89 protein-coding genes, 1 pseudogene and 3 riboswitches (1 of these 93 cut by a window edge) are annotated in these 98466 nt (G+C 65.4%); of the genes and pseudogenes, 44 read left to right on the top strand and 46 right to left on the bottom strand.

All coding sequences use genetic code 11. The features are described 5' to 3' along the window. The coding region (locus tag BLV07_RS17500; RefSeq protein WP_143035440.1) for a transposase at nucleotides 1-181 on the top strand (181 nt) is incomplete at its 5' end. Nucleotides 182-432: 251 nt separating this feature from the next. Here BLV07_RS17500 and BLV07_RS17495 read toward each other — a convergent pair. Further along, nucleotides 433-624, bottom strand: a complete 192-nt coding sequence (locus BLV07_RS17495; protein ID WP_091887770.1) for a hypothetical protein — start codon at nucleotides 622-624, stop codon at nucleotides 433-435. A 370-nt stretch (nucleotides 625-994) separates the two neighbouring features. Between BLV07_RS17495 and BLV07_RS17490 the strand changes: the two genes are divergently transcribed. After that, nucleotides 995-1969: a magnesium transporter CorA family protein gene (locus BLV07_RS17490; RefSeq protein ID WP_091887768.1), complete on the top strand. Its 975-nt coding sequence runs from the start codon at nucleotides 995-997 to the stop codon at nucleotides 1967-1969. Between the two features lie 41 nt (nucleotides 1970-2010). Here the strand turns inward: BLV07_RS17490 and BLV07_RS17485 are convergent, their stop codons facing one another. Both BLV07_RS17485 and BLV07_RS17480 read right to left on the bottom strand, forming a co-directional pair. Continuing rightward, complete coding sequence (locus BLV07_RS17485; protein ID WP_091887766.1) at nucleotides 2011-2652, bottom strand: alpha/beta hydrolase; 642 nt, start codon at nucleotides 2650-2652, stop codon at nucleotides 2011-2013. Next, nucleotides 2649-3587 carry a ring-cleaving dioxygenase gene (locus BLV07_RS17480; protein WP_091887764.1) on the bottom strand — a complete coding sequence of 313 codons (939 nt, stop codon included), beginning with the start codon at nucleotides 3585-3587 and terminating at the stop codon, nucleotides 2649-2651. The genes BLV07_RS17485 and BLV07_RS17480 overlap by 4 nt, the downstream gene beginning before the upstream one ends. A 129-nt stretch (nucleotides 3588-3716) precedes the next feature. Between BLV07_RS17480 and BLV07_RS17475 the strand changes: the two genes are divergently transcribed. Further along, the gene (locus BLV07_RS17475; protein ID WP_091887762.1) at nucleotides 3717-4643 is read left to right on the top strand and encodes a LysR family transcriptional regulator; all 927 of its coding nucleotides are present in this window, start codon (nucleotides 3717-3719) and stop codon (nucleotides 4641-4643) included. A gap of 213 nt (nucleotides 4644-4856) precedes the next feature. Further along, entirely contained in the window at nucleotides 4857-5333 is a 477-nt protein-coding gene (locus BLV07_RS17470) for a hypothetical protein (protein ID WP_091887760.1), read from the top strand. A 145-nt stretch (nucleotides 5334-5478) separates the two neighbouring features. Here the strand turns inward: BLV07_RS17470 and BLV07_RS17465 are convergent, their stop codons facing one another. The 5 genes from BLV07_RS17465 to cobU form a co-directional block, all read right to left on the bottom strand. Further along, complete coding sequence (locus tag BLV07_RS17465; protein WP_091887758.1) at nucleotides 5479-6438, bottom strand: c-type cytochrome; 960 nt, start codon at nucleotides 6436-6438, stop codon at nucleotides 5479-5481. Between the two features lie 176 nt (nucleotides 6439-6614). Continuing rightward, nucleotides 6615-6782 (bottom strand): hypothetical protein, encoded by a 168-nt coding sequence (locus BLV07_RS47590; protein WP_176945594.1) that lies wholly within the window; start codon nucleotides 6780-6782, stop codon nucleotides 6615-6617. 353 nt (nucleotides 6783-7135) lie between these two features. Continuing rightward, the gene (gene bluB, locus BLV07_RS17455; protein ID WP_091887754.1) at nucleotides 7136-7768 is read right to left on the bottom strand and encodes a 5,6-dimethylbenzimidazole synthase; all 633 of its coding nucleotides are present in this window, start codon (nucleotides 7766-7768) and stop codon (nucleotides 7136-7138) included. A 4-nt stretch (nucleotides 7769-7772) separates the two neighbouring features. Further along, nucleotides 7773-8555: an adenosylcobinamide-GDP ribazoletransferase gene (gene cobS / locus BLV07_RS17450; protein WP_091887752.1), complete on the bottom strand. Its 783-nt coding sequence runs from the start codon at nucleotides 8553-8555 to the stop codon at nucleotides 7773-7775. Continuing rightward, nucleotides 8552-9055 (bottom strand): bifunctional adenosylcobinamide kinase/adenosylcobinamide-phosphate guanylyltransferase, encoded by a 504-nt coding sequence (gene cobU, locus BLV07_RS17445; protein ID WP_091887750.1) that lies wholly within the window; start codon nucleotides 9053-9055, stop codon nucleotides 8552-8554. The genes cobS and cobU overlap by 4 nt, the downstream gene beginning before the upstream one ends. Nucleotides 9056-9176: 121 nt before the next feature. Here cobU and cbiB point away from each other — a divergent pair, with 121 nt between their 5' ends. Together cbiB and cobD are read left to right on the top strand one after the other, a co-directional pair. Beyond that, nucleotides 9177-10118 (top strand): adenosylcobinamide-phosphate synthase CbiB, encoded by a 942-nt coding sequence (gene cbiB / locus BLV07_RS17440; protein WP_176945593.1) that lies wholly within the window; start codon nucleotides 9177-9179, stop codon nucleotides 10116-10118. An 11-nt stretch (nucleotides 10119-10129) separates the two neighbouring features. Beyond that, the gene (cobD, locus tag BLV07_RS17435; RefSeq protein ID WP_176945592.1) at nucleotides 10130-11095 is read left to right on the top strand and encodes a threonine-phosphate decarboxylase CobD; all 966 of its coding nucleotides are present in this window, start codon (nucleotides 10130-10132) and stop codon (nucleotides 11093-11095) included. Here cobD and BLV07_RS17430 read toward each other — a convergent pair. Together BLV07_RS17430 and cobO are read right to left on the bottom strand one after the other, a co-directional pair. Next, nucleotides 11084-12532, bottom strand: a complete 1449-nt coding sequence (locus BLV07_RS17430; protein ID WP_091887744.1) for a cobyric acid synthase — start codon at nucleotides 12530-12532, stop codon at nucleotides 11084-11086. The two genes, cobD and BLV07_RS17430, sit on opposite strands and share 12 nt — an antisense overlap. 12 nt (nucleotides 12533-12544) lie before the next feature. Next, on the bottom strand, nucleotides 12545-13180 hold the full coding sequence (gene cobO, locus BLV07_RS17425; RefSeq protein WP_091887742.1) for a cob(I)yrinic acid a,c-diamide adenosyltransferase: 636 nt from the start codon (nucleotides 13178-13180) through the stop codon (nucleotides 12545-12547). Between the two features lie 39 nt (nucleotides 13181-13219). Beyond that, a riboswitch (cobalamin riboswitch) is annotated at nucleotides 13220-13439 on the top strand. A gap of 94 nt (nucleotides 13440-13533) precedes the next feature. Here cobO and BLV07_RS17420 point away from each other — a divergent pair. From BLV07_RS17420 to cobJ, 7 genes are read left to right on the top strand one after another with little or no spacing between them, the layout of a single operon-like run. Further along, nucleotides 13534-13908, top strand: a complete 375-nt coding sequence (locus tag BLV07_RS17420; protein ID WP_091887809.1) for a DUF1636 family protein — start codon at nucleotides 13534-13536, stop codon at nucleotides 13906-13908. Continuing rightward, the gene (gene cobW, locus BLV07_RS17415; protein WP_091887740.1) at nucleotides 13905-14954 is read left to right on the top strand and encodes a cobalamin biosynthesis protein CobW; all 1050 of its coding nucleotides are present in this window, start codon (nucleotides 13905-13907) and stop codon (nucleotides 14952-14954) included. The genes BLV07_RS17420 and cobW overlap by 4 nt, the downstream gene beginning before the upstream one ends. Further along, the gene (gene cobN / locus BLV07_RS17410) at nucleotides 14954-18202 is read left to right on the top strand and encodes a cobaltochelatase subunit CobN (RefSeq protein ID WP_091887738.1); all 3249 of its coding nucleotides are present in this window, start codon (nucleotides 14954-14956) and stop codon (nucleotides 18200-18202) included. Before cobW ends, cobN begins: the two co-directional genes overlap by 1 nt. After that, nucleotides 18199-19362 carry a precorrin-3B synthase gene (cobG, locus tag BLV07_RS17405; protein ID WP_091887736.1) on the top strand — a complete coding sequence of 388 codons (1164 nt, stop codon included), beginning with the start codon at nucleotides 18199-18201 and terminating at the stop codon, nucleotides 19360-19362. Before cobN ends, cobG begins: the two co-directional genes overlap by 4 nt. After that, complete coding sequence (locus tag BLV07_RS17400; protein WP_091887734.1) at nucleotides 19362-19991, top strand: precorrin-8X methylmutase; 630 nt, start codon at nucleotides 19362-19364, stop codon at nucleotides 19989-19991. The genes cobG and BLV07_RS17400 overlap by 1 nt, the downstream gene beginning before the upstream one ends. Before the next feature lie 2 nt (nucleotides 19992-19993). Then, nucleotides 19994-20725 carry a precorrin-2 C(20)-methyltransferase gene (locus tag BLV07_RS17395; protein WP_091887732.1) on the top strand — a complete coding sequence of 244 codons (732 nt, stop codon included), beginning with the start codon at nucleotides 19994-19996 and terminating at the stop codon, nucleotides 20723-20725. Further along, nucleotides 20722-21456, top strand: coding sequence for a precorrin-3B C(17)-methyltransferase (cobJ, locus tag BLV07_RS17390; RefSeq protein WP_091887730.1), 735 nt, complete (start codon nucleotides 20722-20724; stop codon nucleotides 21454-21456). The genes BLV07_RS17395 and cobJ overlap by 4 nt, the downstream gene beginning before the upstream one ends. Here cobJ and BLV07_RS17385 read toward each other — a convergent pair. After that, nucleotides 21432-22178, bottom strand: coding sequence for a cobalt-precorrin-6A reductase (locus BLV07_RS17385; protein ID WP_091887729.1), 747 nt, complete (start codon nucleotides 22176-22178; stop codon nucleotides 21432-21434). The two genes, cobJ and BLV07_RS17385, sit on opposite strands and share 25 nt — an antisense overlap. Between BLV07_RS17385 and cbiE the strand changes: the two genes are divergently transcribed. The 8 genes from cbiE to cobT all read left to right on the top strand — a co-directional run bounded on the left by cbiE (nucleotide 22177) and on the right by cobT (nucleotide 29378). After that, entirely contained in the window at nucleotides 22177-23358 is a 1182-nt protein-coding gene (gene cbiE / locus BLV07_RS17380; RefSeq protein WP_091887727.1) for a precorrin-6y C5,15-methyltransferase (decarboxylating) subunit CbiE, read from the top strand. The genes BLV07_RS17385 and cbiE overlap by 2 nt on opposite strands. Continuing rightward, entirely contained in the window at nucleotides 23355-23723 is a 369-nt protein-coding gene (locus BLV07_RS17375; protein ID WP_176945591.1) for a cobalamin biosynthesis protein, read from the top strand. Before cbiE ends, BLV07_RS17375 begins: the two co-directional genes overlap by 4 nt. Continuing rightward, nucleotides 23720-24502: a precorrin-4 C(11)-methyltransferase gene (cobM, locus tag BLV07_RS17370; RefSeq protein ID WP_091887723.1), complete on the top strand. Its 783-nt coding sequence runs from the start codon at nucleotides 23720-23722 to the stop codon at nucleotides 24500-24502. The genes BLV07_RS17375 and cobM overlap by 4 nt, the downstream gene beginning before the upstream one ends. Beyond that, complete coding sequence (locus tag BLV07_RS17365; RefSeq protein ID WP_091887721.1) at nucleotides 24502-25812, top strand: cobyrinic acid a,c-diamide synthase CobB; 1311 nt, start codon at nucleotides 24502-24504, stop codon at nucleotides 25810-25812. Before cobM ends, BLV07_RS17365 begins: the two co-directional genes overlap by 1 nt. Continuing rightward, a complete protein-coding gene (gene cobA, locus BLV07_RS17360; RefSeq protein WP_091887719.1) occupies nucleotides 25809-26540 on the top strand; it encodes a uroporphyrinogen-III C-methyltransferase in 732 nt (243 codons plus the stop codon). Before BLV07_RS17365 ends, cobA begins: the two co-directional genes overlap by 4 nt. Nucleotides 26541-26585: 45 nt before the next feature. Beyond that, nucleotides 26586-26805: riboswitch (cobalamin riboswitch) on the top strand. 37 nt (nucleotides 26806-26842) lie between these two features. After that, on the top strand, nucleotides 26843-27520 hold the full coding sequence (locus BLV07_RS17355; RefSeq protein WP_091887717.1) for an energy-coupling factor ABC transporter permease: 678 nt from the start codon (nucleotides 26843-26845) through the stop codon (nucleotides 27518-27520). 45 nt (nucleotides 27521-27565) lie between these two features. After that, entirely contained in the window at nucleotides 27566-28315 is a 750-nt protein-coding gene (cobF, locus tag BLV07_RS17350; protein ID WP_091887715.1) for a precorrin-6A synthase (deacetylating), read from the top strand. A gap of 10 nt (nucleotides 28316-28325) precedes the next feature. Then, nucleotides 28326-29378, top strand: a complete 1053-nt coding sequence (cobT, locus tag BLV07_RS17345) for a nicotinate-nucleotide--dimethylbenzimidazole phosphoribosyltransferase (RefSeq protein ID WP_091887713.1) — start codon at nucleotides 28326-28328, stop codon at nucleotides 29376-29378. A gap of 6 nt (nucleotides 29379-29384) precedes the next feature. On the opposite strand, the gene BLV07_RS17340 is transcribed toward cobT, so the two are convergent. Further along, nucleotides 29385-29957, bottom strand: a complete 573-nt coding sequence (locus BLV07_RS17340; protein WP_176945590.1) for a histidine phosphatase family protein — start codon at nucleotides 29955-29957, stop codon at nucleotides 29385-29387. 72 nt (nucleotides 29958-30029) lie between these two features. Next, nucleotides 30030-30231, top strand: a riboswitch (cobalamin riboswitch). Between the two features lie 115 nt (nucleotides 30232-30346). Between BLV07_RS17340 and BLV07_RS47585 the strand changes: the two genes are divergently transcribed. The 8 genes from BLV07_RS47585 to BLV07_RS17295 all read left to right on the top strand — a co-directional run bounded on the left by BLV07_RS47585 (nucleotide 30347) and on the right by BLV07_RS17295 (nucleotide 41632). Beyond that, a complete protein-coding gene (locus BLV07_RS47585; RefSeq protein ID WP_176945589.1) occupies nucleotides 30347-32704 on the top strand; it encodes a TonB-dependent receptor in 2358 nt (785 codons plus the stop codon). Between the two features lie 15 nt (nucleotides 32705-32719). Next, on the top strand, nucleotides 32720-34153 hold the full coding sequence (locus BLV07_RS17325) for a PepSY domain-containing protein (RefSeq protein ID WP_091887707.1): 1434 nt from the start codon (nucleotides 32720-32722) through the stop codon (nucleotides 34151-34153). A 171-nt stretch (nucleotides 34154-34324) separates the two neighbouring features. Continuing rightward, a complete protein-coding gene (locus tag BLV07_RS17320; protein ID WP_091887705.1) occupies nucleotides 34325-35758 on the top strand; it encodes an NAD-dependent succinate-semialdehyde dehydrogenase in 1434 nt (477 codons plus the stop codon). A gap of 392 nt (nucleotides 35759-36150) precedes the next feature. Then, nucleotides 36151-37755, top strand: a complete 1605-nt coding sequence (locus BLV07_RS17315; RefSeq protein ID WP_091887703.1) for an ABC transporter substrate-binding protein — start codon at nucleotides 36151-36153, stop codon at nucleotides 37753-37755. 17 nt (nucleotides 37756-37772) lie between these two features. Further along, nucleotides 37773-38714, top strand: a complete 942-nt coding sequence (locus BLV07_RS17310) for an ABC transporter permease (RefSeq protein ID WP_091887701.1) — start codon at nucleotides 37773-37775, stop codon at nucleotides 38712-38714. Continuing rightward, complete coding sequence (locus tag BLV07_RS17305) at nucleotides 38711-39634, top strand: ABC transporter permease (protein WP_091887699.1); 924 nt, start codon at nucleotides 38711-38713, stop codon at nucleotides 39632-39634. Before BLV07_RS17310 ends, BLV07_RS17305 begins: the two co-directional genes overlap by 4 nt. 19 nt (nucleotides 39635-39653) lie before the next feature. Further along, nucleotides 39654-40643: an ABC transporter ATP-binding protein gene (locus BLV07_RS17300; RefSeq protein WP_176945588.1), complete on the top strand. Its 990-nt coding sequence runs from the start codon at nucleotides 39654-39656 to the stop codon at nucleotides 40641-40643. Further along, nucleotides 40640-41632 (top strand): ABC transporter ATP-binding protein, encoded by a 993-nt coding sequence (locus BLV07_RS17295; RefSeq protein ID WP_091887697.1) that lies wholly within the window; start codon nucleotides 40640-40642, stop codon nucleotides 41630-41632. Before BLV07_RS17300 ends, BLV07_RS17295 begins: the two co-directional genes overlap by 4 nt. A gap of 314 nt (nucleotides 41633-41946) precedes the next feature. On the opposite strand, the gene BLV07_RS17285 is transcribed toward BLV07_RS17295, so the two are convergent. The 11 genes from BLV07_RS17285 to BLV07_RS17235 all read right to left on the bottom strand — a co-directional run bounded on the left by BLV07_RS17285 (nucleotide 41947) and on the right by BLV07_RS17235 (nucleotide 52817). Next, nucleotides 41947-42234, bottom strand: a complete 288-nt coding sequence (locus BLV07_RS17285; RefSeq protein ID WP_091887694.1) for a YciI family protein — start codon at nucleotides 42232-42234, stop codon at nucleotides 41947-41949. A 76-nt stretch (nucleotides 42235-42310) separates the two neighbouring features. Continuing rightward, nucleotides 42311-43285, bottom strand: a complete 975-nt coding sequence (locus BLV07_RS17280) for a sugar ABC transporter substrate-binding protein (RefSeq protein WP_176945587.1) — start codon at nucleotides 43283-43285, stop codon at nucleotides 42311-42313. 42 nt (nucleotides 43286-43327) lie between these two features. Then, nucleotides 43328-44305, bottom strand: a complete 978-nt coding sequence (locus tag BLV07_RS17275) for an ABC transporter permease (RefSeq protein ID WP_091887690.1) — start codon at nucleotides 44303-44305, stop codon at nucleotides 43328-43330. Continuing rightward, nucleotides 44302-45252 carry an ABC transporter permease gene (locus tag BLV07_RS17270; RefSeq protein ID WP_091887688.1) on the bottom strand — a complete coding sequence of 317 codons (951 nt, stop codon included), beginning with the start codon at nucleotides 45250-45252 and terminating at the stop codon, nucleotides 44302-44304. The genes BLV07_RS17275 and BLV07_RS17270 overlap by 4 nt, the downstream gene beginning before the upstream one ends. Further along, nucleotides 45245-46771, bottom strand: a complete 1527-nt coding sequence (locus BLV07_RS17265) for a sugar ABC transporter ATP-binding protein (RefSeq protein WP_091887686.1) — start codon at nucleotides 46769-46771, stop codon at nucleotides 45245-45247. Before BLV07_RS17265 ends, BLV07_RS17270 begins: the two co-directional genes overlap by 8 nt. Continuing rightward, the gene (locus BLV07_RS17260; protein WP_091887684.1) at nucleotides 46768-48162 is read right to left on the bottom strand and encodes an FAD-linked oxidase C-terminal domain-containing protein; all 1395 of its coding nucleotides are present in this window, start codon (nucleotides 48160-48162) and stop codon (nucleotides 46768-46770) included. Before BLV07_RS17260 ends, BLV07_RS17265 begins: the two co-directional genes overlap by 4 nt. A gap of 59 nt (nucleotides 48163-48221) precedes the next feature. After that, nucleotides 48222-49106 carry an intradiol ring-cleavage dioxygenase gene (locus BLV07_RS17255; protein ID WP_091887682.1) on the bottom strand — a complete coding sequence of 295 codons (885 nt, stop codon included), beginning with the start codon at nucleotides 49104-49106 and terminating at the stop codon, nucleotides 48222-48224. 15 nt (nucleotides 49107-49121) lie between these two features. Further along, nucleotides 49122-50024, bottom strand: a complete 903-nt coding sequence (locus tag BLV07_RS17250; RefSeq protein WP_091887680.1) for an NAD(P)-dependent oxidoreductase — start codon at nucleotides 50022-50024, stop codon at nucleotides 49122-49124. 21 nt (nucleotides 50025-50045) lie between these two features. Continuing rightward, nucleotides 50046-51413 carry an amidohydrolase family protein gene (locus BLV07_RS17245; RefSeq protein ID WP_091887678.1) on the bottom strand — a complete coding sequence of 456 codons (1368 nt, stop codon included), beginning with the start codon at nucleotides 51411-51413 and terminating at the stop codon, nucleotides 50046-50048. Between the two features lie 4 nt (nucleotides 51414-51417). Beyond that, nucleotides 51418-52497 carry a maleylacetate reductase gene (locus BLV07_RS17240; protein ID WP_091887676.1) on the bottom strand — a complete coding sequence of 360 codons (1080 nt, stop codon included), beginning with the start codon at nucleotides 52495-52497 and terminating at the stop codon, nucleotides 51418-51420. Then, nucleotides 52494-52817, bottom strand: coding sequence for a Dabb family protein (locus BLV07_RS17235; RefSeq protein WP_091887674.1), 324 nt, complete (start codon nucleotides 52815-52817; stop codon nucleotides 52494-52496). The genes BLV07_RS17240 and BLV07_RS17235 overlap by 4 nt, the downstream gene beginning before the upstream one ends. Nucleotides 52818-52925: 108 nt before the next feature. On the opposite strand from BLV07_RS17235, the gene BLV07_RS17230 reads away from it, so the two are divergent. From BLV07_RS17230 to mdlC, 10 genes are all read left to right on the top strand, one after another. Continuing rightward, complete coding sequence (locus tag BLV07_RS17230; protein WP_091887672.1) at nucleotides 52926-53849, top strand: LysR family transcriptional regulator; 924 nt, start codon at nucleotides 52926-52928, stop codon at nucleotides 53847-53849. 12 nt (nucleotides 53850-53861) lie between these two features. Next, a complete protein-coding gene (xylB, locus tag BLV07_RS17225) occupies nucleotides 53862-55307 on the top strand; it encodes a xylulokinase (protein ID WP_091887669.1) in 1446 nt (481 codons plus the stop codon). A gap of 139 nt (nucleotides 55308-55446) precedes the next feature. After that, nucleotides 55447-56970 (top strand): sugar ABC transporter ATP-binding protein, encoded by a 1524-nt coding sequence (locus BLV07_RS17220; RefSeq protein ID WP_091887667.1) that lies wholly within the window; start codon nucleotides 55447-55449, stop codon nucleotides 56968-56970. Beyond that, nucleotides 56963-58000: an ABC transporter permease subunit gene (locus tag BLV07_RS17215; protein WP_091887665.1), complete on the top strand. Its 1038-nt coding sequence runs from the start codon at nucleotides 56963-56965 to the stop codon at nucleotides 57998-58000. Before BLV07_RS17220 ends, BLV07_RS17215 begins: the two co-directional genes overlap by 8 nt. Before the next feature lie 101 nt (nucleotides 58001-58101). After that, nucleotides 58102-59049, top strand: a complete 948-nt coding sequence (locus tag BLV07_RS17210) for an ABC transporter substrate-binding protein (protein WP_143035439.1) — start codon at nucleotides 58102-58104, stop codon at nucleotides 59047-59049. Nucleotides 59050-59218: 169 nt separating this feature from the next. Further along, nucleotides 59219-59683 carry a MarR family winged helix-turn-helix transcriptional regulator gene (locus BLV07_RS17205; RefSeq protein WP_091887663.1) on the top strand — a complete coding sequence of 155 codons (465 nt, stop codon included), beginning with the start codon at nucleotides 59219-59221 and terminating at the stop codon, nucleotides 59681-59683. Between the two features lie 67 nt (nucleotides 59684-59750). Continuing rightward, nucleotides 59751-61439: an FAD-dependent oxidoreductase gene (locus BLV07_RS17200; RefSeq protein ID WP_176945586.1), complete on the top strand. Its 1689-nt coding sequence runs from the start codon at nucleotides 59751-59753 to the stop codon at nucleotides 61437-61439. 77 nt (nucleotides 61440-61516) lie between these two features. Next, complete coding sequence (locus tag BLV07_RS17195; protein ID WP_091887804.1) at nucleotides 61517-62842, top strand: MFS transporter; 1326 nt, start codon at nucleotides 61517-61519, stop codon at nucleotides 62840-62842. Nucleotides 62843-62870: 28 nt separating this feature from the next. Beyond that, nucleotides 62871-64319 (top strand): aldehyde dehydrogenase, encoded by a 1449-nt coding sequence (locus tag BLV07_RS17190; RefSeq protein ID WP_091887659.1) that lies wholly within the window; start codon nucleotides 62871-62873, stop codon nucleotides 64317-64319. A 36-nt stretch (nucleotides 64320-64355) separates the two neighbouring features. Beyond that, nucleotides 64356-65963: a benzoylformate decarboxylase gene (gene mdlC / locus BLV07_RS17185; RefSeq protein WP_091887657.1), complete on the top strand. Its 1608-nt coding sequence runs from the start codon at nucleotides 64356-64358 to the stop codon at nucleotides 65961-65963. On the opposite strand, the gene BLV07_RS17180 is transcribed toward mdlC, so the two are convergent. Both BLV07_RS17180 and BLV07_RS17175 read right to left on the bottom strand, forming a co-directional pair. Further along, nucleotides 65960-67495 (bottom strand): glucosamine inositolphosphorylceramide transferase family protein, encoded by a 1536-nt coding sequence (locus tag BLV07_RS17180; protein WP_091887655.1) that lies wholly within the window; start codon nucleotides 67493-67495, stop codon nucleotides 65960-65962. The two genes, mdlC and BLV07_RS17180, sit on opposite strands and share 4 nt — an antisense overlap. 29 nt (nucleotides 67496-67524) lie before the next feature. Beyond that, entirely contained in the window at nucleotides 67525-68700 is a 1176-nt protein-coding gene (locus BLV07_RS17175) for a glycosyltransferase family 4 protein (protein WP_091887653.1), read from the bottom strand. Nucleotides 68701-68984: 284 nt separating this feature from the next. Here BLV07_RS17175 and BLV07_RS17170 point away from each other — a divergent pair, with 284 nt between their 5' ends. Further along, entirely contained in the window at nucleotides 68985-71078 is a 2094-nt protein-coding gene (locus BLV07_RS17170) for a GumC family protein (protein WP_091887651.1), read from the top strand. 53 nt (nucleotides 71079-71131) lie between these two features. On the opposite strand, the gene BLV07_RS17165 is transcribed toward BLV07_RS17170, so the two are convergent. Continuing rightward, the gene (locus tag BLV07_RS17165) at nucleotides 71132-72478 is read right to left on the bottom strand and encodes a lipopolysaccharide biosynthesis protein (protein WP_091887649.1); all 1347 of its coding nucleotides are present in this window, start codon (nucleotides 72476-72478) and stop codon (nucleotides 71132-71134) included. A gap of 83 nt (nucleotides 72479-72561) precedes the next feature. Between BLV07_RS17165 and BLV07_RS17160 the strand changes: the two genes are divergently transcribed. After that, nucleotides 72562-72867, top strand: a complete 306-nt coding sequence (locus BLV07_RS17160) for a hypothetical protein (protein ID WP_091887647.1) — start codon at nucleotides 72562-72564, stop codon at nucleotides 72865-72867. A 75-nt stretch (nucleotides 72868-72942) separates the two neighbouring features. Then, on the top strand, nucleotides 72943-74166 hold the full coding sequence (locus BLV07_RS17155; protein WP_091887646.1) for an FAD-dependent oxidoreductase: 1224 nt from the start codon (nucleotides 72943-72945) through the stop codon (nucleotides 74164-74166). A gap of 29 nt (nucleotides 74167-74195) precedes the next feature. Here BLV07_RS17155 and BLV07_RS17150 read toward each other — a convergent pair whose 3' ends face one another. Continuing rightward, nucleotides 74196-75332, bottom strand: a complete 1137-nt coding sequence (locus tag BLV07_RS17150; protein ID WP_091887644.1) for a GNAT family N-acetyltransferase — start codon at nucleotides 75330-75332, stop codon at nucleotides 74196-74198. Between the two features lie 228 nt (nucleotides 75333-75560). Between BLV07_RS17150 and BLV07_RS17145 the strand changes: the two genes are divergently transcribed. After that, nucleotides 75561-76871, top strand: a complete 1311-nt coding sequence (locus BLV07_RS17145) for an O-antigen ligase family protein (RefSeq protein WP_091887642.1) — start codon at nucleotides 75561-75563, stop codon at nucleotides 76869-76871. Beyond that, nucleotides 76868-77893, top strand: a complete 1026-nt coding sequence (locus BLV07_RS17140) for a glycoside hydrolase family 5 protein (protein WP_091887640.1) — start codon at nucleotides 76868-76870, stop codon at nucleotides 77891-77893. Before BLV07_RS17145 ends, BLV07_RS17140 begins: the two co-directional genes overlap by 4 nt. A gap of 37 nt (nucleotides 77894-77930) precedes the next feature. On the opposite strand, the gene BLV07_RS17135 is transcribed toward BLV07_RS17140, so the two are convergent. The 19 genes and pseudogenes from BLV07_RS17135 to BLV07_RS17045 all read right to left on the bottom strand — a co-directional run. Then, the gene (locus tag BLV07_RS17135) at nucleotides 77931-78557 is read right to left on the bottom strand and encodes an FMN-dependent NADH-azoreductase (RefSeq protein ID WP_091887638.1); all 627 of its coding nucleotides are present in this window, start codon (nucleotides 78555-78557) and stop codon (nucleotides 77931-77933) included. Between the two features lie 6 nt (nucleotides 78558-78563). Next, nucleotides 78564-80138, bottom strand: coding sequence for an isochorismatase family protein (locus tag BLV07_RS17130; protein WP_091887636.1), 1575 nt, complete (start codon nucleotides 80136-80138; stop codon nucleotides 78564-78566). A gap of 22 nt (nucleotides 80139-80160) precedes the next feature. Next, nucleotides 80161-81009 (bottom strand): MBL fold metallo-hydrolase, encoded by an 849-nt coding sequence (locus BLV07_RS17125; protein ID WP_091887634.1) that lies wholly within the window; start codon nucleotides 81007-81009, stop codon nucleotides 80161-80163. A gap of 30 nt (nucleotides 81010-81039) precedes the next feature. After that, complete coding sequence (locus BLV07_RS17120) at nucleotides 81040-81924, bottom strand: amidohydrolase family protein (RefSeq protein WP_091887632.1); 885 nt, start codon at nucleotides 81922-81924, stop codon at nucleotides 81040-81042. After that, nucleotides 81921-83042, bottom strand: coding sequence for a vWA domain-containing protein (locus BLV07_RS17115; RefSeq protein WP_091887630.1), 1122 nt, complete (start codon nucleotides 83040-83042; stop codon nucleotides 81921-81923). The genes BLV07_RS17120 and BLV07_RS17115 overlap by 4 nt, the downstream gene beginning before the upstream one ends. After that, nucleotides 83039-83920, bottom strand: a complete 882-nt coding sequence (locus tag BLV07_RS17110; RefSeq protein WP_091887628.1) for an AAA family ATPase — start codon at nucleotides 83918-83920, stop codon at nucleotides 83039-83041. Before BLV07_RS17110 ends, BLV07_RS17115 begins: the two co-directional genes overlap by 4 nt. A gap of 10 nt (nucleotides 83921-83930) precedes the next feature. Beyond that, nucleotides 83931-84953: a xanthine dehydrogenase family protein molybdopterin-binding subunit gene (locus BLV07_RS17105; RefSeq protein WP_091887626.1), complete on the bottom strand. Its 1023-nt coding sequence runs from the start codon at nucleotides 84951-84953 to the stop codon at nucleotides 83931-83933. Further along, nucleotides 84953-86545: a xanthine dehydrogenase family protein molybdopterin-binding subunit gene (locus BLV07_RS17100; protein ID WP_091887624.1), complete on the bottom strand. Its 1593-nt coding sequence runs from the start codon at nucleotides 86543-86545 to the stop codon at nucleotides 84953-84955. The genes BLV07_RS17105 and BLV07_RS17100 overlap by 1 nt, the downstream gene beginning before the upstream one ends. A 9-nt stretch (nucleotides 86546-86554) precedes the next feature. Further along, complete coding sequence (locus BLV07_RS17095; protein ID WP_091887622.1) at nucleotides 86555-87031, bottom strand: (2Fe-2S)-binding protein; 477 nt, start codon at nucleotides 87029-87031, stop codon at nucleotides 86555-86557. 12 nt (nucleotides 87032-87043) lie between these two features. Further along, nucleotides 87044-87862, bottom strand: coding sequence for an FAD binding domain-containing protein (locus BLV07_RS17090; protein WP_091887620.1), 819 nt, complete (start codon nucleotides 87860-87862; stop codon nucleotides 87044-87046). A gap of 2 nt (nucleotides 87863-87864) precedes the next feature. Further along, entirely contained in the window at nucleotides 87865-88308 is a 444-nt protein-coding gene (locus BLV07_RS17085) for an SRPBCC family protein (RefSeq protein ID WP_091887618.1), read from the bottom strand. A 2-nt stretch (nucleotides 88309-88310) separates the two neighbouring features. Next, nucleotides 88311-88748 carry an SRPBCC family protein gene (locus BLV07_RS17080; protein WP_091887616.1) on the bottom strand — a complete coding sequence of 146 codons (438 nt, stop codon included), beginning with the start codon at nucleotides 88746-88748 and terminating at the stop codon, nucleotides 88311-88313. A 10-nt stretch (nucleotides 88749-88758) separates the two neighbouring features. Next, nucleotides 88759-91662 carry a flotillin family protein gene (locus BLV07_RS17075; protein ID WP_091887614.1) on the bottom strand — a complete coding sequence of 968 codons (2904 nt, stop codon included), beginning with the start codon at nucleotides 91660-91662 and terminating at the stop codon, nucleotides 88759-88761. Between the two features lie 25 nt (nucleotides 91663-91687). Further along, nucleotides 91688-92521 carry a phosphoenolpyruvate hydrolase family protein gene (locus BLV07_RS17070; protein WP_091887612.1) on the bottom strand — a complete coding sequence of 278 codons (834 nt, stop codon included), beginning with the start codon at nucleotides 92519-92521 and terminating at the stop codon, nucleotides 91688-91690. A gap of 3 nt (nucleotides 92522-92524) precedes the next feature. Further along, nucleotides 92525-94735, bottom strand: coding sequence for an ABC transporter permease (locus BLV07_RS17065; protein ID WP_091887610.1), 2211 nt, complete (start codon nucleotides 94733-94735; stop codon nucleotides 92525-92527). Beyond that, nucleotides 94728-95510: an ABC transporter ATP-binding protein gene (locus BLV07_RS17060; RefSeq protein ID WP_091887608.1), complete on the bottom strand. Its 783-nt coding sequence runs from the start codon at nucleotides 95508-95510 to the stop codon at nucleotides 94728-94730. Before BLV07_RS17060 ends, BLV07_RS17065 begins: the two co-directional genes overlap by 8 nt. After that, a complete protein-coding gene (locus tag BLV07_RS17055; RefSeq protein WP_091887606.1) occupies nucleotides 95503-96585 on the bottom strand; it encodes a branched-chain amino acid ABC transporter permease in 1083 nt (360 codons plus the stop codon). The genes BLV07_RS17060 and BLV07_RS17055 overlap by 8 nt, the downstream gene beginning before the upstream one ends. Nucleotide 96586: 1 nt before the next feature. After that, a complete protein-coding gene (locus BLV07_RS17050; protein ID WP_091887604.1) occupies nucleotides 96587-97597 on the bottom strand; it encodes a branched-chain amino acid ABC transporter permease in 1011 nt (336 codons plus the stop codon). A 195-nt stretch (nucleotides 97598-97792) separates the two neighbouring features. Continuing rightward, nucleotides 97793-98466 (bottom strand): annotated as a pseudogene (locus BLV07_RS17045) (helix-turn-helix domain-containing protein) (it continues 153 nt past the right edge of the window).

Raw genomic sequence — 98466 nt, 5'->3', positions numbered from 1 at the left:
CGAGACGATCGAGCATCCCTTCGGCACGATCAAGGCCCGTATGGGTGCGACCCACTTCCTGATGAAGCGCCTGCGGAATGTCGCTGCTGAGATGGCGCTGCATGTTCTCGCCTATAACCTCACACGGGTGATGAACATCCTCGGCAAACCAAGCCTGATTGCAGCCATCCGCGCCGCCTGACGGCCGGAAGTGCGTCCAAAACTACAATCCCCCGGTCGCGGTACCTACTTTGGCCGGTCATTGGACGATTCGATACGCAAATACCGGCCGCGCGCAATACTTGGCGACCACGCCGCGTCAGGCCTATGCGTTTGCACACAACCAAGACCCATAGCTGTCTTGGTCGAAGCGCGCTCTCCAAGACCTCCCACGAAATTTTGCGGCGGGACTTGCAGAATGCGGGTGGACGGTCGCTGCAGGAGTGCAAGCCTTTAGCTGATAATCTCCTTGGCCTTGATGCCGCGCAAGGCCTCGATGCAGTCAGCTACCAAATGCAAGAACTCTTGCCGCTTTATGCTTTTCACCTGACGACCTTCCATATTGATGAGAATGAATCTCGCCATGTCGTAGGCGACTTCAAACTGCGATTTGCCGGTAACCTCGACATCGATTCTTTCAGCCATTTCGGTGCCCGCTAGTTGTAATTGGAAAGCAGGAGCCTATTGGAAAGCGCGTGGCCAAGTCGAGTCGGTCTTCCTTTGTGGTTAGATCATATCGGCTTAAACGTCCGCTGGCGCCGCAACCTCGAAATGCAGAGCATTAAACTAGTCCACTTTTGGCCCGCAACGGCCCTGCCGGGCCCGCCGGATGATCTCCGCCTTAAGCGTGTGTGGCAAAATGAAGAAGTAAACCGAAAGGCCGGACTGTCCAGGCCCGTAAGGAGGGCGCTGCCGCCGCAAGGACATTGAACGTTTGGAACCCTCATGCGTTAGCCGGGCGGATGAAGGCCGGATGCGCCATCCGGCGCGACGATGCGGCCACGGAGTTCGGTTCTTGCTGAAGCTGTACAGATGGCCATCCGACGATTGGCGGAGCATCGGCGCGGAAATGCCCTCGGAGGTCATCTGGGCGGATCTCTTGAACGCGACTGAAGAGGAAAAGCAGTTCGTCGAACGGCTACTGAGGATATGTATTCCGTCCAAGGAGTCCCTCAGCGCGATCGAGGCGTCGAGCCGGCTGATCCTCGACCACGGCACGCTCTATCTCAGCTCGCCGGCGGTCCGGCTCTCCGAGGACAACGAGGCCGAGATCACGCCGGTGGGATTCGTCATCGGCCCGCGCGTGCTGGTGACGGTGCGCTTTGCCGAGCTGCCGATCTTCGACGACGTCGGCAACCGCATCGGCTCCGACGACAGTCTGGAGAACGGCATGTGCGTGTTCACCAGCCTGCTCGAAGCCATGATCGAGCGTGGCGCCGATGTTCTCGAGCATCTCGGCGCCAAGGTCGACAGGCTCTCGCGGGGCGTCTTCAAGGGCGGACTGGTTCGCACCCAACGGCCGGTGCGCTCCAGCCGGAGGATGCGCGAGGCCCTGGAAAACATCGGCGAGCTGGCCGATCGGTTGGCCAAGGCGCGTGACGTCCTGCTTGGCGTCGGCCGCATCGCCTCATTTGCCGGCGATGTCGGCAGCGAATGGATCAAAGCCGCGTCGAAGAAGCGCCTCGAGGCGGTGTCGAAGGACGTCATTTCGCTCAGTGACTACGAGACGCGACTGTCCGACAAGATCCAGCTGCTGCTCGATGCGGTGCTCGGCTTCGTCAACATCCAGCAGAACGAGCTGTTCAAGATCCTGACGATCGTGTCCGTCGTCGGCGTGCCGCCGACCATCCTGGTCGGCATCTGGGGCATGAACTTCAGGCACATACCCGAGCTGGACTGGATCTTCGGCTATCCGCTGGCCTGGCTCGCGATCATTGCCAGTGGCGTGCTGCCGCTGATCTGGTTCAAGCGGCGCGGCTGGTTCGATTGAAGCGGCGGCGCACCGTTTGAAAACGATGCGCCGCCGTTTGATCACGCTGCCTTGGCGTCGACATTGCCGATCCAGTCACGGGCCAGCGTCACGTCGGCTTGCGACAATTGATGGCCCGCCGGCAGGACCTTGTGGGTCACGCTCGCACCTGCTTGCGAGAGCAGAGCCGCGAGATGGGCTGAATTGCTCGCCGGCACGATCGGGTCGGCCTGTCCTGAGAGGAGCAGAACGGGCTTGCCGCCAAGCGCGGCCTTGATCGGATCATTCTTGGGAGGATCCGACAGTGGCACCATGGCGCGCAGCAGGATCGCGCCTGCAAGTACCTCGGGCTTCAGCAGCAACAGCGCCGCGGCGATGTTGGCGCCATTGGAGAAGCCGACCGCGACGGGCGCCGCGATGCTGTAACGTTGCCGCGCCTCCGTGACGAAGTCGCCGAGTTCGAGCGCGCGGTGGCGCAAATCATCCTCGTCGAACACGCCCTCGGCGAGGCGGCGGAAGAAGCGCGGCATGCCGTGTTCGAGCACGCGGCCGCGCGGCGAGAGCAGGGCGGAGCCGGGCGAGATCATGCGGCCGAGGCCGAGCAGGTCGTTCTCGTCGCCGCCGGTGCCGTGCAACAGCAGCAGCGGAGGGGAGCCCGCGTTGGCCGCGGGCTCGAAGCGATGAATGAATGCACTTTCGGTCATGACTCGGTCTCTTCCAGGTTCGGCAGCACGCCCTCGATCTGCTTGCGGTGTTGTTCGAGGAAGCTCGGCAGCTTGAGGTCGCGTCCCAAGGTCGCGACGGGCTCGTCGACGGCAAAGCCGGGGATGTCGGTCGCGATCTCGAACAGCACGCCGCCGGGTTCGCGGAAATAGATCGAGCGGAAGTAATTGCGGTCCCTCTGCTCGGTCGGGTGCAGGCCGTGATTGTTCACGAGCCTCTCGGCCATCTTGCCCTGCTCGGCGTCATCGGCCGCGCGGAAGGCGATGTGGTGGACAGAGCCGCCGCCCTGATGCCCGCGCAAAAAGCCGTTGGCTTCGTAGATATCGACGACGCTGCCTTCGGCATGTCCCGGCGCCTTGAAGCGGATCACCGAGCCCTCGCGTCCGGTCTCCTTGAAGCCGAGCACGTCGGTGAGGACGGCCGCCGTCTTTGCCGCGCTGTCGAGCAGCAGCGTCACGCCATGGAAGCCGCGGATCGCATGCTCGGCCGGCACGTCGCCATTGCTCCAGCCGGGCTCGTTCTCGGCACCGGGAATGCCAACCAGCGCGAGCGCCATGGCATCAGGGTCGGTGAACGGCAGCACGGATTCGCCGAACCGCTTCTCCAGCGCCTCGTAACGAATGCCCTTCTCGGTAAAGCGCTGCGTCCAATAGCCGAGCGAGCGCTGCGGCACCCGGAAGGCGGTTTGATGGGTTTCGCCGACGCCACGGCGCCCGGCCGAAACGCCCGCCCATGGGAAGAAGGTCAGGATGGTGCCGGGCCGGCCGGTCTCGTCGCCATAATAAAAGTGGTAGGTGCCGGGATCGTCGAAATTGACGGTCTTCTTGACGAAGCGCAGGCCGAGATCCCGGGTGTAGAAGCCAAAATTGCGGATGGGGTCGCCGGCGATCGCGGTGACGTGGTGCAGTCCAGACATTGTCGTCCTCCAAAATTCGGGGAGCGGTCTTGCTCTGGCCGGAAATATCGTTCCGCTTTGGATTGGCGACAATCCATGCAAATATGACGGCTATGTCTATGATTTGGAAACAATCGCTGGGGCCGGCTCTTGGATAAGCTCGGCAGCCTCCGGGCCTTCGTAAAAGTGGTCGAGAGCGGCAGCTTTGCGGAAGCGGGCCGCCAGCTGCGGCTGTCGCGCTCGGCGATCAGCAAATACATCGCCGACCTCGAGGAGAGCCTCGGCGTGCAGCTTCTGAACCGGACCACGCGGCACGCGAGCCCGACCGAGAATGGCCAGCGCTATTTCGAGCGCGCGGTGGTGATCCTCTCGGAGATCGAGGCGGCCGACCAGGCCGTGACGCAGGCTCAATCGGCGCCGCGGGGGCTGCTCCGCGTCAACGCGCCGATGTCGTTCGGCACGATGCGGTTAGGTCCCGTGCTTGCCGATTTCATGGCGCGCTATCCCGAGCTTCAGCTCCAGATCGTGCTCAGCGATGATCTGCTCGATCCCGTCCAGGACGGCTTTGACGTGACGTTGCGGATCGCGGAGCTGGAATCCTCCAGCCTGATCGCGCGCAAGATCATGCCGGTGGCGCGCATGATCTGCGCTTCGCCGGATTATCTTGCGCGCCACGGCACGCCAAAGCATCCGCAGGATCTGCGCGAGCACGCCTCGCTGACCTACGGCTTCCTGCTCACCGGCAATCAGTGGAAGCTGACCGGCGCGGACGGCGATCACTGGATGCAGCCGGCCTGGTCGCTCTGCGTCAACAACGCCGAGGTGCTGCGCGACGTTGCGATCAAGGGCAGGGGGCTCGCGCTGCTGCCCGAGTTCATCGCCGCCGATGCCTTGCGGAAGGGGGAGCTGCAGACGGTGCTGGACAATTATTTCGCGCCGCCGCTCGCGCTCTATGCGGTCTATCCGCCGACGCGGCATTTGTCGGTGAAGGTGCGGCTGTTCATCGATTTTCTGGTCGAACGTTTTGGCCGCGACGAGGACGACGCCGGCGGACGCAGATGTGCGGAGGCTAGGTGACCGGATACTATTATACCGTGACGGAAAGCTGAACTTTATTCCGATCGCTGGGGACTCATACTTGCGTCCCGACTTCGCGCTTAGGACCAGAGAGCTTCAGCCGCTGCCGGGGCGTCGCCGAGGGCTCTCTTTCGTGCCGCCGCGAAAAGCGGCGGCATGATGTGTAGCTCGCCGGCCTTCTCGACTTGATTTCAACAAGCGCAGGAGGAGCCTATGCGGAAGTCTCTCACCTTTTTCCTTACTGGCGTGGCATTGACCGTCGCGGCGTCAACCGCCGTGGCCGGCGAGCGGGTGCTTGAGTTCAAGCTGGTCACAAAGCCGATCGACCTCAAGGTCATCGAGGCCGCAAACGTCGAAGGACAGACGGTTGTGTCCGGTAAATTCTTTGGGGTCGCCGTCTTTAGCGATGGCCGTATCGGAGTGAAGGAGTTCGTCAATACTTCGGATTTGCTCAGAGGATCGGGCCCCTTCTTCGGCTATAGCACTTACACGTTCGAGGAAGGCTCGATTACGGCGCGCTACACCGGTTCGGCCAAAGACGGCAAATCAACGGGCGAATACACGATCCTATCGGGCACAGGTGCTTATGCGAACGCCACGGGCACGGGCACAATCGAAAGCGCGCCGAACCCGTTCAAAGGCGTCAACCTGCTCAATATAAAGCTCGTCGTTAAAACGCCCGGCTCATGACAGCGCAATGTTCACAGGTCCCGCACGAAGGAAGTTGATCCCTTGTGTGGCGCGTTGGCCCGGCCGGCGGCACATTGCCGGCCGGGCGACCTGACATCGCGCCAAGCGCGCCGGCTGGCTCGTCCCGCATAGCAACCGAAGGCTGTTAGTGCATGAGCGACGCTGAAAAGGCGGCAAGCGCGATCATGTCGTCGACGCTGAGATTCTCGACAACCAGTTTCATGAGTTCGCTATTGGCGCCCTTCCGCGCGCCCGATTTGAAGTCATAGAGCTGCCGGAACATGTAGGTGGGCGAACGGGACGCAATCCCTGGCGCGATGGCCGTCCCGTTGAGATCAGCACCGTGACAGACCGCGCACCGGACGCGCGGATCGCTGTTCGCTGCCAGCGTTCGTCCTTTCTGAATGCTGCCTGGCGGAACGTAGGCGATGAAACGAGCGCGCGAGTCCCGGCTGACAAAGTGTTCAACGTTTTCCGGTATCTCGATGATGCGCTGACCGATGGGTTCTTTCTCGGTGCCGTCCAGCGGAGCCAAGAACAAGTCTCGCACCTGCGTTTTTGGCACCAACTCGGTCTCTACGACGGCAATGTTCGATCTCGGCTTGATGGAGGCGAAGTAGGCAGCGGCCTCGCCGAGTTCCTGATCGGTCACCGCTTTGGACAACTTGATCATCAGGTCGGTGGCGACGCGAGGCGCCGAGTTCGTGCGCAGGCCCGTCTTGAACTCCGCCGTTTGCTGAATGATGTATTCCGCGGAGAGGCCAAATAGGCTGGCATTCTCAGGACCGCCCGGTCCGTCTGCCCGATGACAGACGCCACACGCGAACACCTCTGGCTTTCTTCCCCTTGCCACGATTTCCGGCATTGGTGGATGATCGTCCGGATGCCAGTCGGGCGCGGCGAACAGATCGCGCACTTGCGTGAGTGTAAAACCGGCGGCGCTGTCAGGAACGCGCCTGATCGTGCCATCGTCAGGCGTGCGTTGAAAATTGGGCGGGTTTACCGGGTAGGCCCATGCCGGCGGGCTCTCCTGGATTTGCGCACGCGCCCCTGCCGCGGTGAGCAATGCCATCGCGAACGCCCATAGAGCGATCGGAAATCTCATGGCTCTCGACCTCCCAGCGTGTCGGTGAAGCCAGACTATACTTTCCGAAGGCGAGGATCAGGAGCGGCTAACCGACCGCTTGTCGGGCGACGGACGCCTCAGCTCCTCCGCCACATCGAAAACACCATTCAACGCCTGGGACTCGCAGACGTCAACGTGCAATTCAGTTGTCGGGGTCAACGGACGCGATCGCCCCACTGGTCCTGATCGTAGGCCTGCAGGATGCGGACAAAATCGGCCATGCTGGATCGATCTCGGTTTTCGGCCAGCGCCGCAACCTGAGTATCGGATGCGGGCTGGGTCCCTTGCCAAAACCGCACAAGGAGATCGGCGATGTTTCTCATGGCGTACTCTCTGCAGCCAACTGTGACAGTAGACATCAAGTACTGGAGCGGCATCGCGCCGTTCGATCAGGAGAAAGGCCGGCGGGCGTTACGCCGCCGGACTTGTCCTGCAACTGCCGGCTCGCGGGGCCGGTTCCGTTGCTTTTCACCTTGCGTTCATAGCTAGCACGGCGCACTTGGTTGTCGCCATTGTGCGCGCGTATGACGTGACCATACTGAGGTAGGGTCAGATTGATGAATTCCGATCAATTCGACTTCGCTGCGTTGCGAATTTCATACTCCGCAACGAGTCGCATTTTCGTGCCTGGTCTTCACCGTCAGGCATCGCGGGCGTTTCGACACGCTGGTCTCTGCTAACGCCTCAGCGTAAACTCGTCCGCACTGCGCCGGTGCTCCCATTTCGCCTGCTCCAGCTCCGGCTGGTCACATTCGACTTCCGGATAGCCGATGCAGAGATAGGCGATGAACTTCCAGGTTTCAGGCACGTCGAGAGCGGCGTGAATGCGCGCGGGGGTCAGGATCGAAACCCAGCCGATACCGATGCCCTCGGCACGCGCTGAGAGCCACATCGCGGTGATCGCGGCGACCACGGAATATTCCGTCGTCTCCGGCATGGTGGCGCGGCCGAGGCCGTGGCCGATATCGCTGGCCTTGTCCGCGAACACGGCGAGATGGCCAGGCGCCTGTTCGAGGCCCGACAGTTTCAGCGTCGCATAGCGCGCCGCGCGCTCTCCGGAGTAGCAATTGAGCGCATCGGCATTGCATGTCCTGAAATCGTCGATTACGGCACGGCGCCGTGCGGCATCGTCGACGGTGACGAAACGCCAGGGCTGGCTGAGCCCAACCGACGGCGAGAGGCAGGCGGTCTCGATCAGTCGCGTGATGGCCCCCTCCGGCAGCGGATCGCTGCGGAAGCGGCGCACGTCGCGGCGCCACACAAACAGCTCGCGTAAATGCTGACGGAAGGTATCGTCGAACTCGACCATGAGGTCAGCGTCCCATCTGGAAGGCTGCTGCGACCAGCAGGATCAGGATCTCACCGAGCTGCTCGAACGCGCCGAGGATGTCGCCGGTCTGCCCGCCGATCTGGCGAAGGGCGAGCTGCGCCAGGAACAGGCCGGCGAGCGACAGCAGGATCAGGCTGGCGAGCGCCTTGCCCGGCCCCAGCGCGAGGGCGAGTGCGAGCGTTCCAAGCGCGAACGCAATGGCGACGCTGCGGCCCGGCGGCGCTCCGGCGCTCGCGGAAAGCCCGTCCGGCCGTGCCGGCGGGACCAGCGACATGAAGGCCGGCACGCCGGCGCGGGCAGCGATGTGCGCCGCGCACAGCGCCAACGTGACGGCCCAGGGACTAGCGATCGCGGTGAGCGCGCTCCAGCGCAGACCGAACGACACGATCAGCGCGCAGACGCCGTAGGTGCCGATCCGGCTGTCGCGCATGATCTCGAGCTTGCGCTCGCGCGTCCGGCCGCCGCCGAGCCCGTCGGCAGTGTCGGCGAGGCCGTCTTCGTGCAGTGCGCCGGTGATGAGGGTGGTCGCGGCCAGCGCGAGCAGGGCGGCAAGGCTTGGTGTCAGTCCGAACCGGCCGGCGATCTTATAGACCAACGCGCCGGCAAGGCCGACCAGCAGGCCCGCGACGGGCAGGGCCCAGGTCGCACGCGCGATGGCACCGTCACCGGCGGGCTTCGACGATGCCACGGGAAGGACCGTGACGAACGATGCCGCCATCCTGAGATCGGCGACGACGTCTTTCAAAACTTCAGCGCGCGGCGTCATTTCAATTTCATCGGCAGGCCGGCGACCACGAACTCGACCTCGTCCGCGACACCAGCAATGATCTGATTCATGATTCCGGCGGCGTCCCGAAAGCTGCGCGCCAGCACGTTGTCGGGCACGATGCCGAGACCGACCTCGTTGGTGACGAGCACGACCGGACTTTTCTGCCGGGGCAGGGCGCCGGCAAGCTCCTTTACCTCGCTCTCCCAGTCGCGCTCCGCATGCATCAGGTTGGAGAGCCAGAGTGTCAGGCAGTCCACCAGCCGTGCGCCGCCGCCATCGCTTGCGACCAGTGCGGGCACGAGATCCAGCGGCACTTCGCGTTCGAGCCAGTCGGTTCCGCGGCGCGCACGATGCCTGGCGATGCGCGCCTCCATTTCAGCATCGAGCGCCTCGGCCGTCGCGACATAGACGGGCTGGCCAGGAAAGGCGCGCGCGCACATTTCCGCTCGCGTGCTCTTGCCCGATCGCGCTCCGCCCGTGATCAAGATGACGGCCATGAAGGTCTCCTTTGGGCCTGACTAATCACCAAACGCGGCCAAAGACAAAGCCGAAATCAGCCGGGTAGGGGCTTGCGCTCGCCCCTCGCTTTGCGCAACAGGGGCGGAACAGGAGGCGCGTGTGGGCTTTGCGGGGGCGATGGTGGTGGCGATGGCGGTGGATGCCCTCTTGGGCTGGCCGTCATGGCTGTTCGCGCGGATCGGCCATCCCGTGACCTGGCTGGGGCGGCTGATCGGCGCCATCGATGCCGCCTGGAATCGCGTGTCCGATCCGCCGGCTCTTCGCCGCGGCGCGGGCATTGCCGGCGCGCTCGTGGTGATCGCGCTCTCCGTTGCGGTCGGCTGGATGCTTCAGTCCTTGCTTCCCTCGGGCTGGATCCAGATCGTGCTGGTCGGCGTCCTCGCCTGGCCCCTGGTTGCCTTGCGCTCGCTGCACGATCATGTCGCGGCTGTCGCGACGCCCTTGCAGGCCGGCGACATCACCGCTGCGCGCGAAGCGGTCTCGCGTATCGTCGGCCGTGATCCCGCGGCGCTCGATGAGCCCGGCATCGCGCGCGCGGCGATCGAGAGCCTTGCCGAGAACGCCTCCGACGGCATCGTGGCGCCCGTGTTTTGGGGCGCGCTGTTCGGCTTGCCCGGCATCCTCGGCTACAAGGCCATCAACACGCTCGACTCCATGATCGGCCATCGCAGCGAGCGACACGAAACTTTCGGCTGGGCCGCAGCGCGCATCGACGATATCGCCAACTTCATTCCGGCGCGCCTGACCGGCTTCCTCTTCGTGCTGCTGGCGCCGCGGCGATCGGAGGCGCTGTCGTGCATGAGCCGCGATGCGCGCCGCCATCGCTCGCCCAACGCCGGTTGGCCGGAAGCGGCCATGGCGGGGGCGCTCGGTGTGCGGCTCAGCGGTCCCCGCATCTATCACGGCAGCATCACGAACGAGCCCTGGCTCAACGAAGGCGCGCGCGATCCGCTCGCTGCGGACATCAATCACGGATTGGCGGTCTATCGTAGGTCCATGCTGCTTCTCGCGGGGGTGCTTGCGATCCTGGCCTTCGCGTGAAACAACGGGGCATGCGCGAGCACGGTGGAAATCTCGATCAGGCCCAGCAACGTTTTGGCGGACGCGCCGAGGATTGGATCGACCTCTCGACTGGGATCAACCGGCTGCCGTATCCGGTGGGCGAGGTGAGCCCGCGCGCGTGGAGCGCGTTGCCCTCGCGCGCCGAGATCGATGGGCTGCATCAGGCGGCGCAGCACGCCTATCGCACGAGCGCACCTGTTGCTGCGATGGGCGGTGCACAGGCCGCCATTCAATTGCTGCCGCAACTGGCGCCAGCCGGTCGCGCGCGCATCCTCGCGCCGACCTACAATGAATATGCCGGGGTCCTGTCGGCTGCGGGCTGGGATATCGAGGAGGTCTCGGAGCTCGATGCGCTGGCCGGCGCAGACCTCGCGATCATGGTCAATCCCAACAATCCCGATGGCCGCCGCCATACGCCGAAGGATTTGCTGGCATTGCTGCCGCGCGTCGGCCGTCTCGTCGTCGACGAGAGCTTTGCCGATGCCGTCCCGCAGCTGTCGCTTACTTCGGAAGCGGATCGGCCGGGGCTGCTAATCCTGCGCTCGTTCGGAAAGTTTTATGGCCTTGCCGGGCTGCGGCTTGGGTTCGCGCTCGGCAATGCGGCCGATATCGGCAAGCTTGCATCGATGTCGGGGCCATGGCCGGTCTCGGGGGCCGCGATCGCGATTGGCTGCCGCGCCTTGCGCGATGATGCCTGGGCCGAGGCTACGTCAGCGCGGCTCGCACGCGACTGTGCTCGCCTCGATGCCATGGCGCAGTTGCAAGGCTGGACGCTTGTCGGCGGCACGCCCTTGTTTCGTCTTTACGGAACGCCTGACGCGCGTGCCGCGCAGGAAAAACTCGCGCGTCGCCAAATCTGGTCGCGCGTCTTCGCGAGAGAGCCGGCATGGCTGCGCCTCGGGCTTCCCGGCAGCGAAGCCGAATGGGCTCGCCTTGCCGAGGTGCTAGCGCGCTAGCGCGAGCAATCCTTCGACGTCGAGATGCTTTTCGATGTGATCGGCGAGGGCACCGAGCGCGCTCTCGACCCTGGCGCGATAGGGCTCGTCGCCTGCGGGAATATCGAGGTTTGCCAAGAACGCCTTGCGGAAATCATCCGACGTGAACAGGCCGTGCAAATAGCTACCCTGCACGCGGCCATCGCGCGAGATCGCGCCTTCCGGCTCGCCGTCCAGTTTGGCAAATGGCCGCGCGCGATCCGGCCCATCGGTGCGGCCGATGTGGATCTCGTAAGCCTCGATCGGCTGATCCGTGGCGGCGTGCACGGCCGCGACACGCGTCAGTGTCTTCTCCGGGCTCATCACCGTTGTCACGTCCAGCAGCCCGAGGCCCGGCGTGTCGCCCGCATGTCCCTCGATGCCATCGGGATCAGCAACTCTATGCCCGAGCATCTGATAGCCGCCGCAGAGGCCGAGCACATGGCCGCCCCGGCGGTGATGTGCGAGCAGATCGACGTCCCAGCCCTGCGCGCGCAGGAAGGCGAGATCGCCGCGGGTGGATTTTGAGCCGGGAATGATGACGAGACGCACGTCACCGGGGATCGCTTCGCCGGGACGCACCATCACGAGATCGACGCCGGCTTCGAGCTTGAGCGGATCGAGATCGTCGAAATTGGCGATCCGCGATAACGCGAGACAGGCGATCTTGCACTGGCCGGGCTTGCGCGCATCGCGCAGGCCCAGCGCATCCTCAGCCGGCAGCTCGCCGGCGCGCGCGAACCAGGGCAGCACGCCGAGGCCGCGCCACGCAGTCTTCGCTTCGATCAGCCTGTAGCCGTCGTCGAACAGCGTGGGATCGCCGCGAAACTTGTTGATGACAAAGCCCTGGATCATCGCGGCATCATCGGGGTCGATCACCGTCTTGATACCGACGAGTTGGGCGATGACGCCGCCGCGGTCGATGTCGCCGACCAGCACGACGGGCACGTCGGCCTTGCGCGCAAAGCCCATGTTGGCGATGTCGGCCTTGCGCAGGTTCACCTCGGCCGGGCTGCCGGCGCCTTCGACCAGCACGAGATCGGCGCGTTCCTTCAGCCGCTCGAAACTCTCCAGCACGGCACCCATCAGCGAGGGCTTCATCGCCGCATAGTCACGCGCACGGGCGGTTGCGATGCGCTTGCCGTGGACGATAACCTGCGCACCGGCATCGGTCTCCGGCTTGAGCAGCACCGGGTTCATGTCGGTGTGCGGCTCGACGCCGGCGGCGAGCGCCTGCAGCGCCTGGGCACGGCCGATCTCGCCGCCATCGACGGTGACGGCCGCATTGTTCGACATGTTCTGCGGCTTGAACGGCAGCACGCGCAGGCCACGTCGCGTGAAGGCGCGCGCCAGGCCGGCGACGATGAGCGACTTGCCCACGTCCGAGCCGGCCCCTTGGATCATCAGCGCGCGCGCCATAGCGAGATCGTCTCAGAATTCGACGCCGGCTTGCGCCTTGATGCCGGAGCGGAAGGGATGCTTGACCAGCGTCATCTCGGTGACGAGGTCGGCGATCTCGATCAGCTCGTCCTTGGCGTTTCGCCCGGTGAGCACGACGTGCGTCATCGGCGGCTTCTGCGTGGTGAGGAATTCGACGACCTCGGCGATATCGAGATAGTCGTAGCGCAACGCGATGTTGATCTCGTCGAGCACGACCATGCGCAGATTGGAATCTGATATCAGCTCCTTGGCCTTCTCCCAGCCGGCGCGCGCGGCGGCGACGTCGCGGGCGCGGTCCTGCGTCTCCCAGGTGAAACCCTCGCCCATCGCGTGGAACTGGCAGAGATCGCCGAAATGGCCGGTGAGCAGGCGCCGCTCGCCGGTATCCCAGGCGCCCTTGATGAACTGCACCACTGCGCAGGGGAAGCCGTGGGCGACGCAGCGGACGATCATGCCGAAGGCGGAGGACGACTTGCCCTTGCCGGCGCCGGTGTGGACGATAATGAGGCCTTTTTCGCCGCTCTTGGTCGCCATGATCTTGTCGCGGGCGGCCTTCTTCTTCGCCATTTTTGCAGCGTGGCGGGCGTCGGTTTGCTCGCCCGTTTGGGTCTCTGGTTCAGGCGTCATCGTACCAGTCCTTCGGCTTGACAAGTGGCGGCCAGCGGCAAATGGTGGGCCGGCGTTGGTTCCTGTCCTATGACAGGCGAAGAGGGAATGCGATAGGGTCCGAATCGGCAAGATTTGGGTCCAAAATGCAGCCGCCCCCGCGACCGTGACCGGAGAGATGCCCGAAGCCACTGACCCCTGACGGGATCGGGAAGGCGGGGATCGAAGGGCAAGGCCCTGCTCCGCAAGCCGGGAGACCTGCCAGCGCGGACGATTTTGGACCGGCGGACGGGGTGTTCCGCGACGGGGAAACGGGCCCCTGGAAAGTGGTTCGTGCGCCTCTTCGCTTCCCGCTGTTTATTCTGGAAGAGGCGATGACGGTCACACTTCACGTCTGCATTACCTGCCGTGCCGGCGAGACGCTTGGCGAGGGCGACGTCACGCCAGGCAAGCGGTTGCACGGTGCGATCCTGGACGCCGGCGTGCCCGACGGCGTGAGCGTAGTTCCCGTCGAATGCCTGTCGGCCTGCAGCCAGGGCTGCTCGGTCGCGCTCAGCGCACCCGGGCGCTGGTCCTATGTCTATGGCCGCCTGTCGGATGCGAACGCGCGCGACGTGATCGCGGGCGCTGCGGCCTATGCGGCCGCGCCTGATGGCCTCGTGCCCTGGCGCAGCCGGCCGGAAATATTCCGCAAGCAGTCGCTTGCGCGCATTCCCCCCATTGCCGTCGTGCCGGAGGCCGCCGAATGAATTCGCTCGCAAAAGTCCCGGTCACGGTGGTCACCGGTTTTCTCGGCTCCGGCAAGACGACGCTGATCCAGCATCTGCTTGCCAATGCGGGCGGCAAGAAGCTCGCCGTGCTCGTCAACGAGTTCGGCAGCGAGGGTGTCGATGGCGAGATCCTGAAGTCGTGCGCCGATGTCAACTGCCCGGAGGAAAACATCGTCGAGCTCGCCAATGGCTGCATCTGCTGCACCGTCGCCGACGATTTCATTCCGACCATGGAGCAGCTCTTGGCGCGCCCAGTGCGGCCCGATCACATCCTGATCGAGACCTCGGGCCTGGCGCTGCCAAAACCGCTGCTGAAGGCATTCGATTGGCCGGAGATCCGCTCGCGCATTACGGTCGACGGTGTGATCGCGCTGGCCGATGCCGAAGCCGTCGCTGCTGGCCGCTTCGCGCCGGATCCCGCTGCGGTCGAAGCGCAGCGCGCAGCCGACGAAAACCTCGATCATGAGACGCCGCTGTCGGAAGTGTTCGAGGACCAGATCGCCTGTGCTGACATCGTGCTGTTGACCAAGGCCGATCTTGCGGGCGCCGCGGGTATCGAAGCCGCCAAGGCCGCGATCACCGCCGAGATGCCGCGCCGCGTGCCGATGTTGCCCGTCACCGACGGCGCGATCGATGCGCGCGTCATCCTCGGTCTCGGCGCTGCCGCCGAAAACGATCTTGCCGCGCGCCCCTCGCATCATGACGGCGAGGAGGAGCATGAGCACGACGATTTTGCCTCGGTCGTGATCGATCTTCCGGAAGTGTCTAATGTCGATGCGCTGGTCGCCGCCATCCAGCGCCTGGCGCGCGAGCAGAACGTGCTGCGCGCGAAAGGCTATATCGCGGTCGCGGGCAAGCCGATGCGCCTTTTGCTGCAAGCGGTCGGCGAGCGTGTGCGCCACCAGTTCGACAAGCCCTGGGCTGCCGGCGTACGGCAATCAAAGCTCGTCGTGATTGGCGAGCACGGTGATATCGACGAGGCCGCGATCAGGTCAGGACTTGGTCTTTCAGGATCTGGCATCTGATGCACGTCGTTTTCCGCGAGAGCCGCGGTCTCGAGGAGACCGCGACGCCAAGGGACATCGGCCAGGACCCGGCCGATCTCGTGGTGCTCTCATATTCGGATTCTGACCTTGCCGCGTTCGCGGCCGGCTGGCGGCGCGGCCGCGACAGCCTGCCGTCGCTGCGGCTCGCCAATCTTGCGGAGCTGCGTCATCCGCTTTCGGTCGACACCTATATCGAGCGCACGCTCTCCCATGCGCGCGGCATCCTGGTGCGGTTGATTGGCGGTGAGTCCTATTGGCCGTATGGGTTGGCTGCTCTTCAGCAACTGGCGAAGGACCACGACATCGTGCTGGCCGTGCTGCCCGCCGACGGCCGTGACGATACGCGGCTGGACGCGTATTCGACCTTGCCGGTCTCGACGCTGCGCCGGCTCAAGGTGCTCTGCGACACCGGCGGCCCTGTCGCGGCGCAAGCTGCGATCGCGCAGCTCGCGCTGGCCTCGGGCCTCTATGCCGGGCCAGTCGTCGGCGAGATGACCGTGCCTGAGATGGGGTTCTACGATCCCGCGCGTGGCGTCATTGCTGCGCCGGTGGGCGGCGAGGGGAAGCCCCGCGCGCTGGTGACGTTCTATCGCTCCTATCTCACTGCTGCGGACACCGGTCCGGTCGATGCCTTGATCGCCGCGCTGGGTGAGAAGGGCTTTGACGCCTATGGTGTCTTCGTCACCTCGCTGAAAGCGGCGGGCGTCGCCGATTGGCTGCGCGCGCATCTCGCACAAGATCCTCCGGCCGCGATCGTCAATGCGACAGCATTCTCGGCAATGAGCGATGATGGCACGACGCCGTTCGATGCTGCATCCTGTCCGGTGTTCCAGGTCGCGCTCTCGACGGCGCGTCGCGAGGATTGGGCCACCTCGCTGCGCGGCCTGTCGCCCGGCGACCTCGCGATGCATGTGGTGCTGCCCGAGGTCGACGGCCGCCTGTTCGCGGGCGTGGTGAGCTTCAAATCGGCGGGCCAGCGCGATCCCGATCTGCAATTCTCGCATCTCGCCCATCGCGCGGATGAGGAGCGGGTGCAGGTCGTCGCCGCACGCGTTGCCGCCTGGCGGCGGCTCGCGGAGACGCCGGCCGCCAGGAAGCGTCTGGCGATCGTGCTCTCGAACTACCCGGGTCGGCCGCACCAGATCGCGCATGCGGTCGGGCTTGATGCGCTGGCTGCGGTCGAGGCCTTGGTGTCTGATCTTGCGGAGGCCGGCTTCGATGTTGCGCCGGTCGATGCGCTCGGCGAGACCCTGCTGAGGCAGCAGCTCACCTGGAGTGTTGCCGATTACCGCGCTGCGCTCTCGCGCCTGCCGCAAGCACTGCGGGATGATCTCGCGCAAGCCTGGGGCGCGCCGGAAGATGATCCGAGCTGCCGTGACGGCGCGTTTCATTTTGCCGCGATCGCTTGCGGCGCGTCGATCATCGCGGTCCAGCCCGAGCGCGGCGATGCAACGACGCGCGATGCCGACTATCACGATCTCGCCCGCACGCCGCGCCATGCCTATGTCGCGTTCTATCACTGGCTCAGGGAGCAGGGCATCAATGCCGTCGTGCACATGGGCGCACATGGCACGCTGGAATGGCTGCCCGGCAAATCCGCGGCGCTGTCGCAGGCATGCTGGCCGGCAGCCCTGATCGGCGATCTCCCCGTCATCTATCCCTTCATCGTCAATGATCCCGGCGAGGCCGCGCAGGCCAAGCGGCGCATCGCTGCCGTCACGATCGGTCATCTGCCGCCACCGCTTGCGGCATCCGCGGTGCCGGAAGGACTGCGCCGGCTCGAACGTCTGCTCGACGAATACTCGACTGCCGATGGTCTCGATCCCGCGCGCCGCCAGCGGTTGATCGCCGCGATCCGCGACGAGGCGCGCGCGGCGGGTCTCGAAGACGATCTCGGCCTCGATGCATCGGCCGCACCAGCCGAAGCCATTCCGCGGATCGATCGCTTCGTCTGCGATCTCAAGGAAAGCCAGTTCGGCGACGGCCTGCACGTGTTCGGGCGCGGCGCCTGCGGCGAAGCGGAACGGGAGGCGCTGCAGGCGGCGCTTGCAGGCAAGCGCGTTGCGCCGGGGCCGTCGGGCTCGCCCTATCGCGGGCGCCAGGACGTGCTGCCGACGGGGCGCAATCTCTTTGCCGTCGATCCGCGCGCGGTGCCGACGCCGTCGGCGCATGCACAAGGCATCAAGCTCGCCGAAGAGCTGCTGCGCCGTCACTTGCAGGATCATGGCGATTGGCCGAAGGGGCTCGTGGTCGATCTCTGGGGTTCGGCGACGATGCGCACCGCGGGCGAGGAGTTCGCCATGGCGCTGCATCTGGCCGGTCTTGCGCCGCGCTGGGATCACGCCTCCGGCCGCGTCACCGGTTACGACATCATCGCGCCGGCCGAGCTCGGCCGCCCCCGCATCGACGTGACACTGCGCGTGTCCGGCCTGTTCCGCGATGTCTTTCCGGGTCTGGCGCAATTGTTCGAGGCGGCATCCGAGGCACTCGCAAGTCGCGACGAGGAGGGCGAGGAGAATCCCTATCGCCACCGGGCGTCACGCGTATTTGCGCCGCGGCCCGGACAATACGGCGTTGGCTTGTCGGCGATCCCTGATGCCTTCACGCCCGAGACGCGTGATGCCGCCGGCGAAGCCTGGCTGTCGGCATCGTCCTGGGCGTTCTCGGCGGATGGCGCGATCAAGCCCGATCGCGCCGGCATCGAGGCGCGGCTTGTGTCGGCGGATGCCTTCGTTCACGTCCAGGATCTGCCGGAGACCGATCTTCTGCTTGCGGCCGACTATGCCGCGCATGAAGCCGGCGTCGCCGCAGCTGCGGCACATCTCGGCGCGGCAGGACCATCGCTCTATCACATCGACACAACGCGCCCCGAGGAGCCGCATGCGCGCACGCTGACGGAAGAGATCTCGCGCGTCGTCCGGGCCCGCGCGGCGAACCCGGCCTGGATCGCCGGCATGATGCGCCACGGCTTTCGCGGCGCGGCCGAGATCACCGCGACGCTCGAGCACATGGCCGCCTTCGCACATCTTGCCGGCGCCGTGCCGCCGCATCTGTTCGATCTCTACTATGATGCGACGCTCGGCAATGACGATGTCCGCGCCTTCATGGCACGCGAGAATCCGACGGCGCTCACCGCGATGGAGACGTGCTTCACGCGGTTGCATGAGGGCTCGCTCTGGCGGACGCGCCGCAATTCGATCGCCGCTGCGCTGAAGGAGGCGTCATGAGCGCTTCCGCGGTCAAGGGCTGGTGTCCCGGCGCGCTGCGGCCGATGCGATCGGGCGACGGGCTCGTGGTGCGCGTGCGCCCGTTCGGCGGACGCCTTGAAGCGGCACAGATTTCCGGCCTTGCTGGGCTGGCCGAACGCTTCGGCAATGGTCTCATCGACGTGACGAGCCGCGCCAATCTCCAGATCAGAGGTGTCAGCGACGAAAGCCACGGTCCGCTGCTTGAGGGCCTTGCGCGACTGGCGCTGCTTGACCCCGATGTTGACATCGAATCCCGGCGCAACATCCTGGTGACGCCGTTCTGGAACGAGGGCGACGACACGCAGGCGCTTGCCGCCGAGCTCGAAGAGGCGCTTGCCGACAGCGCGCTCAAATTGCCCACAAAGTTTGGCTTCGCCATCGATGACGGGACCTCGCGCGTGCTGGCCGGCGATTCCGCCGACGTGCGGATCGAGCGCGATCGCAGCGGCCGGCTCCTGGTGCGGGCCGATGGTGCGAGGCTCGGTCGCTCCGTCGGGCGCGGAGGCGCCGTGAGCACGGCGCTGGCGCTCGCAAACTGGTTCATCACCTCCGGCGGCATCACGGGTGGGCGAGGGCGCATGGCGGCCCACATCGCTTCCGGTGCGGCATTGCCGGGGACCTTGCGCGGCGAGACCGAACCGGCCCCTGTGATGGCCGCGCTGCGGCCCGGACATTATCCGCAGGGCGCCATGGTCGGGGTCGCGTTCGGGCAGATGCTGCATACGACGCTGCATCAATTCGCGGCTTGCGGACATGCCCTGCGCATGACGCCATGGCGGCTGGTTTTGAGCGAGAGCACGCGTGCGATGCCGAAGGGGGCGGGTCTCATTACGGAGCCGTACGATCCCGCGCTGCGCGTCATTGCCTGTAGCGGTGCGCCGCGCTGCCGCGAGGCGCATGCCGATACCCGCGCGCTCGCCGCTGCGCTCGCGCCACGCATTGCAGCCGATACGCGGCTTCACGTCTCCGGCTGCGCCAAGGGCTGCGCGCATTCCGGCGCCGCCGCTGTGACGCTGGTTGCGACCCGCGCCGGATTCGATCTCGTCCGCGGTGGATCGACCCGCGATGAGCCCGCTCTGCGCGGCCTGAACGGTGATGACATCGTCAGCGATCCCTCCATCCTGGTCGGAGGGCACTGATGCCCTACACTTACGAGACCGATGGCGCAGCGATCTACCGGCAGTCCTTTGCGACCATCCGCGCCGAGGCGGATCTTGCGCGCTTCACGCCCGACGAGGAGCAGGTCGTGGTGCGGATGATCCATGCCGCCGGCATGGTCGGCCTGGAGGCGCATATCCGCTTCACGCCCGGCATGGCGGCCGCAGCGCGGGCCGCGTTGCAGAAGGGAGCGCCCATCCTGTGCGACGCGCGCATGGTCTCCGAAGGCATTACGCGCGCGAGACTGCCCGCGGCCAACGCCGTGATCTGCACGCTCGGCGATGCCGCCGTTCCCGCACTCGCGCAATCCATGCGCAACACCCGCTCGGCGGCAGCGCTGGAGCTGTGGCGGCCGCATCTGGGCGGCGCGATCGTCGCGATCGGCAATGCGCCGACCGCGCTGTTTCATCTGCTCAACATGCTGGAGGACCGCGACTGCCCGCGGCCCGCGGCGATCATCGGCTGCCCGGTCGGCTTCGTCGGCGCCGCCGAATCCAAGGCCGCGCTGATGGCCGATCCGCCGGTGCCGGCGCTGACGGTTGAAGGCCGCCTCGGCGGCTCCGCGATCACGGTGGCCGCCGTCAACGCGCTGGCGAGCCGGAGCGAATAGTCATGGGGCGCATCATCTGCTGCGGTCTCGGCCCCGGTGATCCCGATTTGATGAGCGTGCGCGCCGACCGCACGGTGCGCGGGGCGCAGCATGTCGCCTATTTCCGCAAGAAGGGCAGGCCGGGCCAGGCGCGCCGCATCGTCGAGGACATGTTGGCCGCGGACGTCACCGAATATCCCATGGAATATCCGGTCACGACTGAGATCGCCTTCGACAGCCCTGAATACGTGCAGCTGCTCGCCGGCTTCTACGACGAATGGGCCGAGCGCCTGGCGCGGCTTTCGCGCGCGGTCGACGTCGTCGTGCTGTGCGAGGGCGATCCTTACTTCTATGGCTCCTTCATGCATCTGCACACGCGCCTGCAAGGCCGCGTCGAGATCGAAGTGATCGCGGGGATTCCCGGCATGGTCGGCTGCTGGAATGGCGTCGGCCAGCCGATCGCGCTCGGCGACGACGTCACGACGGTGCTGATGGGGACGCTTGCCGAAGACGAGCTCGAACGGCGCATGCGTGATTCCGATGCGCTCGTCATCATGAAGACCGGGCGCAATCTCGCAAAGGTGCGCCGCGCGCTCGCGTCGGCCGGCCGACTGGATGATGCCTGGCTGGTCGAGCGCGGCACCATGCCGGGTGAGCGCGTTGCGCGGCTCGCCGATGTCGATGCTGCTGAGTGTCCCTATTTCGCGATCGTGCTGGTGCACGGCAAGGGCCGGCATCTGGACGCCGCCGAATGACGGGCACGCTGACCATCGCAGGCCTTGGCCCTGGCAGCGACGCGCTGGTGACGCCGGAAGTCTCCGCCGCGCTTGCGTCTGCGACCGACATTTTGGGCTACGCGCCCTATGTCGCGCGTGTGTCGCCGCGAGCAGGGCTCACCCTTCATCCCTCCGACAACCGCGAAGAGCTGCAGCGCGCGAGCGAAGCCCTGCGGCTTGCCGCCGAAGGCGGCCAAGTTGTCGTCGTCTCCTCCGGTGATCCCGGCGTGTTTGCGATGGCCTCTGCCGTGTTCGAGGCGCTCGAACAGGCACCGCAATGGCGGGACCTGCCGATCCGCGTGCTGCCCGGCATCACCGCGATGCTGGCGGCGGCTGCCCGCGCCGGCGCGCCGCTCGGCCATGATTTCTGCGCGATTAATCTCTCCGACAATCTGAAGCCTTGGGCCGTGATCGAGAAGCGCCTGCGGCTCGCCGCGGAAGCCGATTTTGCCATCGCGATGTACAATCCGCGCTCAGCCAGCCGGCCGGAAGGATTTGGCCGCGCGCTTGCGGTGCTGCGAGCGGCCGGCTGCGGCGAGCGACTCGTGATCTTCGCGCGCGCGATCAGTACGTCCGATGAAAAGATCGAGACCGTCACGCTGAACGAAGCGGCGCCCGAGATGGCCGACATGCGCACGCTGGTGATCGTCGGCAATTCGCAGACGCGGCGCGTCGGCCGCTGGGTCTATGCGCCGAGGCAGGTGCGATGATCGAGCCACTGCATCACTTCGGCGACGCTTTCGACCCGCACCCGTTCGGACGGTTGCGGTCGCGAGATCATGATCACGGGCAGGCCGAGCATGCGCGCCGCGTCGATCTTGGCGCGCGCGCCGTCGCCGCCGGAATTGCGGGCGACGATGCACATGATGCCGCGGGTGCGCATCATCTCCAATTCGCCGTCGAGGGTGAACGGCCCGCGCGACACGATCACGTCGGCCGCGAAAGGCAGGGGCGCTTCGGGCGGGTCGACGAAGCGCAGCGTGTAGGCGTGCTGCGGCTTCATCGCGAATGGCGTGATGTGCTGGCGGCCGATGGCGAGGAACACTTTTGCCGCTGCCTCGGGCAGCGCGGCGACGGCGGCGTTGACGTCGACGACCTCGATCCAGTCGTCGCCAGGCGCTTTGCTCCAGGGCGCGCGCTCCAGCGCAATCAATGGTGTGCCCGTCTCCGCGCACGCCGCGACCGCATTGCGACTCATCTCGGCGGCGAAGGGATGCGTCGCGTCGATCACATGCGTGATGGCCTCGCGACGAATGTAGTCGGCAAGCCCGCTCACCCCGCCGAATCCGCCGATGCGTATCGGCAGCGGCTGATCGGCGGGCGCGCGGGTGCGGCCGCCATAGGAATAGATGGCCTGGATGCCGGCGCGCGCGACCGCCGCGGCGAGCAGGCTGGCGTCGCTCGTTCCGCCCAGAATGAGGGCGCGTGTCATGACTGATCCCTGGCTGACCATCATCGGTATCGGCGAAGATGGCCTTGCCGGCCTGTCGGAGGCAAGCCGAAAGGCGCTTGCCAAGGCAGAAACCGTCTTCGGCGGCGAGCGTCATCTTGCGCTCGCGGAAGTTGGCAGCCGCGGCCGTCCGTGGCCGGTGCCGTTCGATGCGGACATCGTGCTGAGCTGCCGCGGTCGGCCGACCGCGGTGCTCGCCTCCGGTGATCCGTTCTGGCATGGCGCCGGGGCGGGCCTGGCCGAGAAGCTCGGTAGCGACGAGTGGATCGCGCACCCCGCGCCATCGACCTTCTCGCTCGCCGCCGCACGGCTCGGCTGGCGGCTCGAGTCGGTTGTGTGTCTTGGGCTTCATGCCGCACCATTCGAGCGTCTGGTGCCGCATCTGGCACGAGATGCGCGCATCATTTGCCTCGTGCGCAACGGGAAGGCGGCAGATGATCTCGCGAAATGGCTGACGGAACGCGGATGGGGCGCTTCAATCCTGTGGACTCTTGCTGCGCTTGGCGGCCCACGGGAATACATAGACCAGCATCGCGCCGATCTCTTTGCTGATGATATTGCTGGAAATCTGGTTGCGGTGGCGGTGCTGGCGAGGGGGACGCCGGGCATGCCCCGCAGTTCGGGCTTGTCGGACGATCTCTTTGTCCATGACGGCCAGCTCACCAAGCGGCCGGTGCGCGCGCTGGCGCTGTCGGCCTTGGCGCCGCGTCCCGGTGAGCGGCTGTGGGATGTCGGCGCCGGCTCAGGTTCGATCTCCATCGAGTGGGCGCTGTGTGGCGGGACGGCGACCGCAATCGAGATGCGCGAGGATCGCGCTGCGAATATCCGCAGCAATGCAACGGCGTTCGGTCTGGCGCACAGGATCACTATCATCACGGGGAAGGCGCCCGACGCCTTTGCTGCGCTGGCTCCGCCGGATGCCGTCTTCATCGGTGGCGGCCTCGATATCGCGATGTTCGATGCCATCTGGGCGCGCCTCTCGCCCGGGACACGGCTCGTCGCACATTCAGTCACGCTGGAGACGGAAGCGCTGCTCGGCGAGCTGCATCAGCGGCACGGCGGCGAACTGATGCGGGTGGAGATTGCCCATGCCGCTCCGCTTGGCCGCTTCCGGTCCTGGGAGGCCGCACGGCCGGTGGTGCAGTGGAGTGTGGTCCGATGAAAGTTGCCGGGCTCGGATTCAAGCGCGACGTTACGCTGGATTCGCTGCGTGAAGCGCTGCTGGCGGCCGGCGGTTTAGAAGGCCTTGCGGCCGTGGCGACCGTCAGCGACAAGGCGGATGCGGAAGCACTGAGGCAGCTCGCGCGCGAATGCGGTGTGCCGATCAGGGCCGTCCCGGCCGAATTGCTGGCCGGCATCGACACGCCGACGCAGTCGAAGCTTATTGCGGAAAAGTTCGGCACCGGATCAGTTGCCGAAGCCGCGGCGCTCGCGGCGGCCGGCCCTCGCGCGCGGCTGATCGCGACGCGGGCGGCCTCGCAGGATCGCACCGCGACCGCGGCGATCGCGGAAGGAGACGGCGCATGACGGTGCATTTCATCGGCGCAGGCCCTGGCGCTGCCGACCTCCTGACGTTGCGCGGACGCGATCTGATCGCGGCCTCTCCGGTCTGTCTCTATGCCGGCTCGCTGGTGCCGGAGGGCGTGCTGGCGCATTGCCCGCCCGGCGCGCGGATCGTCAACACCGCGCCGCTGTCGCTGGACGAGATCATCGCGGAGATCGTTGCCGCGCATGCGGTCGGCAAAGATATCGCGCGGCTGCATTCCGGCGACCTCTCGATCTGGTCGGCGATGGGCGAACAGCTCCGCCGCCTGCGCGCGCTCGGCATTCCCTATTCGGTGACGCCGGGCGTTCCGTCGTTCTCGGCTGCTGCCGCTGCGTTAGAAACCGAGCTGACGCTGCCTGGTCTCGCTCAGACCGTGGTGCTGACGCGCACGCCGGGCCGTGCCAGCGCGATGCCTGAGGGCGAGAAGCTTGCGGCGTTCGCTGCCACCGGCGCGGTGCTCGCGATCCACCTGTCGATCCATCTGCTTGATAAGGTCATCGCCGAGCTCACGCCGCATTACGGCGCGGACTGTCCGGTCGCCATCGTATGGCGCGCGAGCTGGCCGGACCAGCGCATCGTGCGCGCCACGCTCGCAACGCTCGATGCGGCCGTGGGCGGCGAAATGGAGCGGACCGCGCTGATCCTGGTCGGCAGGACGCTTGGCGCCGCGGATTTTGACGAGAGCCGCCTCTATGCCGCCGATTACGACCGCCGCTATCGGCCGGTCGGCGCCGAGCCGCGCTTTCCGGAGGCGTCGTGATGGCGGCAGGCCTCGTCATCTCCGCACCTGCCTCCGGCGTCGGCAAGACCACGCTGACGCTGGCGCTCGCGCGCCACTGGCGCAATCGCGGATTGAATGTGCAGTGCTTCAAGAGCGGGCCCGACTATATCGATCCCGCCTTCCACGCCGTGGCCACGGGACGCGCCTCCGTCAATGTCGATAGCTGGGCGATGGACCGCGCAGGAATCGCGCATCTCGTCAGCAGCGGCGCGAATGCCGATGTCGTGCTCGCCGAGGGTTCGATGGGCCTGTTCGACGGTGTCGCCGCACGCGGCGTCTCCGGCACTGGTGCGACCGCCGACATCGCGGAGATGCTGGGCTGGCCGGTGCTGCTGGTGATCGATCCCTCGGGCCAAGCGCAGACCGCGGCGGCGATTGCCGCAGGTCTCCGTGATTATCGCGCCGGGGTGCATCTTGCCGGCGTCGTGCTCAATCGCGTCGCCAGCCAGCGCCACGAAGCTCTCGTGCGGCGCGCGCTGAACGATGCCGGCATCGCCGTGTTCGGCGCGCTGCCGCGCCATGCCGAGATCAGCCTGCCGAAGCGCCATCTCGGCCTGGTGCAGGCCGAGGAGCAGGCCGAGATCGACAAGCTGATCGACGAGGCCGCGCGCTTCGTTGCCGAGCATGTTGATCTCGAGGGGGTGCTGCGAGCGGCAGCCAGCTGGTCGCCGCAACCCGCGGCGAGCGGCCTGAACGTGACGCCGCCTGGCCAACGCATCGCGCTGGCCCGCGATGCGGCGTTCTCTTTCATCTATCCGCATATGCTGGAAGCTTGGCGCGCGGCCGGCGCCGAGATCTCGACATTCTCGCCGCTGGCCGATGAAGCGCCTGACGCAAGCGCCGATGTCTGCTGGCTGCCCGGCGGCTATCCCGAGCTTCATGCTGGCAAGATTGCGGCCAATGCACGCTTTCGCAGCGGCCTGCGCACCTTTGCCGAAACGCGTCCGGTGCACGGCGAATGCGGAGGCTATATGGTGTTGGGAATCGCTTTGACCGACGCCGACGGCGTGCGCCATGAGATGGCGGGGTTGCTCGGCCTGGAGACCAGCTTTGCCAAGCGCCGCATGCATCTGGGCTATCGTCTCGCCGAACTGGCCGCACCGATGCCGGGGCATCAGGTCGGCGCACGCCTGCGCGGCCACGAGTTCCATTATTCGACGATCATCGCCCAGCCCGACACGCCGCTGGCCATGGTTCACGATGCAACCGGCACGGTCATTGCCGAGACCGGCTCGCGGCGGGGCCAAGCCACCGGCACGTTCTTCCATCTGATCGCGGAGGACCGGTGAGCGGTTTTGTTTCTTTCGTCTCCGCCGGCCCCGGCGACCCAGAACTCCTCACGGTGAAGGGGACTGCGCGGCTGCGTGAGGCCGACGTCGTGCTCTATGATGATCTTGCCTCCGGCGCGATCCTCGATCTCGCTCGTCCCGGCGCCAATCTCGTCGCTGTGGGGAAACGGGCAGGGCGGCCCTCGACCAAGCAGCACCATGTCAACCGCCTGCTCGTCGATTATGCCGCAACCGGCGCGCGGGTGGTGCGGCTGAAGTCGGGCGACGCCGGAATTTTCGGCCGGCTCGAGGAGGAGCTGGAGACGCTGCGCGAGGCCGGCATCGGCTACGAGATCATTCCCGGCGTCACATCCGCCTGCGTTGCTGCCGCGCAAGCCGGCATCCCCCTGACCCGGCGCCACACCTCGCGGCGGGTGCAGTTCGTGACCGGGGCCGACGTCACCGGCGAACTGCCGCCTAACCTGAATTGGGCGGCGCTGGCAGATCCCGAGGCAACCACCGTGGTTTATATGGGCCGGCGCACCTTTCCGGCGCTTGCCGCAAAATTGATCGACCATGGCCTCGCCGCAGATACGCCGGCGCTGTTTGCGGAATCACTCGGCCGTTCCGACGAGCGGCTGGTCCGCACCACGATTGCCGAGCTCGCCGAGCAGCTTGCGCGGGGCGGCGCCGCCTCGACGGCCGCCGTCATCCTGTTCGGGGCCCTGGCGGGAGACGATCCGTCATGATGGCCGCCGTCGCCCTTCGCCACTTGACGCCCGGCTCGCGAAAGAGGCACACAGGAGAGGCATGGTGCTCGACGCGGCGCAAAGCGCCGGAGCATAATCGGGAATGGGGATGGGCGGACCCAATTGCGGCGTCCAAAACCCCAGCCGCCCCCGCGACTGTAAGCGGTGAGGGGCTCCGATCAGCCACTGGGCCGCAAGGTCCGGGAAGGCCGGAGAACCCCAGTGAGCCGCGAGCCAGGAGACCGGCCCTGCACGATTTGAGGCCAAGGCCGTCGGGTGTGACGGCAGGAAGGATCTGAACCATGCATATCGAACCAGGGATCGTCACGGGCGCCAAGCTCGTGTTGAGTTACGCAACCGGCATCGCCGCAGGCGGCGTTGCCTTGAAACTCGCGGTCGAGACCGTGCGCGAGCAGGGCATCGGCTCGTTCGCGACGCGCACGCTCGCCACCACCGGCCTCGTCTTCACCTTCTTCCAGGTGCTGCCGCACTTCCCGGTCGGCGTCTCCGAGGTGCACTTCATCCTGGGCTCGACCTTGTTTCTGCTGTTCGGTGCTGCGCCCGCCGCCTTCGGCCTTGCGTTCGGTCTGCTGCTCCAGGGCGTCTTCTTCGTGCCAACCGACCTGCCGCAATACGGCATGAACGTCACCACGCTTCTGGTGCCGCTGTTCGCGATCCAGGCGCTGGCGACGCGGATCATTCCGCGCAACACGGCTTACGTCGATCTGCAATACCGCCAGGCGCTGGCGCTCTCGACCGCCTATCAGTCCGGCATCGTCGCCTGGGTGGCGTTCTGGGCGCTGTATGGCTCCGGCTTCGGCGCGACCAATCTCGCCAACATCGCGACGTTTGCGGCATCCTATGCGCTGGTCATCGTGATCGAGCCGCTCGCCGATCTCGCCGTGCTGGCGCTGGCGAAGTCGCTGCGTGGCGTCACCGCGCCCGGCCTCGTCACGCCGCGCCTGCATAACGCCGCTTAAGAGACAAGCGAAGGGCGGCCGGCGCGGCCGCCCTTCGCGCTCGCGATGCTCACGCTCTCCCTGATAGGCATCGGTTGCGGCGATCCCGGGCAGCTCACGCGCGCCGCGATCCAAGCCATCAACGCCGCCGATCTCGTCCTGATCCCGCGCAAGGGGACGGCGAAATCCGATCTTGCGGATCTGCGGCGGACGATCTGCGCGGACGTGCTCACCAGCGAGAGCACGCGCATCGCCGAGTTCGACTTGCCGGTGCGTGACGCGACTGAGGCGGACTACCGCAAGAGCGTGGACGATTGGCACGATGCCGTGGCCGCGACCTGGTCGCAAACGATCGCAAATCATCTCGCCGGCGAGGGCAAGGTTGCGCTGCTGATCTGGGGCGATCCTTCGCTCTACGACTCCTCGCTGCGCATTGCGCGGCGGCTTGATCCCTTGCCTGATATCGAGGTCGTGCCTGGCATCACCTCGATCCAGGCGCTGTGCGCGGCGCATGCGCTGCCGCTCAACGACATCGGCGAGCCGTTCCTGGTCACGACGGGGCGGCGCTTGCGCGAAGGCGGCTGGCCGCAGGGCACCGATACCGTGGTGGTGATGCTCGACGGCGGCACGGCGTTCCAGTCGCTCGATCCCGCCGGGCTTCAGATCTGGTGGGGCGCCTATCTCGGCATGCCCGATCAGATCGTCATGTCCGGCGCGCTGGCCGAAGTGGGCTCGCGTATTGTCGCAATGCGGCAGGAAGCGCGCGAGCGGCATGGCTGGATCATGGACAGCTACATTCTCAAGCGCACGCGTTAAGCGAGGCAGCATGCTCCCCGAATGGGTCTACCAACAGTGTCCCGAGATCTCCGCGATTCACCGCGAGGCTGCGATCGCCCGGCAGGCGCAACTGACAAAGCCGACCGGCGCGCTCGGCCGGCTCGAGCAACTCGCGATAGAGCTTGCGGGCCTGCAAGCGACGGAATCTCCTGGTGCCGCGCGCGTGCCGATCATCGTCTTCGCCGGTGATCACGGCATCGTCGCGCAGGGCGTGTCGGCCTATCCGCAAGCCGTGACGATTGCGATGATGGCGAATTTTGCCTCCGGCGGCGCCGCGATCTCGGTGCTGGCGCGCGAGCTTGGCTCCAGCCTGGAGGTGGTCGACGCCGGCACGTTGGCGCAGGAGGAGATGGCGGGAATCGTCACCGACAAGCCGCGCCGCGGCACGCGCGACTTCAGCGTGGAAGCTGCGCTCGAACCTGCGGAACTGGCATTCGCGTTTGAGGCCGGTCAGCGCGCGGTTGCGCGCGCAGCAGCCAATCAGCCCGATCTGCTGATCTTCGGCGAGATGGGCATCGGCAATACCACGACCTCGGCAGCGATCGCGGCGAGCCTGCTCGGCGTCAGCGCCGAGGAGATCGCCGGCAGCGGCACCGGCATCGATGCGGCCGGACGGGCGCACAAGGCGCGGGTGATCGATGCCGCGATCGCGCGCCATGGCATTGCGAGGGCTTCGCCTGAAAACATCCTGTGTGCCGTCGGCGGTCTCGAAATCGCGGCGATCTCAGGCGCGATCATCGCGGCTGCGCAACGCCGCATCCCTGTATTGATCGACGGCTTCATCGTGTCAGTGGCGGCGCTGGCGGCGGTGCGGATCAACCCGTCGTGCCGGCCGTTCCTGCTGCCGTCGCATCAATCGGCAGAGCAGGGGCATCGGCTGGTGCTGCGTGCGCTGAACGTGCAGCCGCTGATCAGCCTCGATCTCAGGCTTGGGGAGGGATCGGGCGCCGCGATCGCGCTGCCGCTGGTGCGGTTGGCTTGCGCGCTCCACAACGGCATGGCGACGTTTGCGCAGGCCAATGTACCGGATCGCCCGGCCTGACCCGGCTCAGGCCAACCGCTGATTGACGGAAACGACGCGCCACCCGGTGGCGAGCCGGTCGATCCGGGTGAGCGACAGCGGATCGATCACGAACCGCAAGGCGGCTTGCGGTGTCAGATCCAGCGCGATGCAGAGCGCAGCGCGGACCGTGCCGGAATGCACGACGAGCGCTGCCGAGCCCGCGCCGATCCGCGAGAGTCCCAGCCGGACGCGCGCGACCTGGTCCTCAAAGCTCTCGCCGCCCGGCGGACGGCCGCGCGCCGGATCGCTCCAGAACTGTGCATAAGCCTCGTCGCCAGCCGCGCCGATGTCGTCATGCCGACGGCCGGTCCATGCGCCAAAATCCTGTTCACTGAATTCGGGCATCAGCTCGGGCGCGAGTCCCAGCGCCTGCGCGGTCTCGACCGTGCGCCGCGACGGACTGGCATAGCTCGCTGCGCCTCGCGGCAGGTGCTGCCGCAGCGCCTGCAGTGGCGCGCGATCGCCGAGATTGGCCGGCGCGTCAGCCGCATGGATCGTCCCTTTGATGCCGTCGACCGGTGCATGCCGTATCAGCCAGAGGAAGGTCTCGCCTTCCATGCTCATCTCCGAGGAAGTTGGTTGCTGTGGCAATAACGCCGCAGCTTGCACATTGACTCTGTCTTGATCGTAATCCTAGATGGCTTCGACGGTTTCCCCGAGAGGGGATGAAAAGGGAATGCGGTGCGGGGAATTTGTCCCCAATGCCGCGGCTGCCCCCGCAACTGTAAGCGGTGAATCCTTCGTCAGAAGCCACTGGGTCCTCGGTCCCGGGAAGGCGACGAAGCGGTCACGACCCGCGAGCCAGGAGACCTGCCGTCAGCCGTGGTCACACGCGAAGATGTCGGTCGGGGAGTACAGACATTCGGCTTCATCGGACGGCTGACAAGCCCAGGGTGAGACCTCGTTCGCTGTGACGTGCCACTGACGTCATACCGAGGTTTCGAACCGTGTCTTCCATCCGCATTGTACGACCGCGCCGTTTCCTGCTTGCCTCCGCAGCTCTTACGTCACTAGCCGCCGCCGATGTATCTGCCGCGCTGGCGCAGCAGGCCCGCGAACCCCTGCCGCCGGTCGAGGTGTCGCCGGCGCAATCCCGCAAGCAGGCCAAGCCGGCGGGCCGCGAGGCGCAGAGCGCCCGCCGTGCAGCTGCACGCAGACCGGCAGCCGCATCCGCAGCGCCCAAGCCTGTCGTGCCGGCCGCCGCGGCAGCGACGCCGCTCAACAGCAATGCCGTGGCCGAAAGCGCCTCGCGGCTCGGCCTCACCGTGCGCGAGACGCCGGCGACCGTCGAGGTGATCTCGGCGGCGACGATGCGCGAGCAGGGCTATCGTACCGTATCGGAGGTGGCACAGGGCGCAGTCGGTGTCACCTCCGGCGACAACCCGGCTGAACCTTCGGCCTTCTCCATGCGCGGCTTCACCAACAGCCAGATCAACACGCTCTACAACGGCATCAAGATCGGTCCGCAGAACATGACCTCGCGGATCGCGGATACCGCCAATCTCGAGGCGGTGGAATTCCTGAAAGGTCCGGCTTCGCTGATCTCGGGCGAGGGCGCCGCCGGCGGCGCCATCAATTTCGTCACCAAGCAGCCGCACACCGGACCGATTCGGAACGAGGCTGATTTTTCCTGGGATTCCCTGAACTCGTTCCGCGTTCACTATGGTTCGGGCGGCAGCACCAACGTGCAGGGGCTGGACTACCGCTTTGACATCAGCCGTTCCACGCTCAACGGCTTTGCCGACGATACCAATATCAAGACGTTCGACACGTCCGGCCAGCTCAACTACCGCATCTCCGACAGTCTCAAGATCTGGGGTGCAATCGAATACAGAGAGGATCGCTCGAAGGCATATTGGGGTGCGCCGCTGGTGCCGATCGCCTTCAGCGGCTCGCATGCCACGAGCGGCATCGTCTCCGGCAATTACGTCTCGAACTACAACGGAACCAATCTCGGTGCCGTCACCATCGATGATCGTACCTTCAACACCAATTACAACGTCCTCGACAACCGCAACGTCGCCCAGGAGGTCTGGCTGCGCGGCGGCTTCGAGCTGAAGCTCGCGCCCGATTTGACGCTGAAAAGCCAAGCCTATGGCTATGGTGCAGAACGGACCTGGTTCAACAACGAGATCGAGGCGTTCAATTCCACAACGAACATGGTCGATCGTGAACGCTTCTATGTCGCGCACAGCCAGCGGCTGGTGGGCAACGTCACCGACCTGATCTGGGATGCGAACATCGCTGGCTTCGACAACCGGCTAGTCACGACTCTCTCGTCAAGCTATCTCGATTTCGTCAGGCCGGGCGCGGCGAACTTCCCTGGCGATTCCGTTTCGCTCGTCGATCCCAACCGCGGCTTTTACGGCCCGCTCACGATCCAGCAGCAAACCGCGCGCATCGACAACGAGGCGCTGTCATTCGAGGACCGGCTGAAGCTAACACGTACCTTCGCGCTGGTTGGTGGCCTCCGCGTCGAGCATATCGGGCTCGACCGCAACTCGACCGATAAGAACGGCCTGGAGAAGGCTGGCTTCCCGTTCACGAAAGACTGGGCGCCGGTGACGGGGCGCATCGGCTACACCTGGGAGACCGTGCCTGGCCTGACCTTCTTCAGCCAGTACGCCACCGGCGCAGACATCTCCGCCAACAACATCTTTCTGCTCGGGCCGACCCAGCCGCTCGACCTGACCACCGCGCGCACCTTTGAGACCGGCGTCAAGCACCTGTTCTGGGACAACCGGGCGGAGTGGTCGTTTTCCGCCTACGACATCGTGCGCAAGAACGTCTATGCCGCAGCCGGCGGCATGCAGCTCAACATCGCCGGACGGCAGGAGTCGAAGGGCGTGGAGCTCGCGGGGGCCGTGCGCCCGATCGACCCCCTGCGTCTCTGGGGCAACATCGCCTATGTCGATGCGCGCTACGCCGACTACAACTTTGTCGGCGGCTCGTTCTCTGGCAATGCGCCGCCGAACGTGCCGTGCATCGTGGCCAACGCCGGCGCATCCTGGCGCTTCTTCACGCCCTGGCCGGTGGAGCTCGGCATCACCGGCCGCCATGTCGGCGACCGTTACAACACGGACGCCAACGTCGTGACGATGAAGGCCTATACCGTCGCCGACGTCTATGCCTTCGTCGACATCCCCAAGACGATGTTCAGTGCGGTCGACCAGGCGCGCCTGACCTTCCGCGTCCGCAACATCACCGACAAGCGCTACGCGATCTGGGGCGATCCGTTCTACCCCGACCAGATCCTCCTGGGCGCGCCGCGCACCTATGAGATCTCGGCGGCGTTCAAATGGTGAGGCCTCGAGCGTAAGATGAGCGCGATCGTCCTCTCGCACCGCTGGCTCGGGATCGCGTTCTGCCTGCTGTTCGCGATGTGGTTCGCGAGCGGGATCGTGATGCACTTCGTTCCGTTTCCGTCCCTGACGGAAGCAGAGCGATTTGCCGGACTCGCGCCTTTGGATCGCGGAGAAGTGACGATATCGATCGCGGACGCCGTTGCTGCGAGCGGGATCGCGGATGCCACGCGCGTTCGGCTGATCCAGCGGAGCGACGGCACAGTCTACATCGTCTCGGGTCCCTCGCGTCAGCGCGCGGTCCGCGCGGCCGACGGGGACGACGCGTCAGTGAAATCCGCTGATGTCGCACTGGCTATTGCGCAGGCTCATGCGCGCCAGCGCGAGATCGATGCCTCGCATGCGACGATCGTCGGGCGTTCGGACTACGATCAGTGGAGCGTGCCGAACGGCTTCGATCGCCATCGACCTCTGTTTCGCGTGGCCCTCGGCGATGCTGCGGGGACGGAGGTCTATGTCTCGTCGCCGACCGGCGAGATCGTGCTTGATACGACGCGCAGCGAGCGCGGCTGGAATCTTGTCGGCAGCGTGCTGCACTGGATCTATCCGACCATCCTGCGCAGCAACTGGTCCCTGTGGGACCGCGTGGTCTGGACCTTGGCGCTGCTGGCCCTGATCGCGGCTGTGCTGGGCGCCGTGCTCGGGATCGCGCGGATCAGGATTTCCAAGAGGCAAATCTCCACACCTTACCGTGGCTGGCATGCGCTGCATCACCTCATTGGCCTCGCAGCAACGGTCTTCGTGCTGACCTGGATCTTCAGCGGCTGGCTCTCGATGGATCACGGCCGGCTGTTCTCGCGCGGCCAGTTGACGCCGGCAGAGGCCGGCCCGATGAACGCCGCGCCGGATTGGCGGGAGGCCGCATCGCTCGATCGGCAGCCAATATCTCCCGCGGCGCGCGAGGCGGAATGGTTCGCCTTCAACGGCCATGTCTATCGGCGCGATCGGGTCGCCCTCGGTCGTCAGACCTTGAGCAGGGGAGGGGATGCGCCGCGCGATGGACCGGCCGGATTCCTTGATGTGCACGAGATTCAGGCTCTGACGGGGCGCTTTGCAGTCGGCTGCGGCCTACCGTCCGTCCTTCCTGATAGCGACGACTACCCCGCGCCATCCACAATGCCGGGTGCACCGGTCTACCGCTCGCGCTGTGGCGGCGATCTCTGGTTCGACATCGATGGCGCCGATGGCGGCGTGCTGCAAAGACTGGATCCGTCGCGGCGCGCCTACCGCTGGCTTTACAGTGCGTTGCACACGCTCGACTTCCCGGTCTTGCTGGCCCACCCGCGGCTGCGTGATGTCGTGATCGTCAGCCTCTGTACGCTTGGGCTGGCGTTCTCCATCACCGGCATCGTCATCGGCTGGCGGCGCTTGCGGTCCTCGCTGGCACCCTGAATTGAGGCGCAACTGCGGCTCGATACGGTCCGGCCAGCAGGTCAGCAATGCCCTGCGGCCTATTCGTCATTGACGCCTTTTCGCCGGCCGGCTTTCGGTGTAGCTCTGCGCTCGCTCGAAACGGCGGCAGCAACCCGTCGAAGACCGAAAATCATGCAGGAGACCCCAAGGATGTACCCGAAAGTTCAGATGTTCATCGCCGGCGAGTGGACCGACGGCACGTCCGGCAAGTCGGAGAACATCCTCAATCCCGCCACCGGCCAGCCGATCGGCAAGACCCCGCACGCCTCGCGTGCGGACCTCGACCGCGCGCTGGAGGCGGCCAAGGCCGGCTTCGAGGTCTGGCGCAAGACCTCGCCGTTCGACCGCTATAAGCTGATGCGGAAAGCGGCCGACATCATCCGCTCGCGCGCCGCCGAGATCGCGCCCGTGATGACCATGGAGCAGGGCAAGCCGGTGGTGGAAGCGCAAGGCGAGACCATGCTGGCCGGCGACCTCATCGACTGGTTCTCCGAGGAGGCCCGCCGCGCCTATGGCCGCATCGTGCCGCCGCGGATGGGCAACGTCTCACAGCTCGTGACCAAGGAGCCGGTCGGCCCGGTCGCCGCGTTCACGCCTTGGAATTTCCCGATCAACCAGGCAGTGCGCAAGATCTCGGCCGCGCTCGCCGCCGGCTGCTCGATCATCGTCAAGGGACCGGAAGAGACGCCGGCAAGCTGCATGGAGCTGGTGCGCGCCTATGCCGACGCCGGCATTCCCCCCGGTGTCGTCCAACTGGTGTTCGGCGTGCCGGCGGAAGTGTCGGAATATCTCATTCCGCATCCGATCATCCGCAAGATCAGCTTCACCGGCTCGACCGCAGTCGGCAAGCATCTGGCTGCGCTCGCCGGCCTGCACATGAAGCGCGTCACCATGGAGCTCGGCGGGCATGCGCCGGCGATCGTGTTCGCCGACGCTGATCTCGACAACGCCGCAAAAATCCTGTCGGCCAACAAATTCCGCAACGCGGGCCAGGTCTGCGTCTCGCCGACGCGTTTCCTCGTGCATGAAAGCGTCTACCAGCCCTTCGTCGACAAGTTCGTGGCGGCGGCCAAGAGCCTCAAGGTCGGCAACGGCCTCGACAAGGACACCCGCATAGGGCCGCTGGCGAACCCGCGCCGCGTCGACGCCATGGAGGGCTTGGTCTCCGACGCGGTCCAGCGCGGCGCCAAGGTGCAGGCCGGCGGCAAGCGTATCGGCAATGAAGGCTTCTTCTTCGAGCCGACCGTGCTGACCGACGTGCCGCGCGATGCGCGCATCATGAACGAGGAGCCGTTCGGACCGCTGGCGCCGATCACCTCGTTCCGCAGCTACGACGAGGTGGTGGCGGAAGCGAACCGTCTGCCTTACGGCCTTGCAGCCTATGCCTACACCACCTCGACCAAGACGATGCAGGCGATCGGCTCCGACATCGAGAGCGGCATGGTCTCGATCAACCACCATGGCCTCGCGCTGCCGGAAGTGCCGTTCGGCGGCATCAAGGATTCCGGTTACGGCTCCGAAGGCGGCCTCGAAGCGATCGAGGGTTACCTCAATACGAAGTTCGTCACCCAGGCGAGCGCGTAAGAATGGTGTAAGGGTTAGCCTTGCGACTGTGCGAGGCGCAGTCTGCAAAGGCTAACCCCTGCGATCCTGTGCACGCGCGGACAGCGTGACAGGGCACATCAGCGCGGCCGGTGGCCGTGATCGCCACCACCGCAAGTCCCTTCGCGGATGCATACAGCGTTGCCTGCATCCTTCTGGCGAGCGCTTAAGGAAACGAAAAGCTACGGCAAAACATGCCGTGGCAGCGATGCGCCGCGCTTGATCGCGGCAGCGTCTGCAAGGAGGCGCGAAGTCCCCCCAAATCGCCGCTGGCGAAGGCGCAGTTAGTGGCATACCATTTGCACGCCAACGGGCAGGTTTCACCTGCCCTTGGCCAATGATGGCCGGCATCACGGCAATAGTGGGAGGACTTCATGGATCGCAGGACCGTATTGAAGGGACTGGCTGGCGCGGGCAGCCTGGCGTTGACGGGTGGCCTCTCGGCCCCTGCGCTGTCGCAAGGCGCGGCGGCGCGCACGTTGCGCTTCGTGCCGCAAGCGAATCTCGCCAATTTCGATCCGATCTGGGGCACTCAATATGTCGTGCGCAATGCTGCCGCGATGGTCTGGGACACGCTCTACGGCATCGATTCCTCGCTCCAGCCCCAGCGGCAGATGGTCGAGTCCGAGGAGACCTCCGACGATGGCAAGATCTGGACATTCCGCTTAAGACCCGGCCTCAAGTTCCATGACGGCGAGCCGGTGCTGGCCAAGGACGTCGTTGCGAGCCTGTCGCGCTGGGCCGCGCGCGATCCGATGGGGTTGATGATCATTGCGATCCAGCAGGAATTGACGGCTGTCGACGACCGCACGTTCAAATGGGTTTTGAAGCAGCCCTTCCCGAAAATGCTCTATGCGCTGGCCAAGAATAACGCGCCGTGCTCCTTCATCATGCCCGAGCGTATCGCGAAGACCGATCCTTTCAAGCAGATCACGGAATATGTCGGCTCCGGGCCGATGAAGTTCGCCAAGGGCGAATGGGTGCCGGGCGCGAAGGCCGTGTTCGAGAAGTTCACCGACTACGTCCCGCGGCAGGAGAAGGCATCCTGGCTTGCCGGCGGCAAGCAGATCCTGATTGATCGCGTGGAATGGGTGGTGATGCCGGACCCGGCGACCGCGGCGGCTGCGTTGCAGAACGGCGAGGTCGACTGGTGGGAGAACCCGATCGCCGATCTCGTGCCCGTGCTGAAGAAGAACAAGAACATCAGCGTCGACATCGGCGATCCCCTCGGCAATATCGGCTCGTTCCGCATGAACCATTTGTTCGCGCCGTTCAACGACGTGCGGGCGCGGCGCGCGGTGCTGATGGCGCTCAGCCAGGAAGATTATATGCGCGCGATCGTCGGCGACGACACCGCGCTGTGGAAGCCGCTGCCGGGCTTCTTCACGCCCGATACGCCGCTCTACAGCGAACTGGGCGGTGAGATCCTCAAGGGCAAGCGCGATTTCGACGCGGCCAAGAAGTTGCTGGCCGAGAGCGGCTATTCCGGCCAGCCGGTGACGTGTCTGGTGGCGCAGGACCAGCCGATCACGAAGGCGCAAGGCGACGTCACCGCGGACCTCCTGAAACGGCTTGGCATGAATGTCGACTTCGTCGCGACTGATTGGGGCACGGTTGGCTCTCGCCGGGCGCAGAAGACGCCGCCCGGGCACGGCGGCTGGAACATGTTCCACAGCTGGCATGCCGGTGCCGACTGCATCACGCCCGCCGCCTACACCGCCATTCGCGCCAATGGCGACAAGGCCTGGTTCGGCTGGCCCAATAGCCCGAATACCGAGAAGGAAATCACGGCCTGGTTCGAGGCCAAGAATCTCGAGGAAGAAAAGGCGGCGATCGGGCGGGTCAATAAGGCGGCGCTCGAGGATGTCGTCTATGCGCCGACAGGCTTCTTCTTGACCTATACGGCGTGGCGCAAGAACGTCTCCGGCGTCACCAAGGGGCCGCTGCCGTTCTTCTGGGGCGTGTCGAAGTCCGCATGATCGTGCGCTGAAGCCAGATGCTCTCTTACATCCTCCGTCGCATCGTCGCGACCTTGCCGGTGATGGCGATCGTCGCGCTGTTCGTGTTCAGCCTGCTCTACATCGCGCCGGGTGATCCCGCCGTGGTGATCGCGGGCGACCAGGCGAGCCCGGAGGATGTGGAGCGCATCCGCCAGAGCCTCGGCCTCGACCGTCCCTTCCTGGTCCAGTTCGGAAGCTGGGTCTGGCGCATCCTGCACGGCGATCTCGGCACCTCGATCTTCACCAATCTGCCGGTATCGGCGATGATCGGCCAGCGTCTCGGACCAACGCTGTCGCTGATGATCGTCACGCTCCTGCTCACGATCGTGGTCGCGGTGCCACTCGGGGTGGTGGCGGCCTGGAAGGCCGGCAGCCTGATCGACCGCGTCATCATGGGCTTTGCCGTGTTCGGCTTTTCGCTGCCCGTGTTCGTGGTCGGCTACATGCTCGCCTACGTCTTTGCGCTCGAATTGGAATGGCTTCCAGTGCAGGGCTATACGCCGCTCACGGCAGGCTTCTGGCCATGGCTCGAGAATCTGATCCTGCCGGCGATCGCGCTTGGCTGCGTCTATATCGCGCTGGTCGCGCGCATCACCCGCGCGGCCATGCTCGAAGTGTTACAGCAGGACTATATCCGCACCGCGCGCGCCAAGGGCCTCGGGCAGGGCGGCATCCTGTTCATTCACGCGCTCAAGAACGCGGCAGTTCCGATCGTCACGGTGATTGGGATCGGCATCGCGCTCCTGATCGGCGGCGCGGTGGTCACGGAGAGCGTGTTCGCGATCCCCGGCCTTGGCCGGCTCACGATCGATGCGATCCTGCGCCGCGACTATCCCGTCATCCAGGGCATCGTGCTGCTGTTCAGCTTCGTCTACGTCCTCGTCAATCTGATGATCGACGTCATCTACACGCTCGTTGACCCGAGGATCCGCTATTGACCGATACGACCGTCAATTCGCAATCGCTTCCCGCCGGCCTCGTCGTCGCGCCGCAACTGCCGGAGATCCTGCGGCCGGTCACGATCCGGCGCGGCTTCATCGGGCTCTTGCGCGGCCATCCCACCGTCGCGATTGGTGGCGCGCTGCTGCTGACGCTGGTCCTGATCGCGATTTTCGCAGCCCATCTCGGAACGGTCGACCCGACCGCGCTGGCGCCGGCCAAGCGCACCCGGGCGCCGTCGGCCGATTTCTGGTTCGGCACCGACGTGCTCGGCCGCGACATCTATTCGCGCGTGCTGTTCGGCGCGCGGGTCTCGCTCACGGTCGGGCTATCGGTTGCGATCTTCGCGTCCGCGGTGGGCCTCGCCATCGGCATGGTCTCCGGCTTCATCCGCTGGGCCGACGGCATTTTGATGCGCTTCATGGACGGCTTGATGTCGATCCCGCCGATCTTGCTCGCGATCGCGCTGATGGCGCTGACGCGCGGCAGCGTCGGCAACGTCGTCCTCGCCATAACCATCGCGGAAATCCCGCGCGTCTCGCGCCTCGTGCGCAGCGTGGTGCTGTCGCTGCGCGAGCAGCCTTATGTGGACGCAGCCGTCGCCTGCGGCACGCGCACGCCGATGATCATTTTGCGCCACATCCTGCCCAACACGGTGGCGCCGATGCTGGTGCAGGCGACCTATATCTGCGCCAGCGCCATGATCACGGAGGCGATCCTGTCCTTCATCGGCGCAGGAACGCCGCCGACCATTCCGTCCTGGGGCAACATCATGGCCGAGGGCCGCGCGCTGTGGCAGGTCAAGCCCTACATCGTGTTCTTCCCGGCGGCATTCCTGTCCGTCACCGTGCTCGCCGTGAACCTGCTTGGCGACGGCCTTCGCGATGCGCTCGATCCGCGCATGGCCAAGAGCCTCTGATGTATCGAGGCTGATCGCGATGGCGCTGCTCGAAGTCGAGAATCTCCAGACCCATTTCCGCACTCCCGGCGGCATCAACCGCGCCGTCGACGGCGTGTCCTTCCATGTCAACGAGGGCGAGACGCTCGCCATCGTCGGCGAATCCGGCTGCGGCAAGTCGGTGACCTCGATGTCGCTGATGCGGCTCGTCCCGGAGCCGCCGGGCAGGATCGCCGGCAGCATCCGCTTTGCCGGCAAGGATCTGCTGCAACTGTCCGATCGTGAGATGCGCGCCATCCGCGGCAACGACATCTCGATGATCTTCCAGGAACCGATGACGAGCCTCAACCCGGTGCTCACCGTCGGCCGCCAGATCCGCGAGACCTTGATGATCCATCAGGGCCTCGACAAACAGGCTGCCGAGACGCATGCGATCGAGATGCTGACGCTGGTCGGCATTCCCGAGCCGAAGCGGCGCGTGCGCGAATATCCGCACCAGCTCTCCGGCGGCATGCGCCAGCGCGTCATGATCGCCATCGCGCTCGCCTGCAATCCGAAGCTCCTCATTGCGGACGAGCCGACCACGGCGCTCGACGTGACCATCCAGGCTCAGATCCTCAAGCTGATGCTGGACCTGAAGCGCCGGGTTGGCGCGGCCATCATCCTGATCACCCACGATCTCGGCGTCGTCGCCGAAATCGCCGAGCGTGTGATGGTGATGTATGCCGGTCGCAAGGTCGAGGAGGCGCCGGTCGCTGAGCTGTTTCGCTCGCCGCGCCATCCCTATACGCAAGGCCTGCTCGGCGCGGTGCCGAAGCTTGGCTCCTCGCTCGCCGGGACGGCAACGCGGCTCGCCGAGATCCCGGGGCAGGTGCCTGATCTCCGCAAGCCCATCACCGGCTGCGTCTTTGCCGGGCGCTGTGCGCTTGCGACCGATCTCTGCCGGCAATATGCGCCGGGGCTCGAAGAGAAGGGACCCCGTCACATCGCCGCCTGCCACTATGCGGCCAAGGGAGCTGTCGCGGCATGAGTCCTCCGCTGCTCCAGGTCAACGACCTCAAAAAGCACTTTCCGGTCAAGACCGGCCTGTTCGGCCGCAAGTCCGAATTCGTCTATGCAGTCGACGGCGTGTCGTTCGAGATCGCGCGCGGCGAGACACTGTCGCTGGTCGGCGAGTCCGGCTGCGGCAAGTCGACGGTCGGCCGCGCCATCCTGCGGCTGTTCGACATCACGGCGGGACAGGTCATCCTCGACGGCCAGCGGATCGACGACGCTGCGCCGAGCACGATGCGCCAGATGCGCCGCCGCGTGCAGGTCGTGTTCCAGGATCCGTTCTCGAGCCTCAATCCGCGCATGCGCGTGCGCGACATCCTGGCCGAGCCGATCCGCAATTTCGGTCTCGCCAAATCCGCGGAAGACCTCGAGGTGCGCGTCACCGCGCTGATGGATACCGTGCGCCTGCCGCGCGAGGCGTTGAACCGCCGGCCGCATGAGTTCTCCGGCGGCCAGCGCCAGCGCATCGGCATCGCGCGGGCGCTGGCGGCCGAGCCCGAACTGATCGTCTGCGACGAGGCGGTCTCCGCGCTCGACGTCTCGGTCAAGGCGCAGATCGTCAACCTGCTCCAGGATCTCCAGCGCGAGTTCGGCCTCGCGCTCTTGTTCATCAGCCATGATCTCGCGATCGTCGAGCACATGACGCACCGTGTCGCGGTGATGTATCTCGGCAAGATCGTCGAGGTCGCCCCGCGCCGCGAGATCTTTGCGGCACCGAGACATCCCTACACCAAGGCGCTGCTCTCCGCGGTGCCGCTGCCCGAGCCCGGCGCCCAGCGCAATCCGATCATTCTTAGGGGCGACGTGCCGAGCCCGATCAATCCGCCGCGCGGATGCCGCTTCCACACCCGCTGCCCCTTCGTCTTCGACCGCTGCCGGACCGAGGAGCCGGTGCTTCGCGCGATTGGAGCCGAGCAGTGGGTGGCCTGTCATCTAGAAGAGGGCGTTGCCGCGACGAGCGCCTAAAGCGTGATGAGATCAGGCTTGTTTGCTGCACCGAAGGTGCGCTCCCTCTCCCGCTTGCGGGAGAGGGTTGGGGAGAGGGTGTCTCCGCAATGGGACAGTTCCCTAGAGGAGAAAGCCCTCACCCGGCGCTGCGCGCCGACCTCTCCCGCGAGCGGGAGAGGTGAACAAGCCGCCCCGGAATCGATTCAACCTGAAGCCATTGCGCTTTGCGATCGACGAGCTAAAGCGCGCTCGACGCGACGGAAATTTGTATGCAAAGACAACCCCGTTCTACTGTGCATGGGGTTGTTTTTGCGTTCTTGATTTGGCCGGCCTCAACCTTGCCGGCGCAGGAAGCCCGTGATCGTGACCTTTTCCCAGATGCCGGCGGCAGCAAAGGGATCGGCGCGGTTGAAGGCCTCGACTTCGCCACGGCCGGACGCCTCGATCAGGAACAAGCTGCCGATCATGGTCGCGCCGTCGTCGGAAACGAGCGGCCCCGACATCACGATCTTGACGCCGAAGCGCGAGGTGTCGCTGAGGAAAACCTTGTGGGCGTCGTAATTGGCGAGCCGGGTCGGCAGCGCGCCGGCGCGGTCGACGGCGTGAATGGCGAACAGCATGATGTCTCCGTTTCTTGCTTCAGTTCTTGGGACGGCCGCGAGCGGCGGCCGTCCGGACTTGACGTGATCGGTTAATCTACTTGACGCCGAGCTTGCCCGCTTCCTCGAAGGTCGGGCAGGTCCGCTGCTCCAGCGGCACGTCGAACGGCCCAAAATTGTCCTTGGTGATGACGGTCGGCTTCAGCACGATCTCGTTGATGACCGGCTGGTTGCGCAAGGAGCGGATCGCCATCATGGTGCCGAGGCAGCCTTGCGCAAATCCGTTGTAGTCGCCGCTCGCGAGCAGCTTGCCTGATTTGATCGCGTCGATCGCTTCCTTGGTGCCGTTGATGCCGATCACCTGGGCCTTGCGGTTGGCGCCGTCGAGCGCCTCGATCGCGCCGACCGCCATGGCGTCGTTGGCGGCGAGCACGCCGTCGATCTGCGAGTTCGACTGCATCAGGTTCTCCATCACCTGGAGCGCCTGCAGCCGCTGGTAATTGCCGGGCTGCGAGGCCAGCAGCTTGGCGCCTGGAGCCTCCTTCAGCGCAGCGTTGAAGCCGCGGACGCGGTCGACATTGGTCAGCGAGCCTTTGACGCCCTCGATGATGACGATGTTGCCCTTGCCGCTCAGCGTCTTGAGCAGGTAGCGCGCGGTCTCGAGCCCAAGGCTGTAATCGTCGGCGCCGACGAAGGAGAGGAATTTGCCACCCGCCGAACGGTCGGTGATGTTGACGACGGGGATTTTTGCTTCGTTGATCTTCTCGACGCCGGGCACCATCGCCTTGTAGTCGACCGGCGTGAAGACGATTGCGCTCGGCTTCTTCACCACGACGTCCTCGATCTGGCTGAGCTGCTCGGGTATCGAGTCTGGTTTGGTCGGGATGTACTGCAGCGTCTTCGCGTTCAGCGTCTTCGCCATGTTGTCGGCGCCGACCCGCACCGTCTGGAAGAACGGGTTGGTCTGGTTCTTGGTGAAGACGGCGATGGTCTCGCCGTCGGCGCGCGCCCCCGTAGTGAACGCAGCCGCCATCAGCAGCGGCAGCGTCAGATAGCCAAGTTTCAGTTTCATGTAGCCTCCATCCCTCATTTTGCTTGTTGGATTTCTAAAAGCTCATTGCGCGCGGCGGCGGGTCTTCATGTCGAGCCAGACCGCGAGAATGACGATGATGCCTGTCACCAGCGGCTGCCAGTTGGCGCTGACCGACAAGAGGTTCATGCCGTTCAGCACCAAGGTCAGGATCAGTGCGCCGATGAAGGTGCCGAACACGGTGCCGACGCCGCCGAACAGCGAGGTGCCGCCGATCAGCACCGCCGCAATCGCCGGCAGCGTCAGGCTTTCGCCGATGTCGGCCTCGGCCGAATTCAGCCGCGACAGGAAGATGATCGAGGCGAGCCCCGCCATGGTGCCGGAGACGGCATAGACCAGCAGCAGGCGGCGCGCGACGGGGATGCCCGACAGCCGCGCTGCGACCGGATTGGCGCCGATGGCATAGATCTCCTGGCCCCAGATCGTCCGTTGCGCGAACAGCGTCCCGATTCCGAGGAACACCAGCAGCAGATAGACCGGGATCGGCAGGCCGAACAGATAGCCGCTGCCGATCTGGCGGAAGCCGGCCGGGAAGCCGTGAAGGGTCTCGCCCGCCATGTACCAATAAGTGAGGCCGTTCAGCACCCATAGCATGCCGTAGGTGGCGATGAAGGAGGGGATGCGGAGCGCGGTGACCATGACGCCGTTGAGGAGGCCAACGATGCCGCCGCAGGCAAGGCCGGTGAGGATGCCGAGCGCCGGCGAGCCGGTCTTGTGGATCACGGTGCCGGCGATACAGGCGGACAGCGCGACGTTGGCGCCGACGGAGAGATCGAGGCCGGCGGTCAGCACCACCAGGGTCAGGCCGGAGGCGATAAAGAAGGTTAGGCTCGCTTGCCTCAGCACGTTGAGGATGTTGCCGAGGCTCAGGAAGGAATCGCTGAGCACGGCCAGCACCGCGCAGATCAGCAGTGCCGCGAGCAGGCGATAGAACAGCTGGATCGCGTCCTGCGACAGGAACGAGCGAGGCGGCGCGATGGCGTCTTTGGTGATGTCGGTCATGCGCGGCTCCTGAGGCCGTCGAGGAACAGCGCGACGATGACGAGCACACCGACGCTTGCGACCTGCACCGAGGACGGCAGCGAGATCAGGTTCAGCCCGTTGCGCAAGACGCCGACCGCGATGACGCCGAGCACGGTGCCGAGCAGCCAGCCATTGCCGCGCTCGAACGACGTGCCGCCGACGGCGACGGCCGCGATGGCATCGAATTCGAGACCAAGGCCGGCGGTGGGATGGCCGGAATTCATACGAGCGGTCATCAACAGGCCCGCGATTCCCGCCATCGCGCCGCCGATCGCATAGACTGCGATCAGCAGCTTGTTCGGCGAGAGTCCGGCATAGCGCAGCGCCTCGCGATTGCCGCCCAGCGCGAAGATATAGGTGCCGAAGCGGGTGTGATAGAGCAGGCCGTGAAAGGCCGCATAGGTCACCAGCGCCATCACGATCGGCACGGGAATGCCGAGAAGTGTCGCCGAGTAGATGTCGCGCACGCTGTGGGGAATGCCGACCACGCTCTGGCCGTCGCTGACGATCAGCGACAGGCCCTGCGCCATGCCGAGCGTGCCTAGCGTCGCGACAAAGGGCGGAATGCCCAGGATCGCGACCAGCCAGCCGTTGACGATGCCGAACCCGGCGCCGACCAGCAGGCCGGCGCCGAGGCCCAGCAACATTGATTTCGTCGCGAGCGACACGATCGCGACGCAGAGCGAGGTCAGCGTCAGCACCGCGCCCATCGACAGGTCCAGCCCCTCCGTCATGATGATCAGTGTCATCGGCAGCGCGAGCATGGTCAGGATGGTCGACTGCACCAGCACGTTGGAGAGGTTGGCGACCGACAGGAAGCCGGGCGCGATCGCGCTGAACAGCGCGATCAGCAGCACCAGCACCATGGCAACGCCGGGAATGCGTTGCAGTGGATTGGGTTGAGAGACGACCGCGGCTTCACGCATGATGCATCCCCAGTCGCACGATGTTCTCCTCGGTCAGTTCGTTGCGTGTCAGGTGCCCGGCGATGCGCCCCTCGCGCATCACATAGGCACGGTCGCAGACATGGCAGATCTCGACCTGTTCGGACGAGATCATCAAGGCGGCCGCGCCCTCCGCGACGAGGCGGTCGATCAGGGCAAAGATCTCCGACTTGGCGCCGATGTCGATGCCGCGCGTCGGCTCGTCGAAGATGAACAGCTTCGAGCCGGCCGCCAGCCACTTGCCGATCACGACCTTCTGCTGGTTGCCGCCCGAGAGCAGACCGACGGTCTGGCGTGCGCTCGGGGTCGCGATCCTCAATTGCCGGATCAATCCGTCAGAGGTGCGTTGCGCACTGCGCTGGTCGAACAGGCCGCTTGGAAACAGCTTTCGCAGCGCCGATACCACCAGATTATCGCTGACTGATCGTAGCAGCGCGAGGCCCTCGCTCTTGCGGCTCTCCGGGATCAGCGCGATGCCGCGCCGGGCGGCAAGGTCGGGTTCGCCGGAAATGGTCTTGCCGTCGAAGACGATCTCGCCCGATGTCATGGGATCGGCGCCGAAAATGGCGCGGGCAACCTCGCTGCGGCCGGAGCCGACGAGGCCGCACAGGCCGACGATCTCGCCCCGGCGCACCTCGATGTTGATGTCGGAGATGCCGGTCGAGGAGGTCAGGCCCTTGACCTCCAGCAGCACCTCGCCGGGCTTGTCGGCAAAGTTGCGCGGGTAGGTCATGTCGACATTGCGACCGACCATCATGCGGACGAGTTGGTCCGGCGTGACGTCGGCAGGGCGGACACCGTCGATGCGGCGGCCGTCGCGCAGCACGGTGATGCGGTCGCCGAGCGCGAACACCTCGGCCATGCGGTGCGAGATGTAGACGATCGAGACGCCGTCGGCCTTCAGCCGCGCGATCAACGCGAACAGCAGCTCGGTCTCGCGGTCGGACAGCGCGGCCGTCGGCTCGTCCATCACGAGGATGCGGGCGTTCTGGCTGATCGCCTTGGCGATCTCGACCATCTGCTGCTGTGCCACCCCCAATTTGTCGACGGTGGTGGAGGGATCGATGTCGAAACCGATGGTGCCGAGGACACGACGCGCGTCTGCCAGGATCTTGCGGCGGTCGATGGTGCCGGGAATGCGGCCCTTCGGCTCGCGACCGAGGAAGATGTTCTGGGCGATATCGAGATAGGGGACCAGCGAGAATTCCTGGAAGATGACGGCAATGCCGAGCTTCTGCGCATCCGCCGTCGAGCTGATCTCGACCTTCTCGCCCTTGTAGAAGAATTCGCCGGCATCGGCGCGGTAGGCGCCGCACAGCACCTTCATCAGGCTCGACTTGCCGGCGCCGTTCTCGCCCAGCAGCATATGGACCTCGCCGGGATAGACGGCGAAGGACACGTCATCCAGCGCCTTGACGCCGGGAAATTCCTTGCTGATGCCGCGCAGCTCCAAGAGCGGTGTGGGCGGAGAGGGTTCAACGGTCAATGCTGCGCTGCTCATGCCTGCGCTCCGCTGGCAAAGATCTTTCCGGGATTCATGAGACCGTTCGGGTCGAGTGCGGTCTTGACCTGCCGCATCACGTTGACGGCCTCGCCGAGCTCGTCGGTGAGATAATCGATCTTGCCGAGCCCGATGCCGTGCTCGCCGGTGCAGGTGCCGTCCATGGCGATGGCGCGCGCGACCATGCGGGCCTGGAGCGCCTTGGCGCCCTCGATCTCGTCGGACTTTGCCGGATCGATCAGGATCAGCATGTGGAAATTGCCGTCGCCGACATGGCCGACGATCGGCGCGGTAAAGCCATGCTCGTCCGCGTCGCGCCGCGTCTCGGTCAGGCATTCGGCCAGCCGCGAGATCGGCACGCAGACATCGGTGATCACCGCGCGTGCACCGGGTCGCAAGCCGAGGCCCGCATAGAGCGTGTTGTCGCGGGCGTGCCAGAGCCGGCTGCGGTCTTCCGGTGCCTTGGCCCAGGCGAAGCCATGGCCGCCATGGTCGGCCGCGATCGGCTGCGCGGCCTCGGCCTGCTCGGCGACGGAGGCCTCGGAGCCATGGAATTCGAAGAACAAGGTCGGGGCCTCGCGATAGCCGAGCTTTGCGTAGGCATTGATGCCGCGCATCATGACGTCGTCGAGCAGCTCGATGCGGGCGACAGGGATTGCCGACTGAATCACGGAGATCGCGGTATCGACGGCGTTGTGCAGGCTATCGAAGCTGCACACCGCGGCCGAGATCGCCTGCGGCACGGGGTGCACCTTCAGCGTGATCTCGGTGATCACGCCGAGCGTGCCTTCGGCGCCGACGAACATGCGCGTCAGATCATAGCCGGCCGCCGATTTGCGCGCGCGCCTGGCGGTGCGGATCACGCGCCCGTCCGCGAGCACCACTTCGAGCGCCATGACATTGTCCTTCATGGTGCCGTAGCGCACCGCCATGGTGCCGGAGGCGCGCGTGGAGGTCATGCCGCCGATCGAGGCGTCCGCGCCCGGGTCGATCGGAAAGAACAGGCCGGTCGCTCGCAGCTCCGCATTGAGCTGTTTTCGCGTGATGCCGGGCTGCACCACGACATCCATGTCGCTGTCGTGCACGGCAAGCACCTTGTTCATGCGCGCGAAATCGAAGCAGACGCCGCCGGCGACCGCGGCGGCGTTGCCTTCGAGCGAGGTGCCGGCGCCGAACGGGACGATCGGCATGCCTGCGCTCGCGCAGAGTTTCACAATCTCGGCGACTTCCTGCGTTGTTTCAGGGAAGACGACGATGTCGGGCGGCAGATTACGGTAATGTGACTCGCTCTGCCCATGCTGATCGAGCACGCCGCGCGCGACGCTGGCGCGCGGGCCGATCATGCCGGTGAGGCGATCGGCCAATGCTGCCGTGCTGACCCGCGGTCCCATCCTTGCTCCCTCTCTGCCCCGATGACGGACTCTTGTGGTCCGCTGCGTTGTCGTTCGGCTTAGGCGGCTTGCGCGTTGCTCGCAACCTGCTTCAGGCCGAAATCATAGTTGAGATGAAAATACGCGCCGTCCACCATGCGACCATCCGGCGCATGGCCGGCGGGATGTCGGACGAATTCGCGGATCAGGCTGTCCTTGACGCCGAACACCACGTCGCTGTCGAGATACTGGTCGCCGGCGACGAACACATGCGTCACGAGCTGCTCGAAGCCGGGCGACGAGATCATGAAGTGCACATGGGCGGGACGCCAGGGATGGCGCCCCTGGGCCTCCAGCATCTCGCCCACCGGGCCGTCATGCGGGATCGGATAGGCGGCCGGCTTGATCGACCAGAAATGGAAGCGGCCGTTCTGGTCGGTGTGGAAGCGGGCACGCATCGCGAGATCGCCGATGGCGTCGAGCTGCTGCACGTCATAATAGCCGTCGTCGTCGGAATGCCAGACGTCGACCACGGCGCCTGCAAGCGGCTTTCCGTCCACGGTCGAGACCGAGCCGGTGACCAGCATCGGATCGCCTTCCATCGGACCCGAGATATCGGCGCCGCTTTCCTTCTCCGGCGCGGCCTGGACGAAGAACGGACCGAGCACCGTGGTTTCGGTCGCGCCCTCCGGCACCGGATGGTTGATGGCGTCGACCAGCATGGAGACCCCGAGCGTGTCCGACAGCAGGATGAACTCCTGGCGCTTGTCGTCGCACATGTGCCCGGTGCGGGTCAGGAAGTCGATGCCGTATTCCCATTCCTTCTGGGTCGGCCGCACCTCGCGGACGAAGGCATGAAGGTGACGGACCAGCGCCTCGCTGATTTGCTTGATGCGCGGATCGGTCGCGCCCGCGATCCGCTCCAGCACCGCGTCCGTGATCGTGTTCTCGTTGAAGTTACGCATGTGTGCCTCCGTTGATCACAGCTTCGGCTCGCCGAGGCCGGACAGCCGTTCGAGATGCTTGACGGTCGCAATGAAGTCGGTCTCGCCGTCGCCCTGCGCGACCAGCGAGCCATAGGTCTCGCGCACTTGCGCCGCGAGCTGCAGCGGCACGCCGACGGCGTGGCCGGCGCCGAGGATGAGATCGAGATCCTTGGCCATCTGCTTGCAGGAGAAAGTGGACTCGAAATCGCGGTTGCGCAGCGGCGCGGTCTTGTACTTCACCATCGGCGAGGCGATCGCGCTGTCGTCGAGCACCTTCAAGATGTCTTGCCAAGCGATGCCGCCCTTGCGCGCCAGCGCCAGGCTCTCCGCCATCATCGCCGCCGACACCGCGATCATCAAATTGACCGAGAGTTTTGCGTAGCGTGCTTCCTCGGCCGGCCCGAGATAGGTCTGCGCACGGGTGAAGGCCGCGAACAGCGGCTTTGCCTTGTCAAAGGCATCCTTCGGCCCCGAGACGAAGCAGGTCAGCGCGCCCGTGTGCACGATGCTGGCATTGCCGGAGACTGGCGAACGAAGATAGGCAATGCCGCGCGCCTGCGCGGCGGCTGCAACCTCGGTAGAAGCCTCGACACTCACGGTGCTGGTCTCGATGAGAACAGCGCCGGACGCCATCGCGGCGATGAGGCCGGCAGGACCGAGCAGCGCGCCGCGCAAGGCGGCATCGTCGGGCAGGGACGTGACGACGGCTGTCTTGCCGCTCACGGCCTCGGCCGGCGAAGCGGCAATCGCGATACGTTGCGCGCGTGCCTCGTTGATCCGCGCCGCGCTTTGATCGAACGCGGTGACGGCGTAACCGGCCTTGGCGACGAGCACCGACATCGGCAGGCCCATCTTGCCGATCCCGATGAAAGCGACATTCCTTGAAGCATCACTCATTGTTCTTGTCCATTGGCGCCTTCAGGCGGCGCGTCCCTGTCGTTCGATGTCCTGCACCAGCCGCCGGCCGGATTGCGCCAGCAGCTCTTTCTTGCTCTCGAGCGCTTCGACCAGCAGCCGGCCGTTTCGCTTCTTCCAGGCGCCGCCGACCATGACAGCTTCGATATTGGCGAGGCTCGTCTGCATCACCACCGTCGCGACGGGATCGTGCACCGGGAAGAGGTTGAGATCGGAGGCGTTGATGATGACGAGGTCGGCGAGCTTGCCCGGCGTCAACGAACCGATCTGGTTCTCGCGGCCGAGCATGCGGGCGCCTTCCGTCGTGATCCAGCGCAGCGCCTCGCGCACCGGAATCGTGGTCGTTGCCGGGATGGTGCCGCTAGTCTTGCGCGCCTCCGCATTGTCGAGCGCCCGCTGCATCGACAGTGCGACGCGGGCGGCGGAGAAGAGATCGCCGGCCAGCACGGATTCGAGATCAATGCCGATCGTCGGCCGCACGCCGCGCTTCAAGAGGCGTCCGGTGATCGGAAAGCCGTGGCCCTGGATCATCTCGTTCTCCGGCGTCACCGAGAAGGACACGCCGAGATCGACCATCCGGTCCAGCAGCTCGTCGGGCAGATCGTTGCCATGGACGATGTTGATGCCGGCGCCGACGAGCCCGGCCTCAATCAGCTTCTCCCAGCCACCAGGCGTCTTGGCGGGACCGCCGCCCTGATGCATGGAGGCGATCAATTTGAGCTCGCGCGCCAGGCGGAAATCATGCATGGCGACGTCGAGCGTCGAGTAATGCGGGCCGAGAATGGCGAGCCCGAGCGTGACGAGCCCGTCGCGGTCCGCGAGAGGGCCCGTCAGCAGCCGCTCCACCTCGCGGCGTGGATGCGGAATCTCCGAGAAATGCGGCTCGCCGGTCTTCGGCTCGGGTTTCGGCGAGCCATGAAAGAAGGCGGCGCGGATGCCGCTCTCGATCAGGCCGCGAACCGCAGCGTCGGTGTGATCTGGCGTCGGATTGTTGTGGCACCAGTCGACGAGTGTCGTCGTGCCGCAGTTGATCTGGTTCAGCGCGCCGACCAGCGTCGCGATGTGGATGTCGTCGGGTCGGAACACAGTTGCGAGGCCCGCATGCATGCGGCGGAAATATTCCAGCAGCGTCCAGTTCGCGGCATAGCCGCGCAACCCCGTCTGCCAGGTATGCATATGCGCGTTGATCAGGCCGGGGATGACGATGCGTCCCGTGCCGTCAATGATCTCTGCCTCGCTGCTGCCGAGGTCGATCGAGGGGCGCACGTTGGCGATTCGGCTGCCCTCGACCAGCACGTCGCCGGTCGAGAGGTCGCCGATCGCGTCATCCATGCTGATGACGGTGGCCGATTTGATCAGCGTGCGCCGCATCGCTTCACGCCGCCGGTTTGATAGCGCCCGGCGGCTCGCCGGCCCAGGCGCGCGCGATCAGGTCGCGGATGGTGCTCCGCTCGAGCGGACGCGGATTCCAATAGGCGTTGGTGACGGCGAGATCGGCCGCCTTGTCGATGCCGCTCTCGGGCATGCCGACGTCGCGCAGCGCAAGCTTTGCATCCAGCCGTTTCGCAAGGTCGTACAGCCCTTGGGAGGCATCGGCCGCGCCAATCGCGCGCGCGATGCGCGCCATCGCATCTGGCACCGCCGGTGCATTGTAGGCGAGCGCATGCGGCAGCACGATGGTGTGCGTTTCGGCATGCGGCAGATCAAAAGTGCCGCCGAGCGTGTGGCAGAGCTTGTGATGCAGTGCCATGCCGACGGTGCCGAGGCAGACGCCGCACAACCAGGCGCCGTAGAGCGCTTCGGTGCGCGCCTCGCGATCGTCGCTCCTCGCGGCGATGGCGGGCAGGGCGCGGGCCAGCGCGCGGATGCCTTCTTCCGCCATCAGCGATGTCACGGGATTGGTATCGCGCGCGTAGAGCGCTTCCACCGCATGTGCGATCGCATTGATGCCTGAAGTCGCAGCTAAGCTCGCCGGCAGCGTCAGGGTCAGGTCGACATCGTAGATCACGGTCTCCGGCAGCACGGCGGCATCGCGCACCGTGGTCTTCAGGCCGTTCTCGGTCTGGCCGACGATCGGTGTCATCTCCGAGCCGGCGTAGGTGGTGGGAATGCAGAGCTGGTTGACGCCGGTGCGCAAGGCGAGCGCCTTGCCAAGGCCCGTGGTCGAGCCGCCGCCGAGCGCGACGACGCAGTCGGCCCCGCATGCCTTCATGGCGGCGAGCGCGCGCTCCGTGACCTCGACCGGGGTATGCATGGTGGCGCCGGAAAACAGGCCCGCATAGAGCGGCCCGAGCGACGCACCGAGACTCTTGCCCTGCGTCTCCTGCTGCGGCGTCGTCAGCACCAGCGCGCGCTTGCCGCCGAGCCGCTCGACTTCAGCTTTGGCGGAGGCAAGCGTTCCGCTGCCGAACACAACACGGCAGGGCAGGTTTTCAAAGGTGAACGAACCGATCATGCGCCGGTCTCTTTGATGGGATAATCGACCTGGAAGCGTCCGATCCGCAAGTCGCCCAGCGCCTCGCGAACGCGCAAATGTTCGGGGTGATTGGCGTAGGCGCTGAGCGCGGCCTCGTTGGTGAACTCGGAGAACAGGACGACGTCGCAGGCGTAATCGACCGCGCTGACATCCATGCCGACCTCGATATGGGTGAGGCCGTCGATCCGGCCGCGCAGGCCTTCGAACAGGGTCTTGACCTTGATCCGGGCGGCGGAGCGCTCCGCCGGGGTCTCCCCGCGCAGCCGCCACATCACGATGTGCCTGATCGGGCCCGACATTTCCCTGTTTCCTCGCCTGCTATCTTGCTTGTGTTGAGGCCATTTTGACTTGCGGGAGGCGGAAATAAAGGTCAATAATCGTAACTCTCTTTTCCTAAAAGTGGAAAAATGGATCGCCTGGCGCAATTGGAGGTCTTTTCCAAGACGGCCGAGCTCGGCAGCCTGTCCAAGGCCGCCGAAGCGCTGCGCATGTCGAACGCAGCCGCGAGCCGCCATCTCAGCGCGCTCGAGGAGCGGCTCGCCGTCCGGCTGATCGAGCGGAATACCCGCCGCCTGTGGCTGACGGAGGCGGGGCAGGAGCTGCTGGAGCGTTCCAGCCGGGTCTTGAACGAACTGGCTGAGGCCGAGGACATCGTCAGCGATCGCGCGCTGTCGCCGCAGGGCACGCTGCGTGTCACGAGCTCGCTATCCTTTGCGGTGATCTATCTGGCGCCGATGCTGCCGGCCTTCCGCGCGCGCTATCCGAAGCTCAACATGCAGATCACCACCGCCAACCGCTACCCGGATTTCATCGAGGCCGGCATCGACGTGGCGATCCGGACGCGCGAGCAGGAGCCGGATTCGAACATCATCGTCCGCCGCATCGGCCAGATGCGTCGCGTGCTCGCGGCCGCACCCTCCTATCTCGCAAGCTGCGGCGCGCCGGAACAGCCCGCCGATCTCGCGCGTCACAACATGCTGGTCTACAATCTCGCCAACGATCCCTATTCGCTGCGCCTGCGCAAGGGCCATGGCGCGCAGACGGTGCGTATCACGCCGACGCTCGACAGCAATGACGGCCAGGTCATCCGCGGCGCGGCATTGGCAGGTCTCGGCATCCTCATCCAGCCGCTATACATCGTCCAGAGCGATATCGCCGCGGGCCGGCTCGTCCCGGTGCTCATGGACTGGAAGCTGCCACTGCTCACCATGAACATCGCCTATCAGAACCGCGCCGGGCTGCCGGCCAAGATCCGGGTGTTCTCGGACTTCCTGGTCAGCCACATCCGCGAGCATTCGGAGCCGGGGATCTGGATCGACGCGGCGAAGTGAGCGGGAGCATCCATGTATCTCGGCATCGATCTCGGCACCTCCGCAGTCAAGACCGTTCTCGTCGACGGTGCGCAGCGCGTGATTGCAAACGAGAGCCGGCCGCTCACGACCGTCTCGCCGCAATCCGGTTATTACGAGCAAGATCCCGCGCAGTGGATCGATGCGACCTTTGCCACGCTGGATGCTCTGAAGGCATCGCATGCCGGCGAGCTGGCGGCGGTCGAAGGCATTGGACTATCCGGCCAGATGCACGGTGCCACGCTGCTCGATGCTAGCTTAAGGCCCTTGCGGCCCTGCATCCTCTGGAATGACGGGCGCTCGGCCGCCGAATGCCTTATCCTGGAGCAGCGCTGGCCCGCCTTGCGTGCGACGTCGGGCAACAAAGCGATGCCGGGATTCACCGCGCCGAAGCTGCTCTGGATCGCGACGCACGCGCCTGACATCTTTGCGGCGACCAAGCTCGTTCTGCTTCCAAAGGCCTATTTGCGCCTGGTGCTGAGCGGCGAGGCCATCGAGGATGTCTCCGATGCATCGGGATCGCTGTGGCTCGACGCCGCGCGTCGGGACTGGTCGGATTCAGCATTGGCAGCGACCGGCCTGTCGCGCGATCACATGCCGCGGCTGGTCGAGGGATGCGCGCCCGCAACGACCCTGCGCGGCGAGCTCGCGCGGCGCTGGGGTATGACCCGGCAGCCGGTGATCGCGGGCGGAGCCGGCGACAATCCGGCCGGTGCCGTCGGCATCGGCGCGATCGGGCCGGGAACCGCGTTCATATCGCTGGGAACCTCCGGTGCCCTCATGGCACCAACCAGCAGAATCGCCGCTAACCCCGACCGCGCGGTGCATACATTCTGCCATGCCATTCCCGCCATGTGGATTCAGGCCGGCGCGATCCTCTCGGCCGCCTCTTGCCTCGCTTGGATCGCGCGGCTGTTCGGCGTCGGCGAGGCCGAACTGCTGGCGCCGCTTGGAGCGCGCCCGCAGGCGCCGTCGCCTGTGAGCTTCCTGCCTTATCTCGCAGGCGAGCGGACGCCGCACGATGATCCCGCCGTGCGCGGCATGCTGGATGGTCTGAGCCATGGCACCGATCGCGGGACGATCGTGCAGGCGGTGCTCGAGGGCGTTGCCTTCGCGCTTGCCGATTGTCGCGACGCGCTCGCGGATGCCGGCATTGCGATTGCGGAAGCCGATGTCATTGGTGGTGGTTCGCGGTCCCCATTCTGGCTCTCGGTACTGGCAAACGTGCTGAATGTTCCGGTCCATCGCTTCGTTGGAGGTGAGACCGGCGCCGCGTTCGGTGCGGCGAGATTGGGGCGGCTTGCTGTCACCGGTGAGGCAATCGCTGCCGTATGCACGCGGCCGGAGCGCATCGAGACGTTCGAGCCCGACGCTGAACTTGTCGATAGCTATGCCGGGCGGCTTCCCGCATGGCGCGAACTGTATCGGCCGCGCCACTAGCCTGCCCAATCTGGATTCCCATACCTCGGTATACTCGCCTTCGGTATTGCCCTGCGTCACCCGCTTTTGTTTAATGACCAAACCGCGCTGGGCAAGAAACGAGACGCGGGTGGGAAACGCATTGTGCGCGGGAGGCACGATGAACGATCCGATCCTCGAGATGCGCGGGGTCTCAAAATCCTTCTTTGGCATCAAGGCGCTGCGGGCCGTCGATCTCACCGTCTATGCCGGCGAAATTCATGCTTTGATGGGTGAGAACGGCGCCGGCAAGTCGACGCTGATGAAGATCCTGTCCGGCGCCTACCGGCCTGATCCCGGCGGCGAGATCCGCATCGAGGGCAGTCCGGTGCGGATCGAAGGTCCGCTCGGCGGCCGCGCGGCGGGCATCTCCATCATCTATCAGGAGCTGTCGCTCGCGCCCAATCTCAGTGTTGCCGAGAATATCTATTTGGGGCGGGAGATATCGCGATCAGGTTTGCTGGCGCGCGGCGCCATGCGCGAGGGTGTCGGCCCGATCCTGAAACGACTGGGCGCTGACTTCCTGCCGTCGACGCTGGTGGCGCATCTGTCCATGGGCCAGCGGCAACTGGTCGAGATCGCGCGTGCGCTGCACGCGAGGTCAAAAATCTTGATCATGGACGAGCCGACCACCTCGTTGTCTGCCGCCGAGAGCGAGCGGCTGTTCGCGCTGATCCGCCAGCTTCGCTCCGAGGGGCTTGCCATCATCTACATCTCGCATCGCATGGACGAGGTCTACGCCCTCGGCGACCGCGTCACCGTGCTCCGCGACGGCAGGCTGGTCGGGTCGCTCGACAAGCCTGAGATCCGCGCCGACACCATCGTCCGGCTGATGGTCGGGCGTGACGTCTCCTCGTTTTACAAGAAGGATCACGATCCGGAGGCGGGGCGGGGGCATCCCGTGCTTGCAGCGATCGACATGGCCGATGGCCAACGCGTGAAGGGTTGCTCGCTGACCGTGCATGCAGGTGAGGTCGTGGGGCTTGCCGGCCTGATCGGCGCCGGTCGCACCGAGCTTGCGCATCTCATCATCGGTGCCGCACCGAGAACATCGGGCCGTCTCGAACTCGAGGGACGTCCGATCGACATCCGTACCCCCGGCGCGGCACTCGAGGCCGGCATCGCCTATCTGACCGAGGACAGGAAGGCGCTCGGCCTGTTTCTCGACATGTCATGTCTGGACAACATCAATCTCGCGGTGCTCGCGCGCGATGCCAAGCTCGGCTGGTTTCTGGATCGCGACAAGGCGCGCGAGCGCGCCGACCGGGCCTTCGCGGGGCTCAGCATCCGCGCCGCCGACGTCGCCGTCCCCGCCGGTGGCCTGTCCGGCGGCAACCAGCAGAAGGTACTGCTGTCACGGCTTCTCGCTATTGCGCCGAAGGTCCTGATCCTCGACGAGCCGACGCGTGGCGTCGACGTCGGCGCCAAGTCCGAGATCTATTCGATCATCGACAATCTGGCCAAGGCCGGCACCGCGATCCTCGTCATCTCGTCCGATCTGCCCGAGATCATCGGAATCTGTGACCGCGTCATCGTGATGCGCGCCGGACACATCGCCGGTGAGATCAGGCGCGAAGCTGCGGCTCCCCTGAACCAGGAAGACATCATGACGCTCGCCACCGGGATGGAGCAACTCGATGCATGACGGCTCTTCGAAGGTGGACACTGCCACAGCTGCCGGCCTTGCGGCGGCGCAAGAGACGAAGCGTCAACGCATAAGGGTGCTGATCAGCGCGCTCGGCATGCTGCCAGTGCTGTTGATCCTGTGCGTCGGTTTCCATTTTCTGTCCGAGGGGCGCTTCTTCACCGGACAAAATCTCGGCATCGTGTTGCAGCAGGCCGCAGTGAACACCGTGCTTGCCGCAGGCATGACCTTCGTCATCCTCACCGGCGGCATCGACCTCTCGGTCGGCTCGATCCTGGCGGCCTCCGCGATGGCCGGATTGACGCTATCCAAGCTGCCGGAGCTCGGGATGCTGTGGCTGCCGGCCGCGCTGCTCACGGGCCTTGGCTTCGGCGTCATCAATGGCGCGCTGATTGCGCTGCTCCGCCTGCCGCCTTTCATCGTCACGCTTGGTTCTCTCACCGCCGTACGCGGCCTGGCGCGACTGCTCGGGGCCGACACCACCGTGTTCAATCCGTCGATTCCTTATGCCTTCATCGGCAATGGCTCGCTGACGCTCGTCCCCGGCGTCGCCTCGATCCCGTGGCTCTCGGTGATCGCCTTGCTCGTCATCCTCGTCTCCTGGCTGGTGCTGCGCCGGACCGTGCTCGGCGTACACATCTATGCGGTGGGCGGCAATGAGAGCGCGGCGCGGCTTGCCGGCATCAAGGTCTGGGCCGTGCTGATCTTCGTCTACGGCGTTTCCGGACTTTTCGCCGGACTCGGCGGCGCCATGCAGGCGGCGCGGCTCTATGCGGCCAATGGCCTCCAGCTCGGGCAGTCCTATGAACTCGATGCGATCACCGCCGTGATCCTCGGCGGCACCTCGTTCGTCGGCGGCATCGGCTCGATCTGGGGCACGCTGGTTGGCGCGCTGATCATCGCCGTCTTGTCGAACGGCCTCATCCTCATCGGTGTCTCCGACATCTGGCAATATGTGATCAAGGGCCTGGTGATCATCGGCGCCGTGGCGCTGGATCGTTACCGGCTGCAGGGTTCTGCCAGAACTTGAAGGGCTCGGCGCGCACCTGGAGTGCGCATGGCTTGATGAGAGGTTCCGTTGCGGCAACTGGTCTGCCGTGCCGGGGACGAAGACAGACCAGGGAGGAAGCCATGTTGAAGACGATCATGCTCGCCGGCGCCGCGATGGCGCTTGCCCTAAGCACCGCGCCATCCTTTGCCAAGGAGCTCAAGTCGATCGGCGTCTCGCTGGGATCGATGGGTAACCCATTCTTCGTCGCGCTGTCGAAGGGCGCCGAGTTCGAGGCGAAAAAGACCAATCCTAACGTGAAGATCACGACGGTCGGCTTCGAATACGACCTCGGCAAGCAGGTCACCCAGATCGACAATTTCATTGCCGCCGGCGTCGACCTGATTCTGTTGAACCCCGGCGATCCCAAGGCGATTGGGCCGGCGATCAAGAAGGCGCAGGCGGCCGGCATCGTCGTCGTTGCGGTCGACACCGCGGCGGAGGGCGCCGACGCCACCGTGACCACGAACAACGTGCAGGCCGGCGAGATCTCCTGCCAGTACATCGTCGACAAATTGGGCGGCAAGGGCGACGTCATCATCGAGAACGGGCCGCAGGTCTCCGCCGTGATCGACCGTGTCGTCGGCTGCAAGAACGTCCTCTCAAAGAATGCGGGGATCAAGGTGTTATCCAGCGACCAGGACGGCAAGGGCTCGCGCGAGGGCGGCCTCACCGTCGCGCAGGGCTATCTGACCCGTTTCCCCAAGATCGACGCCATCTTCGCCATCAACGATCCGCAGGCGATCGGCACTGATCTTGCTGCGCGCCAGCAGAACCGTAGCGGCATTGTCATCACGGCGGTCGACGGCGCACCCGATATCGAGGCCGCGCTGAAGGATCCGCAGTCGCCGCAGGTCCAGGCGTCGGCTTCGCAGGACCCGTTCTTCATGGCGCGGCGGGCCGTGCAGGTCGGTGTCGGCATTCTCAATGGCCAGAAGCCGGCCTCGACCGTCGAGCTGTTGCCGTCGAAGCTCGTGACCAGAGACAATGTCGCCGAGTACAAGGGCTGGACCTCGGATCGTTCTCAGTAGAACGCCGTCCCTGCCGGGTGCGCGCGACACACGAAACGACGGGCGGCGTCTTGACCCACGCCGCCCGTATGCATAGCGCGTACACGCGCTGATCGGCCGTACGAGCGCGTGGGCCGCCTGTTGTGTTAGCCTTGCGCGATCTCGATCGCTCGATTCGGAAGCGGAACTCGTGAAAGCCAGGACATCGGGCACCGCGTGGCGGCATGCCAACATAGGTCGCCTGCTCAACAACGCGGTGCGGCGTTTCGAGGGCCGCGTGCTCGAACTGATGAGCGAGCGGGGGCACAACGAAACACGCATTGCTCATGTCGGCCTCACGCGCAATCTCGACGTCGAGGGGACGAGGCTCACCGAGCTCGCCCGCCGCGCATCCATGAGCAAGCAGGCGATGGGCGAGCTGGTCGATCAATGCGCCGAGCTCGGCCTCGTCGACCGCGTTGCCGATCCGACCGACCGGCGTGCGCGCATCGTCATGTTCACCCCGGCCGGGCGCAAATGGCTGGATGCATTCCGCGATGCCGTCGACATCGCCGAGCAGGAGATGCGCGCCGAGCTGGGCAAGGCCACGATGGACGCGATCCGGAAGGGGCTCGCGGTCTACGGCACGGAGTTCGACACGCTCGACGCCGATTAGTCAGGCTACTTGACGATATCGTCAGGCAACCTTACCATGCAAGATATTGCTGGTAGGGAGAAGCGTCTTGGAAACACGTCTGACGGCCGCGGTGCTTATCGTGGGCGGGGGGCCCTGCGGGCTGATGCTGGCCAACGAGCTCGGCCGGCGCGGCGTGTCCGCAATCCTGGTCGATGAGAAGCCGGGCACGGCATTCAATCCGCAGGCCAATGCGACGCAGGCGCGCTCAATGGAGCATTATCGGCGGCTGGGTTTCGCCGACGAGATCAGGCACGAAGGACTGCCTGCGGACTACCCGACCGACGTTGCGTATTTCACCCGTTATACCGGTTACGAGCTGGCGCGGTTCGCGTTGCCGTCATCGTCGCGGGCAGGTGAGCTCATCAAGGGCATGTCGGGCTCCTGGAGTGCGGCGGAGCTGCCGCATCGGGTCTCGCAGAAATATGTCGAGGCGGTGCTGCGCCGCCATGCCGAACGGCTTGCCGGCATAAAGCTGAACTATGGCCACAGGCTGATCGGCTACATCGAAACCGATGACGGCATCGTCGGCGACATCGAGTGCATCGATGATGGCAGCCGCTTTCAGGTTCGGGCCGACTTCCTGGTCGGCGCCGACGGGCCGCGCTCAATGATCCGGCAATCGCTCGGGATCGTCTATGGCGGCGAGACCGGGACGCAGCGCGATTTCATGGGCGGCCGGATGCTGGCGGTCTATCTCCGCTCACCTGAGTTCTACGCGAGCATCCCTCATGCCAAGGCGTGGATGTACAATTGCTTCAACGGCGACCGCCGCGCCTTCATGGCCTCGGTGAACGGACGCGACGAATTTGCGTTCCACACGCAGCTCCGGCCGGGCGAAGACGAAAGTGCGATCACGATCAACGAGGCCAGGGCGGCGTTCCAGCGCGCCTGTGGCGCGCCGATCGATTGCGAGGTGTTGTCGTTCCTGACCTGGACCGCGGGTCACGCGCTGGTCGCCGATGGAATGCAGCGGGGCAGGGTCTTTCTCGGCGGCGATGCAGCGCACCTGTTCACGCCGACCGGCGGGCTCGGCTACAACACCGCGATCGAGGATGCGGTCAATCTCGGCTGGAAGCTCGCAAGCGTCGTCAAGGGCGTGAGCCCGATGGCGCTGCTTGATAGTTACGAGATCGAGCGGCGTCCGGTCGCGCTTCGCAACACCGATTATGCGCGGCGCTTCGCCGACTCGCTTGGCCTGTTCGCGCCCGCACCGGAGATCGAGGACGCCACGGACGAAGGTCGCGAGATGCGACGGATTGCTGGCATCTATCTCGAACAGCACGCCCGTGCCGAATTCAACATTCCCGGCGTGACCTTCGGAGGACGTTACGACGGCTCGCCGATTATCATTTCCGATGGCAGCGAGCCGCCGCCCGACGCTGCGAATGTCTACGTCCCGAGCGCCTGTCCCGGCGGCCGCGCGCCGCATGCGTGGCTGGAAGACGGCGTGTCCTTTTACGATCTGTTCGGATTCGAGTGGACGCTGCTCCAGTTCGGCGAGGTCATGTCCGCTCATGCGTCATTCGCCGAAACCGTCCGCGCGATCGGGGCCGATGTGAAGCTCGTCACGCTGCAAAAATCCTTGCGCGATCTCTACGAGGCGGACCTTGCCCTGATACGTCCCGACCAGATCGTGGCCTGGCGCGGTGCCGCGTCGCAGGCCGGAGCGATCGGACGCGTCCTTGCCCGCGCGCTCGGGCATGGCGCGAGCGACAGCGCGCGGCTGGCAAGCTGAGCGATTCCTGCCGCTGCATTCAACGCGGCAGTACGGCCAATAACAACAAGACGACAATGACACCGGAGGAGGACACCGTGACCACACGAGCACTCGAGGACTTCGACGATCACGCCGCCAACGCGGTCGGCGCCGACCAGACCGCAAGCAGCCGCCGGCGCATCCTGATCGCCGGCACCATCGGCACCGCGATCGAATGGTACGACTTCTTCATCTACGGCCTGATCGCGCCGCTGGTGTTCGAGCAGCTGTTCTTTCCGAAGTTCGACGGGCTCACGGCAACCATCGCGGTGTTCGCGACGTTCGCCGTCGGATTTCTGGCGCGTCCGCTCGGCGGGCTCGTGTTCGGCCATTTCGGCGATCGCTTGGGGCGCAAATCAGTCCTCTTATGCACGCTGCTGCTGATGGGGCTTGCGACCATGTCGATCGGGCTGTTGCCGACCTACGCCAATGCGGGCGTGGTCGCGACCATCGCGCTCGTCGTGCTGCGTTTCCTCCAGGGCTTTGCGCTCGGCGGCGAGTCCACCGCGGCAATCCTCATGGCGATCGAGACGGCACCCGGCCACCGGCGCGGCTTTTCTGCCGCGGTGATCCAGGCCGCAGGCCCCGTCGGCGTCGTGCTCGCCTCGTTTGCGGCGCTCGCGATCTCGCGGCTGCCGGAAGCGGACCTGCTGTCATGGGGCTGGCGCGTTCCGTTCCTGATCAGCGCGGTGCTGGTCGCGCTCGGCGTCTACATGCGCTGGCGCATCGAGGAGAGCGCGACGTTCCGCGAGGCCGGGGAAAGGGACGCCGTGCCGGCGGTCGAGGCGGTGAGGGAGCACTGGCGGCCGATCCTCATCGTGTTCTTCGCGGAGATGGCGCAGACGTCCTATTTCTACCTGACGGCCATCTTCACCATCTCGTTCGCGACGCGCCAGCTCGGCGTCCAAAAGGACGTGATCACGCAGGCCGTGCTGCTCGCCAATCTCGTCGGGCTCGTTGCCATGCCGCTGATTGGCGCCTGGTCCGACCGGATCGGACGCAAGCGTCTGTTCCTGGCGGGCGTCGTGCTCGCGGCCGCCTCGATGCTCGCGTTCTACGGTGTGGTCGCGAGCCGTGAGACGCTGCTCGTGACGGGCGCAGTGATTCTTGCGGCGGGCGTGATCCATCCGCTGATGTTCAGCACCGAAGGGAGCTATTTCCCGGAGCTGTTTCCGACCCGCATCCGCTTTACCGGCGTGTCGATCGGCAAGCAGCTCGGCACGGTGCTCGGCGGCGGCATCGCACCGCTCGTCGCCACCAGCCTGTTTGCGCAGACAGGTTCCACCCACGCCATCACCGGCTATTACGTCGCGCTTGCGCTCGCGGCGATGATCGCGCTCGGCTTCGCGCACGAAACCAGCAAATCGCGGCTGCTCGGCTGAGCTTGGCCATAATATCACGGAGGTTCTCATGGACGTCAGTCTTCTCATCGATGGGCAGGATCATGCCGCTTCGAACGGCAAGGTGTTCGAGCGGCGCAATCCGCTGTCGCAGGAGGTCGCAAGCCGCGCCGCCGCCGCGACGACTTCGGATGCCGACGCCGCCGTGGCGGCGGCCTCCAGCGCGCTAGCCGCATGGTCGGCGCTCGGCCCCAACGCGAGGCGGGCTCTGCTGCTGAAGGCGGCCGACGCGCTCGACGCCAAGCGCGACGCCTTCATCAAGATCATGATGGCTGAGATCGGCACGACGGAGGTCTGGTCGGCTTTCAACGTCAAGCTCGCGAGCGGCATGCTGCGTGAAGCGGCATCGTTGACCACGCAGATCGCGGGCGAGGTGATTCCGTCCGACAAGCCGGGATGCATCGCCATGTCAGTTCGCCAGCCGGCCGGCGTGTGCCTCGGCATCGCGCCGTGGAATGCGCCGATCATTCTCGGCGTCCGGGCCGTGGCGACGCCGCTGGCGTGCGGCAACACGGTCGTCCTCAAGGCGTCCGAGATCTGCCCGGGAACGCACCGGCTGGTGGGCGAGGTGTTCAGGGATGCAGGCTTCCCGCCCGGTGTCGTGAACGTCGTGACCAATGCTCCGGCCGATGCGCCAGCCGTGGTCGAACGTCTCATCGCCAATCCTGCCGTGCGGCGGATCAACTTCACCGGATCGACCCGCGTCGGCCGCGTCATTGCCGAACTCGCCGGCAGGCATCTCAAGCCGGTGCTTCTCGAGCTTGGCGGCAAGGCGCCTTTGGTCGTGCTCGACGATGCCGATCTCGATGCCGCCGTCGCTGCCGTGGCGTTCGGTGCCTTCATCAACCAGGGCCAGGTCTGCATGTCGACCGAGCGCGTGATCGTCGACGAGGCGGTGGCTGCGTCCTTTGTCGAGAAGCTCGCAAAGAAGGCGAGTTCGCTTCCGGCCGGCGATCCGCGCTCCGGCCCGGTTGTCGTTGGCTCGATGATCGACGAAGCGCCGGCCAAGCACGTCATGGCGCTGATCGACGACGCCATCGCCAAGGGCGCCGTCAAGCTCGCGGGCGGCGAGCGTGCCGCCACGGTCGTCCCAGCGACGGTGCTCGACCGTGTCGTGCCCGGCATGCGCATCTACACCGAAGAGAGCTTTGGCCCCGTCGTCTCGGTGATCCGCGCGCGCGGCGTGGATAACGCCGTCCGGCTTGCCAACGACACCGAGTACGGCCTCTCGGCCGCGGTGTTCGGCCGCGACGTCGCACGTGCGCTGACCGTGGCGCAGCGCATCGAAAGCGGCATCTGCCATGTCAACGGCCCGACCGTGCATGACGAGGCGCAGATGCCGTTCGGCGGCGTGAAGGGATCGGGCTACGGCCGCTTCGGCGGCCAGGCCGGCATCGCCGAGTTCACCGACCTGCGCTGGATCACCATCGAGACGCAGCCTCAGCATTATCCGTTCTGATTGCGCTCTAAGCGAAGCACCCAAGGAAATCTGCCTATGAACTCAAAAGTCCTGACGGTTCGGGAGGCAACCCTTGGTGTGCTTCGCTCCTTTGGCGTCGATCGCGTCTTCGGCAATCCGGGCTCGACCGAGCTTTGCTTCCTGGGCGACTGGCCCGACGACATCGACTACGTGCTGGGCTTGCAGGAAGGCTGCGTGGTCGGGATGGCTGATGGCTATGCGCAGGCCACGGGACGGCCGGCCTTCGTCAATCTGCATTCGGCGGCCGGGCTCGGTCACGCGCTCGGCAATCTCTTCACGGCGTTTCGCAACAAGACGCCGATGGTCGTGACATCGGGGCAGCAGGCGCGCAGCCTGCTCAGGATGCGGCCCTATCTGTTCGCCGAGGATGCCGAGCAGTTTCCAAAGCCTTATGTGAAATGGAGCGCGGAGCCCGCGCGGCCTGAGGATGTTCCCGCGGCGATTGCGCAGGCCTTTCTCACGGCCATGCAGCATCCGCGCGGCCCGACCTTCGTGTCGGTGCCGTCGGATGATTGGGCCCGGCCCGCAGTCGCTCCGCCGGTCCGCCACATCGCCACAGAATTTGCGCCCGATCCAGCGGCGATCGTCCGGCTCGGCGCCGCGATTGGAGCTGCGAAAAGACCTGCCTTCGTTGTCGGTCCCGACATCGATCGCAGCGGCTGTGTCGAAGCGATGGTCGCGGTGGCCGAGCAGGCAAGGGCGGCCGTTTGGGCGAGCCCAATGTCCAGCCGTTCGAGCTTTCCGGAATTGCATCCGCAATTCGCAGGCTTCCTTCCGGCCGCGCCGGGAGGGCTCGCCCGCGCCTTGCGCGGCGCTGATCTGATCGTCGTGGTCGGCGCGCCCGTGTTCACCTTCCATGTCGAGGGACAATGCGATTTGCTCGATGATGGAACGCCGGTATGGCAGATCACCGACGATCCGACCGAAGCGGCGTCTGCGGCCGTCGGCGACACCATCATCAGCACGCTCCCCAAGGCGCTCGCCGCGCTTCGGGCGGCGCTGCCCGACATCGCGGGGCGCGAACTGCCGGCGGCGCGGCCGCGGCCCGCCGCGCCTGCAGCGCAGAATCCAATTCCTCCGGCCTATGCGCTGAGCCGGTTGTCGGCGCTGATGCCGCGCGATGCGATCGTGGTGGAGGAGGCGCCGTCGCATCGTCCGGCCATCCAGCAATTCCTGCCCATGCGCGGCGCGGACAGTTTCTACACGATGGCGAGCGGTGGACTCGGTTACAGCCTGCCGGCCTCCATCGGCGTGGCACTGGCGCGGCCTGGTCGTCGCATCGTCGCGCTGATCGGCGACGGATCGGCGATGTACTGCGTCCAGGCGATCTGGACTGCAGCGCAACGTGGTCTGCCGATCACCTTCGTGATCATGAACAATTCAGGCTATGGCGCGATGCGCGCTTTCAGCCGGCTCATGCAGGCGCATCGCCCGCCCGGAATCGACTTGCCCGGGCTCGACTTCGTGGCGCTCGCCAAGGGAATGGGTTGCGTGGGGTGGCGCGTGACAGATGCCGGCGATGTCGACCGCATCTTGGCGGAAGCGTTGGCGTTGAGTGGCCCCGCGCTGGTCGAGATCGCAGTCGACGAGGCCACGACGGACCTGTTCAATCATTCGCGCTAGCAGGCGGTGGAGGGATTGGTTCGCGGAGACAAAGTAGCGGATGGGAATTTGCTCGCGAAGGCACGGGTCTTGGGTTGAACGCGCGATCCGTCGATCACCTCGAGGCGGCCGAAGCGGTTCAGCGTGTGCAACTTTCGGCCGGGCCATGCCGGCCCGGGCTTGAGCGAATGGCGGACGATCTGCTTGAATGTCGTCGGCGACAGTTCGACGATTTCCGCTAGCGCGAGCGCTGCGCCGTAACCGTCGGCACAATCCTGGATCGGGCGCCACAATTTGTCATCGATGGTGACGAAATTCCCCGCCGGTCGCGTGCTCGCACGATCGATCAGGACCGGATTGCTGGCATGGGGCAACCACGGGCCAAAGAGGCGGTCTGCGTAGTAGATCGCCAGCGAATCCGAATAGCCGCCCGTTCCGTCGCGCCAGGCCCCAAACAGATAGTGCAAGCCGTCGTGCTGCGTGATCGTGACATCGGCGAGTTCGAGGCCGGAAAGCAGCGTCGCGTGCCGCTCCCATTTGTCCGGAAAACGAACGCATTTGTAGAGCGCAACGTCGCCGTGGACCGAGCTCTCCGGGATCATCCACAACGCGCCATCGTTCTCGATCAGAAACGGGTAGGAGAGGTGCCAGGGCTCCTCTAGCACCGGCACGACGTCTCCCACCGGGCCCGCATCGTTGAACTCGATCGCGGAAATGATCCCCTTTCCAATCCGGTGATCGAGATCTTCGAAGAAGACGAATGTCCGTCCCTGCCACGTGATGGGAAACGGATCGGCGTAGAAGCGATGGCCGGGATCGGCAAGAACATTCCAGCCTGGTCCCGATAGATTTCCGGTCTGCAAGACGCCTGCGCCGTCATTGAAGCGCCATCCGATATGCCAATGCGGGGCATAGCAGCAGAGCCGATAGATCTCCTTGGCGATCGATACGGCGAGGCCGCGCACAACGTACGCCGCCGGCTGCCGGCCGATGCGGTCTCCGGCGGGGCGTGCTAGCTGCGGCACGATGCGCGGGCGTTCCGACAGGATTGCCGCCACCATGGTCAGGGTTCGCGCCATCACCGTTTCGAGCGCGCCGCTCAGGCCGGCCGCGATCTCTCCGGAGGGGTGGCCGCGATCGAGCACTGTATTGTCGACCTCGTTGACGATCTCGATCACGGGCAGGTCGCCGGCGAGAATGGCGGCGAGAGCCGCATTTTCGCCTGCGGCGCGGTTGAAGAGAGGGCGCAGATACAGCCGGGCAGCGCAGTTGGGGTCGCGCGCAGCGCCCGTAAAATCGACGATCACGTCGGCCGCATCGGCGCGAGCCTGCGCCCGTTCCGGAATGATCTTCAGCTTGCCGGCGCCGCTGTGTTGGCCCCTGTGCAACACCATGCGTTCGAGTTCGAATAGCGCGTCGAGACCTGTGGGGCGCGACTCCGTCGTTGCGGTCCAGGCGATTTGAAGCGGCACGTCCCGGCCGTCGATCGACAGCGTCTCGCGGTCCATCCACCGCCGCGCATGCTCACGTTCACAGCGAAACTCGATGATCATGTCGAGCCCATCTATTCCAGCGTGCCCCGTCAAATGACTTGGCTGAGAAGCCGAACGTATTCCTCCACCATGGCATCTACCGAATAACGCAGCCGCAGACCTTTGGCGTTTTGTCGCAGTTCGTCGCTCAGGGTTTGATTCGTCAGAATTGTCGAAACGGCTGCCGACAGCTTCGCATGATCGGATGCGTCTACGAAGAGTGCGGTCGGTTTTCCCTCAAAGGACAGCACCTCGCGCAACACGGGAAGATCGGTGACTACGGAGGGAACACCTGCGTTTGCAGCCTCGACCGCGGCCAGACCGAAGGTTTCGGCCTGTGTCGGGAATACGAACACGTCCAGACAGGCGAGGAAGTCCGCCATCCGGCGCGGCGGGATTTCGCCGAGCAGATACAGCCTGTCCGATACCTTCAATTCGTCGGCCAGCTGCCTCAGCCGGGACTCATCAGCTCCCTGTCCGGCCAGTGCAAGGTGCCAGGATGGTTGATCCGGCAACAAGCGTATCGCCGCATCAAGCCGCTTGTGCGGGTGCAGCCTCGCGGCGCAGCCGAGCAGGATGCGATCCGGCGGCAGGTTGAATGTCGCTCGTGCCGCGTCCTTCGACAAGGTGAGGGCCTTGTCGTCGAAGCCGTGTGGGACATGCACCATGCGTGACCGATACGCCGCGGGGTAGCGCGAATATTCGCGCTGCATGTCCTTCGAATTGAGCGTGATGCGGTCGAAGAAGCCGAGGCTGCCCATGACGATGTCGGCCGTGCGGACGGGCCGGCTCATCGACAGCGCTGACGAAACCTGATTGGCGATGACGGGCGCGCGGCAGACGAGGCGCGACACGCCGGCTCCGATCACGTTGCCAAAATGCTGAAAGGTCAGAACGGCGTCGGGCTTGCTGGTCCTGATATGGCGGCCGAGCGTCCTCAGCATTCGCAGCAGTGCCAGCGGATTTCCCGGCCGGCTCGAGGCGCAGTAGAACGTATCGGGCGGCTCGTCGAACGAATCCGACTTGCGGAAGAAAAACAGATTGGTGACGCGATAGCCGCGCGCAGTAAGGCCGGCACCGAGCAGCCTGGAGATCTCCTGCGCGCCGGCGTTTTCGGCCTGGGTCTGGACGAGAAGGACGTGCAGCTTCCGTCCGTTGCCGTTGGACGGCGTGAGTGCTGTCGCAGTCGTCTCGCCCAACTCCTTGTTTGGCTGGTAATGGAGCACGGATCCCGACCCACTGAAGAAACGAAGTTTTCACCTTCTTGATCCCGTACCTACCATGCGAGCATCGCGCGGACACCGACTAGCAATAAACGGAGTTAATGCGCAGCCTGCCGGAACGGCATCCTTCGCGAGAGAATTCTGGCAGTTTCCAAAGGAAGTGAAGCGACCGCGTTAACCAATTGGTCATGGTCGCGCGAGGGTCGGGTAACCGCGGATTAACCATAGATATTTACGGTGGAGCGGGCCACTGAACAGTGTTCGCCAGTTGAATCCGAGTAGAGTCCATGACGTTCGGTCGCCGCGCAGACCCGACAAGATCCGGATCGACCGGCGTTGCCGCGTCGTGGAGCCGGAATCCGTCGAGCGCTGAGGCTGCCGGAACCGCTGCACGCTTTGGCGGTGTGTTCACTGCCGCCGGTGCGCTCTCCTTCCTTCGCGAAAACGCTCGGCGGATCTTGACGCTCGCGCTCGCGATCTTCGCGCTTGGCGCCGTCGTTCTCCTGGTGCTTCCGGTCCGGTTCGCAGCGACCGCACTGGTCGTGGTCGACCCCCGCGAGCAGCGCGTGACCACGGAGCAGGACGTTCTGCCGGGCATAGGGCAGGATAGCGCCGCGCTGCAAAGCCTGGTCGAAGTGGCGAAGTCCGACGGCTTTCTCGAGCCGCTGATCGAGCAGCTCAAGATCCGCGATGACGAAGACATTTCCGGCGGCTACACCGCCCCCGCGCGCCTGCTCGAACGCTTCCGCAACCGTCTCGACATTTCCCGTCGCGGGCTGACCTATGTCATCGCCATCCGCTTCACCTCGAACCGGCCGGAGCGGGCTGCCTACTATGCCAACGCCATTGCCGAGGCGTTCGTCGCCAGACAGAGCCGCATTCGCACCGAGGCGACCGACGAGGCTGCCGACTGGCTCGGCAGCCGGCTCAAGACATTGAGCGACCGGTTGAAGGCGTCGGAGGACGCCGTTGCCACATTCAAGCTCGAGCATAGGATCGTCAACGCCGGCAAGGACGCCACGACCCAGCAATTGCGGGTGACCGAGCTGTCGCAGCAGGTGGCTGCTGCGCGCGCGCGGACCGAGGAGGCCAAAGCCCGTTACGAGCAGGCGCAGCGCGACGTGAAGGCGAAGATCGAGGGCCCCGTAAAGCAGGATCTCCTAAGCGCGTTGCGCGCCCAGCGATCGGCCCTCAATGATCAAATCGCGCAGAAGCGGGCGGTGCTCGGCGATCGCCATCCCGACCTCGTGATGTCGTACGGCCAGCTGAACGATCTGAACAGGCAGATCGAGATTGAGCGGACCAAGGGCATCGACACCGCGAAGTCGGAATATGAGGCCCAGCGCGATCAGCAGAAGGCTCTGGAAGGCCAGATGAAGGCGGCTGAATCGCAGCTTCTGGTCGACGGGCAGGCCCTGGTCCGGCTCCAGGAGTTGCAGCGCGACGCTGAGGCCAACAGAAACATCTACGAGCAGTTCCTCTCGCGGTCCAAGACGACGAATGAACAGCGCCTGTTGCAGAGTTCTCAGACCAAGGTCGCCTCGCCCGCCATTCCGCCGCTTCGCTCGACCCTTCCGCCGCTGTCTTTGCTGCTCGCTGCGCTCGCGATCGGTTCGCTGCTGACATCGACGGCGGTCGTTGCCGCAACGGGACGCAGATCGGACAAATCCGTTCCGGACGTTCGCGCCGCCGATCCGGCTCCGCGCCAGCCCGGGGCGTGGTCACGTCCGCCCGTGTGGGTCCGCGTTCCCGACCTGCCCCCTGGCGAGGTCCCGAGAAACATCTGGCAAGGCCCGGTGTCTGCAACGAGCGAGCTCGATCTCGGTCCGCATCTGCGTCCGCTGCTCGACATGCTGGAGAAAATGCCGGGAGGCCGGGGCAAGGTCGCGCTCGTGATGTCGGTGGGGAAACGGGCCGGCGGCAACACCGTCGCGCGGTCGCTGAATCGGTGGGCGCTGAAGAGTGGAAAGTTGAGCGTTCTGATCCGCGTCGAGCCGGATCTTGGTGGTGCCGGGGCCAGCCTCGCCAAGGCGCCGGCGGATGGCGCGACCACGGCGGATTTTCGCAGCATCGACGAGCTTCTGAACGTCAGCAAGGGGCCTCAGTCGTCGCCTGCAGACGATATTCGTTCAGAGTTCGATCTGATCGTCGTCCATGCCACCTCTCTGGCCTTGCAGCCGGAGGCGGCGGCGCTGGCCGCCCATGCTGATCTCGTCATCCTGGTTGCCCGCGAAGACGCAATCGATTCAGCCGCAATGCGCAGGGTGACGGCCGCGCTCTCTCGCTTTGGCGGCGTGCCGACCGGGATCGTCGTCAATCGTGTGCCGGCAGACCCGTCGTCGGCTCAACATCGGGGTGAAGCGCTCGGCCTGGCTGGTTGACGGTCGTTCGGCGCCGCGCGGCCGAGCCGTGCCTGCCGCGGTTGAACCGGAGCCTAGTCGCCCGCGTCGGCGCCGCGGACTGCATAGGTGCCGCGTTTCGATCCACCGAAGCGCAAGAGCACGAGAATTGAAGGATCAACTCCGGTTCGCCTGCGACAGAGGACGTTGAGCGCGATGGTCGCAAGCGCCAGCGACACGGTGGCCGAGATCGCTGCGCCAAGCACGCCGAGCCAGGGAATCAGCACGAGAAATCCGACCAGCCGCAACGCCACGTTCGCCGCAACGACGGGGACATAGATCCGCTCGTGGCCGGTGAGCTGCAATATCGCCGCAGAGGGACCGCCCGCTGCCTGAAACGCCGTTCCGATCGCGAGCACGATCAGGACCGAGTGTTGCGCGGCGAAGTGGGATCCGAACAGGTTGAGAAGATGGGGGCCGCCAATCCAGATCAGGAAGAGCCCGCTGACCACGCAAAGCGCGGTCACTTCCGCCATCAGCTGCAACGTCCGCTCGAATTCCTGTAGGTTCTTGCTGAAGTGCAGCGAAGGAAGCCGGCGCGCACCGAAACTGTACAGCGCGGCCGAGAGCATGGCGAAGATGTTGGCAAGGCGCGAGGCGGCGAAGTAGATGCCGGCGGTCGCGGGATCCAACATCCAGTAAACCAGAATGACGTCGAAATACTGGTTTGCGGCTTCGAGGACGGAGGCGATCCAGAAATGAAGCGCGCTCGATCTCCAGCGGCCCGTTTCGGACCGTGCGGCCGTGCTGCGGAGATCCGGCAGAGCTCGCGCGATCGAAACGACCTGCGCGGTCAGGCCAACCGACATGGCGATCGTCATTACGGCGAACAATTCGGCGGGGTCGAGCTGGCGATGGCCGAACATGATTGCGAGCAGAAACAGGACGACGCCGACCCGCCAGAAGAACTCTCTGTTTCCTTCCCCCATGAGGATGCTGACCAGCGAGCGCGCAACCTGGCTGCCGAGCATCACCCCCGCATTCACGGCGGTGTAGGCGGACACGGCGAGGATCAGCAGCCACCAGTCGCCCTTCACGTTCGCCGCGATCGCGATTGCACCGATCACAACCAGCATGGCGACGGAGGAAAGCTTCAGGCTCGACAGCAGCACGCCCTTGGTGAGGTCGGGCCGATTTCCCACCTGATACTCGTTCAGGAAGCGTACGAGGAGCGATTCCTGGCCGACCAGGCCCACGACCGATGCGATCTGGGCGACTGAAAGCCAGGTCGCAAAGATGCCGAAGCCATCGGGCGACATCGTTCGTGCCGCAAGCGAGAACAATGCAAACGCAAGTGCGCCGCTACCAACCTTGAGAAGGATGGTTCCGACGACACCGCGCGTCACGTCGCGCCGCATGAACTGGATGATGGATTCGATCATGAACGTTAAGGAGCAACTCTCCCCAAAAGAGCTACGTGCCGATACAGGCACCAGCCTAGCATGCCGAAAAACCGCGAGTGTTAATGAGCGGCCTCGATGATATTGCCGGCCGCGACGACGTCGCGGCCAGGTCAGTTGCTTCACGGTGGTACATCGCCGTCTCCATTGTCCCACATAGAGCAAAGCCAGGCTCGGCCGAATGGCGGCATAGGGCCGCATCGACGGCCGAAGACAGCACGATCAGCCGTTCGAATGCGGAATGGCTTGCCGGAATGGCCGCCGATCTGCCCAAAACGCGGACTTTGCAGAGTCTCCTGAGCAAAGCTCGTGCCGGGACATCGCAGCTCCAGATCAGTCCTCCCTTCATTAACCTCGATCTGCGGAAATGATCGCGTTTGGCCCTGCGATGCGACATCAGGCGAGAAAATTGCAGATGGAGCCACGTTAACCGTGGGAGCCTGGATATGACGACGGACAGAACCGTGAGCGAGCCGGTTGCCGCTACCGGGAGCGCCATGAACGCGACGGACGTCGCGATCGTCGGCGGCGGCCTTGCGGGATCGCTGGCGGCAGCCGTTCTTGCGCGGGCGGGGCATCGCGTTGCGCTGATCGACAAGCGCGCGGTCTATCCGGACGAATTCCGGGTCGAGAAAATCGGAGGCCAGCAGCTGGAGGCGTTCCGCAGGCTGGGCTTCATCCGTGGTCTCGAAAGCGCCGCCTGTCCATACGATCGCGTGCTCAACATCAGGGAAGGCAAGGTGGTCGATGTCAGCGTCGGTCAGGCGTATGGACTTCCCTATGCCGATCTCGTCGCCATGGCGCGCAGCCAGTTACCTGATCCATCCAGTCTGATCGTCGACGAGGTCACTGCGATCAGCTGTAGCGACGACGTCCAGCATCTCGAGCTTGCCTCCGGACGGCGCGTCACTGCGCGCCTCATCGTTCTGGCCACGGGCATGGCAGGAGTTCTCGGTTACAAACTCGGTATCAGGCGGCGCGTGCTGGCCGCGGGTCACTCGGTCTCGTTCGGCTTCACGATCGCCCGCCGTGATGGCGCGCCGTTCGATTTCAAGGCGCTGACCTGTTACGGCGAACGCACCGCTGATGGCGTCGACTACCTCAGCCTGTTTCCGGTGCGTGCGGGTATGAGAGCGAACCTCTTCATGTTCCGCGACCCGGCCGATCCGATCATGCGCGATCTGCGTCGCGAGACGGAAGCGACGGTTCTGCGCCTGCTGCCGGGATTGCAGACCTATCTCGGCGATTTTCGCGTGGTCGACGGGATACGGAACTGGGTGATGGACCTCTCCGTCGTCGAGGGGCACCTTCAGCCCGGTGTCGTGCTCATCGGTGATGCGTTCCAGACCAACTGTCCTGCCGCCGGCACCGGCGTTGCGCGCCTGCTGGTGGACGTCGAGCGTCTTTGCACCGAATATGCGCCGCGGTGGCTCATGACTCCCGGCATGAGCCGAGAGAAGATCTCCGAATTCTACGCCGATCGCGACAAGGTCGCGGCAGACCAGCAGTCACTGAAGATGGCGCGATTCCGCCAGGCCCTGACCTCGCGCGACGATATCGGCTGGGATCTACGGCGGCGGCTGCACTTCCTGCGGCGCAGTATCACCCATCGGGTCGATCAAATGCGGCCAGGCTGGCTCGCGCATGTCCGCAGCGCACTTCGTGCGTGAGTGCTGCGGCCGTCGGCGCCTCGCGCTCGTCAGCGTGTTGGCGTTGAGGTGCGGGTCGGCAGGAGCCTGAACTCCGACATGCGCTTGGCGGCCAGTTTGAGCCAGGGAGCCTGCTTCAGCGCGAACAACGCGACGGCGCCTGCGGTGCTGCCGGCCTGCGTGACCGCCCACATCGGCGATGGCTGCCCGCCGAACAGTTTCTTGTACGGCTCGTCACCTATGGTGAAGTCGAGCATCTGGTCCCCGCGCTCGATGCAATCCCTCGCCACTTGCTCGAACATCAGCGCACCCAGGGACTGGCTCTTGTATCCGGCAATGTCGAAGGCGCTCATGATGACGTGGAAGGTGTCGTGATGGCACAATCCCAGCACGGCGGCGATCACGTCGCCGTCCATCTTCATGGCATAAAGCCGCACAAAGGAGCCTAGGCCGCGAAGCGCCACCTCGGAATAGAAGTCGAAATATTCGGGGCGCTGGAGCAGGTCGCCGTCGCCTTGTGACTGAAATCGGGGGCCGCGAAATTTCCGCATCACCTCCAGCGCGTTGATGGTGGAAGCGGCCTCGTTGCAGCACGAGAAGCTCAATGCGCCCTTCTTCTGCAGCTGACGATACTTCTTCGCGAGCTCCTTCTGATAAGAGCGATCCATCGCACTGGCCCGCCACTGCTCGAACGGCGCGATGAGGACGGTCGCGTAGGCATTCGTGTCCATCGAGACGCGGCGGGGTGCAGCCAGCAGGTTCTCGATCGGAAGCCGTCCGTCGGGAAGCTTGGTCATGCGGAGCAGGTCGAACGGGTGGAGGAGGCCTGGAAGCTCCGCGCATGCGCTCTCGTCCGCGAGCAGTTGGGAGAATACTGTCGGGCTGCAAACCGGCGCCAAATAGTCGGAGACGCGGAGGTCGGCGAATTCCACTGTCCGTATCGGACCACGCCGGATCCGCAGCAGGGGCAGCACCATCGCAAGGGCACGCGTCGTGCGGTGACGGACCACGACAATCAGAGGGGTTGCCCCCGCATGAGACGCCAGCCTGGTGTAGAGGCTGTGCAGCCAGACTGGATGCTGGAACGCGGTGGCGGCGGAATTGTCGAACAGCTCTGCGTATTCCGGAGAGAGAAAGTCGAACGCCTGCTCGATGGCGATATCGAACGTGCTGCTGGATCTGTTCATGCGGAACCAAGGAAACCAGATAATTCGTGAAATTCGATCGAGCTCGATCCGCGCTTTATAGCAGGGTCGTTACGGGCGAGACACCGGCGGGGTGAGATTTGCATTAATGTGCCGTGCCGGGTCTCTTATCGTTACCAAATTCTTAAACGCCGGAATCGTGTGGGCTGGAAGCGCCGGAGATCGACCCGCGCTAGCAAATTATTAACCGCGCTTAAGGAAGGTCGGTTCATGGCCAGCCTGCAGACCGAGGTGGATTCCGGGGCACTCGAGAGCGCGTTCTGGGAGACGCGCAGTATTGGCGTTGAGAAGATCGCCAGAATTGCAATCAGTTGCTCGATCACCATCAACGTGGTCGCATCAATGGGCATCTTCAACGCCGCGCTCCTGCCGCCGGAACTGAGCTTTGTGCAACAGGCTGTGGCGCTCCTGATGTGGGGTGTCCTCATCTACGCAAGTGCATTCGTGCGCCCGCGCCTGCGCTTGCAGTTCAATCCAGATTTGATCGCGCTGCTCGCATTCTACACCTTCGCCGTCATCTCCGTGTTCTGGTCGAGCCTGAGCGCGGCAGCGCTCATGAAGAGCGCGGCGCTTGCCATGACGACCTTCGGCGCATTCTGTCTCATCACGCGCCTCGAGATGGACGAGATCGTGAAGGCCACGGCCCTTGGCCTGTTCATATTGGTCGCCGCATCGGCCTTCTGTGCGCTTGCTGTGCCCGATATCGGGATAGACCAAACCTGGATGCACAGCGGTCAATGGCAGGGCGTCTATGAATCGAAGCAGACGCTCGGCTTCGTCGGCGCGTATCTGATGTTTTTTGCCTGTTATCTTAAGATGAAGGGGCAGGGGTGGCCGACGTTCCTCGTCGTGTTTCTGCTGGCCTCAACCTGCGTCCTCGCGTCGGAATCGCGCGGTGCCGGTGCTGTTGCCCTGGCGGCCTGTGCACTGCTCGTGACCTCGATGTGGTCGGTCGGCTGCATGAGGGTCTATGCGGTCCTGCCGTTCGTCATGTGCATCCTGGCCGGGATCCTGTTTCTCTATTTTTACGTGACGGGCTATGACGCCATCCATGTCGGCGATGCGACCATCGATTTCACCGAGCGAACGTTCATCTGGCACTACGCCATCAGCCATTTCGACGATGCGCCGCTGCTCGGCTTCGGGATCAACGGTTTTTGGACGGTCCCGTCGATCTACGATTATTTCGAACAGAACCACGGCTGGGTGCTGGACAATTATCACAGCGGCTACATCGCGATCCTGATGGAAACAGGGTTTCTGGGATACATGCTTTTCGCTGCGAGCGTTGTTCTGTTCTCGAACAAGATTCTCGATCTGATTTCGACCAGATCCATCGATCGTTCGCACTGCGCTCTCATCATCGGATTTGTCGTGCTCAGCTTTCAGACCAATTTTACGGAGACGACATTCCTCCGTTCGACGATGTTCACGTCGGTGCTGCTCGTCTCATTCTTCTTTGCGACCTGCAGGCCGATGCCACAGGCCGACTTCCGGTCCTTGCAAATGGACGCAAGATGACCGTCATGCGCGCTCGGCGGCCGGGGAGCGTCATGCTGGCAGCAACGGCGCTCTTCGCTGCATCGCTCTTCTCCGCGGTCCACGGAGCCGAGCGGGCCAATTCCCGCGACCTGCCGAGACTCGGGCGCGGCATCAATATTCTCGGCTACGATGGAATCTGGGAAGGCGGCCAGAACGCGCCGTTCCGTCTGGACAATTTGACGACGATCAAGAAGGCCGGGTTCTCGCACGTCAGGATCAATTTCTTCGGCTTCAAGTTCATGAGCCCGGAGAACGTCATGGATGAGATCGTGCTGAGGCGGCTTGATGCCGTCATCGAGGCGGTCCTTGCGAGGGGCCTCATTCCTGTCGTCGACGAGCACGACACGCACATTTGCCAAAGCGACGTTGCCGGATGCACTGAGAAGCTCACGTCGTTCTGGAGGCAGATATCCGAGCGCTATGCCGGGAAGTACCCCACGCTCGTCTTCGAGGTTCTGAATGAGCCTGGTGGACACATGACGTCCACCAATTGGAATTCACTGCTCAACGAGTGTCTCGGCATCATCCGCCGCACCAACCCCGAGCGGCCGGTCATTGCCGCCGTTCTCAACACGGATGATATCCCTGTCGACGAGCTGGCTCTGCCGGCCGAGGACAGGAAGCTCATTGTCACGTTTCACTACTACGCGCCCATACGATTCACGCACCAGGGTGCACCGTGGTCTGCAACTTTCTCGAAAATCGGTCCCCTGGATTGGGGCACTCCGGATGACGAAGCAAAAGCCGCCGCCGATTTCAGGAAGATGAGTCTCTGGGCGGAGAGAGAGAAGCGCCCCATCTATCTCGGCGAATTCGGGGTGTACGAGCGCGCTCCGTCCGACAGTCGTTTGCGATACCTCTCCTTCATGGCGAGAAGCGCCGACAGGCTTGGCTGGTCATGGGCCTATTGGCAATTCGACCATGATTTTGCGGCCTTCGATAGCGCGCGTCAGGCGTGGAAGCCGGGCATCCTGCGCGCCTTGATCCCGCCGCCGCATTGAAGCGCCGGTCCCGGTTCCCACGCGTCATGCATCAGCGTCAGAAATGCGCAGCCAGGGCGCCGAGGCGCTTAAACGCCCGTTCTCGGGCAGCTTCAATCGATTGCCGCGGCCCGATGGTCGGCCCGATCGCGACGACACGGACATCGTTGATGCCAATGAAGCGCAGGATTTCCCGCAAGTAGGGCGTCGCCATGTCGATGCGGCCGCGGTTCATGCCGGTAGAAAAATCGCTGCCGCTGGCGAGGATCACCAGTGTCGGCCGATCCTTCAGCAGCGGGACATATCCCTGCGACGGATCGAAACGAAAGGTGAGCCCGGGCTGGACGATGATATCGATGAACTGCTTCAGCTTGTAGGGGATGCCGAAATTCCACATCGGCGTTGAGATCAACACGCGATCGGCGAGTGAAAAGCGCAGCGCCATGCGCTCGGCATCGGCAAAACTGTCGCGTTGAGGATCGCTGAAGCGATGGCCGTTCATGCGCGCGTATTTGGCTTCGAGGATGGGGCCAGCGAACTCAGGCATCCGCTCGCGCCAGAGATCCATGACGTCGATGTCCCAATCGGGATGGGCCTGACGAAAGTGCTCAATGAAGACTAGCGCGCCGGCACTCGATTCCGAGTCGGGGCGGGGCGAGCAGGAGAGGTGCAGGAGCTTCGGCACCGCGCGTCATCCCAGCGCCCTGATGACCGTATCCGCCCTGGTCACGACCGCGACGTTCTGCATGGCAAAGTTGATCGAGGCGTTGTGCCAGTCGGCGTTCATGGTCGAGCAGCAATCCTCGGGCACGATCATGAAATAGCCCTTGTCGGCGCCGGTGCGCGCGGTGTGTTCGACCGACATATTGGTCCAGGCACCGGTATTGATGATCATGTCGCGCCCCGTCGCTTTCAGGATCGTCTCCAGCCGCGTGCCCTCCCACGCGCTCATGCGCATCTTCTCGACGACGAAGTCGCCGGGCCGCGGCTCGAGGCCGGACACTGGCGCCGCCCCCCAGCTTCCGCGCACCATCGCCTTGCTGTCGACGAGGCCTTCGAACAATGGCGCATTCAGCGTGACGCCGGGCGCGCCGGGTTCGACGATGAACCAGACGTGGATGATGGCGACGCCGCGGGCACGCGCGGCCTCGGCGAGGCGGCGGACGTTGTCCACCACGTGCTGCTGGCGCGCATGCCCGGGGGCGCCGGACTCGGCGAAGGCGCCGCCGTCCATGATGACGTCGTTCTGGAGATCCTGGATGATCATCGCGCAACGCTGGGGATCGAGCCGCATCTCGCCCTCGGCGAGGATGGGTGCCGCTGGCGCGGAGCTTGGCGTCACGCCGCCGCCGCTTCGCCGGCCGCTCATATAGGGCTCATGCCGCGGGCCGACCTTGGTCGGGATCGCATAGACCGAATGGGTCGAGGTCAGATACAGGGTGCGGAAGTCTGGACCGCCCCAGGCGAGGTTGGCGACGAGCTCGGGCACGCGGACCTTGCCGAGCAGCTCGCCGCGCGACGAATAGACCCAGACGCCGCCGGGCGCGGTGACCCAGACATTGCCGTGCTGGTCGCATTTCATGCCGTCGGGCACGCCCGGCTCGAGCTCGGAGCGGATGCCGCTCGCGAACACGCGCGCGTTCGACAGTGAGCCGTCACTGTCGACGTCAAAGACGCGGATCAGCGCCTGCACGGTGTCGTTGACATAGAGCAGCTTCTCGTCCGGCGAGAAGCACAGTCCGTTCGGCTGATCGAACAGATTACGGTCGACGACGAGCTTCGACTCGCCGCCGGGCACGACGCGATAGACGCCCTGAAAGCCGAGCTGGCGTGGCCGTTCGACGCCATAGACCGGCATGCGGCCATACCAGGGATCGGAGAAATAGATCGCGCCGGAGGAGTGGACGCAGACGTCGTTCGGGCTATTGAGCTCCTGTCCCCCAAAGTGCGAAGCCAGCACCTCCCGCCGCCCGTCCGGCCGCTCGCGGACCAGCGACGACGTCGCATGCTCGCAGACGATGAGGTTGAGCTCGGCATCGTAGGTCATGCCGTTGCATTTGTTCGCGGGACGCTTGACCTCCACGACACCACGCCGCGCATCCCAGCGCCGTCGCACGTCGCCCGGCATATCCGAGAACAGCAGGTAATGATCGATCGGATGCCAGACCGGTCCTTCCGTGAAGTCGAAGCCGGTGCCGACTTGCGCGACGGGCGCGTACGGGTCGATCAGGGTTTCGAATTCGGAGCGCAAGGTGACGTGCGTCATCGGTCGATATCCTCAGGTCACGTCAAGCCGGGAACCAGTTGCGTGCTGGCAAGGACTGCACGATCGGGCCGGGGACCTGGTCGTGCAGCCGTCCGACGACATTGCCGCCTTCGATCTTGGCGGGGCGATCGTGCACCGGCAGCAGATAACGCGAATTGCTGAGCAGCTTCTTGATCGCCGCCTTCTCCGCACGCTTACTGGTGCCGTGGTTGCCGGTGGTGCGCGGCTCCCAATCATGGATCTCGTTGAAGGGCGTGACGATCTGGTCGTTGAAGTCGTAGATCACGTCGCCACAAATGGTGGCGATGCCGTCGGCGGTGTGAACGATGATGTTCATGGAGCCCTCGGTGTGGGCGTTGGCGGCATCGCAATAGACGCCAGGCATCAACTCGATCGGGCCGGTGACTTCGAGATCCAGAAAGCGCAGCGCGCTCTTGGTGTGCAAGCGGTCGATCAGGTGCTTGATGTCGGGTGCCGGATATTGCGGATGCATCAGGCCGGAGACGGAATATTCAAGCTCCCTGCGGTTGAGGACGACGGTCGTGTTCATTGGAAACAGATCGTCCTTGCCGGCATGGTCGATATGCAGGTGGGTGTGGCAGACGAAGCGGACGTCGCCCATGCGCACGCCGTGGCGGGCAAGCTGGTTCTCGATCATGTTTTCATGATATTGCAGGCCGCGCATGCCCAGCGTTTCCATGATCTGGTTGGAGCGATAGCCGGTGTCGACCACGACCGGATAGGGACCGCCGAGGATCAGGAAGCCCAGGGTGAGGACGCGGCGGGTGCGGCCGCAATCGCGGCCGAGCACCAGGAAGCTGGATTCCAGCTCGATGTCGCCATAGTCCAGGATCTTGATCTCCAGCGCCATTCGTTGCCTCCCTCATCTGTTTCTTGTCTGTCAAAGCCGATAAACGCGCGCCGCGGTGGTCCTGAAGATCGCGTCCTGCTGCGCCGGGCTCAACGGCGCGGCCGCCGCGCGAAACGCGTCGACGAGCTCGCGATAGCTGGTCCACAATTTCTCGATCGGGAAATTGGAGCCGAACAGGCAGCGCTCGGCGCCGAAGATCGCAACGGTATCGGCGAGCACGGCGGCGATGTGCGCGGGATCGTTGCGATGGATGAAGGTGCCGAGGCCGGAGAGCTTTGAGACCACGTTCGGGCAGGTCGCAAGGCGCGCCACGCCGGCGCGCCAGGCGGCGCGGCCTGCCGGCGAGAGATCCTCCAACATGCCGGCATGCTGAAGGATGAAGGTTACCTCCGGACAAGCTTTGGCCAGCTCCGCTGCCTCCGGCATCTGGGGCGTGAACACCTGCAAATCAAAGCTCCAGCCATAGTCGGCGAGATGCGCGATGTTGCGACGGATCAATGGATCGGCGCAGAGATCGGGGCGGGCCGCAAAGCGGTAGAGCGGGTTCTCGTGCCAATGCAGCTGCATGCGGACGCCGCGCACGAGCGGATAGCGCTTGAGGCGATCGAGCTGGGGACGGACGTCCTCGACGGCAAAATTGGCATAGGCGACGATCGCATGCGGCCGGCCGTGGTCGTCGGCGGTCTGCTGCACCCAGGCGGCCTCGTCCTCGAAGCGGTCGTTGGCCCAGTTGGTCTGAACATAGACCGAGCGGGTGACGTTGCTGCCCTTGAGGTCGTCGAGATATTCCTGGATCGGATAGTCGCGCCGGATCGGTTCATAGGGACCGAAGATGCGCGGTTGCATGGGGCCAGTCAGCCAGGGCAGGTCGGCCTGCCGCCAGATGTGATGATGGCCGTCGATAATTTCGGTCACGCCGCTCTCCTTCGTCCCAATGCCAGAATGTGCGCGACGATCGACGCGCTCGAACCGCCATCGACGAGGTCATCGACGAAGCGCTCGATGGCCATGAGCGCTTCCGTCTGCGGGCTGAAGGCCGGGCTCGTGGCAAGCGGCGTCAGCCAGCTCAGGCGCCAGGCCCGCCGCGACAATTTAGCGACGGCGTCGCGAAGTGCGTCACCTTCGCCGCGCTCGAGCCCGTCGGAGACGATCACTACGGCGGCGCCGCGCGCATAGCCGCCGAACCGTGGCACGGCGAGGAAGGCTTGCAGTGCGTCGCCGATGCGGGTGCCGCCGTCCCAATCGCTGACGAGGTGGGCGGCCGCGTTCAACGCCTGCTCGCGACGCTTCAGCCGCAACGGACGGGTGACGCGCGTCAGCCGCGTGCCGAAGGTGAAGACCTCGACATTGGGCGCCGCCTGCACCAGCGCATGCGCGAGCTTCATGTTCTCTTCGGTGCGGCTCTTCATCGAGCCGGAGACGTCGATCAGCAGTAGTATTTTGCGTGGGCGCTGCCGCCGCTTGAGGTGACCGAGCCGCAGGATCTCGCCGTCGCTACGGACAGTATCGCGCAACGTGCGGCGAAGGTCGGCAAACGGTCCGCGGCGGGCGCGCATGCGCCGGTGACCACGTCGTCGCGGTAGACGTCGTGGTGCTTCGCGCGCCAGGCGGCGTAACGCGTCCGTGGTCGAACTCACCCCAAAACGGCGCTCGACCAGGGCCTCGGTCCGGGTCGCGGTGAGGCCGGATTCGCTCGCCTCATCGGAGAGCAGGGGCTCCTCGTCGCCGCGGCCCTCTTCCTGGAGCCGGACTGTCTCATCGTCCTCGCCCTCGTCATCGCGCACAATCGTCTCGCTGCCGCGGAAGTGCAGGTCGAACAGCCGGTCGAAGGTGGCACGACGTTCGGGCGGCGGAGCCAGCGTCGCCAGTGCAGCTTGTCGGATATCCTCGATGCTATCAGGGCCGAGCAGCTCGATAGCTGCCAGGAACGTCGCGGTCTGCTCCGGCGCTACGGCAAAGCCGTTCGCGCGCAGCAGCGGGACGAAGGCGACGAAGACGCGGGCGGCGCGCGGGAGCTGCGGCTCGGTGCTCATGCGGTCGCCTCCGCGAGCATAGCGTCGAGCCGCGGCGAGATGAAATGCAGGTCTTCCTCGTCCTTCAGCGCGACGCCGATCGAGCGCTTGAACGCATCCGGCCAGCGCGCGCCGCCTTTGTGAAGTAGCGTCGCGGCCTCGGCCCAGTCCACGGCTTCCGCGATCCCGGGGGCTTTGCTGAGCGGCTCGCGCCGCAGCCTTTCGACGGCTGCAACGACGGCGCGCGCCGTGGCCTCGGCAACGCTCGAGGCGCGCATCATGATGATGCGTGCTTCGCGCTCCGCGGTCGGATAGTGGATCCAGTGATAGACGCAGCGGCGGCGCAGGGCTTCATGCAGATCGCGGGTCCGGTTCGATGTCAGCACGACCACGGGGCGCTCCGCCGCGCGCACCGTGCCGCGCTCGGGAATCGAGATCTGAAAGTCGGAGAGGAATTCGAGCAGGAAGGCCTCGAACTCCTGGTCGGCGCGGTCGATTTCGTCGATCAGCAGTACGGTGGAATCGGGCGCGCGGAGCGCCGCCAGCATCGGCCGCTCGATCAGGAATGTCTCGCCGTAGATGTCGATGCTCTCGTCGCCGGCCTGGCGGATCGCCAGCATCTGACGCGGGTAGTTCCACTCGTAGAGCGCGGCAGAGGCGTCGATGCCCTCGTAGCATTGCAGGCGGATGAGGCGGCGGCCGAGCACGGCAGCGATGGCCTTTGCAGCCTCTGTCTTGCCGACGCCCGGCGCACCCTCGAGCAGCAGCGGCTTGCCTAGCGCGAGCCCGAGATAGGCGGCTGTGGCAAGGCCCTCGTCGGCAAGGTAATAGGCCGCGCGCAGCGCCTTCTCCAGTGCCTCCGGGCTGTCGATGCCGACGATGTTGCTGCGAACCGCCACGACGATACCTCTAGCGCCGCGCCTGCGGCCGTGCGCCGCCCTGGGCCTTGATCGCGCGCAGCACCTTCTCGGGCGTGATCGGCAGATCGTCGATGCGCACGCCGACTGCGTTGAAGATCGCATTCGCCACGGCCGGCAGCACCGGGTTGGCGCACATCTCGCCGGGGCCCTTGGCGCCGAAGGGACCATCGGGAGCAGGGCGTTCCAGCACCGCGATATCGTGCGGGCAGATATCGCCGGGGCCTGGCATGAGATATTCGACGAAGTCGCGCGGGCCGTGAGCGGGGTCGGGATAGTAAGGCTCCGGCGTCTCGTAGAGCGCGTGGCTGACGCCCATCCAGGCGCCGCCGACCAGCTGCTGCTCGACGAGCCGCGGGTTGAGCGCACGGCCGAGCTCGTAGGCGGAGTCCATCCGGACCATCGCGACCTCGCCGGTCTCGTCGTCGACCTCGACTTCGGCGACGAGGCAGGCATGGGCATAACACGTTGCCGGTGACATCTCTCCGGTTTCGGGGTCGACGTCGGACAGCGGGACCAGGAAGATGCCGCGACCCGAAATGGTCTTGCCCTGCTTGAACTGCGCGGCGATCGCGACATCCTTGGTCGAGATCGAGCGATGCGGCGCGCCTTTGACGTGGATGTTGCCGCGCCCGTCAGTCTCGAGGTCGGCCGCATTGACTTCCAACTCCTCGGCCGCCGCCTCCATCATCACGCCGCGCGCTTCGCGGGCGGCGGCCATCACGGCGTTGCCGACGCGATGGGTGCCGCGCGAGGCGAACGAGCCCATGCAATGCGGCCCGGTGTCGGAGTCCGCCGTGTCGACATAGACGTCCTCGACGGGTACGCCGAGCGTCTCGGCGCAGATCTGCCGCGTCACCGATTTCATGCCCTGGCCGAGATCGATCGACGACAAGGCCACCGTGAACTTGCCGCTAGGATTGGAATGAACCAGCGCCTGGCTGGGATCGCCGCCGAGATTCATGCCGATGGGATAGTTGATCGATGCCATGCCGCGCCCGCGATGCCTGGTCATTAGCGCCTCCTGGTACCGAAGACGGAGGAGAAGCGGGTGGCGCCGTGCGACGGTGACGCCGGGCGCGGCGGAGGAGGTGGCGGTGCTGGCGGAGGTGGTTCGCGCGGCGGCTCTCTTGTCGCGGTCACGGGCGCGCGGTCATAGGTCGTGCGCTGCTGCGCGGGCGCGGCGGGCCGCGCGCGCGGCTCCGTCGGCGTCGGCGGGATCGCGGCGCGGCTGCCGCCGCCATCCTTGCGGGAGGAGGCGCGCCTGAACTCGTCACGGATCGGCCACTTGGCCTTTTCGGCGGCGACCTGAACGCATTCGATCAGCGCCGTGTTTTTGGCCTCGCGCCGATGTGCCTTCATGTCGCCGTCGCGATAGGCGTTCAGAATCCGGAACTCCATCGGGTCCATGCCGACGAGGTTTGCGAGCTTGTCCATCTGGCACTCGATGGCGAAGTCCATCGCGGTGACGCCGAAGCCCCGCATAGCAGTCGCCGGCGTGCGGTTAGTGAAGACGCAGTAGACGTCGCCATAAACGTTCGGGATGGTGTAGGGACCTGGCAGATGCGCGGCGCATTTCACCGCGGCGTAGCTGGAGAGCCGCGTGTAGGCACCGCTGTCGAAATAGGCACGGATCTTGCGCGCCACGATGCGGCCGTCGCGCATCACCCCATCCTTGATGTAGATGCGCTCGGCGCCGCGCGGCGGGCCGTATTGCATCTCTTCCTCGCGCCCGAACACGTAGCGGACGGGCCGCCCGGTCAGCATCGCGCCGAGAATGGCGAGCGGCTCGGTCAAGGTATCCACCTTGCCGCCGAAGCCGCCGCCGACGGTGCCGCCGATGAAGTGGAAGGTGTTGGACCGCACGTCCAAAATCTTGGCGCAGGTATCGACCGAGAAGAACAGCGCCTGGGTCGAGGTGTAGACGACGTAGCGGCCGTTGGTGTCGGGCGCCGCAATCGCGCCATTGGTCTCGGTCGGCGCGTGCTCGATCGGCGACATCTGGTAGCGCTGTTCGAGCACGTGGTCGGCGCTCGCGAGCGCCGCATCGGCATCGCCGAACCGCAGGCGCTGGTGATCGTAGACGTCGTGATAGATGAAGGCGTTCTTCGGATAGGTCTCGTTGACGACGGGTGCGCCCGGCTTCAGCGCATCCTCGACGTCGAACACGGTCGGCAGCGGCTCGTAGTCGATCCTGACCTTTGCGATGGCCTCGAAAGCCTCCCGCTCGCTGTCGGCGACGATGGCGAGGATCGGCTCGCCCTTGTAGCGGACCTTGTCGACGGCCAGCGACGGCTCGTCGTCCTTGCCGAAATTGATCAGGCTCAGCAGCGTGTTGAGATTGACCGGCACGTCAGTGCCGCGAATGATCCGGCGCACGCCGGCCGAGCGTTCTGCGTCCGTGGTATCGATGCGGCGCAGCCTTGCATGGGCCTGGGTCGAGCGAACGACCTTGAGGTGCAGCATGCCCTGGAGCTTATGATCGCCAAAATAGCTCGACGTGCCCGTGATGTGGCCGAGCATGTCCTGGCGCTGCGTGCCCTTGCCGATCTCCTTGAGATTGTCGTCGCGCTCGTCGGCGAAGATGTCCTTGCGTAGTTCCAGCATGGTCTGACCTCAGGCGCTGGCCCGGCCGCCCGCGGCGGCGAGGATGGCATTAATGATCGGCTCGTAGCCGGTGCAGCGGCAGATGTTGCCGGAGATCGCCTCGATCACGTCGGCCCGGCTCGGGGAGGGATTGCGGTCGAGCAGCGCCTTTGCGGCCATCAGCATGCCCGGCGTGCAATAGCCGCATTGAGCGGCAAAATTGTCGGCAAAGGCGCGCTGGAGCGGGTGCAGGTTCGGGCCCTGCTTGAGGCCGTCCAGCGTTTCGACGGAGCGGCCGGCGACGGTCTCGGCGAGCGTCAGACAGGAGAGGTGGATTTCTCCGTCGATCAGTACGCTGCAGGTGCCGCAGCCGCCCTGGCCGCAACCGAATTTCGGGGTCATGTCGCCGATCAGCTCGCGTAGGGCGACCAGCAGGTTGGTGCCGCCATCGACGAAGATGGCGACGTCGCGGCCGTTGTGACGAAATTGCAGAGGCGTCTTGGACATGGTGATCCCAGTCTATTCCTGGCCGGACAGCAAACGGCGGAGATGGACGCCGACGATCTGGCGGCGATACCAGGCGCTGCCGAGCGCGTTGTCGGCGGGCGATGTTCCCTCGACTGCGACAGAGGCGGCTGCATTGATGTTCGTGGCATCGAGCGTGCGTCCTTCGAGGGCACGCTCCGCAGCCTTGGCGCGGATCTGGGTCGGCGCCATCGAACCGAGCGCAATGCGAGCACCGGCAATGCGCCCGCCGCTGACCGGCAGGTGTGCGGCCAGCGTGATGACCGAGCCGCCTTTCGGCTTGATGCGGGCCACCTTGCGGTAGCGAAAGGCCTCAGCGCTGGCCGGCCGGGTGCAGGAGACCGAGAGCACTAAGGCGCCGGATTGCCGCTCGCGCGATTGCAGGAACTCCTCGATCGCGATGTCGCGGGCGCCGAAGCCGCCTTGCACGGCGACCGTGGCGTCGAGCGCCAGCAGCGCCACGGTGAAATCGCCGTAGGGGTTTGGCGCGAACAGATTGCCGCCGACGGTGCCCATGTTGCGCACGGCAGGGCTTCCGATCGAACGGGCGGGCGCGTGCAAGAAAGCAAGATCGCGCTCGCCGAGAATTCTCGCGAACGTGACGCCGGCGCCGAGCGTGATGCGTGGTCCGGACGCATCGATCCGGGTCAGCGCCTGGTCGCTGGCGCGGACAATGGTCGAGATCGAGACGTCGCCCTCGTTGAGCGCCCGCATCACCAGCGTGCCGCCGCCGAGGTAGCGCGCGCTGCGATCCGAGGATATTGCCCCGGCCGCTTCGCCGGCGCTGGCAAAGGTCTTTACGGTCACAGCCATTGCTAGGCGGCCTCCTTCAGATGGCGGCGGATCGCCTCGAATCCCGCCTGGTAGATGTCTTCCGCGACCATGTGGGTGATGCGGTCCTTGTCCTCGGGCTTCGTGGTGAAGCGCGATTCCCAATGCCAGAAAGTGCGGTCGCCATCAGTCACCGGCAGCAGGCGGACATGGGCGACGTAATTGAAGATCGGGATCGGAGTATCGAGCAGGCAATAACTGAAGGTCTGTTCGAGGTCGGACAGCGCCAGCAACTGTTCGCGCAGCTCGGAGCCGTCTTTGAGCTTGAAGCGCCTGACGCAGCCGATCTTGTCGGAAGCCTGAGCGCGTTCGATCGAGGAGGTCGCAACCGCCGGATGCCAGCGGTCGTGCCCGTTGAAGTCGCGCAGCACGCTCCACACCGCATCAGTCGGTGCGCTCAGGATCGTGCTTTTGACGATATGCGGCACGGCTAGCCTCCGAACACGCGCTTCAAGGCGTCGAAGCCGCCCTGGAACACGCCGCCGCCGATGTTGCTGACGAGCTCGGTCTCGCGCTCCGGCGCGCAGTCGAACTCGGCGGTCCATTCCACAAAAGTCTGGTCGCCGTCGGTGACGGGCGTCAGCCGCAGGGTCGCGACGTAGTTCTCGACACCCATCGGGGATTCCAGGATCGAGTAGGTGCAGAACATGTCGTAATCGGAGAGGCCCAGGAGCTTCTCGCGGATGCGGTCGCCATTGCGCAGGCGGAAATCTCTGACGCAGCCGATCTTGTCGGCGGGCTCGCCGGCCTCGATCCGGCTTTCGGCGATGGCCGGATGCCAGTTCGGCAGACCGTTGAAATCGCGCACCCGCGCCCAGACGCGGTCGTTGCGGGCGTTGACGACGGTTGAGACGTAGACGCGGGCCATGGTTCGGACCTCAGCTCTTCTTTCTCGGCCCGCGCTCGGCCGGCGGCTCACCGCCTTCGGCCGCAGGCGGGGCGGTCGCCGGCTTGTCGCCGCCACCGCTCTTGCGCGCGGAATCCTTGATGCCCTGCATGTCGCGGGCCTCGCGGATCAGGCCCGGCATCTTTGCAAGACTGCCGCCCTCGACGCCGATGTCCGACAAGATCGAGTCGATCAGCGGCGCCTGGACGCGGTAGCGCAGCGCCGAATCGATCACCTCGTCGGTGGCGCTGCGGCCGCCATTGCCATTTCCGTGTCCGTTGCCGTTGAGACCGTCGACCTGGAGGATACGGATGCCCTCGATCTTCTCCATCGGCTTGACGCTCTCACGCACGATGCCCTCGATGCGGTCGAGCAGTTTTCTGCGGAACAGCGAGTAGCGCGCCTGGTCGGTGAGCACGTTCTCGGCCTCGTTGAGCATGCGCTGCGCCTCGGCCTCGACCGCGGCGCGCACGCGCTCGGCTTCTGCGGCGATCCGGGTCTCCTCGGCCTGCTTCTCGGCGAGCAGCACTTCGACGGTCTTGCGGCGTTTTGCGATCTCGCTCTCGCGCGCGGTGACCACGCGCTCGGCGGCTTCAGTCGCCCGCATGCGCGCTTCCTCGGCGGCAGCGCGAGCCGCCGACTCCTCCAGCGACTTCTGATGGATGGCGATGGCCTTTTCCATCAGGACCGTCTCGACGTCCTTTTCGCGATTGACTTCGAGCTTGCGCAGCTCGCGCTCGCGGCCGATTCGGGCTTCGTCGAGGCCGCGATCCGACGCGATGCGGGCGCGCTCGACCTCCTCGCGGGAGGCGATTTCGGCTTCCTGCAAGGATTGCACGCGAGCGACCTCGAGCTGCTCGATGGCGCGCCGCCGCTCGATACGGGCGGCTTCCAGCGCCTGCTCGCGCGAGACGTCGGTGGTCTCGACCTCCTTGCGCGCGACGATCTCGGCCTGACGGACCTGGCGGTCGGCGTCGATCCGCTCGGACTTCTTGGTGGACAGCGCGATGACGCGGTCCTCATCGGCGATCTCGATCGCCTTCTTCTGCTCGATGTTGAGCACCTCGCGCTTCTTGGAGGAATTGATGCGTTCGGCCTCGAGCGCCAGATCGACCGTGATACGCTGGCGTTCGATGGCGTCACGCCGCTTCAGCTCGGCCGCTTCCAAGACGCCGGTCCGTTCGATCTCCAGCGCGCGGGTGTCGCGTTCGGCCTGGATGCGCTCGGCCGCAACCGCCTTCTCCTGGGCGATACGGGCTGCCTCGATCGCCTCGCGCGAGGCGATATCGGCCTCCTCGACGGCGCGGTTGCGGGCGATCTCCAGCGAGCGCACGCGCTCCTCCTGCGCGATCCGCGTCGCCTCGGTGGTCTCGCGCGCGGCGATGCCGGCGACGTCCAACGCCTGGTTGCGCTCGATCTCCAGCTGCCGCGTGTTCTGCTCGGCGGCGATGCGCTCGGCGGCGAGCGTCCGCTCGCGCGCGATGCGGGCGGCTTCGACCGCGCGCTGGGCTTCGATCTCGGCCTCCTGGATGGTGCGCACCTGCTGGATCTCGAGCGCGCGGGTGCGTTCGTCCGAGGAGATGCGCTCGACATTGACCGTCATGGTCTGGGCGATGCGGGCCTTTTCCGTCGCCTCGCGCGCGGCGATCTCGGCCTCGTCCACGGCACGCGTGCGCTCGATTTCGCGGCGCCTGGTCTCTTCCTCGTTGGCGATGCGGGCATCGGTGACGACGCGGTCCTGCTGGATCCGCGCCTTCTCGATCGCTTCGCGCGCGGCGATCTCGGCTTCCTCGACCGTGCGCATCCGCTCGATCTCGCGCTGGCGGACTTCGCGCTCCGAAGCGATGCGGCTGGTGTCGATCGAGCGCTGGTTGGCGATCCGGGTCTTCTCGATCTCCTCGCGTGCCAGCAGCTCCTTCTCCTCGATGGTGCGGGTCCGTTCGATCTCCTTCTGCCGGGTCTCGCGCTCGGAGGCGATGCGGGCCTCGGCGATCGCCTGGTCATTGGCGATGCGGGCGCGCTCGATGGCTTCGCGGGCGGAAATCTGCGCCTGTTCCGCCTCGGTCTCGCGGAGCGCGCGTTCGCGGGCAACCTCCGTGCGCTGGAGAGCGCGGCGCATCTCGATGTCGCGCTCCTGCTCGAGGCGTGCGGTCTCGCTCTCGCGCTCGATCTCGAGCGCCTGTCGCTCGGCTTCCAGATTGCGCGAGCGGATCTTGATCATCGAATCCTGCTCGATGTCGTTGCGCAGCTTTCGCTTGGCCTCGATATCCTCCATCAGGCGGGTCAGGCCTTCGGCGTCGAACCGGTTCGAGGGATTGAAGAACTCCAGGTCGGTCTGATCGAGATCGGTGATCGCGACCGATTCCAGCTCGAGGCCGTTCTGGGCGAGGGCCTCGGCGGCATTGGTCTTGACGCGGGCGACATAGTCGCCGCGCCGCTCGTGCATTTCCTCCATGGTCATTTCGGAGGCGACCGAGCGGATCGCGGAAATGAACTTGCCGGCCAGCAGCGCATGGAGCTGCTCGGGCTCCATGGTGCGGCGGCCGAGCGTCGCGGCCGCAATCGAGACCGCTTCGCGGGTCGGTTGCACCCGAACGTAGAAGTCGGCCTCGATGTCGACGCGCATACGGTCGCGGGTAATCACGGCGTCCTGCCTGGAGCGGACGATGCCCATCGGCAGCACGTTCATGTTCACGGGCGTATAATCGTGGATGAACGGCAGCACGAAGGCGCCGCCATTGATCACCACGCGTTCGCCGAGGAAGCCGGTCCGGACGAACGAAATCTCCTTGGAGGAGCGGTGGTAGAGCCAGTTCACGATGTAGACGCCAACCACGATCACGACGATCGCGACGATCAGCCAGAGGATCAATTCACCGACCAATATCCCCGACATCTTTTCCTCCCTCGTACCTTCGGCGTTACCGCGCGCCGATCGCCTTGAATTGACGCACCTGTTCCGTCAGCGCCCGCTCCACGGGCAGTCGCTCCATCGAGGAGGCGCCGTAGAAGCCGTGGCAATGACGGGTGTTCTTCATGATGAAATCGGCGTCGGCGGGATCCGCGATCGGGCCGCCATGAGCCAGCACCAGGATGTCCGGATTGATGCTGAGCGCAGCGGACGCCCAGGTGTCGATCTGCGCGGGACAGTCCTTGAGCTTTGGCGCGGTCTGCGCACCGATGGCGCCGCCGGTCGTCAGGCCCATGTGACAGACGATGATGTCGGCGCCGGCGATCGCCATCGCGGCGGCCTCCTTCTCGCTGAACACGTAGGGGGTGGTCAGCATGTCCTTGTCGTGCGCCTTGGCGATCATGTCGATCTCCAGCGCATAGGACATGCCGGTCTCTTCGAGATTGGCGCGGAACGTGCCGTCGATCAGGCCGACGGTCGGAAAGTTCTGGACGCCGGCAAACCCGAGCGCTTTCAACTGGTCGAGAAACAAGTCCATGTCGCGGAATGGATCGGTGCCGTTGACGCCCGCCAGCACCGGCGTTCTCGCGACCACGGGCAGCACTTCGTTCGCCATTTCGAGCACGATGGCGTTGGCATCGCCGTAAGCCATCAGACCCGCGAGCGAGCCGCGGCCGGCCATGCGATAGCGGCCGGAATTGTAGATGACGATGAGATCGACGCCGCCGGCTTCCTCGCACTTGGCTGACAGACCGGTGCCGGCGCCGCCGCCGACGATCGGCTCACCGCGCCTTGCCATGTCGCGAAAGGTCTTCAGGAGCGCTGCGCGTTCAAACCTCGCCATCGGTCACCTCGCTACTCTTCGGCGCGCCCCGGCGCGGCCGAACAGGGGCCGGAACGCACCGACAATGGCGGCGGCGAACTCGGGATCGTTGATGTTCTTCGGCACGCGAATGAGCTTACGGTTGCCGGTCTGGCGCACCGTGCGCTCCAGCGTGCGGAACAGCGCCGCATCGGCGTCCGGATCCCAGAATGGCTGGCCGCGCGCGTCGAGTGCGGACACGCCGCCCTCGGGCAGGAAGAAGCGCACGGGGCCGTCCATCTGGTTGAGCCGCTCGCCGATCCAGCGGCCCATGCGCTCGTTCTCTTCGGCGGTCGTCCGCATCAACGTCACTTGCGGATTGTGGACGTGAAACTTGCGGCCGCGGTAACGTTCGGGAATGGTCTCGGGCGCGCCGAAATTGACCATATCGAGCGCGCCGACCGAGCCGACATAGGGCAGCCGGCTGCGGATGATGGCGCCAAAGCGGTCTTCCGTCGCGGGAAACACGCCGCCCATGAGCAGATCGCAGATCTCGGTGGTTGTGAGGTCGATGACCCCGGCGAGCTGCCCGGAGTCGACGAGCTTCTCCATGGAGCGACCGCCGACCCCGGTGGCATGGAAGACGAGACATTCGAAATCGTCGCGCAGCTCCGCTGCGATCCTCTGCACCGCGGGCGTGGTGACGCCGAACATGGTGATACCGACCGAGGGCAGGCCGCCGGCCTCGCGCGCCGTTGCGGCGCGCGCATCGAGCCGCGCCTTGACCATGCCGGCGAGCGCATTGGCACCGTTGGCCAGCACCGCCCGCGAGATCGAGTTCAGCCCCTGCACGTCGGTGACCGAGTACATCATCGTGATGTCGGCGGGGCCGACATAGGGCCCGACATCGCCCGAGGCGATGGAGGAGATGATCAGCTTGGGCACGCCGACGGGAAGCGCGCGCATGCTCGGGGCGACGAGCGACGCCGCGCCGGAGCCGCCGGCCGAGATCACGCCGGCGACATTGCCCTGGCGCCGCAGCCAGTTGGCGAAGGCATCAGCCATCGCGGTCACGGCGGCCCCGCGATCGGGACCGAACACCGCCGCGCCGCCGCGGCCGTGGTTGAGGGCGATCTCCTGCGCGGAGACATCGCAGCTGGAGTGTTTCCCGCTGGTCGAAACATCGACCAGCCGGGTGCGCAGGCCGCTTTCCGCCATGATGTCGCGGATGAAGCGCAGCTCCTGGCCTTTGGTGTCGAGCGTGCCGACGACCAGCACCATAGGTGGGCCGGAGGCCTGCGCCGCCAGCGGCTCGCGCTTGCGCCGCGCCGTCTCGTCAAGCCGCGCGATTTTTGTCGAGAGTGTGCGCGCTGCGGCCTGGATGCGGGCGATCGGAACCGGTTGCGACCATCGGGTCGGGAGCGTCGGGTTGGAGATGTAGATGCGGATCGGTCCGTCGCGGCGTGGCGGCGGTGCCGGCTTGGGATCGTCAGCGGACGTGCCGACGTCGACATCCGGCTCGAGCTCGGCGTGGAGCCCGACGCCGAGCAGGCGTTGCTGGAGCTCGCGGTCGGCGGCGAGGCGGGCGGAGTCGATGATGCGGTTGATGCGGCCGTTGACCATGATCGCAACGTTGCGCGAGATCGCGGTGGCGACGCCGATATTCTGCTCGATCACGAGCACGGACATGTCGCCGTCCTCTCCTAACCGCAGCAGCATCTCCTCGACCTGCGCCACGATGACGGGCGCGAGGCCTTCGGTCGGCTCGTCCATGATGAGGAGATGCGGATTGGTGAGCAGCGCGCGCGAGATGGCCAGCATCTGCTGCTCGCCGCCGGAGAGCTGGCCGCCGCCGTGATCCTTGCGCTCGGCCAAACGCGGGAAGGTGTCGTAGATGCGATCGACAGTCCAGGCGCCGGGCCGCAGGCCGCCGGCCAGCCGCAAGTGCTCGTCGACGCTGAGCGAGCGCCAGAGACGGCGTCCTTGCGGCACATAGCCGACGCCGAGCCGGGCGATCTGCGCCGGTGCCCGCCGCGTGATGTCCTCGCCGCGAACGCGGATCGAGCCGCCGCTCACGCCCACCAGACCCATGATCGCCTTGCACAGCGTGGTCTTGCCCATGCCATTGCGGCCGACGACGGAGAACACGCCGCTCTCCAGGGTGAGGTCGACGCCTTGCAGGGCATGCGAGTGGCCATAGTAGACATCGAGGCCGCGGACCTCGAGCGCGGCCTTGCTGCGGCGGACCTCATTCATGGCCGCCTCCGAGATAGAGCTCCTGCACCTCGGGATCGGATTGGATCTCCTGCGGCAGGCCTTCTTTGAAGATGCGGCCGTTGTGCATCATCGTGACGCTTTCGACGACGCGTAAGGCGACGTCCATGTCGTGCTCGATGATGATGTAGCCGATATGCGCCGGCAGCGAGGTCAGGATCTCGATCAGCTCGGCCCGTTCGGTCGGCGACAGGCCCGCCGCCGGCTCGTCGAACAGGACGAAGCGCGGTGCGCCCGCGAGCGCGAGCGCGATCTCGAGCTGGCGCTGCTGGCCGTGCGCGAGTTCGGCCACGCGCTGGTCCTTCACGGCGGCCAGATGGACGGCCTGCACGAGATTGTCCGCCGCATGCATCAGGGCATCGTTCTGCCCCGGGCGCAGGAACGAGAAGCGCCCGCGCGAGACGCCGCGACAGGCGAGATAGACGTTGTCCTGCACGGTGAGGCCGGGGAACAGCGCTGAGATCTGATAGGTCCGCCGCAGCCCGCGCCGGATGCGTTCATAGGGCGGGAAGTGCGTGACGTCCTCGCCGAAGAAGCGGATGGTGCCGGAGGAGGGCGGGAAGTCGCCCGTGATGCAATTGAACAGCGTGGTCTTGCCGGCGCCGTTCGAACCGAGCACCGCGCGCCGCTCGCCCGGGCGCACGGTGATGGTGACGTCGGTCAGCGCTGCCAGCGCGCCGAACAGGCGCGTCACGCCACGCAGCTCCAGCGCGGCGCCGGCACCCACGGCGGAGAGGCGCTGGGCGACGCTATCCATGGCGGCGCCCTCCGCCGGAACGGTCCGCGCCGCGGCGCTGACGGTTGCGCCAGCGCTGCCATAGGCCGATGACGCCGTCCGAGGACCAAAACACGATGGCGAGGAAACCGAGCCCGATCAGCAGGCGGAAGCGGTTGCCGTCGAGCCCAAGCCTGACCAGGAAGTCGAGCGCGAAGGTCCGTAGCAGCACGAAGATCAGCGCGCCGATGAAAGGCCCGATCGGGCGCGTGATGCCGCCGACGACGGCAATGATCAGCACGTCGATGCAGGCGCCGACGCTGACCGAGCCCGGCGAGATCTGCCGGTAATTCCAGACCTGGAGCACGCCGGCCAGCGCGGCCACGAAGGAGGCGAAGGCGTAGGCCGCAACGCGGTGCGCATTGACGTTGAAGCCGAGCGCAGCCATGCGCCGCGGATTGTCACGCACCCCCTGAAGGGCAAGGCCGAAGGGAGCGCGGGAGAGATATTCGACTGCAAAATAGCAGAGCGCGGCGACCGCGAGCACGACGTAATAGAAGGGAATGTCGGCGCGCCAGTTCACGCCCCAGAAGTGCGGAGTGGCCACGGTGTTGATGCCGGTATGGCCGTTGAAGATCGCCCAGTTCTGGTTGGTGAAATAGTAGAAGGCAGCGCCGATCGCGAGCGTGATCATGATGGTGTAGATGCCCTCGGTGCGGACCGCGAGCGCGCCGCCGAGCGTGCCGAAGGCGGTCGCCAGCGCCAGCGCCATCGGGACCGCGAGCCACCACGGCCAGCCCAGGCTGATATTGGCATTGCCGCTGACGCCGAACACGGCGACCATGTAGGCCGCGAATCCCGCAATGGTGAGCTGCATCAGGCTGACCATGCCGCCATAGCCGGCGAGGAACATCAGGCTCAGCGCCATGGTGCCAAGGATCAAGGTGGAGGCGAAGATCTCGATCAGGAAGAAGCCGTTGGCGATCAGCGGCATGATCAGGAGAATGACCGCGACGATCCAGGCCGCGGGATTGTTGACCTCCGGCCATGTCCGCGCCGGGCGCTGCGCCATCGTGGCGGGGCGTACGGCAACACGGGCATCGTGGGCGAGCGACATCTCAGCGCCTCGCCAATAGGCCTTGCGGCCGGATGGCCAGCACCAGCACCATGATCAGGAAGGTCACGACGATGGCGTAGGTTGGGATGTAGACCGAGCCGAGCTGTTCGGCGAGGCCGATGATCAGTGCGCCGAGCGCGGCGCCGGGGATCGAGCCCATGCCGCCGACGATCACGACGACGAGGGAAGCCAGCAGGAAGCGGATGTCCTCGCCGGGCGACAATGACTGGAAGGTGCCGCCGACCACGCCGGCGATGCCGGCAAGTCCTGCGCCGAAGGCGAACACCAGCACGAAGACGAGCTGGATGCGCACGCCGGTCGCGGCAAGGATATCGCGATCATCGACGCCGGCGCGGATGATCATGCCGATCCGGGTGCGGTTGAGCGCGAGCCACATGGCTACGCCGATGATCACGGAAGCGGCGAAGATCACGAGCCGCACCAGTGGATATCTGAGATAGACCGGCTCGCCCGAGGATTTGATCGCAGTGATCAGTGGCAGCTCCACCGGGCCGATCAGCCAGTTCGGCGTCTGGATCTGATAGAAGTCGCCGCCGCAGGCCCACAGCATCAGATCGGCGAACACGATCGAAAGCCCGATCGTCACCATGGTCTGCCTGAGATCCTGTCCCTCCATCCGGCGGAACACGATCACCTGGAGCAGGACGCCGACCAGGGCAGTCAGGATGAAGGCGACGATGAAGCTGAGGATCCAGGAGTCGGTCGAGGCGCTGATGGCGTAGCCGACATAGCCGCCGAAAAGATAGAGCGAGCCGTGCGCGAGATTGACGTTGCGCATCAGGCCGAAGATCAGCGTGAAGCCGCTGGCGACGAGGAAGTAGAGCCCTCCGAGCGTGATGCCGTTGAAGACGGCGTTGAGGAAGACACGCTTGCGGCCGATGGCCTCTTCGAGGCCCGGCGGCCAGACCGCGAAGATCAGCCAGAGCCCGAGGGCAATGGCAATGATTGCGATCAGCGCCCAGGCGGGATGGCGTTCGACAAAGCGGCTCATGTGCGCCGCCCGTTCGCCCAGGCGGCACGCCGAAGGCTCATCGAGTGTAGGTCAGACAGCCTCGCAGCGGCTGCGTACCTCGCCATGGGCGAACGTCCTCCCTGGACTCGCAATCCTCTAGCGGGATCGCGTTGCCCACATCCTAGCCGGGCTGCGAGGAGGACGTTTGATCGTGAGTATCTTTTCGCGCAGAGCTCAGGCGCGCAAAACCTTGGCCGCGCGACGATAATCGGTCGGAGCCATCCCGACATTGGCGGCGAAGAAGCGGGTGAAGCCGCTTTGCGAGGAGAAGCCGAGATCGAAGCCGATATCGGCAATAGGCGCCTCGCTCGCCACCAGCGCTTCGAGCGCCTGTTCCATGATCAGCGTGTTGAGATAGAGGTTCGGCGTGACGCCGGTCTGGACCCGGAACAGCCGTAGAAATGCGGCCGAGACAGACCGGATTCCCGCGCGATCGTATCCAGCTCCATCTCGGCTCCGGGACTCTCCGACATCAGCCTGATGCATTTGCGCACACGGAAGTCGGTCACGGCACCATTGGCGCGCGCATCGCGCGCGATCTCAGCTTGCTGCCAGCTTTCGTCGTAGCAGATGTCGATCAGCCGCCGCAGCTCGGAATCGAGGCTGGAAAGCGATGGTGCGCCGCACACGAGCGCGGCGGTCCGCCTGATGTGCTTGTCGAGCGCAGGCGTGCGCCTGAACTGGGTGCGGCCGAAACGCATGCGGTCGGAGCCGGATGCATCCGGCGCAAACCATTCGGCATTGACGTACAGCACGAAGAAGATCGCGCCGCCGTCGAGATCGGCCGGCAGGAAGTTATGCGGCTCCCATGGATTGACGGCGACCACGGAGGATTCGGTGAGATCATA

The organism is Bradyrhizobium sp. Rc2d (genome assembly GCF_900099855.1).
Lineage (GTDB): Bacteria > Pseudomonadota > Alphaproteobacteria > Rhizobiales > Xanthobacteraceae > Bradyrhizobium.
This window is presented reverse-complemented; position numbering and strand designations above follow the sequence as displayed.

What these genes read in the sequence shown, in the direction of transcription:
- BLV07_RS17495 (WP_091887770.1), bottom strand. Translation starts at nt 624, where the DNA reads ATGGCTGAAAGAATCGATGTCGAGGTTACCGGCAAATCGCAGTTTGAA.
- BLV07_RS17485 (WP_091887766.1), bottom strand. Translation starts at nt 2,652, where the DNA reads ATGACCGAAAGTGCATTCATTCATCGCTTCGAGCCCGCGGCCAACGCG.
- BLV07_RS17480 (WP_091887764.1), bottom strand. Translation starts at nt 3,587, where the DNA reads ATGTCTGGACTGCACCACGTCACCGCGATCGCCGGCGACCCCATCCGC.
- BLV07_RS17470 (WP_091887760.1), top strand. Translation starts at nt 4,857, where the DNA reads ATGCGGAAGTCTCTCACCTTTTTCCTTACTGGCGTGGCATTGACCGTC.
- BLV07_RS17465 (WP_091887758.1), bottom strand. Translation starts at nt 6,438, where the DNA reads ATGAGATTTCCGATCGCTCTATGGGCGTTCGCGATGGCATTGCTCACC.
- BLV07_RS47590 (WP_176945594.1), bottom strand. Translation starts at nt 6,782, where the DNA reads ATGAGAAACATCGCCGATCTCCTTGTGCGGTTTTGGCAAGGGACCCAG.
- bluB (WP_091887754.1), bottom strand. Translation starts at nt 7,768, where the DNA reads ATGGTCGAGTTCGACGATACCTTCCGTCAGCATTTACGCGAGCTGTTT.
- cobS (WP_091887752.1), bottom strand. Translation starts at nt 8,555, where the DNA reads ATGACGCCGCGCGCTGAAGTTTTGAAAGACGTCGTCGCCGATCTCAGG.
- cobU (WP_091887750.1), bottom strand. Translation starts at nt 9,055, where the DNA reads ATGGCCGTCATCTTGATCACGGGCGGAGCGCGATCGGGCAAGAGCACG.
- cobD (WP_176945592.1), top strand. Translation starts at nt 10,130, where the DNA reads ATGCGCGAGCACGGTGGAAATCTCGATCAGGCCCAGCAACGTTTTGGC.
- BLV07_RS17430 (WP_091887744.1), bottom strand. Translation starts at nt 12,532, where the DNA reads ATGGCGCGCGCGCTGATGATCCAAGGGGCCGGCTCGGACGTGGGCAAG.
- cobO (WP_091887742.1), bottom strand. Translation starts at nt 13,180, where the DNA reads ATGACGCCTGAACCAGAGACCCAAACGGGCGAGCAAACCGACGCCCGC.
- BLV07_RS17420 (WP_091887809.1), top strand. Translation starts at nt 13,534, where the DNA reads ATGACGGTCACACTTCACGTCTGCATTACCTGCCGTGCCGGCGAGACG.
- cobW (WP_091887740.1), top strand. Translation starts at nt 13,905, where the DNA reads ATGAATTCGCTCGCAAAAGTCCCGGTCACGGTGGTCACCGGTTTTCTC.
- cobN (WP_091887738.1), top strand. Translation starts at nt 14,954, where the DNA reads ATGCACGTCGTTTTCCGCGAGAGCCGCGGTCTCGAGGAGACCGCGACG.
- cobG (WP_091887736.1), top strand. Translation starts at nt 18,199, where the DNA reads ATGAGCGCTTCCGCGGTCAAGGGCTGGTGTCCCGGCGCGCTGCGGCCG.
- BLV07_RS17400 (WP_091887734.1), top strand. Translation starts at nt 19,362, where the DNA reads ATGCCCTACACTTACGAGACCGATGGCGCAGCGATCTACCGGCAGTCC.
- BLV07_RS17395 (WP_091887732.1), top strand. Translation starts at nt 19,994, where the DNA reads ATGGGGCGCATCATCTGCTGCGGTCTCGGCCCCGGTGATCCCGATTTG.
- cobJ (WP_091887730.1), top strand. Translation starts at nt 20,722, where the DNA reads ATGACGGGCACGCTGACCATCGCAGGCCTTGGCCCTGGCAGCGACGCG.
- cbiE (WP_091887727.1), top strand. Translation starts at nt 22,177, where the DNA reads ATGACTGATCCCTGGCTGACCATCATCGGTATCGGCGAAGATGGCCTT.
- BLV07_RS17385 (WP_091887729.1), bottom strand. Translation starts at nt 22,178, where the DNA reads ATGACACGCGCCCTCATTCTGGGCGGAACGAGCGACGCCAGCCTGCTC.
- BLV07_RS17375 (WP_176945591.1), top strand. Translation starts at nt 23,355, where the DNA reads ATGAAAGTTGCCGGGCTCGGATTCAAGCGCGACGTTACGCTGGATTCG.
- cobM (WP_091887723.1), top strand. Translation starts at nt 23,720, where the DNA reads ATGACGGTGCATTTCATCGGCGCAGGCCCTGGCGCTGCCGACCTCCTG.
- BLV07_RS17365 (WP_091887721.1), top strand. Translation starts at nt 24,502, where the DNA reads ATGGCGGCAGGCCTCGTCATCTCCGCACCTGCCTCCGGCGTCGGCAAG.
- BLV07_RS17355 (WP_091887717.1), top strand. Translation starts at nt 26,843, where the DNA reads ATGCATATCGAACCAGGGATCGTCACGGGCGCCAAGCTCGTGTTGAGT.
- cobF (WP_091887715.1), top strand. Translation starts at nt 27,566, where the DNA reads ATGCTCACGCTCTCCCTGATAGGCATCGGTTGCGGCGATCCCGGGCAG.
- cobT (WP_091887713.1), top strand. Translation starts at nt 28,326, where the DNA reads ATGCTCCCCGAATGGGTCTACCAACAGTGTCCCGAGATCTCCGCGATT.
- BLV07_RS17340 (WP_176945590.1), bottom strand. Translation starts at nt 29,957, where the DNA reads ATGGAAGGCGAGACCTTCCTCTGGCTGATACGGCATGCACCGGTCGAC.
- BLV07_RS17325 (WP_091887707.1), top strand. Translation starts at nt 32,720, where the DNA reads ATGAGCGCGATCGTCCTCTCGCACCGCTGGCTCGGGATCGCGTTCTGC.
- BLV07_RS17320 (WP_091887705.1), top strand. Translation starts at nt 34,325, where the DNA reads ATGTACCCGAAAGTTCAGATGTTCATCGCCGGCGAGTGGACCGACGGC.
- BLV07_RS17315 (WP_091887703.1), top strand. Translation starts at nt 36,151, where the DNA reads ATGGATCGCAGGACCGTATTGAAGGGACTGGCTGGCGCGGGCAGCCTG.
- BLV07_RS17310 (WP_091887701.1), top strand. Translation starts at nt 37,773, where the DNA reads ATGCTCTCTTACATCCTCCGTCGCATCGTCGCGACCTTGCCGGTGATG.
- BLV07_RS17300 (WP_176945588.1), top strand. Translation starts at nt 39,654, where the DNA reads ATGGCGCTGCTCGAAGTCGAGAATCTCCAGACCCATTTCCGCACTCCC.
- BLV07_RS17295 (WP_091887697.1), top strand. Translation starts at nt 40,640, where the DNA reads ATGAGTCCTCCGCTGCTCCAGGTCAACGACCTCAAAAAGCACTTTCCG.
- BLV07_RS17285 (WP_091887694.1), bottom strand. Translation starts at nt 42,234, where the DNA reads ATGCTGTTCGCCATTCACGCCGTCGACCGCGCCGGCGCGCTGCCGACC.
- BLV07_RS17280 (WP_176945587.1), bottom strand. Translation starts at nt 43,285, where the DNA reads ATGAAACTGAAACTTGGCTATCTGACGCTGCCGCTGCTGATGGCGGCT.
- BLV07_RS17275 (WP_091887690.1), bottom strand. Translation starts at nt 44,305, where the DNA reads ATGACCGACATCACCAAAGACGCCATCGCGCCGCCTCGCTCGTTCCTG.
- BLV07_RS17270 (WP_091887688.1), bottom strand. Translation starts at nt 45,252, where the DNA reads ATGCGTGAAGCCGCGGTCGTCTCTCAACCCAATCCACTGCAACGCATT.
- BLV07_RS17265 (WP_091887686.1), bottom strand. Translation starts at nt 46,771, where the DNA reads ATGAGCAGCGCAGCATTGACCGTTGAACCCTCTCCGCCCACACCGCTC.
- BLV07_RS17260 (WP_091887684.1), bottom strand. Translation starts at nt 48,162, where the DNA reads ATGGGACCGCGGGTCAGCACGGCAGCATTGGCCGATCGCCTCACCGGC.
- BLV07_RS17255 (WP_091887682.1), bottom strand. Translation starts at nt 49,106, where the DNA reads ATGCGTAACTTCAACGAGAACACGATCACGGACGCGGTGCTGGAGCGG.
- BLV07_RS17250 (WP_091887680.1), bottom strand. Translation starts at nt 50,024, where the DNA reads ATGAGTGATGCTTCAAGGAATGTCGCTTTCATCGGGATCGGCAAGATG.
- BLV07_RS17245 (WP_091887678.1), bottom strand. Translation starts at nt 51,413, where the DNA reads ATGCGGCGCACGCTGATCAAATCGGCCACCGTCATCAGCATGGATGAC.
- BLV07_RS17240 (WP_091887676.1), bottom strand. Translation starts at nt 52,497, where the DNA reads ATGATCGGTTCGTTCACCTTTGAAAACCTGCCCTGCCGTGTTGTGTTC.
- BLV07_RS17235 (WP_091887674.1), bottom strand. Translation starts at nt 52,817, where the DNA reads ATGTCGGGCCCGATCAGGCACATCGTGATGTGGCGGCTGCGCGGGGAG.
- BLV07_RS17230 (WP_091887672.1), top strand. Translation starts at nt 52,926, where the DNA reads ATGGATCGCCTGGCGCAATTGGAGGTCTTTTCCAAGACGGCCGAGCTC.
- xylB (WP_091887669.1), top strand. Translation starts at nt 53,862, where the DNA reads ATGTATCTCGGCATCGATCTCGGCACCTCCGCAGTCAAGACCGTTCTC.
- BLV07_RS17220 (WP_091887667.1), top strand. Translation starts at nt 55,447, where the DNA reads ATGAACGATCCGATCCTCGAGATGCGCGGGGTCTCAAAATCCTTCTTT.
- BLV07_RS17215 (WP_091887665.1), top strand. Translation starts at nt 56,963, where the DNA reads ATGCATGACGGCTCTTCGAAGGTGGACACTGCCACAGCTGCCGGCCTT.
- BLV07_RS17210 (WP_143035439.1), top strand. Translation starts at nt 58,102, where the DNA reads ATGTTGAAGACGATCATGCTCGCCGGCGCCGCGATGGCGCTTGCCCTA.
- BLV07_RS17190 (WP_091887659.1), top strand. Translation starts at nt 62,871, where the DNA reads ATGGACGTCAGTCTTCTCATCGATGGGCAGGATCATGCCGCTTCGAAC.
- mdlC (WP_091887657.1), top strand. Translation starts at nt 64,356, where the DNA reads ATGAACTCAAAAGTCCTGACGGTTCGGGAGGCAACCCTTGGTGTGCTT.
- BLV07_RS17180 (WP_091887655.1), bottom strand. Translation starts at nt 67,495, where the DNA reads ATGATCATCGAGTTTCGCTGTGAACGTGAGCATGCGCGGCGGTGGATG.
- BLV07_RS17170 (WP_091887651.1), top strand. Translation starts at nt 68,985, where the DNA reads ATGACGTTCGGTCGCCGCGCAGACCCGACAAGATCCGGATCGACCGGC.
- BLV07_RS17165 (WP_091887649.1), bottom strand. Translation starts at nt 72,478, where the DNA reads ATGATCGAATCCATCATCCAGTTCATGCGGCGCGACGTGACGCGCGGT.
- BLV07_RS17160 (WP_091887647.1), top strand. Translation starts at nt 72,562, where the DNA reads ATGAGCGGCCTCGATGATATTGCCGGCCGCGACGACGTCGCGGCCAGG.
- BLV07_RS17155 (WP_091887646.1), top strand. Translation starts at nt 72,943, where the DNA reads ATGACGACGGACAGAACCGTGAGCGAGCCGGTTGCCGCTACCGGGAGC.
- BLV07_RS17150 (WP_091887644.1), bottom strand. Translation starts at nt 75,332, where the DNA reads ATGAACAGATCCAGCAGCACGTTCGATATCGCCATCGAGCAGGCGTTC.
- BLV07_RS17145 (WP_091887642.1), top strand. Translation starts at nt 75,561, where the DNA reads ATGGCCAGCCTGCAGACCGAGGTGGATTCCGGGGCACTCGAGAGCGCG.
- BLV07_RS17140 (WP_091887640.1), top strand. Translation starts at nt 76,868, where the DNA reads ATGACCGTCATGCGCGCTCGGCGGCCGGGGAGCGTCATGCTGGCAGCA.
- BLV07_RS17130 (WP_091887636.1), bottom strand. Translation starts at nt 80,138, where the DNA reads ATGACGCACGTCACCTTGCGCTCCGAATTCGAAACCCTGATCGACCCG.
- BLV07_RS17125 (WP_091887634.1), bottom strand. Translation starts at nt 81,009, where the DNA reads ATGGCGCTGGAGATCAAGATCCTGGACTATGGCGACATCGAGCTGGAA.
- BLV07_RS17115 (WP_091887630.1), bottom strand. Translation starts at nt 83,042, where the DNA reads ATGAGCACCGAGCCGCAGCTCCCGCGCGCCGCCCGCGTCTTCGTCGCC.
- BLV07_RS17105 (WP_091887626.1), bottom strand. Translation starts at nt 84,953, where the DNA reads ATGACCAGGCATCGCGGGCGCGGCATGGCATCGATCAACTATCCCATC.
- BLV07_RS17100 (WP_091887624.1), bottom strand. Translation starts at nt 86,545, where the DNA reads ATGCTGGAACTACGCAAGGACATCTTCGCCGACGAGCGCGACGACAAT.
- BLV07_RS17095 (WP_091887622.1), bottom strand. Translation starts at nt 87,031, where the DNA reads ATGTCCAAGACGCCTCTGCAATTTCGTCACAACGGCCGCGACGTCGCC.
- BLV07_RS17090 (WP_091887620.1), bottom strand. Translation starts at nt 87,862, where the DNA reads ATGGCTGTGACCGTAAAGACCTTTGCCAGCGCCGGCGAAGCGGCCGGG.
- BLV07_RS17080 (WP_091887616.1), bottom strand. Translation starts at nt 88,748, where the DNA reads ATGGCCCGCGTCTACGTCTCAACCGTCGTCAACGCCCGCAACGACCGC.
- BLV07_RS17075 (WP_091887614.1), bottom strand. Translation starts at nt 91,662, where the DNA reads ATGTCGGGGATATTGGTCGGTGAATTGATCCTCTGGCTGATCGTCGCG.
- BLV07_RS17070 (WP_091887612.1), bottom strand. Translation starts at nt 92,521, where the DNA reads ATGGCGAGGTTTGAACGCGCAGCGCTCCTGAAGACCTTTCGCGACATG.
- BLV07_RS17065 (WP_091887610.1), bottom strand. Translation starts at nt 94,735, where the DNA reads ATGAATGAGGTCCGCCGCAGCAAGGCCGCGCTCGAGGTCCGCGGCCTC.
- BLV07_RS17060 (WP_091887608.1), bottom strand. Translation starts at nt 95,510, where the DNA reads ATGGATAGCGTCGCCCAGCGCCTCTCCGCCGTGGGTGCCGGCGCCGCG.
- BLV07_RS17055 (WP_091887606.1), bottom strand. Translation starts at nt 96,585, where the DNA reads ATGTCGCTCGCCCACGATGCCCGTGTTGCCGTACGCCCCGCCACGATG.
- BLV07_RS17050 (WP_091887604.1), bottom strand. Translation starts at nt 97,597, where the DNA reads ATGAGCCGCTTTGTCGAACGCCATCCCGCCTGGGCGCTGATCGCAATC.